101 protein-coding genes, 1 pseudogene and 1 riboswitch are annotated in these 115343 nt (G+C 54.0%); of the genes and pseudogenes, 54 read left to right on the forward strand and 48 right to left on the reverse strand.

The genetic code is table 11. The features are described 5' to 3' along the window. Positions 1–41 precede the first annotated feature (41 nt). From ACMV5I_RS09840 to ACMV5I_RS09880, 9 genes are all read left to right on the forward strand, one after another. Positions 42–422, forward strand: a complete 381-nt coding sequence (locus ACMV5I_RS09840) for a winged helix-turn-helix domain-containing protein (protein ID WP_141132727.1) — start codon at positions 42–44, stop codon at positions 420–422. Between the two features lie 131 nt (positions 423–553). Continuing rightward, positions 554–1120: a helix-turn-helix transcriptional regulator gene (locus tag ACMV5I_RS09845; protein ID WP_414824227.1), complete on the forward strand. Its 567-nt coding sequence runs from the start codon at positions 554–556 to the stop codon at positions 1118–1120. A gap of 212 nt (positions 1121–1332) precedes the next feature. After that, complete coding sequence (locus tag ACMV5I_RS09850; RefSeq protein WP_414824228.1) at positions 1333–1893, forward strand: fimbrial protein; 561 nt, start codon at positions 1333–1335, stop codon at positions 1891–1893. A 58-nt stretch (positions 1894–1951) separates the two neighbouring features. After that, entirely contained in the window at positions 1952–2680 is a 729-nt protein-coding gene (locus ACMV5I_RS09855; RefSeq protein ID WP_414824229.1) for a molecular chaperone, read from the forward strand. Positions 2681–2727: 47 nt separating this feature from the next. Next, on the forward strand, positions 2728–5286 hold the full coding sequence (locus ACMV5I_RS09860) for a fimbria/pilus outer membrane usher protein (RefSeq protein WP_414824231.1): 2559 nt from the start codon (positions 2728–2730) through the stop codon (positions 5284–5286). A 2-nt stretch (positions 5287–5288) separates the two neighbouring features. Continuing rightward, the gene (locus ACMV5I_RS09865) at positions 5289–6440 is read left to right on the forward strand and encodes a fimbrial protein (protein WP_414824232.1); all 1152 of its coding nucleotides are present in this window, start codon (positions 5289–5291) and stop codon (positions 6438–6440) included. A 225-nt stretch (positions 6441–6665) separates the two neighbouring features. Further along, on the forward strand, positions 6666–7430 hold the full coding sequence (locus ACMV5I_RS09870) for a winged helix-turn-helix domain-containing protein (RefSeq protein ID WP_414824233.1): 765 nt from the start codon (positions 6666–6668) through the stop codon (positions 7428–7430). Positions 7431–7633: 203 nt separating this feature from the next. Beyond that, complete coding sequence (locus ACMV5I_RS09875) at positions 7634–8428, forward strand: winged helix-turn-helix domain-containing protein (RefSeq protein WP_414824234.1); 795 nt, start codon at positions 7634–7636, stop codon at positions 8426–8428. Further along, positions 8418–8918 (forward strand): hypothetical protein, encoded by a 501-nt coding sequence (locus ACMV5I_RS09880; protein WP_414824235.1) that lies wholly within the window; start codon positions 8418–8420, stop codon positions 8916–8918. Before ACMV5I_RS09875 ends, ACMV5I_RS09880 begins: the two co-directional genes overlap by 11 nt. Before the next feature lie 213 nt (positions 8919–9131). Here ACMV5I_RS09880 and uraA read toward each other — a convergent pair whose 3' ends face one another. Next, entirely contained in the window at positions 9132–10421 is a 1290-nt protein-coding gene (gene uraA / locus ACMV5I_RS09885; RefSeq protein WP_021178765.1) for a uracil permease, read from the reverse strand. A gap of 120 nt (positions 10422–10541) precedes the next feature. Then, complete coding sequence (upp, locus tag ACMV5I_RS09890) at positions 10542–11168, reverse strand: uracil phosphoribosyltransferase (RefSeq protein WP_024484908.1); 627 nt, start codon at positions 11166–11168, stop codon at positions 10542–10544. Between the two features lie 255 nt (positions 11169–11423). On the opposite strand from upp, the gene purM reads away from it, so the two are divergent. The 4 genes from purM (at position 11424) to ACMV5I_RS09910 (ending at position 14835) form a co-directional block, all read left to right on the forward strand. Continuing rightward, positions 11424–12461 carry a phosphoribosylformylglycinamidine cyclo-ligase gene (gene purM / locus ACMV5I_RS09895; protein ID WP_021807122.1) on the forward strand — a complete coding sequence of 346 codons (1038 nt, stop codon included), beginning with the start codon at positions 11424–11426 and terminating at the stop codon, positions 12459–12461. Continuing rightward, entirely contained in the window at positions 12461–13099 is a 639-nt protein-coding gene (gene purN, locus ACMV5I_RS09900; protein ID WP_024484909.1) for a phosphoribosylglycinamide formyltransferase, read from the forward strand. The genes purM and purN overlap by 1 nt, the downstream gene beginning before the upstream one ends. Before the next feature lie 111 nt (positions 13100–13210). Beyond that, complete coding sequence (gene speG / locus ACMV5I_RS09905; RefSeq protein ID WP_024484910.1) at positions 13211–13768, forward strand: spermidine N1-acetyltransferase; 558 nt, start codon at positions 13211–13213, stop codon at positions 13766–13768. Positions 13769–14139: 371 nt separating this feature from the next. Then, positions 14140–14835, forward strand: a complete 696-nt coding sequence (locus ACMV5I_RS09910; RefSeq protein WP_237735634.1) for a bactofilin family protein — start codon at positions 14140–14142, stop codon at positions 14833–14835. Positions 14836–14847: 12 nt separating this feature from the next. Here ACMV5I_RS09910 and pstB read toward each other — a convergent pair whose 3' ends face one another. The 3 genes from pstB to ACMV5I_RS09925 are packed head-to-tail and all read right to left on the reverse strand — an operon-like array spanning position 14848 to position 19497. Further along, positions 14848–15660, reverse strand: a complete 813-nt coding sequence (gene pstB / locus ACMV5I_RS09915) for a phosphate ABC transporter ATP-binding protein PstB (RefSeq protein WP_074031434.1) — start codon at positions 15658–15660, stop codon at positions 14848–14850. Positions 15661–15688: 28 nt separating this feature from the next. After that, positions 15689–17341 carry a phosphate ABC transporter permease PstA gene (gene pstA / locus ACMV5I_RS09920; protein ID WP_174333872.1) on the reverse strand — a complete coding sequence of 551 codons (1653 nt, stop codon included), beginning with the start codon at positions 17339–17341 and terminating at the stop codon, positions 15689–15691. Further along, entirely contained in the window at positions 17338–19497 is a 2160-nt protein-coding gene (locus tag ACMV5I_RS09925; protein ID WP_202671301.1) for an ABC transporter permease subunit, read from the reverse strand. The genes pstA and ACMV5I_RS09925 overlap by 4 nt, the downstream gene beginning before the upstream one ends. A 255-nt stretch (positions 19498–19752) precedes the next feature. Here ACMV5I_RS09925 and ppk1 point away from each other — a divergent pair, with 255 nt between their 5' ends. Beyond that, positions 19753–21816, forward strand: coding sequence for a polyphosphate kinase 1 (gene ppk1 / locus ACMV5I_RS09930; protein WP_121607519.1), 2064 nt, complete (start codon positions 19753–19755; stop codon positions 21814–21816). 10 nt (positions 21817–21826) lie between these two features. Next, complete coding sequence (ppx, locus tag ACMV5I_RS09935; RefSeq protein ID WP_202727567.1) at positions 21827–23386, forward strand: exopolyphosphatase; 1560 nt, start codon at positions 21827–21829, stop codon at positions 23384–23386. 482 nt (positions 23387–23868) lie between these two features. Here ppx and ACMV5I_RS09940 read toward each other — a convergent pair whose 3' ends face one another. Further along, positions 23869–26100, reverse strand: coding sequence for an EAL domain-containing protein (locus ACMV5I_RS09940; RefSeq protein ID WP_414824286.1), 2232 nt, complete (start codon positions 26098–26100; stop codon positions 23869–23871). Between the two features lie 528 nt (positions 26101–26628). On the opposite strand from ACMV5I_RS09940, the gene ACMV5I_RS09945 reads away from it, so the two are divergent. The 3 genes from ACMV5I_RS09945 (at position 26629) to ACMV5I_RS09955 (ending at position 31917) form a co-directional block, all read left to right on the forward strand. After that, positions 26629–26796 carry a YfgG family protein gene (locus ACMV5I_RS09945; protein ID WP_065686557.1) on the forward strand — a complete coding sequence of 56 codons (168 nt, stop codon included), beginning with the start codon at positions 26629–26631 and terminating at the stop codon, positions 26794–26796. Between the two features lie 165 nt (positions 26797–26961). Further along, complete coding sequence (mgtE, locus tag ACMV5I_RS09950) at positions 26962–28395, forward strand: magnesium transporter (protein ID WP_121607522.1); 1434 nt, start codon at positions 26962–26964, stop codon at positions 28393–28395. A gap of 180 nt (positions 28396–28575) precedes the next feature. Then, on the forward strand, positions 28576–31917 hold the full coding sequence (locus tag ACMV5I_RS09955; protein ID WP_414824236.1) for a diguanylate cyclase: 3342 nt from the start codon (positions 28576–28578) through the stop codon (positions 31915–31917). Here the strand turns inward: ACMV5I_RS09955 and alkA are convergent. Then, the gene (alkA, locus tag ACMV5I_RS09960) at positions 31885–33393 is read right to left on the reverse strand and encodes a DNA-3-methyladenine glycosylase 2 (RefSeq protein WP_202671297.1); all 1509 of its coding nucleotides are present in this window, start codon (positions 33391–33393) and stop codon (positions 31885–31887) included. The genes ACMV5I_RS09955 and alkA overlap by 33 nt on opposite strands. Positions 33394–33646: 253 nt before the next feature. Here alkA and yegD point away from each other — a divergent pair, with 253 nt between their 5' ends. Beyond that, on the forward strand, positions 33647–34999 hold the full coding sequence (gene yegD / locus ACMV5I_RS09965; protein ID WP_121607525.1) for a molecular chaperone: 1353 nt from the start codon (positions 33647–33649) through the stop codon (positions 34997–34999). A gap of 40 nt (positions 35000–35039) precedes the next feature. After that, positions 35040–35585, forward strand: coding sequence for a GNAT family N-acetyltransferase (locus tag ACMV5I_RS09970; protein WP_414824237.1), 546 nt, complete (start codon positions 35040–35042; stop codon positions 35583–35585). A 360-nt stretch (positions 35586–35945) separates the two neighbouring features. On the opposite strand, the gene ACMV5I_RS09975 is transcribed toward ACMV5I_RS09970, so the two are convergent. Beyond that, positions 35946–36899, reverse strand: a complete 954-nt coding sequence (locus tag ACMV5I_RS09975; protein WP_414824238.1) for an aldo/keto reductase — start codon at positions 36897–36899, stop codon at positions 35946–35948. Positions 36900–37171: 272 nt separating this feature from the next. Between ACMV5I_RS09975 and ACMV5I_RS09980 the strand changes: the two genes are divergently transcribed. From ACMV5I_RS09980 to ACMV5I_RS09995, 4 genes are read left to right on the forward strand one after another with little or no spacing between them, the layout of a single operon-like run. After that, complete coding sequence (locus tag ACMV5I_RS09980; RefSeq protein WP_260513697.1) at positions 37172–38434, forward strand: MdtA/MuxA family multidrug efflux RND transporter periplasmic adaptor subunit; 1263 nt, start codon at positions 37172–37174, stop codon at positions 38432–38434. Then, positions 38434–41553: an MdtB/MuxB family multidrug efflux RND transporter permease subunit gene (locus ACMV5I_RS09985; protein ID WP_261144159.1), complete on the forward strand. Its 3120-nt coding sequence runs from the start codon at positions 38434–38436 to the stop codon at positions 41551–41553. Before ACMV5I_RS09980 ends, ACMV5I_RS09985 begins: the two co-directional genes overlap by 1 nt. Then, positions 41550–44630 (forward strand): multidrug efflux RND transporter permease subunit MdtC, encoded by a 3081-nt coding sequence (gene mdtC / locus ACMV5I_RS09990; RefSeq protein WP_414824239.1) that lies wholly within the window; start codon positions 41550–41552, stop codon positions 44628–44630. Before ACMV5I_RS09985 ends, mdtC begins: the two co-directional genes overlap by 4 nt. A 34-nt stretch (positions 44631–44664) precedes the next feature. Continuing rightward, on the forward strand, positions 44665–46110 hold the full coding sequence (locus tag ACMV5I_RS09995; protein WP_414824240.1) for an MFS transporter: 1446 nt from the start codon (positions 44665–44667) through the stop codon (positions 46108–46110). A gap of 48 nt (positions 46111–46158) precedes the next feature. Here ACMV5I_RS09995 and ACMV5I_RS10000 read toward each other — a convergent pair whose 3' ends face one another. Beyond that, positions 46159–47289, reverse strand: a complete 1131-nt coding sequence (locus tag ACMV5I_RS10000; protein ID WP_414824241.1) for an RNA-guided endonuclease InsQ/TnpB family protein — start codon at positions 47287–47289, stop codon at positions 46159–46161. 107 nt (positions 47290–47396) lie between these two features. Here ACMV5I_RS10000 and baeS point away from each other — a divergent pair, with 107 nt between their 5' ends. Both baeS and baeR read left to right on the forward strand, forming a co-directional pair. Then, positions 47397–48767 carry a two-component system sensor histidine kinase BaeS gene (baeS, locus tag ACMV5I_RS10005; protein WP_024486274.1) on the forward strand — a complete coding sequence of 457 codons (1371 nt, stop codon included), beginning with the start codon at positions 47397–47399 and terminating at the stop codon, positions 48765–48767. A gap of 12 nt (positions 48768–48779) precedes the next feature. Then, positions 48780–49496 (forward strand): two-component system response regulator BaeR, encoded by a 717-nt coding sequence (gene baeR / locus ACMV5I_RS10010; RefSeq protein WP_024486275.1) that lies wholly within the window; start codon positions 48780–48782, stop codon positions 49494–49496. A 3-nt stretch (positions 49497–49499) separates the two neighbouring features. Here the strand turns inward: baeR and ACMV5I_RS10015 are convergent, their stop codons facing one another. Beyond that, positions 49500–49889, reverse strand: a complete 390-nt coding sequence (locus tag ACMV5I_RS10015; protein WP_121607532.1) for a type II toxin-antitoxin system VapC family toxin — start codon at positions 49887–49889, stop codon at positions 49500–49502. Between the two features lie 3 nt (positions 49890–49892). Then, the gene (locus tag ACMV5I_RS10020) at positions 49893–50156 is read right to left on the reverse strand and encodes an antitoxin (protein WP_021178792.1); all 264 of its coding nucleotides are present in this window, start codon (positions 50154–50156) and stop codon (positions 49893–49895) included. 346 nt (positions 50157–50502) lie between these two features. Between ACMV5I_RS10020 and ACMV5I_RS10025 the strand changes: the two genes are divergently transcribed. The 16 genes from ACMV5I_RS10025 to gutQ all read left to right on the forward strand — a co-directional run bounded on the left by ACMV5I_RS10025 (position 50503) and on the right by gutQ (position 66872). Then, complete coding sequence (locus ACMV5I_RS10025) at positions 50503–50841, forward strand: YegP family protein (protein ID WP_024486176.1); 339 nt, start codon at positions 50503–50505, stop codon at positions 50839–50841. A 180-nt stretch (positions 50842–51021) separates the two neighbouring features. Beyond that, positions 51022–52374, forward strand: a complete 1353-nt coding sequence (gene yegQ, locus ACMV5I_RS10030; RefSeq protein WP_021178794.1) for a tRNA 5-hydroxyuridine modification protein YegQ — start codon at positions 51022–51024, stop codon at positions 52372–52374. A 534-nt stretch (positions 52375–52908) separates the two neighbouring features. Next, positions 52909–53808 (forward strand): lipid kinase YegS, encoded by a 900-nt coding sequence (yegS, locus tag ACMV5I_RS10035; protein ID WP_414824242.1) that lies wholly within the window; start codon positions 52909–52911, stop codon positions 53806–53808. 283 nt (positions 53809–54091) lie between these two features. Continuing rightward, on the forward strand, positions 54092–55306 hold the full coding sequence (gene manD, locus ACMV5I_RS10040) for a D-mannonate dehydratase ManD (RefSeq protein WP_024486179.1): 1215 nt from the start codon (positions 54092–54094) through the stop codon (positions 55304–55306). A 14-nt stretch (positions 55307–55320) separates the two neighbouring features. Beyond that, positions 55321–56334, forward strand: coding sequence for a Zn-dependent oxidoreductase (locus ACMV5I_RS10045; protein ID WP_414824243.1), 1014 nt, complete (start codon positions 55321–55323; stop codon positions 56332–56334). 107 nt (positions 56335–56441) lie between these two features. Beyond that, positions 56442–57836, forward strand: coding sequence for an MFS transporter (locus ACMV5I_RS10050; protein ID WP_414824287.1), 1395 nt, complete (start codon positions 56442–56444; stop codon positions 57834–57836). Positions 57837–57902: 66 nt separating this feature from the next. Beyond that, a complete protein-coding gene (locus tag ACMV5I_RS10055; protein ID WP_414824244.1) occupies positions 57903–59363 on the forward strand; it encodes a mannitol dehydrogenase family protein in 1461 nt (486 codons plus the stop codon). A gap of 100 nt (positions 59364–59463) precedes the next feature. Then, positions 59464–60150 (forward strand): GntR family transcriptional regulator, encoded by a 687-nt coding sequence (locus tag ACMV5I_RS10060; protein WP_024486183.1) that lies wholly within the window; start codon positions 59464–59466, stop codon positions 60148–60150. A gap of 251 nt (positions 60151–60401) precedes the next feature. Beyond that, a complete protein-coding gene (gene fbaB, locus ACMV5I_RS10065; RefSeq protein WP_021178801.1) occupies positions 60402–61451 on the forward strand; it encodes a class I fructose-bisphosphate aldolase in 1050 nt (349 codons plus the stop codon). A 243-nt stretch (positions 61452–61694) separates the two neighbouring features. Continuing rightward, the gene (locus ACMV5I_RS10070) at positions 61695–62243 is read left to right on the forward strand and encodes a PTS glucitol/sorbitol transporter subunit IIC (RefSeq protein ID WP_021807150.1); all 549 of its coding nucleotides are present in this window, start codon (positions 61695–61697) and stop codon (positions 62241–62243) included. Positions 62244–62258: 15 nt separating this feature from the next. Continuing rightward, positions 62259–63248 (forward strand): PTS glucitol/sorbitol transporter subunit IIB, encoded by a 990-nt coding sequence (locus ACMV5I_RS10075; RefSeq protein ID WP_414824245.1) that lies wholly within the window; start codon positions 62259–62261, stop codon positions 63246–63248. Positions 63249–63266: 18 nt separating this feature from the next. After that, the gene (gene srlB, locus ACMV5I_RS10080) at positions 63267–63629 is read left to right on the forward strand and encodes a PTS glucitol/sorbitol transporter subunit IIA (protein WP_021178804.1); all 363 of its coding nucleotides are present in this window, start codon (positions 63267–63269) and stop codon (positions 63627–63629) included. Positions 63630–63639: 10 nt separating this feature from the next. Next, a complete protein-coding gene (gene srlD / locus ACMV5I_RS10085; protein ID WP_024486186.1) occupies positions 63640–64419 on the forward strand; it encodes a sorbitol-6-phosphate dehydrogenase in 780 nt (259 codons plus the stop codon). A gap of 272 nt (positions 64420–64691) precedes the next feature. Continuing rightward, positions 64692–65048: a transcriptional regulator GutM gene (gene gutM / locus ACMV5I_RS10090; protein ID WP_174334429.1), complete on the forward strand. Its 357-nt coding sequence runs from the start codon at positions 64692–64694 to the stop codon at positions 65046–65048. A gap of 83 nt (positions 65049–65131) precedes the next feature. Then, positions 65132–65908, forward strand: a complete 777-nt coding sequence (gene srlR, locus ACMV5I_RS10095; protein ID WP_021178807.1) for a glucitol operon DNA-binding transcriptional repressor SrlR — start codon at positions 65132–65134, stop codon at positions 65906–65908. Further along, positions 65901–66872, forward strand: a complete 972-nt coding sequence (gene gutQ / locus ACMV5I_RS10100) for an arabinose-5-phosphate isomerase GutQ (protein WP_024485828.1) — start codon at positions 65901–65903, stop codon at positions 66870–66872. The genes srlR and gutQ overlap by 8 nt, the downstream gene beginning before the upstream one ends. A 70-nt stretch (positions 66873–66942) precedes the next feature. Here gutQ and ACMV5I_RS10105 read toward each other — a convergent pair whose 3' ends face one another. The 4 genes from ACMV5I_RS10105 to thiM are packed head-to-tail and all read right to left on the reverse strand — an operon-like array spanning position 66943 to position 69298. Next, on the reverse strand, positions 66943–67401 hold the full coding sequence (locus tag ACMV5I_RS10105) for an inhibitor of vertebrate lysozyme family protein (protein WP_094982774.1): 459 nt from the start codon (positions 67399–67401) through the stop codon (positions 66943–66945). Between the two features lie 19 nt (positions 67402–67420). Continuing rightward, complete coding sequence (locus tag ACMV5I_RS10110) at positions 67421–67690, reverse strand: hypothetical protein (protein ID WP_414824246.1); 270 nt, start codon at positions 67688–67690, stop codon at positions 67421–67423. Between the two features lie 16 nt (positions 67691–67706). Next, positions 67707–68507 carry a bifunctional hydroxymethylpyrimidine kinase/phosphomethylpyrimidine kinase gene (gene thiD, locus ACMV5I_RS10115; RefSeq protein ID WP_414824247.1) on the reverse strand — a complete coding sequence of 267 codons (801 nt, stop codon included), beginning with the start codon at positions 68505–68507 and terminating at the stop codon, positions 67707–67709. Continuing rightward, positions 68504–69298 (reverse strand): hydroxyethylthiazole kinase, encoded by a 795-nt coding sequence (thiM, locus tag ACMV5I_RS10120; protein ID WP_121607542.1) that lies wholly within the window; start codon positions 69296–69298, stop codon positions 68504–68506. The genes thiD and thiM overlap by 4 nt, the downstream gene beginning before the upstream one ends. A gap of 36 nt (positions 69299–69334) precedes the next feature. Further along, a riboswitch (TPP riboswitch) is annotated at positions 69335–69426 on the reverse strand. A 111-nt stretch (positions 69427–69537) separates the two neighbouring features. Between thiM and rluF the strand changes: the two genes are divergently transcribed. The 3 genes from rluF (at position 69538) to ACMV5I_RS10135 (ending at position 72537) form a co-directional block, all read left to right on the forward strand. Beyond that, positions 69538–70341, forward strand: a complete 804-nt coding sequence (gene rluF, locus ACMV5I_RS10125; protein ID WP_414824248.1) for a 23S rRNA pseudouridine(2604) synthase RluF — start codon at positions 69538–69540, stop codon at positions 70339–70341. A 312-nt stretch (positions 70342–70653) separates the two neighbouring features. Beyond that, complete coding sequence (locus ACMV5I_RS10130; protein ID WP_414824249.1) at positions 70654–72240, forward strand: phosphoethanolamine transferase; 1587 nt, start codon at positions 70654–70656, stop codon at positions 72238–72240. 81 nt (positions 72241–72321) lie between these two features. Continuing rightward, entirely contained in the window at positions 72322–72537 is a 216-nt protein-coding gene (locus ACMV5I_RS10135; protein ID WP_202671281.1) for a YgdI/YgdR family lipoprotein, read from the forward strand. A gap of 110 nt (positions 72538–72647) precedes the next feature. On the opposite strand, the gene glsA is transcribed toward ACMV5I_RS10135, so the two are convergent. The 3 genes and pseudogenes from glsA to pepT all read right to left on the reverse strand — a co-directional run bounded on the left by glsA (position 72648) and on the right by pepT (position 75321). Then, positions 72648–73586, reverse strand: a complete 939-nt coding sequence (gene glsA, locus ACMV5I_RS10140) for a glutaminase A (protein WP_414824250.1) — start codon at positions 73584–73586, stop codon at positions 72648–72650. Between the two features lie 130 nt (positions 73587–73716). Next, positions 73717–73891: pseudogene (locus tag ACMV5I_RS10145) on the reverse strand (amino acid transporter); the annotation flags it as partial. A gap of 200 nt (positions 73892–74091) precedes the next feature. Further along, positions 74092–75321 carry a peptidase T gene (gene pepT, locus ACMV5I_RS10150; RefSeq protein ID WP_414824251.1) on the reverse strand — a complete coding sequence of 410 codons (1230 nt, stop codon included), beginning with the start codon at positions 75319–75321 and terminating at the stop codon, positions 74092–74094. 245 nt (positions 75322–75566) lie between these two features. Between pepT and ACMV5I_RS10155 the strand changes: the two genes are divergently transcribed. From ACMV5I_RS10155 to ACMV5I_RS10170, 4 genes are all read left to right on the forward strand, one after another. After that, entirely contained in the window at positions 75567–77159 is a 1593-nt protein-coding gene (locus ACMV5I_RS10155; RefSeq protein ID WP_414824252.1) for an ABC transporter substrate-binding protein, read from the forward strand. A gap of 244 nt (positions 77160–77403) precedes the next feature. Further along, entirely contained in the window at positions 77404–78027 is a 624-nt protein-coding gene (locus ACMV5I_RS10160) for a LolA family protein (RefSeq protein ID WP_414824253.1), read from the forward strand. Between the two features lie 13 nt (positions 78028–78040). After that, on the forward strand, positions 78041–78511 hold the full coding sequence (locus ACMV5I_RS10165) for an SRPBCC family protein (RefSeq protein WP_021807170.1): 471 nt from the start codon (positions 78041–78043) through the stop codon (positions 78509–78511). Positions 78512–78549: 38 nt separating this feature from the next. Then, a complete protein-coding gene (locus tag ACMV5I_RS10170) occupies positions 78550–78975 on the forward strand; it encodes a GNAT family N-acetyltransferase (protein WP_414824254.1) in 426 nt (141 codons plus the stop codon). Positions 78976–78991: 16 nt separating this feature from the next. Here ACMV5I_RS10170 and ACMV5I_RS10175 read toward each other — a convergent pair whose 3' ends face one another. After that, a complete protein-coding gene (locus tag ACMV5I_RS10175) occupies positions 78992–80194 on the reverse strand; it encodes an MFS transporter (RefSeq protein WP_414824255.1) in 1203 nt (400 codons plus the stop codon). Between the two features lie 95 nt (positions 80195–80289). Here ACMV5I_RS10175 and ACMV5I_RS10180 point away from each other — a divergent pair, with 95 nt between their 5' ends. After that, a complete protein-coding gene (locus tag ACMV5I_RS10180) occupies positions 80290–80739 on the forward strand; it encodes a winged helix-turn-helix transcriptional regulator (RefSeq protein WP_121607554.1) in 450 nt (149 codons plus the stop codon). Between the two features lie 2 nt (positions 80740–80741). Next, a complete protein-coding gene (locus tag ACMV5I_RS10185; protein ID WP_121607555.1) occupies positions 80742–81032 on the forward strand; it encodes a putative quinol monooxygenase in 291 nt (96 codons plus the stop codon). 125 nt (positions 81033–81157) lie between these two features. Here ACMV5I_RS10185 and ACMV5I_RS10190 read toward each other — a convergent pair whose 3' ends face one another. The 5 genes from ACMV5I_RS10190 to guaB form a co-directional block, all read right to left on the reverse strand. Then, positions 81158–82600, reverse strand: coding sequence for a glucosyltransferase domain-containing protein (locus ACMV5I_RS10190; RefSeq protein ID WP_414824256.1), 1443 nt, complete (start codon positions 82598–82600; stop codon positions 81158–81160). A 13-nt stretch (positions 82601–82613) separates the two neighbouring features. Continuing rightward, positions 82614–83525: a glycosyltransferase family 2 protein gene (locus tag ACMV5I_RS10195; protein ID WP_141132769.1), complete on the reverse strand. Its 912-nt coding sequence runs from the start codon at positions 83523–83525 to the stop codon at positions 82614–82616. Beyond that, on the reverse strand, positions 83522–83878 hold the full coding sequence (locus ACMV5I_RS10200; RefSeq protein ID WP_414824257.1) for a GtrA family protein: 357 nt from the start codon (positions 83876–83878) through the stop codon (positions 83522–83524). Before ACMV5I_RS10200 ends, ACMV5I_RS10195 begins: the two co-directional genes overlap by 4 nt. Before the next feature lie 167 nt (positions 83879–84045). Continuing rightward, positions 84046–85623, reverse strand: coding sequence for a glutamine-hydrolyzing GMP synthase (gene guaA, locus ACMV5I_RS10205; RefSeq protein WP_202671271.1), 1578 nt, complete (start codon positions 85621–85623; stop codon positions 84046–84048). Positions 85624–85727: 104 nt separating this feature from the next. Further along, positions 85728–87191 carry an IMP dehydrogenase gene (gene guaB, locus ACMV5I_RS10210; RefSeq protein WP_037411907.1) on the reverse strand — a complete coding sequence of 488 codons (1464 nt, stop codon included), beginning with the start codon at positions 87189–87191 and terminating at the stop codon, positions 85728–85730. 169 nt (positions 87192–87360) lie between these two features. On the opposite strand from guaB, the gene xseA reads away from it, so the two are divergent. Next, positions 87361–88737: an exodeoxyribonuclease VII large subunit gene (gene xseA, locus ACMV5I_RS10215; RefSeq protein ID WP_121607560.1), complete on the forward strand. Its 1377-nt coding sequence runs from the start codon at positions 87361–87363 to the stop codon at positions 88735–88737. 101 nt (positions 88738–88838) lie between these two features. Here xseA and ACMV5I_RS10220 read toward each other — a convergent pair whose 3' ends face one another. Continuing rightward, positions 88839–91202, reverse strand: a complete 2364-nt coding sequence (locus ACMV5I_RS10220) for a TIM-barrel domain-containing protein (protein ID WP_414824258.1) — start codon at positions 91200–91202, stop codon at positions 88839–88841. An 11-nt stretch (positions 91203–91213) separates the two neighbouring features. Beyond that, positions 91214–92521, reverse strand: a complete 1308-nt coding sequence (locus ACMV5I_RS10225; protein ID WP_414824259.1) for an MFS transporter — start codon at positions 92519–92521, stop codon at positions 91214–91216. Between the two features lie 349 nt (positions 92522–92870). Here ACMV5I_RS10225 and ACMV5I_RS10230 point away from each other — a divergent pair, with 349 nt between their 5' ends. Then, a complete protein-coding gene (locus tag ACMV5I_RS10230; protein WP_284122274.1) occupies positions 92871–93953 on the forward strand; it encodes a LacI family DNA-binding transcriptional regulator in 1083 nt (360 codons plus the stop codon). 2 nt (positions 93954–93955) lie between these two features. Here ACMV5I_RS10230 and ACMV5I_RS10235 read toward each other — a convergent pair whose 3' ends face one another. From ACMV5I_RS10235 to trmJ, 22 genes are all read right to left on the reverse strand, one after another. Next, complete coding sequence (locus ACMV5I_RS10235) at positions 93956–94180, reverse strand: zinc ribbon domain-containing protein (RefSeq protein ID WP_414824260.1); 225 nt, start codon at positions 94178–94180, stop codon at positions 93956–93958. Between the two features lie 13 nt (positions 94181–94193). Beyond that, positions 94194–95150, reverse strand: coding sequence for an AEC family transporter (locus ACMV5I_RS10240; protein ID WP_202728746.1), 957 nt, complete (start codon positions 95148–95150; stop codon positions 94194–94196). 104 nt (positions 95151–95254) lie between these two features. Then, complete coding sequence (der, locus tag ACMV5I_RS10245) at positions 95255–96742, reverse strand: ribosome biogenesis GTPase Der (protein ID WP_024484234.1); 1488 nt, start codon at positions 96740–96742, stop codon at positions 95255–95257. Positions 96743–96899: 157 nt separating this feature from the next. Beyond that, the gene (gene bamB / locus ACMV5I_RS10250; protein WP_021807184.1) at positions 96900–98081 is read right to left on the reverse strand and encodes an outer membrane protein assembly factor BamB; all 1182 of its coding nucleotides are present in this window, start codon (positions 98079–98081) and stop codon (positions 96900–96902) included. Positions 98082–98092: 11 nt separating this feature from the next. Further along, the gene (locus tag ACMV5I_RS10255; RefSeq protein ID WP_202810654.1) at positions 98093–98713 is read right to left on the reverse strand and encodes a tetratricopeptide repeat protein; all 621 of its coding nucleotides are present in this window, start codon (positions 98711–98713) and stop codon (positions 98093–98095) included. Positions 98714–98726: 13 nt separating this feature from the next. Then, complete coding sequence (gene hisS / locus ACMV5I_RS10260; protein WP_414824261.1) at positions 98727–100001, reverse strand: histidine--tRNA ligase; 1275 nt, start codon at positions 99999–100001, stop codon at positions 98727–98729. A 121-nt stretch (positions 100002–100122) separates the two neighbouring features. Then, positions 100123–101244 (reverse strand): flavodoxin-dependent (E)-4-hydroxy-3-methylbut-2-enyl-diphosphate synthase, encoded by a 1122-nt coding sequence (gene ispG / locus ACMV5I_RS10265; protein ID WP_024484238.1) that lies wholly within the window; start codon positions 101242–101244, stop codon positions 100123–100125. Between the two features lie 47 nt (positions 101245–101291). Beyond that, positions 101292–102272, reverse strand: a complete 981-nt coding sequence (gene rodZ, locus ACMV5I_RS10270; RefSeq protein ID WP_024484239.1) for a cytoskeleton protein RodZ — start codon at positions 102270–102272, stop codon at positions 101292–101294. Further along, on the reverse strand, positions 102262–103011 hold the full coding sequence (gene pilW, locus ACMV5I_RS10275) for a type IV pilus biogenesis/stability protein PilW (RefSeq protein ID WP_414824262.1): 750 nt from the start codon (positions 103009–103011) through the stop codon (positions 102262–102264). The genes rodZ and pilW overlap by 11 nt, the downstream gene beginning before the upstream one ends. 98 nt (positions 103012–103109) lie before the next feature. Next, complete coding sequence (locus ACMV5I_RS10280; protein ID WP_024484240.1) at positions 103110–104297, reverse strand: bifunctional tRNA (adenosine(37)-C2)-methyltransferase TrmG/ribosomal RNA large subunit methyltransferase RlmN; 1188 nt, start codon at positions 104295–104297, stop codon at positions 103110–103112. A 268-nt stretch (positions 104298–104565) separates the two neighbouring features. Then, positions 104566–104991 (reverse strand): nucleoside-diphosphate kinase, encoded by a 426-nt coding sequence (gene ndk, locus ACMV5I_RS10285; RefSeq protein ID WP_004952077.1) that lies wholly within the window; start codon positions 104989–104991, stop codon positions 104566–104568. 180 nt (positions 104992–105171) lie between these two features. After that, positions 105172–106011, reverse strand: coding sequence for an enhanced serine sensitivity protein SseB (gene sseB, locus ACMV5I_RS10290; RefSeq protein WP_202671265.1), 840 nt, complete (start codon positions 106009–106011; stop codon positions 105172–105174). Between the two features lie 409 nt (positions 106012–106420). Continuing rightward, positions 106421–107716 (reverse strand): aminopeptidase PepB, encoded by a 1296-nt coding sequence (pepB, locus tag ACMV5I_RS10295; protein ID WP_414824263.1) that lies wholly within the window; start codon positions 107714–107716, stop codon positions 106421–106423. Between the two features lie 80 nt (positions 107717–107796). Further along, complete coding sequence (gene iscX / locus ACMV5I_RS10300) at positions 107797–107997, reverse strand: Fe-S cluster assembly protein IscX (RefSeq protein ID WP_021178855.1); 201 nt, start codon at positions 107995–107997, stop codon at positions 107797–107799. Between the two features lie 9 nt (positions 107998–108006). Beyond that, positions 108007–108342 (reverse strand): ISC system 2Fe-2S type ferredoxin, encoded by a 336-nt coding sequence (fdx, locus tag ACMV5I_RS10305; RefSeq protein WP_021178856.1) that lies wholly within the window; start codon positions 108340–108342, stop codon positions 108007–108009. Between the two features lie 2 nt (positions 108343–108344). Beyond that, positions 108345–110195, reverse strand: a complete 1851-nt coding sequence (gene hscA / locus ACMV5I_RS10310; RefSeq protein WP_414824264.1) for a Fe-S protein assembly chaperone HscA — start codon at positions 110193–110195, stop codon at positions 108345–108347. Between the two features lie 156 nt (positions 110196–110351). After that, positions 110352–110873 (reverse strand): co-chaperone HscB, encoded by a 522-nt coding sequence (gene hscB, locus ACMV5I_RS10315; protein WP_368458748.1) that lies wholly within the window; start codon positions 110871–110873, stop codon positions 110352–110354. 68 nt (positions 110874–110941) lie between these two features. After that, positions 110942–111265, reverse strand: a complete 324-nt coding sequence (gene iscA / locus ACMV5I_RS10320; RefSeq protein ID WP_021178859.1) for an iron-sulfur cluster assembly protein IscA — start codon at positions 111263–111265, stop codon at positions 110942–110944. 52 nt (positions 111266–111317) lie between these two features. Continuing rightward, positions 111318–111704 (reverse strand): Fe-S cluster assembly scaffold IscU, encoded by a 387-nt coding sequence (gene iscU / locus ACMV5I_RS10325; RefSeq protein ID WP_004952090.1) that lies wholly within the window; start codon positions 111702–111704, stop codon positions 111318–111320. 24 nt (positions 111705–111728) lie between these two features. After that, positions 111729–112943: an IscS subfamily cysteine desulfurase gene (locus ACMV5I_RS10330; RefSeq protein ID WP_121607567.1), complete on the reverse strand. Its 1215-nt coding sequence runs from the start codon at positions 112941–112943 to the stop codon at positions 111729–111731. Between the two features lie 55 nt (positions 112944–112998). Beyond that, positions 112999–113493: a Fe-S cluster assembly transcriptional regulator IscR gene (gene iscR, locus ACMV5I_RS10335; protein WP_021178861.1), complete on the reverse strand. Its 495-nt coding sequence runs from the start codon at positions 113491–113493 to the stop codon at positions 112999–113001. A 194-nt stretch (positions 113494–113687) separates the two neighbouring features. Next, positions 113688–114422 carry a tRNA (cytosine(32)/uridine(32)-2'-O)-methyltransferase TrmJ gene (gene trmJ, locus ACMV5I_RS10340; protein WP_024484246.1) on the reverse strand — a complete coding sequence of 245 codons (735 nt, stop codon included), beginning with the start codon at positions 114420–114422 and terminating at the stop codon, positions 113688–113690. A gap of 117 nt (positions 114423–114539) precedes the next feature. Between trmJ and suhB the strand changes: the two genes are divergently transcribed. Further along, positions 114540–115343, forward strand: a complete 804-nt coding sequence (suhB, locus tag ACMV5I_RS10345) for an inositol-1-monophosphatase (RefSeq protein WP_202671263.1) — start codon at positions 114540–114542, stop codon at positions 115341–115343.

Consider the following 115343-nt stretch of genomic DNA (forward strand, 5'->3'; position numbering starts at 1 on the left):
CAACGGATAGGCTCTCTACCTAATAACAGGAGTTTTAGGAAATGGATAGGAAAAAACTATTTGGCTTCTGGGTTGAGCCGGATCTGCAAATCGATGTTAAGCATAACAGGATAGTTCGCCTCAGTACGGACAAACCTAGCGCCAACTTCTCATGCGCGATCGTCTCGTTAAAAGAAGTGACGATGGCCATACTCACCTATTTACTCAAGCATGCCGGTGACAAGTATGTCAGCCGTCAGGAATTGCTGAGCGAGGTCATTGGCAAGATGAACTATTCATCTTCCAACCAATTCCTGTGGCAAGAACTCAAAGAACTCAAGTTAAAACTGGCGTTATTGGGGATTTCGGAAGAGATTATCATTACATCCAGAAGCAAAGGCGTCAGTATTTCAAGGGCCGATATAAAAACGCTTTACTATTAAAAATGGCCTAATCAGCAATAAACTCAGCCAAGAGTCCGATTATCACCTTGCAGTTAAAAACAGTAAGACAGGTTAATATTAACCCTGGTCTCTATTGTGCCCACTGCCAGAACTGTATCTTTGAGGAAGAAATGAAGTATAAGCCAGCAATCAATATTTATGGGGTTGACTCATTTTTTAAATATGGAGTAGAAAGCATCTTGGCTGATATTCCGCTACGCATGCCTTTGGAGCCAGGGCAGGCAATACCTCAAATCGACATATGGGTAATCAGCCAAAAGTGCCTGACCGACGTGCTGCCTTTTGTTAACCGACCAACACCTAAAACACCCAGCATCGTTTTTTGTTCTGAACGCTGCCAGCGTTTGCTACAAGGTACCCCTACCGACTGGAGCGTTTGCCTGTTCGATTTGGATATACCCATCACCAGATTCAAACAAGAATTACACAAAAAATTATCGATGTTGTTCTTAATGGGCCGGTTTGATGTAAACAGTCCCCCACAGTTGAACTTATCCGAGATGGAAAGGGAAACGGTGCGGCATTTATCGATGGGCCATAGCCCACACCGGGTTGCGCAGTTGACCCACAAAAGCGTTAAAACGATTAGTACCCACAAGCGTAATTCAATGAAACGGCTGGGCGTATTCAGCAATCAGGAATTGATGATGAAGGTTAAAATCCTCGGGTTGCACTGAAGCGTGTCAATCCGTCATTTAAACCAAGTCAGATAATTTAATCGCTCGTTAAAGGTAACCGTATTAATGGGCGACAGGTTTGAACGTAGTTTTACGTTTAAAAAAGGAGGCGTGACGAATAAATAAGCCACTTATTGTTCGCTACAACCTACTTATACACCAAGTATTACCATGATGGTAACGATACTCGATCTATAAAGGACGTTTTAAAGATGAAAAAAACAATTGTTAGTCTTTCTCTGCTGGCTGCACTGGGTTTGGCTACTTCTGTACAAGCTGCCTCAACCGGTACCATTACGTTTAATGGCCTGCTGACTGACAGCACCTGTGACGTGGACATCGAAGGCCAGGGCGCTGATGCCACCATCATTCTGCCCACCGTTAGCGTAACCGAACTGACTAGCGCGGGTGACACCACCGGCCGTGCCTCTTTCAAGATGAACATCTCCAAATGTGTGATCGGTACTACGGGCGGCCATTCCAAGGTTTCGGCGTTCTTCCAACCGGGCAATACGGTAGACCTGGGCACTGGGCGCCTGAAAAACGTTGGCGGTAGCGCCACCAAGGTTGATCTGCAATTACTGGACGTGTCCGGCAACTATAAAGTCATCGACATCGGTAGCACCAACCAGGTCAATGATATGACTTATATCGATATCGATCAGGCCAATGGTACCGCGCTGTTGCCGTACGCCGTTGAATATTATGCCAATGGCCAAACCACGCCGGGTACAGTGACCAGTAGCGTAGTTTATAACCTGCAGTACAAATAATGTTTTGATTTATCAGGGAGGGCAACCTCCCTGTTCATTGTTCAAGGATAGTGTATTTATGTTCAGCAAATCATTCCCGTTAACACTCTGGGCCGCCTTATGCTTTCTACTGATTTCCCCGCTGCCTGGCTCGGCCAGTATTGTGGTCAACGGGACCCGCGTGGTTTATCCAGGGAATGACAAGGAAGTGACCGTCAAATTGTCGAATGTCGGCCAGGCTCCCATGTTGGTACAAAGCTGGATTGATACCGGCGACTCCGATGCCAAACCGGAAAAAATTCGCGTGCCCTTTATTCTGACGCCACCCATTAACCGAATCGATCCCAATAAAAGCCAGACGCTACGCCTGAGTTATACCGCATCTCCTGCACTGCCTGAAAATAAAGAATCCGTGTATTGGTTGAACGTATTAGAAATTCCACCGGTGAAGGAAAATATCGCGCCCAATCGCCTGCAGGTCGCCTTCCGCACCCGGATAAAAATCTTCTATCGTCCGGCTGCCATTGCCGATAACACCAAAGCGGCCGACGCCGCCGAAAAATTGGTTTGGTCATTTAACAACGGAAAACTTCAGGCAACCAACTCCTCACCCTATTACGTTTCATTGGTCTCAGTAGTCGTGCATCAGGGGGGAAATACGTTCTCTTCGGAAGGCGAGATGGTGCCTCCTGGTGGCGTTCAACATTTCACATTAAAAGATGCGCGCACTTTACCTGCGGGAACTGCAATCTCCTACGAATACGTTAACGACTGGGGGGCGGTTAAAACAGTGAAGGCTGTTCTTTAATCCGTCGTTTTATTTGGGATAAATATAAACAGGGTTGTTTATCTACTATGCGTCATCCATTCCATTATTCTCTATTGGCTACCATGGTAATGTTGGCCTTCATGCCTGCGGCCCAGGCCACAGAAGATACGCCAGCGATTTTGCGCAACGATGCTCCTACGGGAACTGGCGTGCGTTTCGACCCGATATTTCTAAGCTCGTCTGAGGCAGACGCGGTTGATTTATCCCGCTTTGAACACGGCGCAGCCGCTTCACCGGGCACCTACCCAGCCGATATCTATGTTAACGGCGAATTGGCGACGCACGAAAAGGTGTTGTTTGTCGAGCAGGCGAATAAGCAAGTCTTGCCTTGCCTGTCACCAGGCATCCTGAAAAAAATCAATTTTAACTATAGCCAACTGCCAACCTCTTTTACCGAGGCACTACGCAATGAACAAAGTTGCTATCCACTCACCCACCTGATCCCACAGGCTCAGGTGGCGTTCGACTCAGGATTACAGCGCCTGGATATCAGCATCCCGCAAGCAATGATGCAAAATATCGCGCGCGGCTATGTCAGCCCGGAGCTGTGGGATAAGGGCATCCCTGCGCTGCTGTTAGGATACAACACCAACGTCTATACCACGCACTCACGTGGAGAAACCAGTAACTCGGTCTACACCGGGATAAATGCCGGCATCAATATCGGCGCTTGGTATTTCCGCCACGACGGGAATTATAACTGGCAGCAGAGGATCGGCGGGCAATACCAGTCGATCAACAACTATGTCGAGCGCGATATTCCGGCGATCTTGGGCCGTGTGCGCCTAGGGGAAACCAGCACCAAAGGACAGGTGTTTGATACTCTGCCATTCAGAGGGGTTGAACTAGTCAACGACGACCGCATGCTGGCCCCTTCCCTGCGCGGATATGCCCCCAATATCCGTGGGATCGCACGGACCAATGCGCGGGTAACCGTGCGCCAGAATAGTCTGGTTATTTATGAGACCACGGTATCGCCGGGGGCCTTTGTGATTGACGACCTGTACCCGACCGGCTTTGGCGGCAATCTGGACGTAACGGTGAAGGAAGCAGACGGCAGTGTGCAGAACTTCCAGGTTCCTTATGCATCAGTCGCCCAGTTGTTACGCCCAGGAACCCACCACTACGATGTGGTAGCGGGTAAGCTCAATGATATCTCGCTGTCCACAAACCCCACTCTAGTCCAGGCCACTTACCAGCGCGGGTTGACCAATACCCTGACCGGCTACGGCGGCCTGCAGGCAAGTAATGATTACTATGCGCTGCAATTGGGGGCAGCATTGAGCACCTCCATTGGCGCGTTCTCCGCCGATATCAGCCAAGCTCGAGTCCATCTGAATAGCACCAAAGAGCGGATGAACAGCGGGCAGAGCTTCCAGTTGAGCTACAGCAAGTTCTTGCCGGCAACCAACAGCAACCTGACCATCGCCGCCTATCGCTATTCAACCTCCGGCTATTACGACTATATGACCGCCATGAGGGCGATCGATGCCGAGCAGCGCGGCCAGTCGGCTGACAATATCTGGCGGCCACGTAACCGCTTTAATATCACCATGAATCAGGGGCTGCCAGCTGGATGGGGGCAAATGTATGTCACCGGTTATACCCAGGATTACTGGAATCAAGGCAATACCGATCTTCAATATCAACTGGGCTACAGCAACGAGTATCGCGATATCAGCTACAGCCTGAGCGCCGGGCGCGTTCGCGGCATGCGGGGCGGGATGGAAACCAACTGGCTGCTTAACCTCAGCATGCCATTAGGGCGTAAAGAAAATGCCAATCTACCCTCGCTGAGTGCCAGTCTGAATCACAGCACCACGGGGCAAAGTGGCCAACAAGTCGGGATTTCCGGCAGTGCCGGAGAGGACTACCAATACAACTACGGTGCCAGCGCGATGCATTATAACCAGGGTGGGGGCAGCAGCATGGCGCTCAACGGCGGTTACCGCTCAGCTTATACCCATATGACCGCCACTTACGGCGCGGGCAGACATTACCAGAATGCGTCAGCTGGGCTGAGTGGCACGATGATCGCCTGGCCGCAAGGTGTTGTCATGACCCCTTATACCGGTGATACCTTCGCCGTGGTTGAAGCCAAGGGGGCGACCGGCGCCAAGGTTGGCGGCTATTCCGGTGTGCGCATCGATCCATGGGGACATGCCGCCGTGCCTTATCTGAACCCGTATGAGATGAATGAAATCACCATCGATCCAAAAGGCATGCAGTACGAGGTCGAGTTGGAAAATACCAGTGACAAAGTTGCCCCACATGCAGGTGCGGTGAGCAAGGTGACGTTTAAAACCCAGCAAGGGACACCGCTGTTGATCATGGCACAACGCGCTAATGGCGAAGCGGTGCCGTTTGGGGCCGAAGTGTTCGACAGTGTGAAAAACAACATCGGCAGCGTTGGCCAGATGGGACAAATCTATGCGCGGGTAGAAAAGCAACGGGACCAGCTTACGGTCAAGTGGGGTAGCCAACCGGGTCAATACTGCCAGCTGAATTATATTTTACCGCCTAAACAACCAGGCTCGACCATTAAAAACATTATCCGCTTTGATTCAATCTGCCGGGAGGATTAACAATGAACAGATTTACTAACGGGTGGCTTGAAAGCATTCGATCGACCTTAACTAACTATAGCTTGCACGCCTTATTGGTCGTTCTGGTTGCCTACAGTTCGGCAGGTTTAGCACTAACCTGTAAGATAAATGTACCGGTTAGAACCGATGCCTTTCCCTTGCAGGGAGGGAATATCACCGTGGGTAACGAACTCCCCCTCGGGTCCATCATTTATCGGCAAAACATTACCTCAACCAAGGATTATGCCAAAGCGCCCCATGGTCTTTGTGATGGCACCGGCCCACATACGGACAGGCAGTATATTTATCTCACCAAAATGCCGCAGTCGCTTTCCAGCTGGCAAGGGGGGACTTATTCAGGAAAAATTTACAACACCAATATCCCTGGTGTTGGCGTGGTGATCGCCAGAGGCAACACGGGTCTTAATGCCACCGCCTATCAATGGTACAGTGAAACCCGAGCCAGCATTGGTGATATACAGGTTTGGACCACCATCACGATGTTACTGATAAAAACCGGTAATATCACACCGGGTACGCTGAACGGCAGCTCCTTACCTACCGCTGTCATTCGTAACGATTACACCGTTGCCAATGGCAGCGCCGTCCTTTACTCATGGAAGCCCTATACCGTTAACTTTAGTGGCAGTTTAAGGATCATCTCTCAAACCTGCAGCGTACCGGATTATACTGTCGAACTCGGCTCTTGGGATATCTTTGATATGATGTCAAAAGGCTCCAGCGAATGGCGCGATGCCTCAATCAAAATGACCAACTGCCCAAGGTTCTACGGCTATATCAATAATGCCTTTAACACGGTGCATTTAACCGGCGCGATTTCTGGATTAAAATATACCGGTAATGCCATTGGGCTAAAGCTGTCCGCATTATATGGCAACATCAACGCCGCCAACGGCATCGTCAAATTAGAACCGTCAAACAACACGGCCAACGGCGTTGGTATCCAGCTTGCTTCGGGTAACAAAGCTAGCAACACTCTGTTCAACCTTGGCAATGAACAGCGGATCGCCGTTAGCAATAGTGCAAATACCAGCCTGACCATTCCTTTAGTAGCCAGGTATATCAAAACAGAAAACAAAGTCACACCGGGCAAAGCAGACAGCAAGGTAGTATTCACCATAAATTATTATTAGCAAGCTACCCAAAGTACCTTGCTAAATAAGAGTGATAATTATAATCTTCTAATGCCGCCAACTATGGCGGCATTTTTTATGGCCTAGCTAACGTACTATCAGATCTTATCTCCTTTTGCTCTCAGGTCATGATACTTATATCCCCGCAATCCTTTTTGTAAGCTAGTATATTTTATATGCTAGACTCACCGCCTTCAGATTATTATTACTATGAAGGAGCCTAAAATGACCAATGATTACCTGATTAACAAAACTATAGTTTACAATAGCGTAGAGGGTGTCATTTTTAAGCTGAATAAACCAGATGTAAAAATAAAGCTGTCAAAACCTGGCGCCGAGTGCTTACGGATCCTCATTGATGCCCAGCACCAGATCATCTCACAAGATGCTCTTGTTAAGGATATTTGGGGGCAAAAAGGAATGGTTGTCGGCCCGAATACGCTTTACCAACATATCTATATGTTAAGAAAAAATTTCGGGGCTTTAGGCATAGATAGAGCGATTATTAAAACCACGCCACAACTCGGGTTTAATATATCCACAAACTTTGCTATTGAGCGGATAGCGGATGAGTTTCAATGCACAGAAAATAGCGCATCAACTCATGAACAAGTGAGCAATAATCTGATGAGATTATCAGAAAATACAAACATCCCCACCCAGGTTGAGAGTTCATCCGGATGGCATAAACTATTTCATTTCATGCCGCTTATTATCAGCCTAATCATTTTATTAGTTAATAGCGATCGCCAACCGTTAAATAATGACTCGTTTTCGTATCAAGATGGAAGCTGTACCCTCTATAGCTCCTCTGATAATTTATCCTGGACCTATATCAATTCAAAAGCGCACAGCAGAGAGCCCGCATGTCAAAGCCCAAGCAAACATATAGTGAATGGTTTGGCGGATGACACAAAATGCCTAGTTGGTAAACAAGGTTATCTGGTAGGTCAGAGGGATACCACGCTATTATACTGCACCCGCATCTGATACGCGGGCAATATGCGGAGCCGGACTAAGGGCATCCCCCTCCGGCCCTTTCTACTGCAGCAAAGCATCTGTACCTGGCCGCCGCACGTTGCCTGTTTACTCTTAGACACTATATAGATGTTAAATTAAATCGGGATAAGACTTTACATGCACTGGGAATAATCTTATCCTTAAGGGTGGCGTTCATTACTCAGAGGGTTGAGATGGTTGGTTACTATTTGATAGATAAAAAGATAGTTTACAATAATGATCACGGGGAAATTTTCAACCTTAATGAGCCAGAAGTAAAAGTAAAGCTTTCTAACCCTGCGGCTAAATGTTTACAGAAACTCATTGATGCCGATCATCAAATTGTCTCTCCAGATGATCTTATCGATGACATTTGGGGACAGAAAGGCGTCATCGTAGGCACTAATACCCTATATCAACATATCTATATCCTGAGAAAACACCTTTGCTCACTGGGATTAGATAAAAACATTATTAAAACAACTCCGCGATCCGGGTTCAATATCCCGCAAGAATTTACTATTGAGCCATTTCAGGATGAAGTAGAATATGTAAAACAAGAAGATCATCAAGAGCAACACCAACAGGTGGAAGAACAACCGACATTAGCAATCAATGAGTTACCCAAGAAACAACCAGGTTTTCTAAAAAAACGCAGCGTCTATTCTTTAGTGGTGGTTTTTACCCTCATTATTGCCTCATCAATTTATATTTATAACACCAAAAAACCTTTAGAAGTCGATTACACCTTAATTGGGAAGTATCAAAACTGTGACATTTACGGAGAGGATGGGAAATTTACCCTCTTATATATTAAATCAAGAATTGAAAATCACAACATTGAGTGTAATAACGTAGGGAACCAGTCTTTGTATTACTTTGGAAACCCTGCAATTAAACGAGAATCAATTTTCTTATGTGACAACCGCATTGATGGTGATGCTAGAAGTAATTGTAAATCATATCATTGGACTGGCTATGAAAACTAAAGTCATTATTCCATTAGTAATGTTATTATGTGCCATACTGGCCGTAACGTATTACTTTCTTTATTTAGATAACAAAACAGAGACTATCTCTTGCGAATCTAAACTTTATTTTAAATTTTTTGTGCCAAAACCTGAAGTGGTTGCCAACTATAACATTATAATAAATTTAAAAGGCGACAGCGACAAAGATGATGGCAGAGGTAAATTCTCAATAACTGCAAACTTTTATGATGGGAAGAACACGTACTTTATCAGGCGTGATGTCATTACCAGCTACCAAGTTGACGATAATGGCTTGTATTTTTTCAAAACCCTCTATATCAATAAGTATGCCCGAGATACCATCCCTGAAAATGTCGAAAAACGCCTTGTGCCAGATGTTTTCTCTAAAATAAACAGTTTGTCAGGCTACACCATACGCCCGGCAGGTAAGCAAGGGTATTTTATCTATGAAACCGACATTCCGGTCTTTTACTGCAATCGGTTATAACCGGGCAACCGTTGGCAGATATACTACACTGTTGCCCAATTATCCGTGCCAATAGCCTGCTATCAAGACACAGCAAGCAGGCTATAATGGACCTAGAAGCACTCAAGGAACATCGCCTGGTCATGAAGCCAATATTCCCACCGTTAAGGTGAATAATATTGGCACAATCACTATCAGGCCCGCTCTACCAGCAAGCTAATAGAGCTTTGCCGATTATTTTTGGTCCAGTCGCTCTTCTGGCACATCAATCACTTCTTCTTCCTTGCGGTACAGGCTGATCAGTTTGAACAGCAGGCTCAGGCCGACGCCGACGATGGTCGCCAATGCCATACCTTTCAACTCCGCCGCACCGATATGCACTTTCGCGCCGCTAACGCCGATAATCAGGATCACCGAAGTCAGGATCAGGTTCTGCGCCTTGTTGTAATCCACCTTGGATTCGATCAATACGCGGATACCCGAAGCGCCAATCACGCCATACAGCAACAGGGAAACACCGCCCATCACCGGCACCGGTACCACCTGGATCGCCGCCGCCAGCTTGCCTACGCAGGAAAGCAGAATAGCCAGAATTGCCGCTCCGCCGATCACCCAGGTGCTGTAAACCTTGGTAATGGCCATGACACCGATGTTCTCACCATAGGTGGTGTTAGGCGTAGAGCCGAAGAAACCGGAGATCACGGTGGAAATGCCGTTGGCGAACATTGAGCGGTGCAGGCCCGGATCGCGCAGCAGGTCCTTCTTGACGATATTCGCCGTGACTACCAGGTGACCAACGTGCTCGGCAATCACCACCAATGCCGCAGGCAGAATGGTGAAGATGGCAAACCACTCAAAGCGTGGCGTGTAGAAGGTCGGCAAGGCAAACCAGTGCGCGTCACGGATTGGCGTCAGATCCACCACGCCCATAAAGAACGACAGCGCATAGCCTACCAACACACCAATCAGGATCGGGATAATCGCCAGGAAGCCGCGGAACAGCACCGAGCCCAATACGGTAACACCCAGCGTCACCAGTGAAATAGTGATGGTCGTGCTGTCTGCGGAGGTACCTTCCGCCGGTAACAATCCGGCCATGTTGGCCGCCACGCCCGCCAGCTCCAAACCGATAACGGCAACGATTGCGCCCATCGCCGCAGGCGGAAACATCACGTCCAGCCAACCGGTTCCGGCCTTCTTGACGATCAGCGCGACCAGGCAGAACAGCACGCCACACATGATAAAACCACCCAGTGCAACCTCATATCCCAGCGGCAACAGCAGCAACACCGGTGAAATAAACGCAAAGCTGGAACCCAGATAGGCGGGTATCTTGCCCTTACAGATAAACAGATACAGCAATGTTCCCACGCCGTTGAACAACAGCACCGTCGCCGGGTTGATCTTGAACAGGATCGGCACCAGCACGGTGGCCCCGAACATGGCAAACAGATGCTGGAAGCTGAGTGGGATGGTCTGGAACAGCGGCGGGCGTTCACTAACGCCGATGGCGCGACGGGTCATGGGGTGTTTTTCCTCTGAGTTAGTATCAGTTGTGTTGGCTTGGTGATCAATGCTCAATGGATTACCAGGGTTGGCAATCCAAAGGGCATTAAAAAGCCGACTCTCAGGTCGGCTTATTTATTATTTGGTACCAAATATCTTATCGCCTGCATCACCCAGGCCAGGCACGATGTACCCTTTGTCGTTCAGACATTGATCGATCGACGCGGTATACAACTCAACATCTGGATGTGCTTTCTCCAGCGCGGCGATCCCTTCAGGAGCGGCGACCAGTACCAGCACCTTGATGCTGCTGCAACCAGCTTTCTTCAGCAGGTCGATGGTTGCGATCATCGAACCACCGGTAGCCAGCATTGGGTCAACCACCAGCGCCATACGCTCATCAATGTTGGAAACCAGTTTCTGGAAATAAGGGACCGGCTCCAGGGTTTCTTCATCACGATAAACCCCAACCACGCTGATACGAGCACTCGGTACGTGCTCCAGTACCCCTTCCATCATGCCCAGACCGGCACGCAGGATTGGCACTACGGTAATTTTTTTCCCTTTAATCTGCTCAACTTCAACCGGCCCACACCAGCCTTCGATGGTAACTTTCTCGGTTACCAGATCGGCGGTCGCTTCATAGGTCAGCAAACTACCCACTTCAGAAGCCAGCTCACGAAAGCGTTTGGTGCTGATATCATGTTCGCGCATCAGACCAAGCTTGTGCTTAACCAGCGGGTGCTTCACCTCAACGATCTTCATCATTTTTCTCCTATTAAGGTGGTTGACGGCCAAAAAAATCGCCGGATTATACCGCCTTTTGCTTCCGACGCCACTACCAATAGCCGGATCGAGATCAACAAAAGAGTGATCAACAGTATAGAAGACGAAAAGTTCGAGCGGGCTCACATGGTTCTCGCAAACGTTTGCTTGCGCTGTTAGAATTGCCGCGCCTGGTTCCGGCATCACCGCCGGAAGCACCGTTCTCAAACCGCAAACCGTCGTGGGGATCGCGCAGTGACCGACAAAACCTCTCTCAGCTATAAAGACGCAGGTGTCGATATCGATGCTGGCAACGCATTGGTAGACCGCATCAAAGGTGTAGTGAAACAGACCCGCCGCCCGGAAGTCATGGGTGGGCTGGGCGGTTTTGGCGCCCTGTGCGCGTTGCCGCAGAAATACCGCGAGCCGATACTGGTCTCCGGCACCGACGGCGTGGGCACCAAGCTGCGTCTGGCGATGGATTTAAAACGCCACGACACCATCGGTATCGATCTGGTGGCGATGTGCGTTAACGATCTGGTGGTTCAGGGCGCTGAGCCGCTGTTCTTCCTCGATTACTTCGCCACCGGCAAGCTGGATGTGGATACCGCCGCCAGCGTGATCACCGGGATTGCCGAAGGCTGTAAACAGTCCGGCTGTGCGTTAGTGGGTGGTGAAACTGCCGAAATGCCCGGCATGTACCACGGTGAAGACTATGATGTCGCAGGTTTCTGCGTGGGCGTGGTTGAGAAATCAGAAATCATCGACGGCAGCAAAGTACAGTCTGGTGATGCGCTGATCGCTCTGGGCGCTTCAGGCCCGCACTCCAACGGTTATTCGCTGGTGCGCAAGATCCTGGAAGTGAGCAAGACCGACCCCACCACCACTGATCTGGCAGGCAAACCGCTGGCAGATCATCTGCTCGAGCCGACCAAGATTTACGTCAAATCGGTACTGGAATTGATCGAGAAAGTGGAAGTACATGCGATTGCTCACCTGACCGGTGGCGGTTTCTGGGAAAACATCCCACGCGTGCTGCCAGAAGGGATGCAGGCGGTGATCGACGAGTCGAGCTGGCAGTGGCCTGCCGTGTTTAGTTGGTTACAGCAGGCGGGCAACGTGAGCCGTCATGAAATGTACCGTACCTTTAACTGCGGTGTCGGTATGGTGATTGCGCTGCCACAGGAGTCGGTAGAAAAAGCCATCGCAATATTGACCGCCGCGGGTGAAAAAGCCTGGCAGATTGGTAAACTGACCGCTTCTTCTGACGAACAACAAGTGGTCATCCAGTGATGAAAAAGATTGTGGTGTTGGTCTCCGGCCAGGGGAGTAATCTCCAGGCGCTGATCGACGCCTGCCAACAGGGCCGGATCGCCGCCACTATCGTGGCGGTATTCAGCAATAACGCGCAGGCATATGGCCTGCAGCGTGCCGAGGAAGCTGGCATTGCCGCTCAAGCGCTGGATGCCAAAGACTTTGCCGATCGCGAAGCCTTTGACGCCGCGCTGGCGCAAGCTATCGACCAATACCAACCCGATTTGGTGGTGTTGGCCGGTTATATGCGCATTCTCAGCAACGCCTTTGTGCAGCACTATGCCGGGCGTATGCTGAATATCCACCCTTCCCTGCTGCCGAAATACCCCGGGTTGCATACCCATCGCCAGGCTATCGACAACGGCGACGCCGAACATGGCACTTCGGTGCATTTCGTGACGGAGCAGCTCGACGGTGGCCCGGTGATCCTGCAAGCCAAAGTGCCGATTTTCCCCGGTGACGAGGAAGATGAGGTCATTGAGCGTGTGCAGACCCAGGAACACACCCTATACCCGCTGGTGGTGAGCTGGTTTATCGAAGGGCGGCTGGCAATGCGCGATAACGCTGCCTGGCTGGATGGTGAACGCCTGTCAGCACAAGGTTATGCCGCCGACTGACCCGCAATTTAACCGCAATCTAAACGGTGCCTTTCACGGTACCGTTTTTTTTCGCCTTCAATCAGCTCCTGAGGTTATACTTTTGCCAGATTAATGAACCGAGGAGAATGTATGTCGAGCACCACCAACGTCAGGCTACGCCCGCTGGAGCGGGAAGATCTGGCGTTTGTTCACCAGATGGATAACAACGCCAGCGTCATGCGCTACTGGTTCGAAGAACCTTATGAAGCCTTTGTCGAGCTTTCCGATCTGTACGATAAACACATTCACGACCAGAGCGAACGGCGTTTTATCATCGAGCATGAAGGGGCCAAGGTCGGGTTGGTTGAACTGGTAGAGATCGACCATATCCACCGCCGTGCCGAATTCCAGATCATCATCGATCCGGCTCATCAAGGCAAAGGCTACGCCAGCACCGCCGCCAAACTGGCGATGGACTACGGCTTCTCGGTTCTTAACCTGTATAAGCTGTATTTGATCGTCGATAAAGAAAACCCGAAGGCGATCCATATTTACAGCAAGCTGGGCTTTGAGGTGGAAGGTGAACTGATTGACGAATTCTTCGTTAGCGGCGCATACCGCACCGTGCTGCGCATGTGCATCTTCCAGCCACAGTATTTAGCGAAGTTCAAGACTGCCCAGTCTGGTGATAAGCCTCTGATGAAGTAAGTTGAAAGCAGGGGGCGATGAATATCCCCCCTGATGACAGATAGATGAAGATCAACAGGAAATCTTGTACGTTTGAGCTAGTTAATAGTTTATGTCCACTCGACGCTAATATATTTAAAAAATCAATTCATTATCGTGAATCATACAATTAATAAATTAATTTCTGCATGGCTATAGACTCGGGTTGGCCAACCGAGTGGTGAATTAGGCGACAAGATTAGGTATCATCCTGAGCACTACGGATAGCCCTACAGGAACCGTCACGCTGGCTGCCGCTTGGCATCCCGCACTTTCGCGGCGAATGGACTTCAAACGGCCTGAAAAACATGCGTAATTACAACTTATTATGGTGTATATGGGGATTATGGACGTTGTCCATCGTTCTCTGGCTGACAGGGATCAGCTTCACCGGTATCTACTTAAAACGCGCGCTGCTGGCCGCCTTGGTTCTGGCACTGTTGGCAACGCTGGCGTTTATCTACAAAATAACAAGGACGAATCAAATGCTGTCATTCAATAAGAAAAATAAAGCCGTTAATGAGGAAAAAGCGCAGGAGCTGATCGATCAGCCTGTACCTCAGCCGGCTGCTCACTCTGAGCCAAACGCCCTGCCTGAAGTTGCCGACGCCATCAAGCCAATCCGTGCCAAGAAGGACACCTTTATCTCCAATGGTGCGCTGTTCACCGGTGTGATCGAAGGCGATGGCAATATCATTGTCGAAGGCCGGGTTGAGGGAAACATCATTTGCAGCCACATGGTGCGCATTGAAACCAGCGGTCATGTCAAAGGCGAGATCCGCGCCCAGCAGATCATGATCAATGGCCCCGTTGAAGGCCGTTGCTTCGCCGACTCGCTGTCAATCCAGCCGAAGGGCAGCATGCGCGGTGATATTTTCGCCGACGAAATCTCCATCGAGAAAGGCGGCCTGTTTATTGGCCAATCCCAACTGATGCAAAAAACGCCTCCTCAAGCCCAGCCCGCTCAGGCAAAAGTGACCGCACTGAAAAAGGTTGAACCTGAACAGCAGGAACAACCTACCCCACAGCCGAGCAAGCATGCCAATTAAGCTCCTCGCCCGTCAGCCATAGCGGCCAGTGATGTAATCCTCTGTACGGCGTTGGCGTGGCGAAGTGAAAATCGCGTCGGTATCGTTATATTCCACCAGCGTCCCCTGGTGGATAAACGCCGTATAGTCGGAAACCCGTGCGGCCTGCTGCATGTTGTGGGTCACCAGCACCACGCTGTAGCGCTGTTTCAGCACCGAAATCAATTCCTCGATGGTTAAGGTGGAAATCGGATCCAGCGCAGAGGTCGGCTCATCGAGCAGCAACACTTCCGGTTCAACCGCGATCGCCCGTGCAATCACCAACCGCTGTTGTTGGCCGCTGGAGAGACGGAACGCATTTTCCCGTAACCGATCTTTCACCTCGTGCCACAGCGCAGCGGCACGCAAGGATCGCTCCACGGCTTCATCCAGAATGCGCCTGTCACGGACTCCCTGTAAGCGCAGGCCGTAGACTACGTTTTCGTAGATCGATTTCGGGAACGGGTTTGGCCGCTGGAATACCATGCCCACGCGCCGCCGCAAAGCGGCAACGTCAATCTGCGGGCCTGAAATGGTTTCGCCATTAAGCTGCAGTTCGCCGTCAATCCGGCAGCGTTCCACCAGATCGTTCATCCGGTTAAAACAGCGCAACAGCGTCGACTTACCGCAGCCTGAAGGGCCGATCAGCGCTGTCACCCGGTGTTTGGGAATACGCAGGGAAATATTGTGCAGCACCTGCTTGTCACCATAAAACAGATCCAGGCCGTTGACCGCCAGCGCGGTATGCTCATCGGCAAGATGCTGGACGTCTAACCGGGGTAGACTGCCCGGCGTTATCAGACTCATTTGGCACTCCCCAAAAGATTCAACCTTGTTACTGCGACCATGCTTTATACCGCTCCCTTAGCGAATGCCGGATGCCCATTGCCGTCAGGTTCAACCCAACCACAATGACCACCAGCAGGAATGCCGTGGCAAACACCAGTGGCCGCGCCGCTTCTACGCTGGGGCTCTGAAATGCCATATCGTAGATCTGGAAGCTCAGGTGCATGAATTTACGTTCCAGGTGCAAATAGGGGAAAATATCGTCCACCGGCAGCACCGGTACCGATTTCACCACGCCAACCAGCATCAGCGGTGCCGTTTCCCCCGCCGCTCGTGCTACGGCCAGGATCAGGCCGGTCATCATCGCCGGTGCCGCCATCGGCAGCACGATCCGCCAGAGGGTTTCCGCCCGGGTGGCTCCCAGAGCCAATGATCCTTGGCGCAACGAAACGGGAATACGCGACAGCCCTTCTTCAGTGGCAACAATCACCACCGGCAAGGTCAGCAATGCCAGGGTCAATGCGGCCCACAGCACGCCCGGTGTGCCGAACGTCGGGTTCGGCAAGGAGTCGGCGTAAAACAGCCGATCGAGCGAGCCCCCCACCATATAGACAAAGAACCCCAGACCAAATACGCCGTAGACGATCGACGGCACCCCCGCCAGATTCACTACGGAGATGCGGATCAGCCGCGTCAGCAGATTATTACCGGCATACTCGTGCAGATAGACGGCGGCAATCACGCCAAACGGCATCACCACAATCGACATCAGGATCACCATCAACACGGTACCAAAGATCGCCGGGAAAACGCCCCCTTCGGTATTGGCTTCCCGTGGGCTGTCGGTCAGGAATTTTTGTACTTGCTTGGTCCAATGCGCCAGCTTCTGCCCGCTGCTCATGTCGTTCGGATACCAGGCATCGCGCACCTGGCTCAGGGGAATGGTGTGAACCTGCCCGTGCATGTCGCGCAGCAGTAAAGCATCACGCTGGCGATCGCGTTCCAACCCTTGCAGTTTGCCAGCAAGCTGGCGGTATTGGCGTTGCAACTCCTGCCGTTCGGCACGGATAGAGGCTTGCCAGCGCGCATCCAGCTTATTCTCACGCTGCAGGCTCTTTTCATGCAGGCGTAAATGCTCAAACTGTTCGTTAATCCGTGCCATGTCGCGGAACTGAATATCACGCGCCTGTCGCGTCAGTGCCGCAATCTGCGGCAAGCGCTGTTGCAACGCCTGGCTCAGGTCGCTGCCGGTCAATGGTTGGCCATCTTCCAGTAAACCAGCCAGGTAGCCGTACGCGGTGCCATTGCTGTTACGCTCCAACACCAATAAATCGCGTGGGGTAATCATTCTACTGACGTCACTGGCCAGCAAAGTACGGAAATCCTGCCCTTCGCTTTCCCGGTTCCCCACTTTGATCAGGTAGCGGATAAAGCTCTGCGCTTCACCTGGTGGCAACACAACACCGGCGTCTTGCAGTTGCTGGCGCGAGATCGTCTGCCGTTGATATAGCTCACCCACTACCGATACCGGGCCTGCGGCCGTCTGATTCAGCTCGAACTGATAGACTGGGCTAGGCCAGAAATAACGCGTCCCCTGCCCGGCCAGCAGCAGTAAAATGCCGATCAGCGCCAGCAGGCTGATGGCCACCGATGCCGCCGTTAGCCAAATCCACGGGGAGCCGCTTTTCACCCAGCTTCTCATGGTGTCTCCTGGTTCAGCGTATAGCGCTTACGCAAGCGTAAACGTACCGCCTCCGCCAGCGTGTTAAACACAAAGGTAAAGATGAACAGCACCAGCGCGGTCAGGAACAACACCCGATAATGGCTGCTGCCCGTGACGGCCTCTGGCATTTCGATAGCGATATTGGCCGCCATCGCCCGTAAGCCCTGGAACAGGCTGCCGTCGATCAGCGGGGTATTGCCGGTGGCCATCAGCACGATCATGGTTTCCCCCACCGCGCGGCCAAAACCGATCATCAGCGCAGAGAAAATACCGGCGCTGGCGGAAGGCAGCACCACGCGCAATACGGTTTGCCACTGGGTGGCCCCCAGGGCCAAAGAACCCCGGCTAAGCGAGGCCGGCACGCTGAACAACGCATCCTCTGCCAGTGAAAAGATAATCGGCACCAGTGCGAAGCCCATCGCCACGCCCACCACCAACGTATTGCGCTGATCGAAATCCTCGCCCAACCAGAAGTGCAGCGGCTCACCAAACAGCTTAAGCTCCAGCCAAGGCCCTACGGCAAGCGCCAGCCAAACGGTCAGCACCACGACCGGTAACAGCAACAGTAAATCCCAACCCGGTGACCAAGGCCGCGCCGTAAATCGGTTAACCAACCAACTGCATAACAGCACGACCCCAGCCAACAGGAACGGCAACGCCAACACGGCCAGCAGATAACGCTCGATCATCGGTGCCAGCCAGATACCGGCCACCAGCCCAATCACTACCGTTGGCAACGCGCCCATCACCTCAACCGCCGGTTTGACGACCCGTCTTAACCCTGCCGACATAAAGCAGGCAGTATAGATCGCCCCGGCCAGCGCCAGCGGGATGGCAAATAACATGGAGTATGCTGCCGCCTTGAAGGTGCCAAAGATCACCGGCATCAGGCTGAATTTAGCCTGGTAGCTATCTTCACCCGAAGTGGATTGCCACACATACGCCGGCTCAGGGTAGTTCTCATACCACAACCGCTGCCACAGTGAACGCCAGGTGACGTCTGGATAGAGATTATCCACGGCATAATGCTGCCAACCCTGGGCCGTTTCCAGCAATAGCCCGTCGCCACGCGGGGCAAACGCCATTTGTTGTACGTTAGCGGGGAGCTTGTCCTTCAGTAACGGCTTGGACTGGATACTGGAAAACAAGGCGAACTCGCCCTGCGGCTGCAAAGTTGCGAACACCCGCCGATACGGTTCGGCTACTAACAACTCCTGTGCGGTAGTCTGATGGGTAAATTGCTGTATTGGTGCCAACTGGTAGCGCTGGTTTTTCTCCACGTCAAACCATTCACGCAGGCTACCGTCACCAGCCTGGATCAATAATGCGCTCCCCCCTGGCAACGCCGTCAGGCGATAGGGAGGATGTTCACCCAGGGTTCGCGTCTCTCGCAGCTGCGGCTGTGTCCCTTCAATCTGATAGCGGGCCAGTTGGTTGCCGGTTAACAGATAAAGCTGGCGGCCATCCGGCGTTAGCAGCAGTTGTTGTGGCGCGGTGGCCAAAGGGATTTCCGTGGGTTGGCCCTGAAGCGTCGGGCTAAAACGCCCAAACAGCAACCGGTTGTCGTCCGTTACCGCCGCCAGCAGGAAGTTGCCCCGGCGGACTTGCGCCAAGCTTAGCAATGTCAGTGCATGCCCATGGGGATCAAACGCCAAGGCCTCCTGCCCCAGCGGAAAACGCCACTGCGGTTCACCACCGCCCGCCGGTGCAAAATCGGCCTGGGCAACCATCAATCTGCCATCCGCACGCGCCAGGGCAAACAGGTCACGCTCTCCAACTGCCTGAGCCAATAATGTAGGCTGGCTCAGTAGCGTTTGCTGTATAGGGTTATGGTTCGGTGCCTGTAACTGATAAAAATGCCCTTCCCCCTGGCGATCGATGCGATAACCAATACGCTGCTGTACGTCCATCCCGATGGCGAGCGCCGGGGAGCTGTAGCTCATTGGCAATACGCGTGAAGTGCCTAGCGAGGCCGGTTTGAACAGCGGTAAAACCGAAAGCAATAGATAGACAAAAATCAGCATCAGCGTCATCAATACCAGCAGCCCGCTGATGGTCACGGCCCCTTGTACGCCACGATCAACGTGCGCACGCAGGCGATCCCGGGGATGTTGGTTAAGCGTTGTCTGTGCCATTTGCCTGTCGTCGGTTCCGTTGTCGGGCTTGCACCCAAAGATAACCGGGCATCTTATGTCAGTTTTGTGACGTTTGCATGACAAAGTTGCCGGGTGCCATGCTGGACGAATAACAATTTGCAGCGGGCAATGCGGCGGGATAACTCCGCAGATATGTTGGACATTGTTGTCAATCTCTCGCAATAATGAAGAAGGACACTAGAGCGGTATTCGGCGATAAGTCCGATCCTTTTCTAAAATTGAACTGGAGTAGCAATGGGTCAGGAAAAGCTCTACATCGACAAAGAATTAAGCTGGTTATCCTTTAATGAACGCGTGTTGCAGGAAGCCGCAGATAAGAGCAATCCCTTGATTGAGCGCATGCGATTTCTGGGCATTTACTCCAATAACCTGGATGAATTCTATAAAGTCCGCTTTGCCGATCTGAAACGGCGCATCTTGATCAGCGAAGAACAGGGTTCAGGTGGCGCTTCACGTCACTTGCTGAAAAAAATTCAGGCCAAGGTGCTGAAGACCGATCAGGAGTTCGACGGCCTGTACAACGATCTGCTGCTGGAGATGGCGCGCAACCAGATCTTCCTGATCAACGAGCGCCAGGTGTCAGAGAACCAGCAAATCTGGCTGCGGCAATACTTCAAGCATCATTTGCGCCAGCACATCACGCCGATCCTGATCAATCACGACACCAATCTGGTGCAGTTCCTGAAGGACGATTACACCTATCTGGCGGTGGAGATCATTCGCGGTACACGCATCGATTATGCGTTACTGGAAATTCCGTCCGATAAAGTGCCCCGTTTCGTCAATCTGCCGCCGGAAGCCCCCCGCAGACGCAAGCCGATGATCCTGCTGGATAACATCCTGCGCTATTGCCTGGATGACATCTTCAAGGGCTTCTTCGACTATGACGCGCTCAACGCCTATTCGATGAAAATGACGCGCGATGCAGAATACGATCTGGTGACCGAAATGGAATCCAGCCTGTTGGAACTGATGTCGTCGAGCCTGAAACAGCGCCTGACCGCCGAGCCGGTACGCTTTGTGTATCAGCGCGATATGCCCAACGAGATGGTAGAGCTGCTACGTAACAAGCTGGGGATATCCAACTACGACTCGGTGATCGCCGGTGGTCGTTACCACAATTTTAAAGACTTCATCAGCTTCCCTAACGTCGGCAAGGCCAATCTGGTCAACCGCCCACTACCGCGCCTGCGGCATATCTGGTTCGATAAATTCCGCAACGGCTTCGATGCCATCCGCGAAAAAGACGTGCTGCTGTACTACCCGTACCACACCTTTGAACACGTGCTGGAGCTGCTGCGTCAGGCGTCGTTCGATCCCAGCGTACTGGCGATAAAAATCAATATCTATCGGGTAGCCAAAGACTCACGCATTATCGAATCGATGATCCATGCGGCGCATAACGGTAAGAAAGTGACCGTGGTGGTGGAGCTACAGGCACGCTTCGACGAAGAGGCCAACATCCACTGGGCCAAACGCTTGACCGAGGCCGGGGTGCACGTGATCTTCTCCGCGCCGGGGCTGAAAATTCACGCCAAACTATTCCTGATCTCGCGCCGTGAAGGCGACGATATTGTGCGCTATGCTCATATTGGTACCGGCAACTTTAACGAAAAAACCGCCCGTATCTACACCGACTACTCGCTGCTGACCGCCGATTCGCGCATCACTAACGAAGTACGCCGGGTATTCAATTTTATTGAAAATCCGTACCGGCCGGTCTCCTTCGACAACCTGATGGTTTCGCCGCAGAACTCCCGCCGCATGCTGTACGATCTGATCGATCGTGAAATTGCCAACGCATTAGCCGGTGAAAACGCCGCTATTATGTTGAAAATAAATAATCTGGTGGATAAAGGGCTGGTAGATCGGTTATATACCGCTGCCGCTGCCGGCGTGAAAATCCGTCTGTTGGTGCGAGGCATGTGTTCGCTGATCCCCAACCTGCCGGGAATTAGTGACAATATTCAGGTTATCAGCATCGTCGACCGTTATCTGGAACACGATAGGGTATACGTTTTCGAAAACAAAGGTGACAAACGGGTTTACCTCTCTTCCGCCGACTGGATGACCCGTAACATAGATTACCGTATCGAAGTGGCAGTATCGCTGCTGGATCCGGCGCTCAAGCAGCGCGTTCTGGATATTCTGGAGCTGCTGTTTAGCGATACGGTCAAGGCCCGCTATATCGATAAAGAACTGAGCAACCAGTATGTACCGCGTGGCAATCGCCGCAAGGTCCGTGCACAGGTGGCCATTTATGAGTATTTAAAAGCTCTGGAACAACCGGACAACTAGGCCAGCCACTATGCCGCTAAAAAGCACTGCAACCAATACTAAGCCACAGGAAATCGCTGCCATCGATCTTGGCTCGAACAGTTTCCATATGGTGATCGCCCGCGTCGTTAACGGCGCCTTACAGGTGTTGGGCCGTTTAAAACAGCGGGTACACCTTGCCGATGGATTGGACAGCGAAAACGTGCTCAGTGAAGAAGCCATGGAGCGGGGCTTGGCCTGCCTGGCGCTGTTTGCCGAGCGATTACAGGGGTTCCCGGCGGATAACGTTACTATAGTGGGTACCCACACCCTGCGTCAGGCGGTGAATGCCGAGGTATTCCTCAAGCGGGCGGAAAAAGTGATCCCTTATCCGATCGAAATCATCGCCGGGCAGGAAGAGGCCCGTCTGATTTTTATGGGGGTCGAACATACTCAGCCGGAAAAAGGCCGCAAGCTGGTGATCGACATCGGCGGTGGCTCTACCGAACTGGTGATCGGGGAGGATTTCGAGCCTCTGCTGGCAGAGAGCCGCCGCATGGGTTGCGTGAGCTTTGCCCACTTGTTCTTCCCTGAAGGGGAGATCAGCAAAACCAACTTTAAGCGGGCACGCCTGGCCGCCGCACAAAAATTGGAAACCCTGGCCTGGCAATACCGCATCCAGGGTTGGCAATATGCCTTGGGGGCATCTGGCACCATCAAGGCCGCTCACGAAGTTTTGGTGGCCATGGGTGAAAAAGACGGTTTGATTACTCTTGAACGGCTGGAGTTACTGGTTGAGCAGGTGTTGCAGTTTAAAAACTTCAGCGCCCTGAGCCTGCCAGGCCTGTCGGAAGATCGTCAATCGGTATTTGTGCCGGGGCTGGCGATCCTGTGTGGGGTATTTGATGCGCTGGCAATCCGCGATCTGCGTCTGTCCGACGGTGCCCTGCGTGAAGGCGTGCTGTATGAAATGGAAGGCCGCTTCCGCCACCAGGATATTCGCAGCCGCACGGCCAAAAGCCTGGCCGATCACTATAATATTGACCGCGAGCAGGCCAAGCGCGTGCTCGAAACCACCGAGCTGTTGTACGCCCAGTGGATGGCACAAAACACCAAGCTGGTGCAGCCACAGTTGGAAGCGCTGTTGAAATGGGCCGCCATGCTGCATGAGGTGGGGCTGAGCATCAACCATAGCGGTATGCACCGCCACTCCGCCTATATTCTGCAAAATACCAACCTGCCAGGCTTCAACCAGGAGCAGCAGTTGCTGCTATCCGCGCTGGTGCGTTTCCAGCGTAAAGCGATCAAGCTCGAAGAGTTACCCCGTTTGAACCTGTTCAAGAAGAAGTACTATCTGCCGCTGATCCAGCTGTTACGCCTGAGCACCCTGCTTAACAATCAGCGTCAGGCCACCACCACGCCGGAAACTCTGCGCTTGGTAACGGATGACAATCACTGGACGCTGCGCTTCCCGGTGGGCTATTTGACGCAGAACAACCTGGTACAGCTCGATTTTGAGCGTGAGCAGGAATACTGGAATGACGTGGTTGGCTGGAAACTGGTGATAGAAGAAGAAGGCGAGCAGGACGCAGACGCAAAACCTGCGGCTTAATTCATTGAATTTCTGGTGATATCCTGATGGAGCATAACCGTTTGCTTCCCCTCACCCCAACCCTCTCCCACAGGGAGAGGGAGCTGACCGGAGCACTTGGTTGGCTACGTTACTTCATAACATGTTGAATAATAAAGCCAAGGTATGGCGAAGAAAAATCAGCGTACTCGATCGGTCCCCCTCTCCCTGTACTAGAGGGAGTTGACCGGAGCGCTTGGTTAGCCTGTGCTGCTTCGGTAAATACGGAGTAAGAAGAACGAGGATGGGGTATGGCGCAGAAAAATCAGCGTACTCGATCGGTCCCCCTCTCCCTGTACTAGAAGGAGTTGACCGGAGCGCTTGGTTAGCCTGTGCTGCTTCGGTAAATACGGGGGTAAGAAGAACGAGGATGGGGTATGGCGCAGAAAAATCAGCGTACTCGATCGGTTCCCTCTCCCTGTGGGAGAGGGTTAGGGTGAGGGGCCATATTCTCAGTCAGACTCTTAGTCTTCCGGTAGTGGCTCCATCGGCACCAGAGACGCCAACAACTGAGGTTTACCGATAAAGTAGCCCTGCATATAATCCACGCCCAGGCTTTTAAGCGCATCGCGCTGCTCGGGCGACTCGACATATTCCGCCACAATCGACAACCTTCTCATCAGCGCCACCTTGCAGATTGACGCAATGATCTGGTAATCCACCTTGCTGGTCAGCATATCCTGCACAAAACTGCCGTCGATCTTCAAGATATCGACATGCAGCTCCTTCAGGCGATCGTAGGTGGCATAGCCGGTGCCAAAATCATCCAGGGCAATGCGGCAACCTAACTGGCGCAGCTCTTTCAGCGAGTTCTTGGCATATTTCACATCCTGCACCAGATGAGACTCCGTCACCTCCAGCACCAGTTGATAAGGCTCAATCTGGTATTGCCGCAGTGCATCGCGCACGTCTTGGCACAGGCTCGGGCGACACAGCGAAGAAGGTGACAGATTCACGGCAAAGCGCGCGCTAGGCATACCTTCGCGATGGAGCTCCATAAACTGCAAGGTTTGGCGTAGTACCCACATATCTAACTGGTAAGCCAACCCGAATTCATGCACCACCGGTAGAAATTCGTTGGGAGGAATGACGTTACCTTCATCATCCAGCATACGCAGCAGGATCTCATGGTAAGAATCGCCGCGAACCCCGACAATCGGTTGAGCCATCAACATGAAACCGTCGTTATCCAGCGAGCGTTGCACCCAGTGTAACAAGGCGACCTTGCGCTTGATTTCATTCTGAACCACATGATGATCGTTCTGCACGTTTTCAGGCCGGCCACTGGTCAGAGACATTTCCGCCAACGAGCTCAATTCCCCCAGTAACAGATGCAGGTGTTCCACTTCCGAATAGACTCCACAGTAGCTAATTCCCAACGGCGGATGGATTGGCAGACCGTTCCACACCAGACGAAACTTCTCCAGCGTGCTGTGGATTTTGGCCACCCGGGCCTCACCGTCGGAACCGTTGAGCCGCAGCACCAGATCGTACCCCGGCAGGTGATAGACGTCTTCCCCTTCCTCCAGCACCGTGCGCAGGCTGCTCGCCAGCTTCTGTTTGAAGCGGATGCGCAGCTGCATGCCATAGTTTCGGCTGAGCAAATCCAGCTCGGAAATCCGCAGGAAACACAGCGTAGAACGCGGCACCTTGGCCAAATCGCGCTTCAATGCGCGCAGGTTGGGTAAGCCGATGACCGGATCTTTCAACGAGGCGCTTTGCGCCTTAGCATGGTCCATCCGCTGGCGAGTATGCACCGCAGATGTCAGCAAAATACTGAGGGTGAACGCCAGCATCATTGACGAGATCATGGTCAGGTTATGCAGCAGGCTGTCCCATTGCACATAGCCCGGATAGTTAAAGAACAGCACCAGCAGGGTTGCCGCCCAGATAATACAGTTGAACAGGTAACCAAAGCGCATGGCGCTATACAGCATTACCGGCAATAACAGCGTCAGACTGTAGTCGGGCACCTGCATCGCGTTGGTATCTGCCGTGTGGTAGGCAAGCACCCCCACCAAGGCAACCAGCACCACCAACCACAGTTGCAACTCGCTCTTTTTGACCGACGGCGCCATCTCACGGCTGATCCGGCCCCACAATACGCGGGCAAATTTGGGGTTCTTAATGATCCGTAAGGCGAAATAGAACAGCTGCATGGATGACAGGCAGCCAATCAAAATGGCCTGAAAATTGATCAGTGCGTGTAGATGATTACCGCTACCGGAAAGCATGCCGAGTTCATCCGGCAGCAAATCGAGGCCGATAACCAGCTGTAAACCAAAGATAAACAGCACTGGCGGCATCAGCACCAGCCAGATCAGCCGGTGTTTACCCAGCTTTAACTCGGTGAGCCCCACACACCAGTGGCGCTGCGACTGGCAGCGATAACCCCACCAGCAAATGCTCAGACATCCCAAATACAGCAACGTCATGATCACGTCAACTTCGCTGCCGGAACGGTTGGAGTAGCGGATAAGAATAGCCAAAGCGATGCCTGGCATGGCACGCCAGTCATAAACCATCAGCAAAGAAAAGCAGACCACCAGCGGTAGATAAACCAGATACACTTTGCCATCAGGCAGCATCAGGCGTGGCGATAGCCAGCCTGCAAGCGGCACCAGCAGCAGGCTCAGCACTATAGGCTGCCCCCACCAACGGTCACGTAAATTATTCCAGAACTTTAAAATACCCATCAAGACACAGTATCCGCTAAGGCGTGATTCACTTCGTCGCTTAAGCGTTTTAAATCGCAGAAAAAGCAGGATCCGATCCCACCACAGAACCATTCGGGGAGCAAGCTGAGACATGCACTTCCAGCATCAAGAATGGCTGTGAATTCTATTCTCTGCGATAGCTTAAGATTTGACCACGATCAATTAATAGAGAAAAGGCTAAGAAAAATCCATACGCCACTTCATAGGCTGATAATAACCTATTAATAGACAACAAAAAATCAGACAAAATCTATATCCCATGCATTTAGCGTGACCGCTTAAAAAGCGGTGGACATAAACCACAACTAAATTGCTCAGTCAAACGCACGGAAATAAATGGACATCTTTTGTCATCAGAGCCTAGAATTCCATTTACAATTTTAAATCAATGTTAGCCATGGCAGGCATGCGTTAAACAACAGTAATCGCCACCATCATTTTCCAGCGGCAGCCCCAACAGGGTGCTTGTACAATGCCAATGGGAAAAACCGACGGGCTCAATGAACCATGAGAAAGACCACAACCGGGCGCATGACCAAAGTCGTGCTGCTGATCAGTTTCATCATTCTAGTCGGTCGCCTGCTGTATGCCGCCATTGCCGCTATTCCCCATCATCAGGAAAAAAGATCGCTGCCTGAACCGCAGACCCAGGAAGCCCGCGTGGATAATCGGTGATTATCTTGCCCTACCAAGCGACCATCACCCTGAGTCACTGGCACGCCAAAGCTGCTGACCCTGCGCCATCAGATTGATAAAAATCACGCCAACTGCCGCTATGCTCTATCTTTTAAAGATAGTCTAAAAGGAACCCGGTGTGCCAAGTCAGCGTTAAGGAATTCCATGTCCGCCGCAACACATAACGTCAAAAAAGTCGCTGAGTATCGTCAGCGCATTCTAAGCCTACTGTTAAATAATACCCCTTTGATTGACGGCATTCTTGGTCGCTCAGGGGATGAAAAACAACTCAGCGAAGGCGAACTGCTTAATCATACCGCCGAAATCACCCACTTGCTGCAAGATATGCACGCCGCTGACCTGGCGGACCTGCTAGAAGCGTTGCCGCAAGATGAACGCCTGGCGCTGTGGCGGCTGGTGGATAACACCAAGCGCGGCCAAACCCTGGTAGAAGTTGCCGAACCCGTCTGGGATAGCCTGATCGAAGAGATGAGTGATAAAGACCTGCTCAAGGCGATCAAAACCCTGGATGTCGATGAACAGGCCTATCTGGCGCAATACCTGCCACGTAACCTGATGGGCCGCCTGCTGACCTCACTGGAACCAGAGCAGCGTGAGCAGGTACGCGAGATGGTGCATTACGGCAAGGATACCGTCGGCTGGATGATGGATTTCGAGCTGGTCTCGGTACGCCCTGATGTCTCTTTGGGGGCCGTACACCGCTTCCTCCGTCAGCGCAAAACCATTCCGGACGCCACCGATAAACTGTTCGTCACCGATCGCAAAAATACCCTGTTAGGCGAACTGCCGCTGACCGCGATCCTGCTTAACGATCCGCAAACCCCGGTATTTAAGGTGATGGACAGCGATCCCACCACCTTCCAGCCGGAAGACAAAGCCGAAGCTGCAGCCAGCGCGTTCGAACGTTATGACCTGATCAGCGCCCCGGTGATCGATGCCAAAGGCAAACTGATGGGGCGATTAACCATCGAAGAAATCGTTGACGTGGTTAACGAAGAAAGCGACACCACTCTGCGTCGTATGGGCGGGTTAAGCCCGGAAGAAGACGTGTTTGCCCCGGTCAGCAAAGCGGTGAAAACCCGTTGGGCCTGGCTGGCAATCAACCTCTGTACCGCCTTTATCGCCTCCAGGGTCATTGGCCTGTTTGAACACACCATTTCACAATTGGTAGCGTTGGCCGCCCTGATGCCCATCGTCGCCGGTATCGGCGGCAATACCGGCAACCAGACCATTACCATGATCGTGCGCGCGCTGGCGCTGCATCAGATCGAAGAGGGCAATATTTCGCGCCTGTTGTTCAGAGAACTGGGCGTAGCCATCATCAACGGGATCGTCTGGGGTGGCATCATGGGGCTGGTCACCTATCTGCTATATGGCGACCTGGCAATGGGGGGCGTGATGACGCTGGCCATGATGCTCAATCTACTGGTAGCCGCGCTGATGGGGGTGATCATACCGATGACCATGCTCAAACTGGGCCGCGATCCTGCCGTGGGCTCCAGCGTACTGATCACCGCCCTGACCGATACCGGCGGCTTCTTTATCTTCCTGGGGCTGGCGACCGTGTTCCTGCTTTAGTCAGTGTCACCGATAGCTCGGTCAGAGCAAATCGCGGGTTTCCCTTGCGGAGGAAGTACCGAATCGCAACGGTGTGTCTTGATAGAGGTTGGGTATATACTTGGATAGGTATTCCTCGTCCGCTGTACTTCCCTATGGCGGCAGGGTTTAGTGGTCGATAGCACAAAGTGAAGGTTACCGATGGATCTCAGCGCAGCGCAGCACCCACTCAAAGCTAAAGGTGCCTTGTTCACCCACTCGTTGCTGAGCGCACTGATTGTGTTTCTGCTGGCCTACCTGTGCCTGACGCTGTCAGCAGAATCCAGCCACTTTACCCCGCTGTGGTTCCCGACTGCCGCCGTTATTATGCTGATGTTCCACCAGCCGCCGCGCAATTGGCCACTGCACTTGATCCTCAGCGGGATCGGCATGTGTATTGCCAGTTTCCTGCTGTTCGGCCTCAGTTGGTTCCCGGTCAAACTCACACTGATTAACCTGCTGGAAGCCACCGTCTGTACCCTGCTATTACGGCGAATACTGCAGCCGAACGATCCGTTAAACGACTTGGCAAGCTGGTTGAAATTTGTTTTCTGCGCCGTGATCTTCATGCCTATGTTCAGCGCACTACTGGCGGCCACAGTAGCGCCGGAACCAGGGGAAACCTTTTGGCAGCCCTTCAGCACCTGGTTTATTTCCGAAGCGATTGGCGTACTGGCCCTGGCGCCGATCGGGCTGGTTTATCGCCGCTCAATGTTAAGAACGCTAAACCTGTTTGAACTGCTGCTGGTATCGCTGGGGACACTGGTCTTCAGCTATCTGGCGCTGCTCAACCTGCCCTTCCCGTTTACCTTTATCATCCTGCCGTTGCTGTGGGCAGCGATCAGCCTACCGCGGCTCGAAGCCTTTATTATCTGTTTTACCACGACCCTGATGATTACGGTGATGATCTCGCTAGGGCTGTTGCATTTTCAGGATAGGGGGACGTTTTTAAGCGATGTGACAGTCTACCTGCCACTGATGTTGATCCTGATCCCGGCCCACTCTATGGCGATGGTTATGCATGCTTTCCGGGTGGAAAAAGAGCATATCGTGGAAAGCGAAGCGCGTTTTCGTAATGCGTTGGAGTATTCAGCCATCGGCATGGCGCTGGTGTCACCAGAAGGAAAATGGTTACAGGTCAATCAGGCGCTGTGCAAACTGCTGCGCTATACCCCAGAAACCCTGCGCCGCCTGACGTTTCAAGAAATCACCCATCCCGATGATTTAAATGCCGACCTGACACAGTTACAAGACCTGGTAGATGGCCACATCAGCAGCTACACCATGGAAAAACGCTATATCCGCAGCGACGGTGAGAGCGTCTGGACACTGCTGGCGGTATCTCTGGTACGCGATCCGCAGGGCCAACCGCTGTACTTTATTTCTCAAGTAGAAGATATCAACGAACTAAAACGTACCGAAGCGGAGAACCGCAGCCTGGTGGAACGTATAACGCTAGCCAATCAGGCCGGCGGGATCGGCGTATGGGAATGGATGCTGGCCGGGGATAAACTCACCTGGGACAAACGGATGTTCGAGCTGTACGAACTGACGCCGGATCAAACCCCCAGCCTGGCACTGTGGAAGTCTTTGCTGCTGGAGGAGGAGCGTGAACGCATCGGGCGGCAAATGGCAACGCTTACCGACCAGCACCGGCCGTTTGTGATGGAGTTCCGCATCAAGACCAGGTTGGGGGGGATACGCCATATTCGCGCCCAGGGTAATACCATTTTCGATGAGCATGGTGAGCCAAAGCGGATGATCGGTACCAATATCGACATGACGGAAATCAAATCGCTGGCCGAAGCGCTGCACGAAGAGAAGGAACGTTTGCACATTACGCTAGACGCCATCGGCGAAGGAGTGATCTCCACCGACCGCGAAATGCGCATCACCTTTATGAACCCGGTAGCTGAACAAATGTGCGGTTGGCCGTTGGAGCTGGCGCTCGGTATGCCGATTAACGGCGTGGTGCGGATGACCAACGGCCAGGATGGCCCAGAGATAGAAAATCCGGTGCAAAACTGTCTGCAAGAAGGGCCTCCCTTGCCAGCAGAATACGCGCTGGTACTGCATAGCCGCGACGGCCGCCGCTTCGACGTACAGGAATCGGTATCGCCGCTGAAAACCATCGAGGGGGAGGTGATGGGGGCAGTGATGGTGTTGCAGGACGTCAGCGCCTCGCGGGAACTGATGAAAAAGCTCAGCTACAACGCCTCACACGATGCGCTGACCGACCTGAAAAACCGTACCAGCTTCGAAAAGCGGCTGAAGGGCGCTATTGCCAGCGTGGCCGAAAACCAGCAACAGCACTCGCTGGTGTTCCTCGATCTCGACAGGTTCAAAGCGGTTAACGATAGTGCCGGACACGCGGCAGGCGACGCCTTGCTCAGGGATATTGGCCAGCTGATGCAGCGCCAGCTGCGTAACAGCGACTGCCTGGCACGGCTCGGTGGCGACGAATTTGGCCTGATCCTGTTCGACTGTTCGTTGGAGCAGGCCAAGTTGCTGATGCAACAGATGATCGAGCAGATCGGCGAGTACTCATTCTGCTGGGCAGGCAAGATTTATCATGTTGGCGCCAGCGCCGGTATTACACCAATCGGTGCCACCAGCGGCAAGAGCAGCGAGCTATTGGCACAGGCCGATATCGCCTGTTATACCGCCAAGCACCACGGCCGCGGCCAGGTTTATATCTATGAAGCCCGGCAAAAACAGCAGATGGAGCGCCGGCATGAGCTGCTAACGAGCCAGGAAGTGCTGAATATTATCGATAATCAGCAATTGCTGTTACGCGTCAGGGCAGCCTCGCCGCCTAAAACGCCGCAGGCGGTCTGTTTCTATCAGTTAAAGCTGCACGTTAACCCACCCGATGATCGCCTGCTGGCCTCTGAGTCCTTCCTCGCCGCTGCCCAGCTCTACGGCCTGCTGCCGGATATCGATCGCTGGTTGGTAAGCCAGATACTGGAAAAACATGCCGAAGCTCTACGCCGCAAGGGGCTGGCCATTGCGCTGCCATTGGCCACAGACAGCGTGCTAGATCTTGATTTTCAAAATTATTTGCTGGAGTTACTGGCGGCTTCCGTGTTACCGGCCAGCGCGCTGTATCTGATGGTGGACGAGACTATCGTGCTCGATCACCCAGAGGATGGCGGCGCCTTTATCCGCCGTTTGCAGCAGATGGGCTGCAAGCTGATCGTCAATGGTTTTGGCCGCAACCTGAACGCTTTCGATCAGTTAAACGGCCAGACTATCGATTACATCCGCATTGACGAACGTTTTATCACCGACGTCCACTGCAACCAAATGGATGAACTGATGGTGTCGATGATCCATGGTGCCGCGCACCGTATTAATACTCAAACTCTGGCCGGCCCAGCACATCAGCAGGTTACGCTAAGTGCGCTGACTGCCATCGGGGTCGATCTGGTAGACGGTGACACCGTTGCGCTGGAGCTACCGCTGAGCGATTTACTCAGCGGCGGCTACTTCGGTATTCACTGAAGGTGCCCAACGATCGTTATGCCACAGATGCAAGGTGGCGTAGGAGCGCCAAGGCCGCCAGCGTTCGGCATAGCGCTCAATCTGGCGCGGTGTCATGCCGGGGAAACGCTGTTTGATCAGATAGTCCCCTGCCAGAAAAACGTCCGGCCATGACCAGGCCCGCATCGCGATATAGCTGGCGGTCCAACTGCCTATCCCCGGTAATGCAGTTAACTCCTTGATACCTTGTTCGATATCCAACACGTTATCCAGCTGCAAACGCCCTTCTGTCACCCTGCGTGCAATTTCTATCAGCGCAGCCGCACGCTTCAGCTGTACGCCCAATGGACGCAGATCTTCCGGTTGCAGCTGGGCGATCCGCGCCGCCTGCGGAAAAACATGAGTGATATCGCCATACGGCTGCTCCAGCGCCGTTCCCCAGCGTTCGGCCATCCGTCCGGCAAAGGTAGCCGCCATCTTGACGCTGACCAACTGCCCCAATACCGCACGCGTAGCCTGCTCAAAGCTGCTGACACAGCCAGGCAAACGTAAGCCGGGCGCATCCGCCGCTAGCGCGCCTAACGCCTCGCAAATGCGGTCAGGCGCGGCATCCAGATCGAACAGTTGGCGAATGCGCCGTAGGACTTCGGTCGTCACCCGGCTAAGTGACGGGGCAATTTCCACCCGCACCCGGTTACGCGCCTCTTCCGGCTGGACGCTCACCCAACCGCAATATTCGACGCCGCCCTGCTCCACCGCGATCGAACGGCAGTATTGTTGACCGACAACGCTTTCCACGCCGCTGACCGCACGCGTCTGTAAGAACCCCAGCATACGCGGCCAATCGTAAGGTGGCCGATACCCCAGATGAAACACCAGTCCGCTGGTGGCGGCACGCTCACTACGGCCAGCAGTGCTACGCAATACCGAAGGGATCAGGCGATAACGGGCCTTAAACAGCTCATTGAAACGCCGCAGGCTGCCAAACCCGGCGGCAAACGCCACCTCGCTCAGGGGCAAATCGGTATCCGCCAGCAGCCGTTTGGCCTGCAACAGACGGTGCGACTGGGCGTAATCAATGGGGGAGGCGCCGAACTGCTCGGCAAAAATGCGCCGCAGATGGCGATCGGAAATCCCCAGGCGGGTAGCCAGCTGTTCACAGCTGTGCTCTGAAAGATAGCCCTGCTCGATCAGCTGAACCGCAACCTGAGCATAGCGATTGCCCAGGTCGATCAACGCCAGCCCAGGAGCCAATTCAGGGCGGCATTTCAGGCAGGGGCGAAAACCGGCCAGTTCGGCGGCAGCGGCGCTGGGGTAAAACGTACAATTTTCGATTTTCGGCGTACGGGCGCTACATACCGGCCTGCAATAGATACCGGTGGAGGAGACACCGACAAAAAATCGTCCGTCAAACTTACGGTCACGCGCACTCAGCGCGCTATACAGCGCCTGTTGTTGATTCTTCATGGCATCGCTCGGAGTCAGTTTTTTGTTCATTATGGCGCTCGGACCTGTGGCTGACGTGCGGGAATCGGACATTAACCTGCTTGACTCACTTTGTCGGGATACGGTTAAACGGGCGTAGCATGCGGCGCCCCTACAAATTCAGTGCCCTTGTCTCCAACCTGGTTCAAGTTAACCATGCCGCCGCGATTACCGCTAAATTTTTCACCAGTTAGCCGCCCACTCGTTGCTCGGCAGACCAGTCTCGGGTAAAGTCGCCCCCCTTCATCGGCATGGGGAACGAAAAATGTTTATTGGCTTCGATTATGGCACTGCCAACTGCTCTGTCGCCGTTATGCGCGATCAGGGCCCTGAATTACTGACGTTGGAAAACAACGAACCGTATCTCCCTTCAATGCTGTGCGCACCGACGCGTGAAGCGGTGAGTGAGTGCCTGCATCGCCACTGGCAGGTGCCAACCGGCAGCGAGGAAAACCAGCAACTGCTGCGCCGCGCCATCACCTTCAACCGCGAAGAAGATATTCCGGTCAACGGCGACAGCGTGCTGTTCGGCCTGCAGGCGCTGGCCCACTACATCGAAGATCCGGAAGAAGTGTATTTTGTCCGCTCACCGAAATCCTTCCTAGGGGCTAACGGCCTTAAGCCACAGCAGATTGCGCTATTTGAAGATCTGGTGTGTGCCATGATGTTCCACATCAAGCGCCAGGCGGAAGGCGTATTACAAACCAGCATCGATCAGGCCGTCATTGGCCGCCCGATCAACTTCCAGGGCACCGGCGGTGAAGAGGCTAACCAGCAGGCGCAGGGGATTTTGCATCGTGCCGCACAACGGGCCGGTTTCAAAGAGATCGAGTTCCAGTTCGAACCGGTTGCCGCCGGTCTGGACTTTGAAGCGACGCTGAGCGAAGAGAAAACCGTGCTGGTGGTCGATATCGGCGGCGGCACCACCGACTGCTCGGTGCTGCTGATGGGGCCACAATGGCGCGATCGTGCCGATCGCCAACAGAGCCTGTTGGGGCACAGCGGTTGCCGCGTGGGCGGTAACGATCTGGATATTATGCTGGCGTTCAAACAACTGATGCCTCTGTTCGGTATGGGCGGTGAAACCGAGAAAGGCATTGCCATGCCTGCATTGCCTTACTGGAACGCAGTAGCGACCAACGATGTCCCGGCCCAAATCGATTTCTACAGCACGGCCAACGGCCGTATGCTGCGCGATCTGATCCGCGATGCTGCCGAACCCGAGAAGGTGAAACGTCTGTTGAAAGTCCATCAGCAGCGCCTGAGCTATCGGCTGGTACGTGCGGCGGAAGAGAGTAAAATCGCGCTATCGGGTCAGGCAAGCATCAGCGCTCAACTGGATTTTGTGCAGCCGGAGCTGGCAGAGATGATCAGCCAGGAACAGTTGGCCGATGCCATTGCCCAACCTCTGTTGCGTATCCAGGAACAGGTTAGCGCCGCCCTGGCCACCAGCCAAAGCAAGCCGCAGGTTATCTACCTGACCGGTGGTAGCGCACGCTCACCACTGCTGCGAACCGCACTGCAACAGCAGTTGCCAGGGATCCCGATCGTCGGTGGCAACGATTTTGGCTCGGTTACCGCCGGGCTGGCACGCTGGGCGCAGACGCTGTTTCGTTGATTAACGCAGGGGCGGCTAACGCCCCTGACAATGGAGCATTATGGCTATCATCACGGGTGAAACACCCAGATTACTGCTACGCGGTTGGCAAGATAGCGATCTGCCCGCCTTTGCCGCGCTCAATAGCGACCCAGAGGTGATGAAATACTTCCCGGCAGCGCTAAACCGCGCTGAAAGCGATGCCCAGGCAAATCGCATCCGCCACTTTATGCAACAGCACGGCTGGGGGCTGTGGGCCGTCGAGGTGAAGCATCAGGCTGCCTTTATCGGCTTTGTCGGGCTAGCCATTCCTGGTGACGATCTGCCCTGCTCGCCCTGCGTGGAAATTGGCTGGCGGTTGTCGAAGGAGCATTGGGGCCAAGGCTATGCCAGCGAAGCGGCACGTTGCGCGCTGGATATCGCTTTCAATACGCTGCAACTGTCAGAAGTAGTGTCCTTTACTGCTGAAATTAATCTCCCTTCCCGCCGAGTGATGGAGCGCATCGGGATGAACTTCAGCGGTGAAACCTTCGAGCATCCCCGTTTACCGCTGTGCCATCCACTACGCAAGCATGTGTTGTATCGTAAGCTATCGCCAAACAAGTGATGGTGATGATAACTCATTGAATAATAGTTGATATCCCCTCACCCTAACCCTCTCCCAAAGGGAGAGGGGACTGAACGTGCCACAGTTTAACCCCTGTGTCTAACCACAACACAATCCAACCTGTGAAATTCTATTTCATTGAAAGTTATATAAATAAAACTCCCTCTCCCTTTGGGTGTGTACAGGGAGAGGGTTGGGGTGAGAGCTAGGGGACTGAACGAGCCACAGTTTAGCGCCTGCATCTGACCACCATACAATCCAACCTCATAAAGTCTAGGTGATTGAAAATCATATAAATCACCACCAATCTAACTCCCTCTCCCTGTGGGAGAGGGCTGGGGTGAGGGGCATCGCAGAAACTTACCAGGCACTTGCCTCATCCAGCGCCTTGATATCCTCGGCAGCCAATTGCAACTGTGTGGCACTCACCAACTCATCCAACTGGGTTAACGAGGTGGCGCTGACGATTGGCGCGGTGATGCTTGGGCGAGCAATCAGCCAGGCCAACGAGATCTGTGCGGGTGTAGTCTGGTGCTTCTCGGCCAGCAGATCGAGGGCTGCCAGAATGCGGAAACCGCGCGGATTCAGATAACGCGACACAATGGTATCCCCACGCTGGCTCTTACCCACGTCCTGTGCGCTACGATATTTGCCGGTAAGGAAACCACTGGCCAGTGAGAAGAAGTTGATCACCCCCAACCCCTGTTGCTGCGCCACCGTTTCCAGCGCCTGTTCATAACCTTCACGAGCATACAGATTGTATTCCGGCTGCAGGGTTTCATAGCGCGCCAGTCCGTTTTGCTCGCTGACTTTCAGCGCTTCCACCAGCCGATCTGCCTGATAGTTTGAAGCGCCTATGGCACGCACTTTCCCGGCCTTGATCAATTCATCAAACGCCGCCAGAGTTTCCGCCAGCGGGGTGTCCTGGTCGTCATCATGGGACTGATAAAGATCGATATAATCGGTTTGCAGGCGGCGCAACGAATCCTCTACAGCCTGACGAATATAGCGTGGCGACAAGCCTTGCTTACCCTCGCCCATCGGTTTTCCCACCTTGGTTGCGATGATCACCTGATCACGCTTGCCGCTTTTCTTGAGCCAGTTACCAATCACCGTTTCTGATTCACCGCCTTGATTGCCCGGCGCCCAGCTCGAATAGACATCGGCGGTATCGATAAAATTCAGCTGATTGGCTACCAGCGCATCCAGCAGGCTGAAAGACGTGGCCTCGTCTGCCGTCCAGCCAAATACGTTGCCGCCAAAGGTCAGTTGCGGGACCTGAATGCCTGAACGACCCAACGGTTTCTTGCTCATGATGTGGCTCCTGAGGGAAAAGGAAAAATTCGCCCTAAATTATTAGCGCGAAAACGGCTGGAACGCTAAAACGAATCGGTTATATGTCAGAAAATGTCTAGCTAAGCGTTGTTTTGGTAAAATAGACATTCTCCGCCGACAAACCTGACGCTTCCTCCATATTTCCTTCATTTTTACACCGTGACGGCTCGCTAAACTAGTATCCTGTAAGGAGTATCACTTTTGGCAACTGATTGCCCGCACGACTGTCTCTGGAGAGAATACCCAACGCCATGAATACAAAACCCAAACGCCGCTCACTGCTGCTGCGCCTGTTAGCCATAGTTATCGTAGTGCTTGCCGCCATTCTGATCTGGCGTCACTTTAGCGCGCCACAGGCTACCGATGCAGCGCCGGGTGCGCAGCAGGCAGGTTCAGGCCCAGCAGGAGCTGCAGGCAGAGCCGGTGGTAGACGAGGGGCTCCTATGTCTCCAGTACAGGCCGCCACCGCCACAGTGCAGAGCGTGCCGCGTTTCCTCTCGGGATTGGGCACCGCCACCGCGGCCAACACCGTGACCGTCACCAGCCGCGTCGATGGTCAATTGATGGCGATACACTTTACCGAAGGCCAACAGGTCAAGGCGGGAGACCTACTGGTTGAGATCGACCCACGCCCTTACGAAGTGCAATTAACTCAGGCTCTGGGGCAGTTAGCCAAAGATCAGGCGACGTTGGCCAATGCCAAACGCGACCTCGCCCGTTACCAACAGTTGGCAAAAACCAATCTGGTATCGCGCCAGGAGTTGGATACCCAGGAGTCACTGGTTCGCCAGACCGAAGGGGCGATCAAGGCCGATCAAGGGGCGGTGGACAGCGCCAAACTGCAAATAACCTACAGCAAAATCACCGCACCTATAGATGGCCGCGTGGGCCTTAAGCTGGTTGACGTGGGCAATTACATCGCCAGCGGCAGCACTACCGGCATCGTGGTGATCACCCAAACGCATCCGATCGATGTGGTCTTCACCCTTCCTGAAAGCAATATCGCCGATCTGGTCAAAGCGCAGAAGGCTGGCCCGGTGAGCGTCGAAGCTTGGGACCGCACCAATCAGCAACTGCTAACCACCGGTGAGTTATTGAGCCTGGATAACCAGATCGATACCGCGACGGGCACCATTAAACTGAAGGCTCGCTTCGACAATCTGGACGATGCGCTGTTCCCGAATCAGTTCGTTAACGCCCGGCTGAAGGTTGCCACCCTGCAAAATGCGGTGGTGATCCCTACTGCCGCACTGCAAATGGGCAATGAAGGCAACTTCGTCTGGCTGCTGAGCGCAGACAATAAGGTCAGCAAACATCGGGTTACCGCCGGTATTCAGGATAGCCAGCAGGTGGTCATTAGCGCCGGTGTCAATGCGGGCGACCGCGTCGTGACCGACGGCATCGACCGCCTGACCGAAGGCATGCAGGTTGAAGTGGTGGCGCCTCATCAAACAGCGGCTACCCCGAATGCAGAACAACCGAAGCACCGCGCTAAACCTCAGGGGAACTCCTGATGCAGTCGATGTCCCCCCATAGCGGCGGTGGGCCTTCCCGCCTGTTTATTCTTCGCCCGGTAGCCACCACGCTGTTTATGCTGGCTATCATGCTGGCCGGGATCATTGGCTATCGCTCGCTGCCGGTTTCCGCCCTGCCGGAAGTGGATTACCCAACCATCCAGATCGTCACGCTTTACCCAGGCGCCAGCCCGGATGTGGTCACCTCGGCGATCACTGCGCCGTTGGAGCGCCAGTTTGGCCAGATGTCCGGCCTTAAGCAGATGGCCTCGCAGAGCTCCGGTGGTGCCTCGGTGATCACCCTGCAATTCCAGCTTGAACTGCCGCTGGACGTTGCCGAGCAGGAAGTGCAGGCGGCCATCAATGCCGCCACCAACCTGCTGCCCAGCGATCTGCCCTACCCGCCGATTTACAGCAAGGTTAACCCGGCCGATCCACCGATCCTGACGCTGGCCGTCACCTCAACCGCCATGCCGATGACCCAGGTAGAAGACATGGTGGAAACCCGGGTGGCGCAAAAGATTTCGCAGGTTACCGGGGTCGGTCTGGTCACCATTTCTGGCGGACAACGCCCGGCCGTGCGGGTGAAGCTCAATGCTACGGCGGTGGCCGCCTATGGGCTGGATAGCGAAACCATTCGCACCGCCATCAGTAACGCCAACGTCAACTCGGCCAAAGGTAGCCTGGACGGCCCGACGCGTTCGGTTACGCTCTCTGCCAACGATCAGATGAAAACCGCAGAGGATTACCGTCAGCTGATTATCGCCTATCAGAACGGCGCAGCCATCCGCCTGCAAGATATCGCCACCATTGAGCAAGGCGCAGAGAACAACCGCCTGGCGGCATGGGCCAATAAAGAGCAGGCCATCGTGCTGAATATTCAGCGCCAGCCGGGTGCCAACGTCATCACCACCGCTGATAGTATTCGCGAGATGCTGCCAGAGCTGATCAAGAGCCTGCCAAAGTCGGTAGATGTGAAGGTGCTGACCGACCGCACCACCACCATCCGGGCCTCGGTCAGCGACGTACAGTTTGAGCTACTGCTGGCGATCGCCCTGGTCATCATGGTGATCTACGTCTTCCTGCGTAACGTTCCCGCCACCATTATTCCGAGCGTGGCGGTGCCGCTTTCCTTGGTAGGCACCTTTGCCGTCATGTATTTCCTCGACTTCTCCATCAACAACCTGACGCTGATGGCGCTGACCATCGCCACCGGCTTTGTGGTGGATGACGCCATCGTGGTGATCGAGAATATCTCGCGCTATATCGAAAAAGGTGAAAAACCGCTCGACGCGGCGCTGAAAGGGGCCGGAGAGATCGGCTTTACCATTATCTCGCTGACCTTCTCGCTGGTAGCGGTGCTGATCCCACTGCTGTTTATGGGGGATATCGTTGGCCGCCTGTTCCGTGAGTTTGCGGTGACGCTGGCAGTGGCGATCCTGATTTCCGCGCTGGTGTCACTGACGCTAACGCCGATGATGTGCGCCCGAATGCTTAGCCACGAGTCGCTGCGTAAGCAAAACCGTTTCTCTCGTGCTTCCGAGCGTTTCTTTGACCGGGTGATCGCCCAATACGGCGTGTGGCTGAAAGTGGTGTTGAACCATCAGTGGCTGACGTTAGGCGTTGTCTTCGGCACTATGGCGCTGACCGTGTTGCTGTATCTGCTGATGCCGAAAGGCTTCTTCCCGGTACAGGATAACGGCATCATTCAGGGCACGCTGCAAGCGCCACAGAGCGTTTCATTCAGTAACATGGCCGAGCGCCAGCAGCAGGTTGCTGCCGAAATCCTCAAGGATCCGGCGGTAGAAAGCCTGACGTCCTTTGTCGGCGTGGACGGTAGCAACGCTACGCTCAACAGCGGCCGTTTGCAGATCAACCTTAAACCGCTGAGCGAACGGAGCGATCGCATCCCGGCAATCATTACCCGCCTGCAGCAACAGACGGCGCAGTTCCCCGGCTTGAAACTGTATCTGCAACCGGTGCAGGATCTGACCATCGACACCCAGGTGAGCCGTACGCAGTACCAGTTCACCCTCCAGGCGATGTCACTGGATGAACTCAGCCTGTGGGTGCCGAAGTTGATGGCCGAATTACAGCAGGCGCCGCAACTGGCCGAAGTGACCAGCAACTGGCAGGATCAGGGGCTGGTGGCCTATGTAAATGTCGACCGAGACTCGGCCTCGCGCCTTGGCATCACCATGAGCGATGTCGACAGCGCGCTGTATAACGCCTTCGGTCAGCGCCTGATCTCAACCATTTACACCCAGGCCAACCAATATCGGGTGGTGTTGGAGCATGATGTCTCCAGCACACCAGGGCTTTCTGCGTTAAACGATATCCGCCTGACCAGCAGCAACGGTACCATCGTGCCATTGAGCACCATCGCCAAGATAGAAGAGCGTTTCGGCCCGCTGTCGATCAACCATCTCGATCAATTCCCTTCGGCCACCGTGTCGTTTAACGTGGCCGGTAATTACTCGCTCGGGGAAGCGGTAGAGGCGATCACTCAGGCTGAGAAAGACCTCAATATGCCCAAAGACATCACCACACAGTTCCAGGGCGCCACGCTGGCATTTCAGGCTGCCCTTGGCAGCACGCTGTGGCTGATCCTCGCGGCGGTGGTCGCGATGTATATCGTGCTGGGCGTGCTGTATGAGAGCTTTATCCACCCGGTGACCATTCTTTCTACCCTACCCACCGCCGGTGTCGGGGCCCTGCTGGCGCTGATGCTCTCCGGCCATGAGCTGGATGTGATCGCCATTATCGGGATCATCTTGCTGATCGGCATCGTGAAAAAGAACGCCATCATGATGATCGACTTTGCATTGGCTGCCGAGCGTGAGCAAGGGATGACGCCGTACGACGCCATCTATCAGGCCTGCCTGCTGCGTTTTCGCCCGATCCTGATGACCACGCTGGCCGCGCTGTTGGGGGCATTACCGCTGATGCTGAGCACCGGCGTCGGGGCCGAACTGCGCCGCCCGCTGGGCGTCTGTATGGTCGGTGGCCTGGTGATGAGCCAGATCCTGACGCTGTTCACCACGCCGGTGATTTACCTGCTGTTTGATAAATTGGCTCGCAATACCCATCGCCAGCCAGAACCGCAGGAGCTGCCGTGAAATTCTTCGCCCTGTTTATCTACCGGCCGGTTGCCACAACGCTGTTGACTCTGGCGATCACCATCGCCGGGGTGATTGGCTTCCGGCTGCTGCCGGTATCGCCGCTGCCGCAGGTGGATTTCCCCGTCATTCTGGTCAGCGCTTCGTTGCCTGGCGCCGATCCGGAAACCATGGCCTCCTCGGTGGCCACACCGCTGGAACGGGCCCTGGGCCGGATCGCCGGGGTGAATGAAATGACCTCGACAAGTTCACTTGGCAGCACCAGGGTGATCCTACAGTTCGATCTCGATCGCGATATCAACGGGGCTGCGCGTGACGTACAGGCCGCGATTAACGCCGCCCAAAGTCTGTTGCCTACCGGGATGCCAAGCCGCCCCACCTATCGCAAGATCAACCCGTCCGACGCGCCAATCATGATCCTGACGCTGACTTCGGATACCTACAACCAAGGGCAGCTGTATGACTTCGCGTCTACGCAGTTGGCGCAAAAAATTGCCCAGACGGAAGGCGTAGGCGATGTCTCGGTCGGCGGCAGTTCCTTACCTGCGGTACGCGTGGAGCTTAACCCCGGCGCCTTATTCAACCAGGGGATTTCACTGGATGCGGTAAGGCAAACCATCGCCAACGCCAACGTGCGCCGCCCGCAAGGCGCGGTGGATGACCCACAGCAGCGCTGGCAGGTCCAGGCTAACGACGAATTGAAAACCGCGGCGGCCTACCAACCGTTGGTTATTCACTATAATAACGGCGCGGCGGTACGGCTGAGCGACGTGGCCAACGTCATTGATTCGGTCCAGGACGTACGCAACGCCGGGATGACCAACGCCAAACCGGCCATCATTCTCACCATTAGCCGTGCTCCCGGTGCCAATATCATTCAAACCGTGGATCGTATCCGCGCCGAGTTGCCCGCGTTGCGGGAGAACATCCCCGCCTCGATCGAGCTGAGTATTGCTCAGGATCGCTCACCGACGATCCGTGCCTCGCTGGCCGAAGTAGAGCAATCACTGGTGATCGCCATAGGGCTGGTGATCCTGGTGGTCTTCATCTTCCTGCGCTCGGGCCGCGCCACGCTGATCCCGGCAGTGGCCGTACCGGTTTCCCTGATCGGTTCCTTCGCCGCCATGTACCTGTGCGGCTTCAGCCTGAATAATCTTTCGCTGATGGCGCTCACCATCGCCACCGGTTTTGTGGTGGATGACGCCATCGTGGTGCTGGAAAACATTTCACGCCATGTCGAGGCCGGAATGAAACCGATCAAAGCCGCCCTGCAAGGGGTGCGTGAAGTCGGCTTCACCGTGCTTTCCATGAGCGTATCGCTGGTGGCGGTGTTTATTCCCTTGCTGTTTATGGCTGGTTTGCCAGGCAGGCTGTTCCGTGAATTTGCCGTGACGCTTTCGGTGTCGATCGGGCTTTCATTGCTGATTTCACTGACGCTGACGCCGATGATGTGCGCCTATCTGCTGCGCTACCAGCCACCGCGCGAACAGCGGCGTATTCGGGGTTTTGGCCGCATGTTACTGGGTTTACAGCAGAGCTATGGCCGCTCGCTCAACTGGGTGTTGGGCCATTCCCGCTGGGTATTGGCAGTGTTCCTGGCCACGATTGCCCTCAACGTCTGGCTGTACATCAGTATTCCAAAAACCTTCTTCCCCGAGCAGGATACCGGCCGCCTGATGGGCTTTATCCAGGCCGACCAGAGCATTTCGTTTCAGGCGATGCGCGTTAAACTGCAAGAATTTATGAAGATCGTGCGGGAAGACAAGGATGTGGATAACGTCACCGGTTTCACCGGCGGCTCGCGCACCAACAGCGGCTCGATGTTTATTTCCCTCAAGCCGCTGTCGGAACGCACCGATGATGCCCAAAAGGTGATCGCTCGCCTGCGTGCCAAACTGGCGAAAGAACCGGGGGCTAGCCTGTTCTTGATGGCAGTGCAGGATATCCGCGTCGGCGGGCGGCAGGCCAACGCCAGCTATCAATACACGCTGTTGGCCGACGATCTTGGCGCACTGCGCGAATGGGAGCCAAAGATCCGTACCGCGCTGGCAGCCTTGCCGGAGCTGGCGGACGTCAACTCCGATCAGCAGGACAAAGGCTCGGAAATGGATCTGACCTACGATCGCGAAACCATGTCGCGGCTGGGCATTTCGGTCAACGACGCCAACAACCTGCTCAACAACGCTTTCGGGCAGCGCCAGATTTCCACCATCTATCAGCCGCTGAACCAATACAAAGTGGTGATGGAGGTGGCTCCGCCCTATACCCAGGACGTGAGCTCGCTGGACAAAATGTTTGTGATCAACAGCAGCGGTCAGCCGATCCCGCTGTCTTACTTTGCCCAATGGCGGCCAGCCAACGCCCCGCTGGCGGTGAACCATCAGGGGCTGTCGGCAGCCTCCACTATCTCGTTCAACCTGCCGGACGGTGGCAGCCTGTCCGAGGCGACGGCAGCCATCGAACGGACCATGACGCAGCTGGGAGTTCCCTCCACCGTGCGAGGTTCTTTTGCCGGTACCGCACAGGTGTTCCAGGAAACGCTAAAATCACAGCTGTTCCTGATCGCGGCGGCCATCGCCACGGTATATATCGTGCTGGGTATTTTGTATGAGAGCTATATCCATCCGCTGACCATACTGTCCACGCTTCCTTCTGCCGGAGTCGGGGCATTGCTGGCACTGGAACTGTTTGACGCGCCGTTTAGCCTGATTGCGCTAATCGGTATTATGCTGTTGATTGGTATCGTTAAAAAGAATGCCATCATGATGGTCGATTTTGCCCTGGATGCGCAACGCAACGGCGGGATCAGCGCCCGTGAGGCGATCTTCCAGGCCTGCTTACTGCGTTTTCGCCCCATCATGATGACGACGTTGGCGGCCCTGTTTGGCGCCTTACCACTGGTTCTGACCAGCGGCGACGGGGCGGAGCTGAGGCAGCCGCTGGGGATCACCATTGCCGGGGGGCTGCTGATGAGCCAATTGTTGACGCTGTATACCACGCCGGTGATCTATCTGTACTTTGACCGCTTACAGATGAAGTTCCGTCGCGGTAAAAAACTGACGCCGCTGCCTCACTGATCGGCAGCAACGCGGGAGATAAAGGGCTTATGAGATGAGCATCAAACCCAGCGCCCCGCTAGGGTCCACCTCGGTGCGATGGCAGCTGTGGATCGTGGCTTTCGGCTTCTTCATGCAGACGCTGGATACCACCATCGTCAATACCGCGTTGCCCTCCATGGCGGCCAGCCTGGGGGAAAACCCGCTGCGCATGCAGTCGGTGATTGTCTCCTATGTGCTGACGGTCGCGGTGATGCTGCCCGCCAGCGGCTGGCTGGCGGATCGGGTAGGCGTCAAACGGGTGTTCTTCAGCGCCATCGTGCTGTTCACGCTCGGGTCGATCCTGTGCGCCCGTTCGGAAACCCTGAATGAGCTGGTGGCCTCCCGCGTGATACAGGGCATCGGCGGCGCGATGATGGTACCGGTCGGCAGGCTGACGGTGATGAAAATCGTCCCGCGTGAACAGTATATGGCGGCAATGACCTTCGTCACCCTGCCCGGGCAGATCGGCCCGCTGATGGGGCCAGCATTGGGGGGCTTCCTGGTGCAATACGCCAGTTGGCACTGGATCTTCCTGATCAACATTCCCGTGGGTATCGCCGGGGCAATTGCCACCGCGCTGCTGATGCCCAATTACACCATGCAGACCCGGCGTTTCGATATCAGCGGCTTTATCATGCTGGCGATCGGCATGGCGACGCTGACGCTGGCGCTAGACGGGCATAAAGGCATGGGGCTTTCCTCTGCTACCATCGCCGGGCTGGTGGCAATGGGTTGCGCTGCGCTGGCTGGCTACTGGTTGCACGCCCGTGGTAACAGCCGCGCGCTGTTCTCACTGCGATTATTCAAGACAGAAACCTATCGCGTCGGCCTGACCGGCAGCCTGTTGGGGCGGATCGGTAGCGGTATGTTGCCCTTTATGACCCCGCTGTTTCTCCAGGTGGGCATGGGGTTTTCCCCGTTCCACGCCGGGTTGATGATGATCCCGATGATCATCGGCAGCATGGGCATGAAGCGCATCGTGGTGCAGGTGGTGAATCGCTTCGGTTATCGTAATGTGCTGGTGGCCGCCACGCTGATGCTGGCGCTGGTCACCCTGAGTTTTCCGCTGGTGGCGATGCTGGGCTGGGTTTATCTGCTGCCGGTGGTCCTGTTCTTCCAGGGCATGGTTAACTCCCTGCGTTTTTCCGCCATGAATACCCTGACGCTGAAAGATCTGCCCGATCGGCTGGCAAGCAGCGGCAACAGCTTGCTATCGATGGTAATGCAGCTATCCATGAGCCTGGGCGTCAGCATTGCCGGGATCCTGATTGGCAGCTTCGCGCATCATCAGGTGGTGGCCGATAGCCCGGCGATCCACAATGCCTTTATTTACAGCTATGGCTGCATGGCACTGATTATTGCCCTGCCGGCGCTGGCTTTCGCCCGCGTGCCGACCGACATCGCCCCCAACCGTACGTTGACCAAAGAGCCGGGCACCGGCTCCACGAGGACACATTGACTGCTCCCCGCCCTAAAGGGCGAGAATTCCCACTTCACAGAGCCGAACCTAAGCCGCGTGCTGCGATTCAGGATTTACAGGCTCTCCGTGGGCTAACACTGCCAGCCCGGCAGCTTTGATATTACGCGCCGCGTTGATATCTCGATCATGGTCAGCTCCGCACTCAGGGCAGTGCCAGTGACGAACATCAAGTGGCATTTTTTCCATGGTGAAGCCGCAACAGCTACAGCGTTTTGACGACGGGAAAAACTGATCTATGGCAACGACAGAACGTCCTGACCATTTCCCCTTGTACTGTAGCTGCCGCACAAATTCACCCCATCCGGCATCGGATATCGCTTTCGATAATGTGGGATTACGGAGCATGTTTTTCACTTTCAGGGATTCAACGCAAACAACTTGGTTCTCGTTTATCAGTTTGCGGGACAACTTATGCAGGCTGTCCATTCGGCAATCAGCAATTTTAGCGTGGAGCTTTGCGACTTTTAATCTTGCTTTGGCACGGTTCCTTGAACCTTTTTTCTTCTTGCTCAATCGGCGCTGTAGCAACGCTAAACGTTTCGCGTACTTCGCCGTGTGGCGGGGATTGCCGGTTTTAAATCCGCTATCAGTGACGAACAAATCTTTTAAACCCATATCAATGCCCGTCATTTTTGCGGTAACAGGCAGTGGTTTTGGTTCAAATTCGCACAAGCAGGACACGAAATATCGACCTGATGCGTCTTTGGAAATGGTGACGGTTGAAGGTGTCGAGGGGAGTTCACGACTCCAGCGAACATGGAGTGGCGTTGTGCTTTTAGCCATGTACAGCGTGCCGTTACGGTATTTAAAGGCACTCGCCGTAAATTCAGCAGATTGTTTGTGGTGTTTGCTTTTGAATGTTGGGTACCTGGCACGCCCCGCAAAGAAGTTAGAAAAGGCGGTCTGTTGGTGGCGAAGAGTCTGCTGTAACGGGACGCAGGAAACATCATTCAGCCAGGTAAATTCAGGCTCTTTTTTTAGGGCGGTTAGTCGGGCATTGGCCTGAATGTAGCCGATCTTCTCCTGTCGTTCGCGGTACGCATCAGTTCGCCAGCGGAGAACTGAATTGTAGACAAAACGCACACAGCCGAAGGTGTGAGCTAAAAACTCAATCTGATCCTGTGTTGGATAAAACCGATATTTGTAGGCGCGTTTCATATGTACAAAATTACAGCAGTTATAGTGAAAAGACAAAAAGAAGTTAGCTTGAAAACCGCTTCCTTTCCTCCCCGGCCTAAAGGCCGAGGTTTCCCGGAGGCAATCTGATGAGAATTGGCATAACCGGCAAGCTGTTTATGGCGATCTTCGCCACCTGCATGTTGGTGTTGATCACTATGCACTGGGGCGTACGCGTCAGCTTTGAACGGGGTTTTATCGATTACATCAAGCACAGCAATGAGCAACGTATCAGCATGCTCGGCGACGCGTTGGAAGATCAGTATCGCCGCCACGGCAACTGGGAATTTCTGCGTAACAACGATCAGGTGGTGTATCAGATCATGCGTTCGTTTGAGCAGAACAGCGACAGCAGCCACAATCTGCCCCCCAAGGGCTGGCGCACCCAATTCTGGGTGGTGGACAGCCAGTATAACCGGCTGGTGGGTCATTCCGGCCCGATCCCTAAAGAGAGCACCCGCCACCCGATCCACTACAACAATCAGATCGTCGGTTGGGTGGTAGCTACTCCGCCGGAAAAACTGACGCGCAATGCGGACATCAACTTCGATCGCCAACAGCGGCGCACCAGCTGGATGATCGTTGGGCTATCCACCTTGTTGGCGGCGGCAGTGACCTGGCTGATGTCGCGCGGCCTGCTGGCACCGGTCAAACGCCTGGTCGGTGGTACTCATCGGCTGGCGGCGGGTGATTTCAGCGCTCGGGTGGCGGTCAGCAGCCAGGATGAGCTGGGCCGGCTGGCGCAGGATTTCAACCAGCTTGCCACCTCGCTGGAAAAGAACGAACAGATGCGGCGGGCGTTAATGGCGGATGTTTCCCACGAGCTGCGTACCCCACTGGCGGTATTGCGTGGAGAGTTGGAGGCACTGCAAGACGGCGTTCGCCAGCCCACACCCGCTTCGCTCAGTTCGCTACAGGCGGAGGTCTCAACCCTCACCAAATTGGTGGACGACCTGCATCAACTGTCACTCTCCGATCTCGGTGCCCTCGCCTACCGTAAATTGCCGGTAGATTGCGTGCATCTGGTGCAGATCGCAGTGGCGGCCTTCCGTGAGCGTTTTCATGCCAAGCAGTTGGATATCGTCACCTACCTGCCGGAACAGATGCCACTGTTTGGCGATCCGGACCGACTGCTCCAGTTATTCAACAACCTGTTGGAAAACAGCCAACGCTACACCGATGCCGGTGGCCGGTTGGAGATTGGTATCGAACGCCTGCCGGGAACGGTGCGGATTTACTGGCAGGATAGCGCCCCGGGAGTGAACGACGAGCAGTTGGCTCTCATCTTCGAACGCTTCTATCGCACCGAAGGATCGCGTAACCGCGCTAGCGGCGGTTCGGGACTGGGGCTCTCCATCTGTCAGAACATTGTGGAGGCACACGGCGGCGAGATCCGTGCACAACACTCGCCTTTAGGCGGCGTGCGCATTACAGTAGATTTCCCCATCTCTGGTGAATAATAAGGTTGTTTGATGGAAAACCAAAATCAGTCACTACAGATCATGATTGTGGAAGATGAACCCAAGCTGGGCCAGCTGTTGGTAGATTATCTGCAGGCTGCTGGCTACGCCACCCGCTGGCTGAGCAACGGCAGCGAAGTGATCCCGGCGGTGCATGAGCAGCCACCGGCGCTTATTTTGTTGGATTTGATGCTGCCAGGCTGCGATGGCTTAACCGTTTGCCGCGAGCTACGGCGCTTTACCGACATCCCCGTCATCATGGTGACCGCCAAAATCGAAGAGATCGACCGCCTGCTGGGGCTGGAGATCGGGGCGGATGACTACATCTGCAAGCCTTACAGCCCTCGCGAAGTAGTTGCCAGGGTGAAAACCATCTTGCGTCGTTGCTATCGTCCACAGGAACATAGTGACGATGAGTCTCTGTTGCACATTGATGAACCGCGCTTTCAAGCCAGCTATCAGGGCCATATCCTGGATCTGACACCGGCGGAATTCCGCCTGCTGAAAACCCTGGCCTGCCAGCCGGGCAACGTGTTTTCACGCGAACAGCTGCTGAACAATCTGTATGACGATTACCGGGTGGTGACCGACCGCACCATCGATAGCCATATCAAGAACCTGCGCCGCAAGCTAGAGCTGATCGACGGTGACAAGGCGTTTATCCGTTCGGTCTACGGGGTGGGCTACCGCTGGGAAGCCGAACAGTGTCGGCTGGTCAATGGGCTGTGACGCTTACTGCGTCCAGTCTTCCACCTCAAGCTCCGCGACCATAGTGAAAGCCCGATCGCTGGTCACTATGGTTGCGCCACGGCTTACCGCATGTGCGGCAATAAGCTGATCCAACGCCCCCATCGGTCTGCCTTGTTTTTCCATACTTGCTCGCATGACACCATAGCAATGTGCCGCCGCAGAGTCCCAGGAGTAAACGGTGACGGCGTCCAGGAACATCATCACCGTCTGTTTTAGCGCCTTGTTCTGCCGCTTGGCGACGCCATAAAGCAGTTCCGCCTGGGTTATGCTGGAAATACACACCGACGATGGCGGTACCCGGCCCATAGCCGCAAGCAGCCGAGGATGCTGACGAAAAAGCTGGCTCACCGTGTTAGTGTCGAACATATACATGACTTACTGCTCCTCCTTGAACGGATCCCGTTCTGCTACCCCTTGCTGGCGATCGTCAGCAGTCAGGAAGTCAGCAGGAACCGCCACGTTTTGCAACATGGTCAGTAGCGGTTGCCAGGAGTCCAATTTCATTGGATGCTTCGACAAGATAACGTTACCCTGTTCATCCCGGCGAATATAAACCTGATCGACATCGAATTCGAATTCCACTGGCAATCTTACCGCCTGATTTCTACCGTTTTTAAAAAGCTTGGCGACTCTTTCCATATTGCACCTCCTCACGCTGGCATAGGCCAAAGCATATGCCTATTTTGAGTGGATGCCAAGGCCAAGCTGCCTGTTTTTTGTTCGCATAAGGAATGCGGATATCAGCCACCCTATCCTCACAACGTAGCAAAATCATCTGCCGTCTAACGTTTTATGCCAACGATGCGAACCGTTACGCAATCGCCAATGTAACCAGGGCAACCTACCTCCAGCCCAATCTGGCCAAAAGCACAAAAAGCCACCCATTTCTGTGCACTGTTACGCATTACTTCACCGTTAAAAAAAACGCTTGCTGAGACATTAGCTACACTTATCTCACTTATTGGCACTAATCAGGAGCAGGACCATGGCAAGCGGACATTATGAGCTGACAAAATCGAGCAACGGGCAGTATCACTTCAACCTGAAGGCCAGCAATGGCGAGATCATTCTCTCCAGCGAGATGTATGCCAGCAAAGCCTCGGCGGAAAACGGGATTGCGTCCGTGCAAACCAATTCGCCTCATGAGGCGCAGTTTGAAGTGAAAATCAGCAGCAACAACAAACCCTATTTCGTGCTGAAAGCCAAAAACCATCAGGTGATTGGCACCAGCCAGATGTACAGCTCGGATAGCGCAGCGAAAAGCGGTATTCAGTCGGTGATCAAAAATGGCCCTACCACCGACGTGCGCGATTTAAGCGCATAAATCTCATCCGGCCTGCGCGCGGTATCCGCTACCGCGCGGTTTTTCTGATGATGAAGATCAATCTCCCTTGAAAATTTCCGGTTAATTGCTGATTTCTTGGCGGGCTGCCGCTACAATCCCCCGCTTTCACTGCGCCATTGGGTGGCGCGGTGCTGACCTGAAATCAGACCGAGAATCACTATGTTTACACCAGAACTCCTCTCCCCGGCGGGAACGCTGAAAAACATGCGTTACGCCTTTGCCTATGGGGCCGATGCGGTTTACGCTGGCCAGCCGCGTTACAGCCTGCGCGTACGTAATAACGAATTTAACCACGAGAACCTGCAGCTTGGGATTAACGAAGCCCATGCGCTAGGCAAAAGATTCTACGTGGTGGTTAACATCGCGCCACACAACGCCAAACTGAAAACCTTCCTGCGTGACCTGAAACCGGTGATCGACATGGGCCCGGACGCGCTGATCATGTCCGACCCCGGTTTGATCATGATGGTGCGCGAAGCCTTCCCGCAGATGGACATTCACCTCTCGGTGCAGGCTAACGCGGTCAACTGGGCAACGGTGAAGTTCTGGCAGCAGATGGGCTTGACGCGAGTGATCCTTTCCCGCGAACTGTCGCTGGATGAAGTGGCGGAAATCCGTAGCCAGGTGCCAGAGATGGAGCTGGAGATCTTCGTGCATGGCGCACTGTGCATGGCCTATTCCGGCCGTTGCCTGCTTTCCGGTTACATCAACAAACGCGATCCCAACCAAGGCACCTGCACCAATGCCTGCCGCTGGCAGTACAAGGCAGAAGAAGGCAAGGAAGACGATACCGGCAGCATCGTGCATCTGCATGAGCCTATCGCGGTGCAAAACGTTGAGCCGACGCTGGGCATTGGCGCGCCAACCGATAAAGTCTTTATGCTTTCCGAAGCGCAGAAACCCGGCGAGTACATGAGCGCGTTTGAGGACGAGCACGGCACCTACATCATGAACTCAAAAGATCTGCGAGCCATCCAGCACGTAGAGCGGCTCACCCAGTTGGGCGTACATTCGCTGAAAATTGAAGGCCGGACCAAGTCGTTTTATTACTGCGCCCGCACCGCGCAGGTTTATCGCCGTGCCATTGACGACGCCGTTGCCGGTAAACCCTTCGATCCTAGCCTGCTGACCACGCTGGAAGGCCTGGCTCATCGTGGCTATACAGAAGGTTTCCTGCGCCGCCATACGCACGATGCCCACCAGAACTATGATTACGGTTCCTCCATTTCCGAACTGCAGCAGTTTGTCGGGGAATTTACCGGGGTGCGCCGTAACGGCTGGGCGGAAGTGGATGTAAAAAATAAATTCCTGGTTGGTGACAGCGTCGAGATGATGACGCCAGGGGGTAACGTGTTGTTTACCCTGGAAAGCCTGCAAAACAAGAAAGGCGAGACGATCGATGTCGCTCCGGGCAACGGCCATATCGTTTATTTGCCGATCCCCGAGGATATCGACCTAAATTATGCGTTGTTGATCCGCAATTTGCCGCAGGACGATAGCCAGAACGGTTAAGATGTTTATCGCCACCCACCTGGGTGGCAATTTTTGGCAAATATTAGAATCAGATCACATCAATTAGCGCGCGGCTTGGTTATTATCAGGCTGCTTAAAACTAATAACGAAAATATTTGCATAGCAATACTAGGAACCACCTCCTTAGCCAGCCCAATCTCCCTTGGGTTGGCCTTTTCTTTTTTATCCCCTTTAATTTCAATCAGCTGAAAATTTCATTGGCATTTTTAGGATATTTCTTGCATTACGCCAAGCGGCTTATCATTTCCCTTGCAATATATAAATTATTCTATAGCGATTAATAAGGTCGTTAATACCAACGCTTAACTCGCGTGAGAGAAAGGTATTACCCCCATTGGGCATTGACTATATAAATACCCTGTAGCAGCCAAACTCGGCATTACCTGAATATTCTTATGGCCCGCCACTGGCTTGTGGTTTATCGTTAACGACTTGGGTTAGGGGTTTAGCTACATGGAAACCCATCTGGCCACCCTTTGACAGCCGATTCGTTTTTCGCCACAAGGATCAGGAATGCACCAATATGCACCAGCACTGCTTATCATCAATGGTAAAAGCTCCGGCAACGAGGAAGTTCGCGCAGCGGTGAACCAGCTGCGTAATGAGGGCCAGACCCTGCATGTCCGCGTCACCTGGGAACTGGGGGATGCCGCTCGTTACGTCAAAGAGGCTAGCCAACTGAGGGTTGAAACCGTGATCGCCGGTGGTGGCGACGGTACCATCAACGAAGTCGCTGCCGCACTGGCACAACTGCCCTCAGAGTTTCGGCCAATACTCGGCATACTGCCGCTGGGTACCGCCAACGACTTTGCTACCGCCTGCTCTATTCCTCTACAGCCAGATTTGGCCTTGCAGTTAGCCATCAAGGGCCGAGCGGTACCGATCGATCTGGCCAAGGTCAATGACGAACGCTATTTCATCAATATGGCGACCGGCGGCTTTGGCACCCGCATCACCACCGAAACCCCGGAAAAACTGAAGGCGGCGCTGGGGGGCGTTTCTTATTTCATCCATGGGTTGCTGCGCCTGGATGCCCTGAAAGCCGACAGTTGCGAGATCCGCGGGCCAGATTTCCATTGGACCGGAGAAGCGCTGGTGATTGGTATCGGCAACGGTAGGCAGGCCGGGGGTGGGCAGAAACTTTGCCCTGGCGCGCTGATTAACGATGGTTTATTGCAGGTGCGCCTGCTCACTGCCGAAGAGTTGCTGCCTACGCTGGTCAATATCTTGTTTAGCGGTGAGGAAAACAGCAACGTAGTCGATGCCTCGTTGCCATGGTTGGAAATCACCGCGCCGCATGAAATCACCTTTAACCTTGATGGCGAACCGCTGGAAGGTCGTGATTTCCGCATTGAGGTGCTGCCTAATGCTATCGAGTGCCGCTTACCGCCAAATTGCGATCTGCTGGAATAAACGCGGTTTCCTCACGTAGGGGCGCTGCATGCTGCGCCCGTTAAAATAATCGATTAGTTAGCTCAGAACGCGCAGGCTTTAACCCTGTTTAGCCCCCACTCCTGAACACGCCTGCGAACTAACATCCCTCCTTTTACCTCAAGATAAAACCGCCAGCCCATGTCTGCGATCCACCAATAAATGTGATCTTCAGCGGCAATTCTCACAAATCATACTTGTATGGTAGTTAGTTCAAGGTTAGTTTCCGCCCATACGTTATCAGCAACAACAGGATGTGGAAGTCATGAAAATTGTTAAAGCCGAGGTGTTTGTCACCTGCCCGGGGAGAAATTTCGTCACCCTGAAGATCACTACCGACTGTGGACTAACCGGGATCGGCGATGCGACCCTGAACGGCCGCGAACTGCCGGTCGCGTCTTATCTGGAAGATCACGTCTGCCCGCAGTTGATCGGCCGCGATGCTCATCAGATTGAAGATATCTGGCAGTACTTCTACAAAGGTGCTTACTGGCGCCGTGGCCCGGTGACCATGTCGGCCATCTCTGCGGTGGATACGGCATTGTGGGATATCAAAGCCAAAGCGGCCAATATGCCGCTTTACCAGTTGCTAGGTGGCGCTTCACGTACCGGCGTAATGGTGTACTGCCACACCACCGGCCACTCGATTGACGAAGTGCTGGACGATTATGCCAAGCACAAGGAGTTGGGCTTCAAGGCAATCCGCGCACAATGCGGCGTACCAGGAATGAAAACCACCTACGGCATGGCCAAGGGCAAAGGCCTGGCGTATGAGCCTGCGACCAAAGGTAACTGGCCGGAAGAACAGTTATGGTCAACCGAGAAATACCTCGACTTCACCCCGAAACTTTTTGAAGCCGTACGTGACAAATTCGGTTTTGACGAACATCTGCTGCACGACATGCATCACCGCCTGACGCCAATCGAAGCGGCCCGCTTTGGCAAAAGCGTTGAGCAATATCGCCTGTTCTGGATGGAAGATCCTACCCCGGCCGAAAACCAGGAGTGCTTCCGCCTGATCCGCCAACATACCGTGACCCCGATTGCGGTCGGTGAGGTGTTCAACAGCATCTGGGATTGCAAACAGCTGATTGAAGAGCAGCTGATCGATTACATCCGTACCACCATCACCCACGCCGGGGGCATCACCGGCATGCGCCGTATCGCCGATTTTGCTTCGCTGTATCAGGTGCGTACCGGCTCACACGGCCCTTCCGATCTTTCACCAATCTGCATGGCGGCGGCGTTGCACTTTGACCTGTGGGTGCCGAACTTCGGCGTGCAGGAATATATGGGCTACTCCGAACAGATGCTCGAAGTGTTCCCACATAACTGGACGTTCGACAACGGCTACATGCATCCGGGTGAAAAACCAGGGTTGGGCATCGAGTTTGACGAAAAACTGGCTGCCAAATATCCCTACGATCCTGCCTACCTGCCGGTAGCGCGCCTGGAAGACGGCACCCTGTGGAACTGGTAAACCGAGGAATTTCTATGAAAAGCATTACTGTTCAACAGCCAGGGCAATTGGTGATTGAAGAACGCCCGTTGCCATCGCCGCAGCAAGGTGAAGTCCGGATCCGTGTGGCTAACGCCGGGATCTGCGGTTCCGACGTGCATATCTATCGCGGCCATAACCCGTTCGCCAAATACCCGCGCGTGATCGGCCATGAGTTCTTTGGCCATATCGACGCTATCGGCGAAGGTGTCGATCCGTCACGTATCGGCGAACGCGTAGTGGGCAATCCGGTTGTCAGTTGCGGCCATTGCTATCCCTGCTCGGTGGGCAGGCCAAACGTCTGCACCGAACTGCAGGTCATTGGCGTGCACCGTGACGGCGGATTCAGCGAATATGTGACGCTACCGGCCAAAAATGCCCATCTAGTTCCGGACTGCATTCCAGACAACGAAGCCACGATGGTCGAACCCTTCACCATTGCCGCCAACATCTGTAGCCAACTGCAACCTGGCCCGTTAGATGTGGCGTTGGTGTATGGTGCCGGGCCGATGGGCCTCACCTCTATTCAGGCGCTGCGCGGCGTTTACGGCGTTAAACAGATTGTGGTGGCTGACCGTATCGATGAGCGCCTGGCGATGGCCACTGCCAACGGTGCGGATGTGGTGATCAACAACAGCCAGCTTGATTTGGCCAGCGAGTTACAAAAACTCGGCATCCGGCCAACGCTGATCATTGATGCAGCCTGCCACCCGGCCATTTTGCCGGAGGCAATCGGCTTGGCTTCTCCCGCCGCACGCATTGGCATTATGGGCTTCTCTGCCGAACCCTGCGTGATCAGCCAGCAGACCATTACCAGCAAAGAGATCTCGATTTACAGCTCACGCCTCAACAGCAACCGCTTCCCGCAGGTGATTGCCTGGATGACGCAACGCCAGATCCAACCAGAGAAGTTGATCACCCATCAGTTCAAGTTTACGCAAGTGCTTGAAGCGATGGAGATCTTCGAAAAAGACCAAAAGCAGTGCTGTAAGGTTTTACTGAAATTCTGACCTGACCACTTTCCAGCTACGGCCTGCTGTAGCTGGAAAGAAACAGGGGCTTCTGAACCTCATCTTTGCCGTCCTTACAACAACAATTTGCAGAGAACAGAACAATGATGAACGCAAAAATTGACAACACTCAGCCGGAAAGAAGTACCTCGGACCTGATCAAGGCGGCCGTTTCTGGCTGGCTTGGTACCGCACTGGAATTTATGGATTTTCAGCTTTATTCGCTAGGTGCAGCATTAGTCTTCCATGAAATATTTTTCCCGGAACAGTCCGCCGCCATGGCATTAATCTTGGCGATGGGAACCTACGGCGCGGGTTATATCGCCCGTATCGCGGGTGCCTTCTTCTTTGGCCGCATGGGGGACACCATCGGGCGTAAAAGGGTGCTGTTTATTACCATTACCATGATGGGGATCTGCACCACCTTAATCGGTGTGCTGCCAACCTATGCGCAAATCGGTATTTTCGCCCCTCTGTTACTGGTGTTACTGCGTATTATTCAAGGGCTGGGCGCCGGTGCGGAAATTTCCGGAGCAGGAACCATGCTGGCGGAATATGCGCCTAAAGGTAAACGTGGGATTATCTCCTCACTGGTGGCCATGGGCACCAATTGCGGTACGCTGTCGGCAACCGCCATCTGGGCCGTCATGTTCTTCTTCCTGTCTAAAGAAGAGCTGCTGGCCTGGGGCTGGCGCGTACCTTTCCTGGCCAGCGTGGTTGTCATGCTGTTCGCCATCTGGCTGCGTATGAACCTGAAAGAAAGCCCGGTGTTTGAAAAGGTTAACGACGACAGCACTACCGCAACACCGGCTAACGCCGTGGCTGACAATACCCATTCGCTGTCGGCAATGTTCAGCAGCAAATCCTTCTGGCTGGCTACCGGGCTGCGTTTCGGTCAGGCAGGCAACTCCGGGCTGATCCAAACCTTCCTGGCCGGTTATCTGGTGCAAACCCTGCTGTTTGAGAAGGCTATCCCAACCGACGCCTTGATGATCAGCTCCGCCATTGGCTTTATTACCATCCCGTTCCTTGGCTGGCTCTCCGACAAGATCGGCCGCCGGGTACCTTATATCCTGGTCAATATCTCCGCCATCATTCTGGCTTACCCAATGCTTTCGATGATTGTGGACAAGACCAATGAGGTGAACGTGATTATGGCCTCGATCATTATTATCCATAACGTCGCGGTGCTGGGCCTGTTTGCGCTGGAAAACATCACCATGGCGGAAATGTTTGGTTCACGTAACCGCTTTACCCGCATGGCGATCTCCAAAGAGGCCGGTGGTTTGGTGGCGGTCGGCTTCGGCCCGGTATTAGCCGGTATCTTCTGCAATATGACCGACTCTTGGTGGCCAATCGCCGTCATGATGATCTTGTACTCCGTTATCGGCTTGCTGGCAGCGATATTGATGCCAGAGGTCAGAGATCGTGACCTGAGCCTGGCGGAAGATGCCGCGGAAAGCCCAGCGCTACCGATAGCCCAACGCGTCAGCAGTCATTAATTCCCTTCAATTCTCTGCCGCAGAAAGGTTCTGCGGCAATCAAACCATCACACAGTGAGTTTTAACATGGATACCAAGCTGTTAGCGGCCAACGCCATTGTTCCGCAATACGATCGTAGCAAACTGGTTCCACGCCTGGTTCATTTGGGCTTTGGTGCCTTTCATCGCGCCCACCAGGCGGTATACGCCGATATCTTGGCACAGGAGTACGGTAGCGACTGGGGTTACTGCGAAATCAACCTGATCGGCGGCGAGCAACAAATCGCCGATCTCAAACAGCAAGATATGCTCTACAGCGTGGCCGAGATGTCAGCCGATGCCTGGCAATGCCGGGTGGTGGGCGTAGTAAAACAGGCGTTGCATGCGCAGGTCGACGGGCTGGACGCCGTTTTCCAGGCCCTGGCCCAGCCCGAAGTGGCGATTGTGTCCATGACCATCACCGAGAAAGGCTACTGTCATTCCCCCGCCACCGGCCAGTTGCAGCTTGATCATCCGCTAATTGTGCGGGATCTGGCTAATCCGCATCAGCCGCAGAGCGCCGTTGGGGTCATCGTCGCAGCCTTGGCGCAGCGTAAAGCGGCCGGGCAACCTGCGTTCAGCGTAATGTCTTGCGACAATATGCCGGAAAATGGCCATGTAACCCGTAACGTGATCACCGCCTATGCCAAAGCGCTCGATCCGGCGTTGGCAACGTGGATCGAAACCTACGTCACCTTCCCTTCGACCATGGTCGATCGCATCGTGCCTGCCGTGACACCAGACACCCTGGCCCAGGTCGCACAACAAACCGGCGTGCAGGATCCAGCAGCAGTGGCCTGCGAGCCGTTCCGCCAATGGGTGATTGAGGACAATTTTGTTGCGGGCCGCCCGGCTTGGGAACAAGCCGGTGCCGAACTGGTCAGCGATGTCTTGCCGTTCGAAGAGATGAAGCTGCGTATGCTGAACGGTAGCCACTCGTTCCTGGCCTATCTGGGTTATCTAGCCGGTTACCCACACATCAGTGACTGTATGCAGGATGAGCATTACGTCAAGGCCGCCCGCCATCTGATGCTGGCTGAGCAGGCTCCAACACTGAACACCCCGGGCACCGATCTGGAGAAATACGCCGATTCCCTGCTGGCACGCTATCGCAATACGGCATTGAAGCACCGCACCTGGCAGATCGCCATGGACGGCACGCAAAAGCTGCCGCAGCGCATGCTGGATTCGGTGCGCTGGCATCTGGCCAACGGCAGTGATTTTGACTGCCTGGCACTGGGTGTGGCGGGTTGGATGCGTTACGTCGGCGGTAAGGACGAACAGGGTCAACCGATCGACATCAGCGATCCCTTGCGTGAGGAAATTGCCCGGCGCGTCGCCAACAGTGCTGAAGGTGAGCCTCGCGTGATGGCGTTGCTGCAAATGACCTCGGTATTTGGGCGCGACCTGCCGGATAACCAACGCTTCGTCAATGCCGTGACCAATGCTTATCTGGCACTGTTGGCGCGGGGAGCTAAAGCAACGGTGGCAAGGGTGCTGGCGCGTTAATGGAAAGCACAGAATGCGGGTGGATTTATCCGCCCTCTTTCACGGGTTAATCTGCTAGTATGGTGGCATTCACTACTACTTTCATATATTGATTGTCGCCATGTCAGAATCGTACGTCCTCACGAATAATGTCCCGGTCAATCAGCAGATCTATCGTTTCCTGCGCAAAGATATTGTCGATTGCACCATCCCACCGGGCACGTTGCTTTCCGAGAAAGAGATCTCCACCCGTTTCAGCGTCTCACGCCAACCGGTGCGCGAAGCCTTTATCAAACTGGCTGAAGCCGGGTTGGTGCAGATCTTGCCGCAGCGCGGTACCTTCGTGATGAAAATTTCCGCCAAACGAGTGGCCGACGGGCGCTTTATCCGTCAGGCGGTGGAATGTGCCATCGTGCGGCGCGTTGCCACCAGCATCACCCCCGAGCAGTTGATGACGCTGGAGCATAACCTGCATCGCCAGGAGCTGGCGGCACAGAATAATCAGATCCGTGAGTTTTTGGCGCTGGACGACGAATTCCACCATCTGCTGACGCAAATGGCCAACTGTGCCCTGGCGTGGGAAACCATCGAGACCATCAAAGCGACGATGGACCGGGTGCGCTTCCTCAGCCTGAGCGAAGTGTCACCGCCGGAGAATCTGATCCACCAGCATTACCGTATTTTTGAGGCACTGAAAGCCCAGGATCCGGATGCGGCGGAGCGGGCTATTCATGAGCATTTGCAGGAAATGATCTATTCGATCACCCCGATTGCCCTGCAAAACACCGACTGGTTTGAAGCCGAGTAACCCCGCTGATTATCTAAACAAGTGCCACGTACAACCAAGCGGGCGCAGCATGCGGCGCCCCTACTCCGCGATCTGATTACTGAATGTTGTCTCGTTTAAATGGCATTTATTCTCAATCGCATCTATTGTCTCTTCGCATCATCAGGTTTTGATTAGTATCTTTTGCATAGCTTCAATCACCGCTTTTGACTACGCCGGTGGCCAAATACCCAGACTTACCGGTGTATAGGAAGCTTTAACGGGAGTGAATCATGACAGATATTGCACAATTGTTAGGTAAGGAAGCGGAAGACCTTTTGCAACACCGCTGCACCACCATCCCTGCGGAAAATCTGTACCTGCCCGGTGGCGACTTTGTTGATCGGGTGATGATCGACAACAACCGCCCAAACAGCGTGCTGCGCTCAATGCAAACCTTGCTCAACCATGGCCGCCTGGCGGGCACCGGTTATCTATCTATCCTGCCGGTCGATCAGGGCGTGGAGCACTCTGCCGGGGCCTCATTTGCCGCCAACCCGCTCTATTTTGATCCAAAAAACATCGTTGAACTGGCGATCGAAGCCGGATGTAACTGCGTGGCATCCACTTACGGCGTGCTGGCTTCGGTCTCCCGCCGCTACGCCCACAAGATCCCGTTCCTGGTCAAACTGAACCACAACGAAACCCTGAGTTACCCAACGCAATACGACCAGACCCTGTATGCCAGCGTTGAGCAGGCGTTCAACATGGGGGCGGTGGCGGTTGGTGCAACCATTTACTTCGGTTCCGAGCAATCACGCCGCCAGATTGAAGAAATCTCGATCGCCTTTGAGCGCGCTCACGAACTGGGTATGGTGACCGTATTGTGGGCCTATCTACGTAACCCTGCGTTCAATAAGGATGGCGTCGATTATCATTCCAGCGCCGATCTGACCGGCCAAGCCAACCATATCGCGGCCACCATCGGTGCCGATATCGTTAAACAGAAAATGGCCGAGAACAACGGCGGCTACCGTGCAGTGAAATTCGGTTATACCGACGATCGCGTCTATGACAAGCTGACCACCGATCACCCGATCGATCTGGTGCGCTACCAGTTGGCAAACTGCTACATGGGCCGTGCCGGTTTGATCAACTCTGGCGGCGCGGCAGGGGAAAACGACCTGCAAGAGTCAGTGCGTACCGCCGTGATCAACAAGCGTGCTGGCGGGATGGGCCTGATCCTGGGGCGTAAAGCGTTCAAGAAATCGATGAAGGATGGCATCGCCCTGATCAATGCCGTGCAGGACACCTATCTCGACAATAGCGTCACCATCGCTTAATCGTTATTTATCAAATTATTAGTCTTCAAGGCTCAGCTCTGCTGGGCCTTTTTCATGTCCTAACTCCCCTCTCCCTTCATCAATGATTGTTTTTCTTTCAACTTAATCTTTCACAATAAAATATTTATCTTTCAAAGCGTGATCCATTTAAAACAAAAGCCGAACCAAAGTGGTTACTGTATGACCCATGGCGACAGAGCCGCACTTCGCTCCAGGCCATAGCATCCATCACAGGAGAAAAAAATGATTGAGCTAATAACCCACGGAGCCGAATGGTTTATCGGCCTGTTCCAAAAAGGCGGGGAAGTGTTTGTCGGTATGGTGACCGGCATTTTACCGTTGTTGATCAGCCTGTTAGTTATCATGAACGCATTGATCAACTTTGTTGGCCAGGAACGTATCGAACGTTTGGCACAGCGCTGTGCCGGTAACCCGGTTTCACGCTACCTGCTACTCCCCCTGATCGGCACCTTTGTGTTTTGTAATCCGATGACGTTGAGTCTCGGACGTTTTATGCCAGAGAAATATAAACCCAGTTATTACGCCGCAGCCTCCTACAGTTGCCACTCCATGAACGGCCTGTTCCCTCATATCAACCCTGGTGAACTGTTCGTTTACCTCGGAATTGCCAGCGGTTTGACCACGCTTGGCCTGCCGTTGGCTCCTCTGGCAGTGAGTTACTTCCTGGTTGGGCTGTTCACTAACTTCTTCCGCGGTTGGATCACCGATCTCACCACCAGCATATTTGAACGCAAGATGGGCATCCAACTGGATCGCCAGGTTCAACTTTAATTTGTGGAGCGCAGCATGAGTGCTTATATCCGTATTGAGAAAGGTGCTGGCGGCTGGGGTGGCCCACTACAGTTACCTATCGAGCCAGGTAAGAAAATCGTCTATATCACCGCCGGTACCCGCCCGGCGATCGTCGACAAACTCAGCGATTTAACCGGCTGGCCTGCGGTAGACGGTTTCAAAGAAGGCGAACCACCGGCGGAAGAGATTGGTCTGGCGATTATTGACTGTGGGGGGACGTTGCGTTGTGGCATCTACCCTAAACGCCGCATCCCGACTATCAATATTCATTCAACTGGCCGCTCTGGTCCGCTGGCGCAGTTTATTCTGGAGGATATTTACGTTTCCGGCGTACGGGAAAACAACATCAGCCTGATTGAGGCTGCACAAGGGGCTGAAACTCCTCCGCTCACCGAAAAACAGCCACAACCAAAGGTTCGTGACTACGATACCAGCAAAAAAATCACCGAACAGAGCGATGGCCTGTTGGCCAAGGTTGGCATGGGTATGGGCTCGGTGGTAGCGGTGTTCTTCCAGTCTGGGCGTGACACCATCGACACCGTGTTAAAAACCATTCTGCCGTTTATGGCCTTCGTCTCGGCGCTGATCGGCATCATCATGGCCTCTGGTCTGGGTGACTTTATCGCCCACGGCCTGACGCCGCTGGCCAACAGCCCAATCGGCTTGGTGACGTTGGCGCTGATTTGTTCCTTCCCCCTGCTTTCACCGTTCCTCGGCCCTGGCGCCGTCATCGCTCAGGTCATCGGCGTGTTGGTGGGCGTACAAATTGGTCTTGGCCATATTCCCCCTCAGTTGGCACTCCCGGCGCTGTTCGCCATTAACGCCCAGGCCGCCTGTGACTTTATCCCGGTGGGTCTGTCCCTGGCAGAGGCCAAGCAGGATACGGTGCGTGTCGGCGTCCCTTCGGTACTGGTTGGGCGCTTCCTCACTGGCGCACCTACGGTACTGATCGCCTGGGCCGCATCGGCCTTTATCTATCAATAAATTGCCCGGAGGAAAACCATGAGCACCATTTTCCAGACCACTATCACCCAGATTGGCGGCTGCGCCCGTGACGCACTGTTGGACAACATGCTGATCACCTTCCGCGAAGGCGCTCCTGCAGATATTGAAGAGTACTGCTTCATCCACCAGCACGGCGAGACCGCCGGTGAATTACAAACCGGGGGCGTAATGGAGCTTGGCGATCGGCGCTATCCCATCACCGCCGTCGGAGAAGTTGCCACCCAGAACCTGCGCGAACTGGGCCATATCACCGTACGTTTTGATGGAGAAACTCAGGCCGAATTCCCTGGTACGATCCACGTAACAGGCAGCACGCCCGCTGATATCCCGTTAGGCAGCACACTGAAATTTATCGCATAAGGAGTAGAACATGTCTGAAGTAGCTGTAGTGATTGGTGGTGGCCAAACGTTGGGGGCTTTCCTGTGCCATGGCCTGGCTGAAGCGGGTTATCGCGTTGCGGTCGCCGATTTGAATGCCGACAACGCCAATCTGGTGGCACAGCAAATCAATCAGGAGTTCGGGGCCGATCGCGCCATCGGTTTCCAGGCCGATGCCACCGATGAGGCCAGCGTTATCGCGCTGGCTGGTGCAGTCGACCGGGCTTTCGGTCAGACCAACCTATTGGTGTACAGCGCCGGGATTGCCAAAGCCGCGCCGATCACCGATTTCCCACTGGGGGATTTTGACCGCTCCTTGCAGGTGAACCTGGTGGGTTATTTCCTGTGTGCCCGCGAGTTCTCTCGCCTGATGATCCGCGACGGTATTGCCGGGCGCATCATTCAAATCAACTCTAAATCCGGCAAGGTCGGCAGCAAGCATAATTCCGGCTACAGCGCCGCCAAGTTCGGTGGCGTTGGTTTGACGCAGTCGCTGGCGCTCGATCTGGCCGATTACGGTATTACCGTGCACTCTCTGATGCTCGGTAACCTGCTGAAGTCGCCGATGTTCCAGTCGCTATTGCCGCAATATGCGCAGAAGTTGGGCATCAAGCCGGAAGAAGTTGAGAAATATTACACCGATAAGGTGCCGCTGAAACGCGGCTGTGACTACCAGGACGTGCTGAACACGCTGCTGTTTTATGCCAGCGATAAAGCCTCTTACTGCACCGGCCAGTCGATTAACATCACTGGCGGGCAGGTGATGTTCTGATTTACGGGCTGGGAATAAGGGCTAACTAAAATATGTACCTAACAGCCCCTCACCCCCACCCTCTCCCACAGGGAGAGGGAGCCAGTACGGTGTCATAGTCAGGTATAGGACTCTATCTGAAGAACGCTAACCCCATATTTTGATACCGTGCCGTGGTTAAATACAGGAATAACGTTGTAGCACATTCGGTCCCCTCTCCCTGTGGGAGAGGGTTAGGGTGAGGGGACGAACATCGGACTCTCACCTTTATCTTCACACAGGAGAAAAACCGTATGACCAGCGCACTAGTTACCTTCGCCGTTATCGCCTGGCTGCTGCAAATCGCCTTGGGTTGGTGGCAGCTCCAACGCTTTAACCGCGCGTTCGAGAGCCTATGCCAGTTGGGCACAGTGGGCGTTGGCCGCTCTGGGGGCCGGTTCAAACCCCGCGTGGTATTGGCGCTAGCGTTTGACGCCCAACAGCGGGTATGTGGCAGCATGCTGATGCGCGGCCTGACCATCTTCGCCCAGCCGAAACAACTCACACAGTTACATGGCATGCACCAGCAACAACTCTGCCCAGATGTGATCTTCCCTGAGGATCGGGCATGCCAAACTGCACTATCGTTAGCGATCGCACCGAAATCATGATATTTTCACATTAAAAGACATTACCTTTCATAGTGAACTATATCACCGAGAGGAATGGTCAACTCTTGTGAACAGGGATCTCTATGAAACCAAAGCAGCGGCAAGCCGCTATCCTCGAATACTTGCAGCGGCATGGCAAAACGGCAGTGGATGCCCTGGCAGAGCATTTCTCCACGACCGGCACCACCATCCGTAAAGATCTCACCTTGCTGGAAGAAGAAGGCGAGGTGATCCGCACCTATGGCGGCGTGGTGCTTAGCCGTGACGATGGCGATCAGCCCATCGATCGTAAGACCCATATCAACACCGAAAAGAAACGCCAGATCGCCTATGCCGCCATCAAGCTGATCGACGACGGTGATTCGCTGATCTTTGACGCAGGCAGCACGGTATTGCAGATGGTGCCCCATCTGGCGCAGTTCAATAACATCACCGTGATGACCAACAGCCTGACTATCGTTAACGCGCTGGTGGAACTGGATAACGATCAAACCATCCTGATGCCCGGCGGCACCTACCGTAAAAAATCCGCCTCCTTCCATGGCAGCCTGGCAGAGTCGGCATTTCAGCAGTTCAGCTTCGATAAGCTGTTTATTGGGGCCGACGGTGTCGACCTCAATGCGGGTGTCACCACCTTTAATGAAGTGCATAATGTCAGCAAGGCGATGTGTGAAGCCGCCAGCCGTATTGTGTTGCTGGTCGATTCCTCGAAGTTTGGCCGCAAAAGCCCCAACGTGGTGTGCGATCTGAGCGTTGTGGATACCCTGATCACCGATAACGGCATCAACCCGGATTACCTGGCTGCGCTACAGGCCAAAGGTATCAATATCATTCTGGTAGGAGACCCCCTTGATGAGTAACGCCACTGCCCTGCTCAACTTTGCCCGTGAAACGCTGGAAATTGAGCTGACCGAAGCGCAGCGCCTGCTGACACGCCTGGATGACAACTTTGTCCAAGCCTGTGAACTGCTGCTCAACTGCCGTGGCAAGGCGGTGATTTCCGGTATTGGTAAATCCGGCCATATCGGCAAGAAGATTGCCGCTTCATTGGCCAGCACTGGCACCCCGTCGTTTTTCGTCCATCCGGCGGAAGCCTTGCATGGCGATTTGGGGATGATCGGCACCGATGATGTGGTGATCTTTATCTCTTATTCAGGCCGCGCCAAAGAACTGGATCTGATCCTGCCTCTGCTGGCAGAGAGCAAGATCCCAGTCATTGCCATGACCGGTGGCAAAGAGTCGCCACTGGCGCTCGGGGCTGCCTGTACGTTAGATATCAGCGTTGAACGTGAAGCCTGCCCGATGGGCCTGGCACCAACCTCCAGCGGAGTGACTACGCTGATGATGGGGGATGCATTAGCGATGGCCCTGATGCGCCAGCGCGGTTTTAATGCCGAGGATTTTGCCCGCTCCCATCCAGGTGGCAGCCTGGGTGCCCGCCTGCTAAATCGCGTCCATCATTTGATGCGTACCGGCGATCGTCTGCCGATGGTGCAAGAAAGCGCCAACGTGATGGAAGCCATGCTGGAGTTGAGCCGTACCGGCCTAGGCTTGGTAGCCGTATGTGATGCACAGCAAAAAGTGGTGGGGGTGTTTACCGACGGTGACCTGCGCCGCTGGTTGGTGAAGGGCAATAGCCTCAATGACGGCCTCAGCCCGGCGATCACTCGCCCCGGCTACCGGTTGCCAGAACAGTGGCGTGCCGGGGAAGCCCTGGAAGCGCTGCACGAACAACACATCAGCGCCGCTCCGGTGGTGGACATCGATGGCGTACTGGTAGGGGCAATCAACCTGCACGACCTGCATCAGGCCGGGATCGGCTGATATCACGTAGGGGCGTAGCATGCTGCGCCCGCTTAACTACCCTGGCGCGTAGCTTTGCCCCTCAGCAGCGTTACTTCCAGTCTGGATTGCCCTCAAACTGTTTCTTCAGCAACGCTTTCATCTGATCATCCGGTTTACCCAGCCATTGATATTTGGCGTATTTCTTCGGATGGTCGATGGCCTGCGGCTTATTGGGCACTTCAACCCGCACGCCCCAAGCCTGGGACTTGTCTGCTTTAAAAGCCACAATCATAAAGTTATTGGCGCAGTCATGCGGCTTGCAGATATTACCGATCTGGTAGCTTTGCCCTTGCCAGGTGACAGTTTCGGCTGGTGTGGAAGTGCCGATCCCTTTGCGCGCCCAACCCGGTAACTGTGCCTGGCCCTTCACCATATTTTTCCAACTGGTTTGGTAGCCCGGCTGCTGGATCAGATCTGAGGCAGTGATAATCTGTTCGGCAAAACTGCCGGTGCTAAATCCAAGCAGGGTCGCAACCAGGGCTCCCAGCAACCTCTTTTTTCCTATCATGGTCTTCTCCCTCGGTAAATCAAAAGCGTAGCTCCAAGTAGTTCAGACCACAATTAAACGGGAAAGTTGGCTCAGCGTTTTTCGTCAGACTACCTGCCAGTACCCTTTTTTGGTTACCCCAACCCTGATTAACCGCTTTCCTTCCTGGAAGCGGTGATAAATTTTCTTCCGACATTTCTTCCGACATTTCTTCCGACATTTCTTCCGACATTTCTTCCGACATTTTGGCTAGGATTCTCTGCTTGTCACCAATATCTTCGGTTAATGCCGCCCCCCGTTTCGCCAGCATAAACTCAACCTCAGGCTCACCACCAGGCATGGAAATGGTGTACCGGCCCAATACCCTGCCCCACCTCGAGGCTATCGGCCTGCTGTAAAGCCAGTTGCAGGTAGTTTTTTGCCGCTGCCACGGTATCGGCCCAGTTCTGGTGGCGCGGGCGCAGGGCAGCCAGTGCCGCAGATAAGGTGCAACCGGTGCCGTGCGTGTGCCTGGTCGCTATGCGCGGCGCACTAAAGCGCTGCTCAAAGCCGGGAGTAAATAACCAGTCTGGGCTTTCCTCTTCACTTAGGTGGCCGCCCTTCATCAACACCGCCTGACAGCCCATCGCCAGCAATGCCTGACCCTGCTCACGCATTTGCGATTCGTTTTGTGCCGGAGCGCAGGCCAGCAAAGCAGCGGCCTCTGGCAAGTTCGGTGTGATAATGGAAACCAATGGCATTAGCTCACGGCGGATGGATTCCACCGCTTCCGTTGCCAGCAGCGGGTCACCACTTTTAGCCAGCATCACCGTATCCAGCACCACATAAGGTAGCTTGTAATGGCGTAGGCACTCGGCCACAGCCCGCACAATATCGGCGTTAGCCAGCATGCCGATTTTAGCGCTGTCGATACGCACATCGCTGAGTACCGAATCCAGTTGAGCGGCCACAAATGCCGGTTCGATATGATATACCGACTGTACGCCACGGGTGTTCTGCGCCACCAGCGCGGTGATCACGCTGGTGCCATAAGCCCCTAACGCAGAGAAAGCTTTCAGATCGGCCTGAATACCGGCCCCACCGCTAGGATCGGTGCCAGCGATGGTGAGAGCGTTAATCCGTTTCATAGCAGATCCTCCATGCGCAGGTGGTAGAGAGCATCCAGGAAGGCAGCAGTAAAGCTGCCAGGGCCAGAACACTTCGCCGTGGCCCTTTCACCACATAGCGCCATCACCCGACAAGCGGTGGCAACGTTATCCAGCCGATCGCCTGGCAAACTGCAAAATGCTGCCACGACGGCCGAAAGCGCACAGCCCGTTCCCACTACGCGCGTCATTAATACATCACCACCCGTGACGGCCCAATCTCGTTCACCATCGGTGATATAGTCTGTCTCACCGGTGACGGCCACAATGGCCCCGCAATTACGTGCCAATACACGTGCTGCGGGTAGCGCCACCAGCGAGTCATCCTGGCTATCTACGCCACGGGCGCTGGTCTGCAGGCCACTCAAGGCAATGATTTCCGACGCGTTGCCACGGATCGCCGCTGGCCGCAGGGTGAGCAAACGGCGGGCGAAGGTAGCGCGATATTCCAATCCCCCAACGGCAACCGGATCCAGTAACCAGGGTTTATCAGCACGATTGGCAGCCTCAATGGCGGCTAACATCGATTCTGCCCGCGTTGCGTGCAGGGTACCGATATTGATCAACAGCGCATCGGCCACGCGGCTGAACTGCGCGGCCTCTTCCGGTTCCACCACCATGGCTGGAGAAGCGCCAAGCGCCAGCAGCACGTTAGCCGTCAGCTCTTGCACCACTTCGTTGGTCAGGCAATGGATCAATGGAGGTTGGCGTTTAAATTGGTTAAAACAGGCCGCGGCACGGGTGCCGGGTAACACTTCAGGTCGAGTAAACATAATGCTCCCAACCGGCGTTCAAGAAGGCGGGTACCGGTTGAGATACCGCGACATCCCTACGCTGGCATAATCCAGATCAGGTAATACGGGTAATTTCTCAGCCCCTAAGGGCACCCCGAGTCGACGTATGCCATTATTGAGGCTGCAGCCAGTGAGGTCAATCATGCAATAGAGTCAAAAATAAAAAGGAGACGCCGTGCCCCTCAGGTAATGTATAGTTCGCGTTTAACGGGGAAACCATGCTCACTCACTCATCTATCCGCCTGAACAAATACATTAGCGACAGCGGCATTTGTTCTCGTCGCTCTGCCGACCGCCACATCAAGCAAGGCAACGTTTTCATCAACGACAAGTTAGCCTCAGTGGGCGATCAGGTATTGGCCGGGGATGTGGTGACAGTTAACGGCCAGCCGATCGAACCGCGTGATGCGGGCGATCTGGTGCTTATCGCACTGAATAAGCCTGTTGGCATCATCACCAGCATGGGGAAGCACGTGCGGGATAACATCGGTGATTTCGTTAATCACAGCAGACGCGTCTTTCCCATCGGGCGTCTGGATAAAGACTCCCAAGGGCTGATTTTCCTGACCAATGACGGCGAACTGGTCAATAAGATCCTCCGTGCTGGCAACAATCACCAAAAAGAGTATCTGGTCACCGTCAACAAACCGGTAACCGATGAGTTTATTCAGGGCATGAGCGCGGGCGTCCCCATCCTGGGCACGGTGACTCAAAAATGCCTAGTGGAACAAGAAGCCCCACAGGTGTTTCGCATCACCCTGGTGCAAGGGCTTAACCGCCAAATCCGCCGCATGTGCAAATATTTTGGATATGAAGTCATCAAGCTTGAGCGCGAACGTATTATGAACATCGTACTGAAAGGGTTGCCACTGGGCGAATGGCGGGATTTTACCGATGATGAACGGATCGAGCTATTTAAGCTGGTTGAACACTCCTCGTCCGAGGATATTTCCGCCCCCGCTTCAATAACGCCAGATTTAAGCGACAGTAGCGTTACTCCAACTCCGGCAATCACTGATTAACCTGATTGCGCTATTCCAGGAATGGGCGTACTGATAGCGATCCGTCCTCACTGAAGGGTCTGCATTTTTCTTGAAAATCCGCACCTTCCTACCGTTACCTCTCCTTACGTTCGAAATTGCAATCAACCTCTCAAAACAGCCGATAATTATCAGTTGATCTTGTTTTCATTCGGCTCTATCTTCTCGCATCCGGGTACATGAAGCGGCTCGCTGGATGCGGTCTATCCCTCCTCCCCTTTCCGTCTACCAAACGGATTTATGACTCTTTTCTTGTCAGAGTTACCACACAGCATTTGATAACTTTCGGTAAACATGAACTCAACGGTTAAAGATACCCTGGCAGCGCGTGACGTCACCCTAACCCCGTGGACAGGCTTTTACTTCCTGCAGTCGCTGCTGATCAACTTCGCTCTCGGCTATCCATTTAGTCTGCTGTATGCCGTGGCGTTCGGCTGTGTGTTATTGCTACTGTGGCGTCTCAGCCCACGCTTGCAAAAGAGTGTGATCGGGCTGTGTAGCCTTATCGCCGCCATGTATTTCCCATTTTCTCAGGCCTATGGCTCGCCCAATTTTAATACCCTGCTGGCGTTACACTCGACCACGGTGGAAGAGTCCAGCGAGATATTGACCATCTTCCCGTGGTACAGCTATCTGGTGTCCCTGTTTATTCTGGCACTCGGCATTATCTCTTTACGCCGCAAGCCAACCCCGAAAGGCGCCTGGAACGCCCTCCAGAGCTTATGTCTCACCATCAGCGTGGTCTGCTTTTTTGTCACACCAGTACAGAATCTGGCGTATGGTGGCGTGTTTAAATTGACCGATTCTGGTTATCCCGTGTTTCGTTTCGTCAGGGATGTGATCGTCAATAACCAGGAAGTGATTGATGAAAAAGCCCGTATGCAGGCGTTTTCACAGCTGAAAGATTCCTGGAACGTGCTGGCGGTGAAACCGAAATATCACATCTACATGGTAGTGATCGGCGAAAGCGCGCGGAGAGATGCCTTAGGTGCGTTTGGTGGGCATTGGGACAATACACCTTTTGCCAGCCACGTAAACGGTACGCTGTTGCTTAACTATATTGCGGCCAGCGGCTCAACACAGAAATCGCTCGGCTTAACGTTAACTCGTGTCGTTAACGACAAACCACAGTATCAGGATAACTTCGTCACGTTGGCCAATCGGGCAGGTTTTCAGACCTGGTGGTTCTCAAACCAAGGCCAAATTGGCGAATATGACACCGCTATCGCCAGCATTGCCAAACGTGCCGATGAAGTGCAGTTCCTGAAAAACGGTGATTTTGAAGCGGATAAGAATACCCATGATGAAACGCTGCTCAAGATGACCGCTCAGGTTTTTGCCGCCCCGCGCAGCACTAACCCGCAGTTGATCGTCTTGCACCTGATGGGTTCACATCCGCAAGCCTGCGACCGGACTCAGGGGAAATACACAGACTTTGTGCAATCCAAAGAGACCTCCTGCTATCTTTACACCATGACGCAAACTGACAACCTGCTGAAACAGCTCTATCAGCAGTTACGCGACACCGGGGAAAGTTTCTCAATGGTCTACTTCTCCGATCACGGTCTGGCGTTTAAAGAGCGCGGCACCCAAGTGCAATATCTGGCTCACGATGACCAGTTTCAGCAAAATTTTCAGGTCCCCTTTATGGTGCTTTCCAGCGATGACACCGCACACCGCCTGATTAAAGCCCCTCGTTCAGCCAATGATTTCCTGACCTTTTTCGCCTCGTGGACCGGGATTAAAGCCAAAGAGCTAACGCCGAAATACTCGTTTCTTTCCGAGCAAAAAGCCGGCCCCGTCTATATCACCAACTTTAAGCTCAAGAAGGTGGACTACACCCATTTGTCGACGGATATCTTTGAAACCCAAACGCGCTGAAGTGTAACAAGGTAGCCTTTGCATCTCGGGCCACTTTGTCTGTAATATGAGGCAGTTAAAATGAAAAGAGCCTGTTACCTAATGAAAAAACTGACTTTTCTGCCTCTCATTGTCCTAACACTGGCGCTGGCGGGTTGCACCAGTGACTACATTATCACGACTAAATATGGCGATATCCTACAGGCTCACGGTGAACCTGACACTGACCGCAGTAGCGGTATGACCAGCTATACCGGCATGAACGGCGATTATCATCTGATCAATACCAATGATATTTCCAGCGTGGTCAAAAAATAGACTTTCCAGCAACTGTGTGACTTTCACTCCCCCCTGCGTAAAGCCTTGCCATGGATTGCAGCGGTTACATTTTTTATGCAGGCCCTTAGAAACTAGCGGCCAGTTCATGATTAACGACTCCGATAAAGGTTATATCCCATTTGCTGGGCAACAGCCGCAACCATTTTTTGCCCCCGCACACTGTTACCAACAGGATCAAGAGGAGGTGAGAACGCAGCAATCCCCATTACACCTGGCACCACGGTCAAGATACCGCCCCCAACACCACTTTTACCTGGTAAACCAACGGTGTATGCCCAATCTCCGGAACTGCCATACATCCCTTCCATCGTCATTTCAGCCAAAATAAAGGGCGTGTTAGACTCTGTCAGTACTCGCTTTTTGCTGGTAGGGTTGATACCACCAGCGGCAATTGTCGCCCCCATCGTGGCCAATTCAATGGTATTAAGCAGCGTTGAACATTGGCGGGTATACACATCGCAGGCTTCCATTGGATCGCAGTACATCGCATCGGCGCTATAGAGTAACCAGGCGATCGCACGGTTATGGAAGTTGGTCGATTGCTCTGAATCATTCACCTCGTCAGAGAGTGCAATCTGTGCCCCCGCTAGCCGCTGTTGCATATCAAGAATGCGCAACCAGCGGTTTTCAAGGTCACTCGCTTTCACTAAGCTCACCGTTGACATTGCCCCGGCATTCACCAGCGGTGAGAGGGGTTTGCCGTTATGTAGCTCCAGAGCAATCACCGAGTTAAAGGGCAAGCCTGTAGGATCGGCACCAATCTTGTCCTGAACCTGTTGTGGGCCAACATCTTCCAACGCCAAGGCGAGCGAACACACTTTTGAAATTGACTCCAGCGCAAAGCGAAACTCCGCATCCCCCTGAGAAATGATATTCCCATCGACGGTCACAATCGCCAAGGCGGCTAAATGGCTTGGCACGCTTGCTAAAAAAGGGATATAGCTGGCATTCTCGCCGCCACTCAATGTGGAATACTGCGCATAGGCATCCGATACCACCTGTTGAAGACGTTGTAAATCGATAGTCATGTTGTTGACTCCCAGACTGAATTTGCGGAGTTGGGAGATCATACTCTCAACCCTTGAAAGAAATATTAAGGTTTTGGCAACTGAGCGGCTGTTATAGCAGGCTCAATAGTTCTCATCACGCCAATGGCTATGCAAAAGCCACAATCAAGCCCAGCGATTCTAGGCCCACCCACTTAAACATAGCGTAATAGGCGACCAATAAGCTCTGGGTGAGGTTGATATCGGGTTGAGTGACCCAAAAAACCATTAGCTTGCCTAGCACAAAGGTTACCCACTGCTGCTAACATATTGGCGATAGGATAGTTTCAATAGCGATGTGACCAGCTATACCGGCATAAACGGCGATTATCATCTGATCATAGTGAAAAAATAGCGGCTGTCTGAGTTTTTATCTTCTAAATCGTAGCGGCTTTCTTGTTTATTGGAATTAGCCAAACCAATAGAACTTTCGCTAACCAGGCTTGAACAAGCCTGGTTAGCGATAATGTTGAAGCGATATCCGCCCTTATTTAGCCGCCAGCTTACACAGCGTTAACGCCACATTATAGGAAGCCTCGAACGACTTAAGGGGTAAAAACTCAAACCGCGAATGGAAGTTGTGCGCTCCGGTAAAGAAGTTGGGCGTTAATAACCCCTTGGCGGACAACGCAGCACCGTCTGTGCCGCCGCGCATCGGGATGACTTTAGGCTCAATGTTCAACTCGGCCAGTGCGGCAAAAATCAAATCTATGGCCCGGCGGTCATCGGTGATGGCGTTGCTGATATTGCTGTAGGTATCGGTGATGTGATACTCAACGCGGGCAGTGGGATATTGCGCAGCAATCTTCTCCGCAACTTCACCAATCTGCTGTTTGCGGCGCTCAAAGTTCGCCAAATCAAAATCACGGATATTGGCTTTCAGCAGCGCTTCGCTTTGTGATGCCTGCATGCCGTTAAACCAGATATAGCCTTCGCGCCCTTCGGTATGCTCAGGAGTCTGCAGGCGATCGAAGTGGCTGATGTAATCCATCGCCATCAGCAGCGGGTTCACCAGCACGCCTTTGGAAGACATCGGGTGGCTGGTCACTCCGGTAAAGCGCAGTTCGGCGCTGGCGGCGTTGAAGTTCTCATACACCACTTCGCCCAATTCGCAGCAGTCGATGGTCCAGGCAAAGTCGACGTCGAAACGCGCCAGATCCAGCGCTTTGGCACCGCACAGGCCAATCTCTTCATCCGGTACAAACGCCACCACGATATCGCCGTGTTGGTCCTCGGCGGTAAGGTTTTCCAACACCGTCATCACTACCGTGACGGCCGCTTTGTTATCCGCCCCCAACACGCTGGTGCCGTCGCTGAAAATAATCTCTTCCCCCGGATAGGCTTTGATTTCCGGGTGTTCAGCAATGCGTAGCCAGATATCTTGCTGCGCGTTCAGGCACAAGTCCTCACCGGTAAAGCGCAAGATTTGTGGATGGATGTCCGGCGATAAACCGACGTCAACGGTATCGATATGGGTGATGAACCCGATACGTGGAGCGCCGGGTACGTTGCCTTTTTTCACTGCGGTGACGGTGGCATGTTCGTCAATAACCACATTATCCAGGCCGAGTTGGCCTAGTTCCTCAGCCAGCATCTCCGCCATAGCGAACTGGCCAGGAGTGCTGGGCAAAGTACTTACCGCTGGGTTGCTCTGGCTGGTGACGGCCAGGTAGCGGAAGAAACGTTGGGTTAACTGCGTGGCGAGCGGTGAAGACATTGTGTTGTATATGAACGCATCCCGTTTGCAAGGCTTCCATGGCTAGGATCACCAGAGCAATCTTTCAGAATTCACCCTTTCGTTAGAGTTTATCTTTGCCAACTACCGCCTTTACCGAGGCTAGCGTTGACCTCATTGTTATCGTTCAATGTTGTTTGCTGACAATGTAAATTTAATGTTATTTATTAAGCGCTTTAGTACAAGCTTTATTTTTCAGTGGTAGGCTCACCAACAGGAAGATAGTGATGATAATTAAAATTACAAAGCTTGCGCTGGCCATAGCAGCGCTCTCAATAAGCTCTGGGGTAGCAGCAAAAACGTTAGTCTATTGTTCAGAAGGTTCACCAGAAAACTTTAACCCGCAACTCTACACCTCCGGGACCAGCGTAGATGCCAGCGCGGTGCCGATCTATAACCGACTGGTGGATTTCAAGGTAGGTACTACCGAACTGCAGCCTAGCCTGGCAGAAAGCTGGGACGTCAGCGAAGACGGTAAGGTGTACACCTTCCATCTGCGCCAAGGGGTGAAGTTCCAGAGCAATAAATATTTCAAGCCAACGCGCGATTTTAACGCCGATGATGTGATCTTCTCGTTTATGCGCCAGAAAGATCCAAACCATCCCTATCACAACGTTTCCAACGGCAACTACTCCAACTTCGAAAGCCTGGAGTTCGGCAAGCTAATCACCGCGATCGACAAGGTTGATGACCATACCGTGCGTTTCACGCTGGCTCATCCGGAAGCGCCGTTTGTTGCCGATTTAGGCTGGTATTTCGCCTCAATTCTCTCTGCGGAATACGCCAATAGCATGTTGAAGGCGGGCACACCAGAGCGTGTGGATATGGACCCGATTGGCACCGGGCCGTTTGAACTGAAGCAATATCATAAAGACTCCCGCATCCTGTTTAGCGCCTTCCCTGATTACTGGCAGGGCAAAGCGAAAATCGACCGTCTGGTGTTCTCTATCACGCCGGACGCGTCGATCCGTTACGCCAAGCTGGAAAAAAATGAATGCCAGGTGATGCCGTTCCCTAACCCGGCAGACCTGCCGCGCATGAGGGAAAATAAAGACATCAACCTGATGCAAAAAGCGGGTTTGAACACCGGCTTCCTGGCATTTAACACCCAGAAGGCACCGCTGGATAATGTGAAGGTCCGTCAGGCGTTGGCGTTGGCCATCAATAAACCGGCAATCATCGAGGCAGTATTCCAAGGTACTGGCACTGCGGCGAAAAATATACTGCCGCCAGGCGTGTGGAGTGCCGATGCGGATTTGAAAGACTACGATTACGATCCTGAGAAGGCCAAAGCGCTGTTGAAAGAAGCCGGTTTCGCCAACGGCATGACCATCGATCTGTGGGCAATGCCGGTTCAGCGCCCATATAACCCGAATGCCAAGCGCATGGCCGAGATGATCCAGGCAGACTGGGCGAAAGTGGGCGTAACGGCCAAAGTGGTCACCTTTGAGTGGGGCGAGTACCTGACGCGGGTGAAAAACGGCGAGCATCAAGCCGCACTGATGGGCTGGACCACGGCAACCGGCGACCCGGATAACTTCTTTGGCCCGCTGTATAGTTGTACCTCAGCCAACGGCGGCTCTAACTCGTCGAAGTGGTGCTATCAGCCTTTTGATAAGCTGATCCTGGAAGCTCGCGCCGAAAGTAACCACGAAAAACGTGTAGCGCTGTACAAAGAAGCCCAACAGATGATGCACGATCAGATGCCTGCGGTGATGATTGCCCACTCGACGATTTTTGAGCCAGTGCGTAAAGAGGTCACCGGATACGAAATCGACCCGTTCGGCAAACACATTTTCTATCAGGTCGATATGAAGTAAACGCTGACGCTTGAAAGATGACTCAGGGCTTCAAACCGAAAGGAATGAAGCCTTTTTTATTGGCGTCAGGGTAAGTTGCCTATCAAGCCCCAAAAACTCGAATAGCATGATGTTTGGAGAATAAAACCGCCATCGCCTGTGATCCAGATCCTATATTTAATTAATGAGGCCAGCCTTTTTTCGGCCATGGTTCCACAGGGAGAAAAGTATCAACCACTTATTTGGCAACCAATGGCTACTGGCAATGGCGTTGATAACCAGCGCCAATGCGGCTCCCACAATTCCACCGGATCCGATTGTTCTGGCGCAGGAGCAATTTGCGCAGATTGCTGCGTACCAATGCAGGATCGACTCCCGCTCGGCACAAGGCGACCGTACCCAGATGCGTTACAGCTACCGTAAACCGGGTTATGTGCGGATGGATTTCAGCGAACCTCATCACGGAGCCGTGCTGATCTATGATCCCGATAGCGCTAAGGTGCGCGTATGGCCATTCGGTATCGGCACTCTGCCAGTGTTGAGCCTGTCACCCAGCAACTCGTTGGTACAAGGTCCTAACGGCCATCGCGTAGACCAATCGGACGTCGGCACCTTGCTGCGTAATATTAGTCACCTCCAGCAAGGGGGAAAAACGACCGTGATCGGCAAAGAAGCCTTGGCAGGCCAAGCCGTTTTGCATCTCTCCATCCTTGGAGCGGCTGGGGTTAGCATTGATGGCGTTCACCGTTATGAGGTCTGGCTAGAAGACAGCCACGGCTTCCCAACCAAGGTGATTAGCTACGATAGCAACGATCGAGAAATGGAAACCGTGATGATGGATGCGCTGGTGTTCAACCTGCATTTTCCCGCTGACTTCTTTACCCCTTAAGGCAGAACCCGATATGGCCGAATACCAGTTCACCACCCTCTGGCGCATCAAAGCCCCGTTACCAACGGTATGGGAGGTACTTTATCATCCCGATATCTGGCCAAGCTGGTGGAAAAACCTGTTACAGGTGGTTGAGATAGGCAAAGGCGATGCACTCGGTATCGGGGCGTTGCATCGTTATACCTGGCAAGGCGTGCTGCCTTACCGCATCACCTTCGATATGCGCATCGTGAATATTGTGCCGCTAAAGCTATTGGAGGGACAAGCCAGCGGCGAAGTAGAAGGGGTCGGCCAATGGCGGTTAAGTTCAGACGGGGTTTATACCCTTGCGCGTTATACCTGGCAGGTGCGAACCACTACGCTCTGGATGAACTGCCTGGCACCGTTAGCAGCACCGTTATTTCGCTGGAACCACGATGCGGTGATGCGGGCCGGGGCCAAAGGGTTGGCGCAACGGCTGGGTACCAGCGTTGAAATGAGTTGATTGTCAGCTATAGTGCTAGCAAATCATCAGGAGCCGCCATGCACATAAGACCTTACCAAGAGGCCGATCGTCCTTTTCTGCGCAGCCTGTATCTGGCCGCTCGCCAAGCCGCCTTTACCTGGCGTGACACACGTAATTACCGGCTGGAAGATTTTGATCGCTCAACGATTGGCGAAGAGATCTGGGTTGCCGAGCAGGACGGCAAGCTGCTCGGCTTTGTCTCGATTTATCGCGCCGATAATTTTATTCATAACCTGTATGTCGACCCCCTGTTGCCGCCGCAGGGCGTGGGCAGCGCGCTGCTACACGCCGCAGAACAGAGCTTTACCGCCATTGGTTCACTCAAGTGCCTGGTAAGAAACACCAAGGCGCTGGCGTTTTACCACAAACACGGCTGGCAGATCGTTTCCCCCGGCTTCGACGGTGGGGAAGAGTATTATTTGCTGTATTCGCCGCAAAGATAGCGTTGTTTGCCGCGCGTCAGTATTTCAGCGTACGCCACCAAAACAGCAATGCCACCAGACTTACCGAGCCGCCCAGCCAGCATACGCCATGCCAGCCTGCCCACGCATAAATATGGCTACCGGCAAACGCCCCCAGCCCACTGCCAACGGCATAAAACAGCATGTAGCACCCGACCAGGCGACTGTGGGACTGCGGGTGTGCAGTGAAAATCATGCTCTGATTGAGGACATGGATTGCCTGCCCGGCAAGATCCAGCAGGATGATACCGCCAATCAGATACGCCATTCCTCGCTCCATCAACCCAAGCGGCAGCCAAGCGATCATCAGCAATAGCAGGCATATCCCGCTAGCTAGCTGCCCCCAGCTTTGGTCAGCTAGATGCCCGGCTCTCATCGCCGCCAGCGCACCGACTGCCCCTACCAGCCCAAATGCACCAATGGTCGAATGAGAAAAAAGAAATGGGGGTTGGCTCAAAGGGAGAACCAGCGTGCTCCAGAAGATGCTGAATGCCGCAAACATCAGCAACGCCAACATACCGCGTATCTGCAAGATCCGGTCATGGTGCAACAGGCTCAGCATTGAGCCCAGCAGTTGCCAATAACTTAACTTCAACTCGGAGGCTGGCTGCTTTGGCAATAAACGAGCTAGAACAGGAAGAAATATCAGGGTAATAGCCGCTGAGAAAAAGTAGACCGTTCGCCAACCGCCGATATCCGCCAGTAACCCAGAGAGTGTACGCGCCAGCAGTAACCCCATCACCACTCCTCCCTGAGCGGCCCCCACTACTCGTCCACGCTCCTGCGGAGAGGCTAACGTTGCGGCAAAGGCAATCAATCCCTGCGTCATCGCGGTTCCCAACAGCCCAACCAGCAGCATAGCCGCCAGTAGCGCCAGACTGCTACTAGACGCTACCACCATCAGCAACGCAGCAATCAACAGTATTTGCTGCACCGCCAACAGGCGATGGCGATCCAGCAAATCCCCCAAAGGAACCACCAATAACAGCGCACAGGCACAGCCGACCTGGGTCGCTGCGATCACCATCCCTACTCTTGCCAGGCTGATCTTAAAATCCACCGCAATGGCATCAAGCAGCGGTTGCGCGTAATAAACATTGGCCACGCTGAAAGCGCAGGCTGCTGCCAACAGCAGCACCAGTGACGTAGGTAAAAGCGCAACAGACTGCGAGCGGAAGGCTTCCAGCGGTTTATCACTCATCAAGCGCCTCGTTAAAAGTGGTTTCATTATTAAACCCAATGCACTTTAGTGAAAAAGGTTTTATAATGCAACCAGAATAATTCTGGAGCCGCAGCATGAAACGTAAAAGCCTTGAGGATGCTCAATGCCCGGTAGCACGAACCTTGGATGTGCTGGGTGACTGGTGGTCACTGCTGATTATCCGCGACGCCTTTGACGGCATCAGCCGGTTTAGTGAGTTTCAAAAGAATCTGGGGATGGCAAAGAATATTCTTTCCACTCGGCTACGCACGCTGGTCGCCCAAGGGATTTTGCAAGTTAGCCCTGCCGCCGATGGCAGCGCCTATCAGGAGTATTTGCTGACCGATAAAGGCCGAGAAATCTTCCCGATTATCGTCGCACTACGCCAATGGGGAGAAGACCATCTTTTTGCAGCAGGAGAGGACTATTCACGCCTGGTGGAAAACGACAGCGGTCAGCCAATACCTCGCATGACACCAATCGGTCATGCCGGGCAAGCACTCAACTTAGGCAATACCCGAGTCGTAAAAGTGGATAAGGAATAAAAATGCTGAAAGTCATTGCCGAAGATTTTATCAAGGTTGAAGCGATAGAAACGGTGTTGCCGCTTTATCAAGAACTGGTTGAAGCCACCAAGCAGGAACCCCGCTGTATCGCTTATGATCTGTATGTCGATCAAAAGGATGCCGGGCACTTTATCTTTATCGAAGAGTGGCCCGATCGCGCGGCGCTGGATGCTCACTGCGCGAGCGAACACTTTAAACGCCTGGTGCCGTTAATTGATCAACATAAACGTAAGGATGCCAGCTATATATTGATGGATAATTTTCAGAAGTAGCAAAGCAATGCCTATCAGGCTGGCCTGAGTCCGTTTGAATACCGAACTCAGGCCTGGATAACCACTTGATGCAGATCAACCAAATTTATGGGCTCAGTTAAAAATTATTGAGCTAATACAAATAGTTAATTGTTAGCGGATCCCAATGTGACTATGGCCTCATTGCCAGAAACGTATAACGAATAGTCCTTATTAGAGGATACCGGCTTAATGCCTTTTTCTCTCATACCTGCAAGTCTATCCATATTGGTTTGTTCATCACCGTAACCATGCAATGTTTGCGTTAATCCCTTATTAATCAACTGGAAAGATGCGATAAACTCAGAGGCCGGGCTAAGAAAATGGCCAATCAGCGGCTTGTTTTCCATGATTAACTTTGTTCTTTCGTTAATATTCACTTGCCCAGTAGTGCCGATAGACTCTATATTTGGGTAGCTCAGCATTTCTCTGGCAATCATGTTAAAAACAAAATCTTCATATTCACGCTGTGACTTGATGGCGCTACTTAGCTGAGCACTGAATGCAAAAACGGTGATTAGAGGGACGAGCGATAGATATTTTAATCTAGGAGAAAAATACATAATCGGAATGGCAATAATAACCAGTAGTACCGAAAATGAAACCAAAGTCCTTGGGAATACGGGAGCATCTTGCAGAAGGATTGTTGGCCCCATTAGAGACACCAAGAAAATAAAGTATGACAGCAAAGCGTATATCATGAAAGAAATTATTTTCTTTGTATGTGCATAGTTGCTGACTATCATGAAGACCAAAGCAACCACTACAGGCACCAGGAAATAGATATAAACAGGGCCGTAAAAATACGACAAAACCAGTTCTTTTAATCCCTTTATCGTGCTTAACAGTTTTTCCGCACCCTCAGCATTCGGCAAAACAATGTCCGAACGAGAGTTGTTTCTTACAGCAAAAAAGAGCATGTACACAAGATAAAAACAAACAAATGTCACTGCCTTGTTTATTATTAATTTTATGGAATGAGCTATTGTAGATTCACTTTTAACTGCAATAATCATCATATCAATGGCAAGCAGGCCGATGAAAATATTCATGCATGGCTGATAGATGGTTAGCGATAATACGCCCGCTATTATTTTTATTGAGCCTTCACGAATTATGCTGTCGTTCCTATAGGTATAGGCTAACACAGCAAGAAACAAGGCAATAACCATGCCTAAAGAATCGTATCTATAGGCAATATTTTGTAATAGGTAGGGATTGAAAATCAAAAGGGCCGCAACAAGCTTGGCATGCGGAACATCCATTTTAACCAAATGTTTAAAAAGCAATAAAGAAGCGGCACCTATAAACAGACAAGATGCAATCATTGTATAGGGGAACAGGTCAAGATTATAGCGCCCACTCGCCGATAGGATTTTCATCAGAATATCCGCGATTGGCCGCCCTAATCCACGCCATCCATATTGACCTGTAATCGCTCGGTCTAAGTCATCCCTGTAAAACACCCCAGCTTGAATAAGAGGATATATAAACAGCAGAGCCAACCCTGAATACAAGGCTAATGTTTTTTTATCGTCTTTGCAGATCATCTTATTTTCCATCTCACTTTTTAACTATGTAACGCGGCCTGCGTTTTGTTTCTATGTAAATCCGTCCAACATATTCACCTAGTACACCTATTCCTATTAGCTGCACACCTCCAAGGAAGAGGATGGAAACTATAATAGAGGAATAGCCCGGTACCGGATTGCCCCAAATTAATTTATCCAGAATCATCCATGCGCCATAAGTAAAGGATAAAGTGGCAACGAAAAAACCGATATATGCCCATACCCGTAGGGGAAAAGTCGAAAAGCTGGTGATACCTTCTATCGCCAGATTCCAGAGTTTCCAGCCATTGAATTTACTTGAGCCAGCAACTCGTTGGGCTCTTGAATACTCGACGATGTCAACCTTCCCGCCCACCCAGCTTAATATCCCTTTCATAAACAGGTTTCTTTCGGGAAGTAATTTGATGTTATCCACAACTTCCCGAGACATAAGCCTAAAATCTCCGACATTTTCTTCTATGGCCGGTTTGCTTATTTGGTTGTGAATGCGATAAAACCATTCTGCCGTTTTACGCTTTATTCTTCCATCACACTGTCTATCTATGCGTTTGGCTAAAACAACATCCGCACCATTTTCCCATTTACTTAACAATAGCGGGATAACATCTATTGGATCCTGGAGATCTACGTCAATAGGAATGATGACATCACCCGAAGAGGCTTCCAACCCGGCGAATAAAGCGGGCTCTTTCCCAAAATTACGCGTGAAATTTATAACTTTTATTTTTTCATCAGCTAGAGACAAGGCTGATATTATGTTCTCTGTTTTATCAGAACTGCCATCGTTTACAAACACAATTTCTATATCTTTGTCTGCAAACTCTTTATATTCACGAACGGACTTATAGAAGAGAGGGATAGCCTCCTCTTCATTAAATACAGGAACCACCAGCGATATTTTCATTTCTCATCCTTGAAAATAACTAGTTTAGAATAAATGAAGCCACAGATGAGGCTTACTGCAGAAAAAGTAATCAGTGTGACTATTGGGTTAGCGTTTACTTTGTCTGCGATCCAGCCTACGCAAAATGCCATGCCCCCCATAAACAGCACATACGCCATGTAGCGGACAGTAGTCGCTTCTTTTTTAAAGGTCCACCTGGCGTTTGCAAAGAACGAGAAGGTCACCGCGATGCAAAAGGCCACCACGTTGGATATTGATTGGGAGAAACCGCTAAAAAATATGAGCGCAAACACAGCCCAATGAACAAAGGTGTTCAACACACCTACAGATGCATAACGTAAAAAAGTATTCAATGCGATAAATTCTTAAAATTTAGTTTGCCGTATTCTGCCACCACATCATGCCGATGGCAAAACTTTCGAGGCTAACACAATGAATGCTCGCTGAAAAAGAAAAATCCCCTGTAAAACAGAGGATTTTCATTCTATTCAAGCTATCGCGTGAGGCTGATATTAACTAATCATTCCCACTCAATCGTCGCCGGTGGCTTCCCGCTGATATCATAAACCACACGGGAAATACCGTTGACTTCGTTGATGATACGGTTGGAAACACGGCCAAGGAAATCGTAAGGCAGGTGTGCCCAATGCGCGGTCATAAAGTCGATGGTTTCTACCGCACGCAGTGAGACAACCCAATCGTATTTACGGCCATCGCCCATCACGCCAACGGAACGCACCGGCAGGAACACGGTGAACGCCTGGCTGACCTTGTTGTACAGATCGGCTTTGTGCAGCTCTTCGATAAAGATCGCATCAGCACGGCGCAGCAGATCACAATACTCTTTCTTCACTTCGCCCAATACGCGCACGCCCAGACCTGGCCCTGGGAACGGGTGGCGGTACAGCATGTCGTACGGCAGGCCCAGCTCCAGACCAATCTTGCGCACTTCGTCTTTGAACAGCTCTTTCAGCGGTTCCACCAGACCCAGCTTCATCTCTTTCGGCAGGCCACCGACGTTGTGGTGCGATTTGATCACGTGCGCTTTGCCAGTAGCGGAAGCGGCAGACTCGATCACATCAGGGTAGATGGTGCCCTGAGCCAGCCACTTCACGGCGCTCTGCTTGCAGGCTTCTTCGTCGAACACTTCGACAAAGACGCGGCCAATGATCTTACGCTTGGCTTCTGGCTCATCCACACCCGCCAGCGCGCTCAGGAAACGGTTCTCTGCCGCTACGTGCACGATGTTCAGGCCGAAGTGGTCACCGAACATTTCCAACACTTGGTCAGCTTCGTTCAGGCGCAGCAGGCCGTTATCTACGAATACGCAGGTCAGGCGCTTGCCAATGGCGCGGTGTAGCAACATGGCGGTAACGGATGAATCCACGCCGCCGGACAGGCCAAGGATCACGTGATCTTCACCGACCTGCTCACGAATACGCGCAACGGCATCTTCGATGATGGTGGCAGGTGTCCACAGTGCTTCACAACCACAAATATCCAGTACGAAACGCTCCAGGATGCGCTGGCCCTGGCGGGTATGGGTCACTTCCGGGTGGAACTGTACGCCGTAGAAGCGCTTTTCCTCGTTGGCCATAATGGCAAACGGGCAGGTATCGGTGCTGGCAACGGTGACGAAATCTGACGGGATAGCGGTAACTTTATCGCCGTGGCTCATCCATACGTCTAATACCGGTTTGCCTGCCGGGCTGATCGCATCTTCGATATCGCGGAGCAGGGCGCTTGATTGGGTGATTTCCACCTGCGCATAGCCGAACTCACGCTCGGTTGAACCCTGTACATGGCCGCCCAGTTGCATCGCCATGGTCTGCATGCCGTAGCACACGCCCAATACCGGTACGCCGGCGGTGAAGACATATTCTGGCGCGCGAGGGCTGCTCAGTTCGGTGGTGCTTTCCGGGCCACCGGAGAGAATGATGCCGCTTGGATTGAATTCGCGGATCTGCTCTTCGCTGACGTCCCAGGCCCACAGCTCACAGTAAACACCAATCTCACGCACGCGGCGGGCAATCAGTTGGGTGTATTGTGAACCGAAATCCAGGATCAGGATGCGATGCTTATGAATATTTTTTGTCATGTGAGGCAAATTCCAGCAACAGAGAAAAAGAGCAAAAAGGGTATTTGGGATGAGAGGTCGCCCCCTCATCCCTGCCCCTCTCCCGCAGGAGAGAGGTTAAAGCATTAGCCCATGCGGTAGTTTGGTGATTCTTTGGTGATGGTCACGTCATGCACATGGCTTTCTTGAATACCGGCACCGCTGATGCGCACAAACTCGGCTTTGGTACGCAGTTCGTCGATGGTCGCACAGCCGGTCAGGCCCATGCAGGAACGCAGGCCGCCCATCTGCTGATGCACGATCGCCTTCAGCATGCCTTTGTAGGCCACACGGCCTTCGATACCTTCCGGCACCAGTTTATCAGCGGCGTTATCGGTCTGGAAGTAACGGTCCGAGGAACCTTTGGACATCGCGCCCAGAGACCCCATCCCACGGTAAGATTTGAACGAACGGCCCTGATACAGCTCGATTTCGCCCGGAGATTCTTCCGTACCCGCCAACATTGAGCCAACCATCACGCAGGACGCACCGGCAGCAATCGCTTTGGCGATATCGCCAGAGAAGCGGATACCACCGTCAGCGATAACTGGGATACCAGTCCCTTCCAGCGCTTCTACCGCATCGGCGATAGCGGTGATCTGCGGAACACCCACGCCGGTTACGATACGCGTCGTACAGATAGAGCCAGGACCGATCCCCACTTTCACCGCGCTCACGCCGGCTTCCATCAGGGCTTTGGCACCAGCCCCGGTCGCAACGTTACCGCCAAGGATTTGCAGGTCTGGGTATTTGGCACGGGTTTCACGGATGCGCTGTAACACGCCTTCGGAATGGCCGTGTGAAGAGTCGATGAGCAGTACGTCAACACCGGCAGCGACCAGCGCATCAACGCGCTCTTCGTTACCAGCACCGGCACCTACCGCAGCGCCTACGCGCAGACGGCCATGCTCATCTTTACAGGCGTTAGGTTTACGCTCTGCTTTCTGGAAGTCTTTGACGGTGATCATGCCCAGCAGGTGGAAGCTGTCATCCACCACCAGCGCTTTTTCAACGCGTTTTTCGTGCATTTTTTGCAGCACGACTTCACGCGCTTCGCCTTCCTTGACGGTGACCAAGCGCTCTTTTGGCGTCATCACTGCGGTGACAGGTTGAGTCAGGTCGGTTACGAAGCGCACGTCACGGCCGGTAATGATCCCCACCAATTCGTTTTCTTCGGTCACAACCGGGTAACCGGCAAAGCCGTTACGCGCGGTTAACTCTTTCACTTCTGCCAGTGTGGTGGAAGGAGTAACGGCCTGTGGGTCCGTGACCACGCCGCTTTCATGTTTTTTCACCCGGCGAACTTCTTCCGCCTGGCGCTCAATGGACATGTTTTTGTGAATGAAGCCCAGACCGCCTTCCTGCGCCAGCGCAATAGCCAGGTTGGATTCGGTTACGGTATCCATGGCTGCGGACAGCATAGGGATATTCAGGCGGATGGATTTGGTCAGTTGGGTGCCAAGATCTGCGGTATTAGGCAGAACTGTGGAGTGGGCTGGAACCAGGAGAACGTCATCAAACGTTAGAGCTTCTTTTACAATACGTAGCATGGGCAATATCTCACCAAGGTGGATGCGGAAAAGATAAAATATTGCCGTGGCATTATACAGAGCGTAATCGGTTGCCTCCAGCACTTTCTTACAAAAACTCTTGATTACCTTTCGCCGAGCTGTAATATCGACCAATTAAGTGCTTGTTTTGAAATTTGATCTGGGTCACATGTCACTACCTACTTCACCGTCCATTTTTACCGTAAGCCGCCTCAATCAGACGGTTCGACAGCTGCTGGAAATGGAAATGGGGCAGATTTGGCTCTCCGCCGAGATCTCCAACTTCTCCCAGCCCTCCTCCGGCCACTGGTATTTCACGCTGAAAGATGACCGTGCCCAGGTGCGTTGTGCGATGTTTCGCAACAGCAACCGGCGCACCACCTTTCGCCCGCAAAATGGCCAGCAGGTTCTGGTGCGGGCCAGCATCACCCTGTATGAACCACGCGGTGACTACCAACTGATCGCCGAAAGCATGCAGCCTGCCGGTGACGGCCTGCTGCAACAGCAATTCGAGCAGTTGAAACAGCGCCTGGCAGCCGAAGGTTTGTTTGATCAACAGTTCAAGCAACCATTGCCAAGCCCGGCTAAATGCGTTGGGGTGATCACCTCCGCCAGCGGCGCAGCGCTGCACGATATTTTGCAGGTGCTACAGCGGCGCGATCCTTCACTGCCGATCGTGATTTACCCCACGTCCGTGCAAGGGGCAGAAGCTCCGTTGCAGATCGTTCGCGCGATCGAAACCGCCAACCGCCGCGATGAGTGTGATGTGTTGATCGTCGGGCGCGGCGGTGGCTCGTTAGAAGATTTATGGAGTTTTAACGACGAACGCGTCGCGAAGGCAATTTTTGCCAGCCGTATCCCGATCGTCAGCGCCGTCGGCCATGAAACCGACGTTACCATTGCCGACTTTGTTGCCGACCTGCGGGCTCCCACCCCTTCAGCGGCCGCAGAGTTGGTCAGCCGTAATCAGCTTGAGCTGCTGCGCCAATTGCAGTCACAGCAACAGCGGCTGGAAATGGCGATGGACTATTATCTGGCGCAGCGCCAGCAGCAGTTCACCCGCATCAATCACCGCCTGCAACAACAGCATCCACACCTGCGGCTGGCACGACAGCAAACGCTGCTATTCAAGCTACAGCGCCGTCTTGAAGAAGGGATGCAGCAGCAATTACGGCTATCTTCTCGCCGCAGTGAACGCGTGCAGCAGCGCTTGGCGCAGGTACAGCCGATGGGCCGTATCCACCGCTTGCAGCAGCGTGTTCAGCAGCAGGAATACCGTTTGCAACAGGGGATGGAGCGGCAGCTCAATGGCTATCGCCAACGCTTTGGCGTCGCCTGTAGTCAACTGGAGGCGGTTAGCCCGCTGGCAACCTTGGCTCGCGGCTATAGCGTAACGCAGACGCCACAGGGTGAGTTACTGAAAACCACCAAGCAGGCACAGGTTGGGGAAATGCTGAAAACCCGCCTGCAGGATGGCTGGGTGGAGAGCGAAGTCAAAACCGTCACCGTGGCGAAAAAGCCGCGTAAGAAACGCGTGGTGGAATAGCGGTTAGTGGCAGAGCTGATCGACTTCTTCTTTTTTAGGCAAAACTTCATCCAGTTTGATAGCATCCCAACCCTCAGTAGAGGGTTGGGATATGGCATTAGTCACAGCACATAGCTATCACAACAAACCCCATTAACCCACAGCTCGCGAGTCTCGCCTGCTGGCAACACAATGTTCAGCACCTGCCACGTCGGTTTGAAATGCCCCTCGTGGGTGAAGGTCAGCTCGATGCGCTGATTGTCACTCACCGCCTCCCAGCGGAGCCACAGCGCATTATTCTGCTGCCAGCCATGGCTTTCCCCGTCGTCTTCAAACAGCAGGCCTGAGGACCATCCGCAGCCCTTGGTGGGGAACAGCCGCAGTTCCCGGCGATCGTCTGCCGCATTGTCTACATGCCCCAACCGTTGTGACATCGGGAGCCCGGCCCCAGCGCGTACCAGTAACGGCAAGCGCTCCAGCGGTGCCTCCAGCACTATGCTCTGGCCACCGCTGTACCATTGGCCGCTATAGAAGCAGTACCAACCATCAACGTTATCCGGCAGGTAGACTTCACGCTGGCGCTGCCCCTGCTCCACCACGCTGGCCACCAGTAGGTCGCGGCCAATCAGGAAATCATCGGTTTCTCCGAAGGTGTGCTCATCATGTTCATGGTCGAGGAAGGTTGGCCGCAGCATCGGCTCATCATCATGGCTTGCCTGCCACAGCAACGTGTAGAAGTACGGCATCAGCCGATAACGCAGGTTGATAGCATCACGGATCATCGGCGTAGCCGCCGGGTACATCCAGGGTTCATTGACGGTAGCATCATCATTCCAGGAATGGATGGTAAAGCGCGGGTGCATGACCCCGTTTTGTACCCAACGCACCAACAGTTCCGCGTCCGGTTTATCGCCGGAGAAACCGCCCACATCGTGCCCAACGTTAAACAACCCGGACAGGCTCATCCCCACCCCCATACGAGTGTTGTAGCGCAAGGTTTGCCAACTGGTGCGGTTGTCCCCACTCCAGGTTTGCACATAGCGCTGCATACCGGCGCAGCCGGAGCGCGAGATCAAATAAGGCCGCAGGTTCGGCGCAAAACGCTGCTGTGCTTCAAGTGAGGCACGCATCATCAGCAACGGCATCACCGGGCGAATATGCTTGATGGCAATCGGCTTGCCAAAACCGTGGCAGCGCGCTTCCCCATCCCACACTTCATACTCGTTGTTATCATTCCAGGTGGAATCAATCCCCATTTCCAGCAGTTGCTCCGTCACCCCCTGCTGCCACCAGCGCACCGCTGCCGGGTTGGTGAAGTCGAGATGCGAACCTTCGTCATCCCAGAAGCTGGAACGTTCTGGGCCATCGCTTTGCGAATCGCGGATAAACAAGCCAAGTTCCGCCACCTGCTGATATTTGGGATGATCCTGCAACAGGCAGGGTTTGATATTCGCCGCCAGCTTCAGCCCAGCCTCGTGAAAGGCTTGGCTAAGCTGTTTTGGCTGCGGCACCTTGTCGTAGTTCCAGTTGAAGACGTAGCGTTTGTTATTGATCGAGGTATAGCCGGAAGAGAGCTGGAACGAATCGCACGGGATGGCGTGCTGACGGCACAGTTGAATGAACTGCTGCAACTGCTGCTGGGCATCCGGCGCGTCGGTGTAATGCATCGTCGAGCCGCTGTAACCCAGGCTCCACTTCGGCCCAAAATGGGTTTTACCGGTCAGGCGCACGAAGGCTTTGGTGACGTCGAGCACCTTTGGCCCCAGGAACAGATAGTAATCCAGATCGCCCGCCTCGGCCTGATAGCGGCGATAGGCCAAGTGATAGTTGTCGATTTCATTACCCAGATCCAGCCAGCAGCTGCTCAGGTTGTCATAAAACAGGCCAAAGCTGACCTCTTCCCGGCGCGTGATGGTAAAAGGGATATGCTTGTAGAGCGGATCGGTGCTGGCGGCGTTGTAGCCCATCGCGTCCAGGTTACGCATTTCAAAGCGGCGGCCGGTACGCTCCAGATCGCCCGCTTTTTCACCTAACCCATAGTAACGTTCGCCCTGATGGCGGCGCTGATAGTGCGCCACGCCGTCGCCGTGCGCATTGAGCAGATAGGCACTGGTTGGGCGATCCGCAGCCAGTGGTAGCCATTCCCCCGCCGCATTGCAGTATTCCCATTCCAGCCATAGCGGCTGATGTATTGTCACGCGCAGTTGCGGGGTCGCGACCGTCAAACTGTCTGCCTGCTGGCTAAGTTGATAACCCGGCAGGCCAAAACCGGCGACGCTGAGGCGATCCCGTCCTTCCCAAGGCACATCCTCTTGCGGGGCGATACTCCAGGTGCGATCCAGTGCCAGTTCGCCGTGGCGTTTAATCAGCACGCGGAACAGATTGTTTTCCAACACGTACAAGCAGAACAGGTGTTGCTCGTCCACCAGCAGTTCAACACGGTCGGCATATTGCCCAGCCAGCGTCCAGTTTTTTAACGTTTTCATAATTATCCAACTTACACAGTAAGTGAAGGTTTTTTGCCGCGCTCGGCGATCAAACCGATCAGGAACACCGCACCAATCAGATCGAAGAAGCCCATGGCGACGAAGAGCGGGTTGAAGCCGACGGTGTCGGAAACGGCACCAATCAACAGCGTGAACAGGAAGCTGGCGATCCAGGCGCTGGAGCCGCGCATACCGTTTACCGTCGCCATCTGGTTTTTATCGAAGGATTCCACTACCAGTGCGCTCAACATGCAGGAAATCACCTGATGCCCAAAGCCACCAATGGAGATCAGCGCGATCGCGATGTAGGGATCTTTGGTGATCGCGACAAACGCCAGCGATACCATCATGAAGGCTCCGGTCACCGAGCTGGCCACCACCGAGTTCACGCGGGAACAGCCGAACCATTTGCGATACAGCGTAGTGAGATAACCACTGGCGACGCTGCCGATATCCGCCGCCAGGAACGGCAGCCAGGCAAACATGGCGATCTGTTTGAGATCCATGCCGCGCTCGGTGGCCAAGTAAAGCGGCACCCAGAAGCTGAATACTGCCCAAGCCGGTTCAGCCAGAAACGCTGGGATGGCGATACCGTAGAATTTTTTGTTTTTGCACAGGATCGCCAACGATTTAAAGAACGGCAGCTTCGGCAGTACCGGCTCGTTATCTTCGTTGATCAGATCAAACTCCTTTTGGCTCAGGTTCGGGTGCTGTTGCGGCGAGTGGTAAAACACCCACCACAACACCACCCAGATCAGCGCCAGAGCACCGGAGAACAAAAATGCCCCCTGCCAACCGAAGGAAACGTGGGCAATCACAATGATCGGCGGAGCCAACATCGCGCCTATCGAGAAGCCGACCCCTGCCCAGCCAGCAGCAATCGGCCGTTCTTTTTTCGGGAACCAGTCAGAAATCGCTTTGGCGTTAGCCGGGGTAGCCGCCGCTTCAGCTGCCCCCATGAAGAAACGCAGGATCGCCAGTTGCAACCAACTGCCCGCGCCAGCATGCATCATGCATACCACCGCCCAGATGCTGGCACAAACCAGGAACCCCATCTTCAGACCTATGACGTCTATCAGCCAACCGCAGATCGGTTGGAACAGGGTATAAGCCAGTTGGAAGGAGGCGACCACCCAGGAATATTGCTCGGTGGTCATGTTGAGACTGGTTTTCAGCTCAGGTGCCAGAATCCCCAGCGAGTTGCGGGTAATGTAGTTAACCGTGACGCCCAATAGGAACAGGGCCAACATCCACCAGCGCAACGATTTGAATTTACGGCGGCTGCTGGCGACTACCGTTTGATTGATTTCTACACTCATCTTGATCTCCGCGGCGACCATACGCCTTTTTGGTAGGGCAACTCTTGCTAACGGAGGTGTTAACAGCGTTATTTGTGACGTCGGCCACAAATACAACGTCAATGCTGCGACAACCCTATGATTTAATGTTGTTTTACTTGTATTCCATCCAATAAATTGGACTGATAAATCTATAAAATTGGTGTACCAACGCAGACTAACCAGCGGAGAGTGCGAGTGAAATGGCGAATTTTGCAAAAATTTTCATACGACAGTTAAAATTTCGCCGTTATAGCCATAGAAAGCCGTCTGAAAGATAGATATACGCCGTGAAAATATTCTCACGACCGAATTTGAAGGAGATCACAAAATGAACGGAAAGCTGAAAATACAGGAAATTGCGCGCCAAACCGGCCTTTCGATCAGCACCGTTTCACGCGTGTTGGCCGGGAAAGCCAACACCAGCGCCGAGGCGCGGCAACGGGTGCTGGCCTGCGCGCAGCAAAACGGTATTTTGCAGGGGCTTTCTAACGGCAGGCTGATGTTGAACAACGTGATGGTATTTGCCCCACAGCGCGCTTTTGATGTCCGCACCGATATTTTCTACTACAAGGTGATCCAGGGGATAACCACCGCACTGGCGCAACATGATGTCAGGATCCGCTACTGCGGGTTGGAGGAGCAACACAGCGATAGCATGCTGTTTGTGGAAAAGATGAGCGATCCGTTAACCGAAGCCGTGCTGATCATCGGCATTGATGACGAGCATATCCATACGCTGGCCGCCGATCTGAACAAGCCCTGCATTCTGATTAACTGCACCGATCGCCAGATGCGGCTAGACAGCGTCTCCCCCGACCATCAACTGATTGGGGAGTATTCCGCCAACTATCTGTTGCAACAGGGCCACAGCCGTATCCTCAATCTGCAATGTCTGCGGCGCAATACCATGGAGCTGCGGCTGGCGGGGATCAAACAGGCCTATATGCGGCACAATATTCCCTTCGATGATCGCCAGCATCTGGTCACCACTTCCGGTTTCGGCAGTGAAGAAGCCGAGCAGGCCATCACGGCCTTTATCAACGGCGTTACCGATCGGGCACAATTGCCGACGGCGATCCTGGCAGGGGGTGACTATATGGCGGTGGGTGCCGTCAATGCGCTAAAGAAAATGCACATCAGCGTACCGGGACATATTTCGGTGATGAGTACGGATGGTTTTAATCTGGCGGAGATCCACGACGTGCCGCTGACCTCGGTTCACGTTCCTCGTGATGAGCTGGGTGCAGAGGCCATAGCGCTGTTGCAGCGCCGTATGCTGCGCCCGGATGCGCCACCCAGCAATATGCTGTTGCATGGGCGCTTGGCGGTACGGGCCTCGGTTAAACGCCTCAGCCAAAACAAGGTGTCGCCAGCGGTCAGCACGCACGACCACCGGCTCTATGATGCATGAGGTCATTCCACCGGTTGATAGCTGAACTTCACCCGCTTTTTGGAGATCAGCCCGTGGCCATGCTGGCAGATATAATCCACGGCACCACAGGCTTTCAGTTCTTGCAACGGTTGCCCGCAGTCGGGGCACTCGGCAAGCTGCCGGTAATCGCTGTTGCAGCCGTCACAATGATAGTGGCCATTCACCCAGCTCATCGGCTGGGCACAAACCGGACATAAGGCGTCCATCTTTCCTCCTGGTTTAAATCACGCCCCACGAGCGCAAGAAAGAGATCCCCAACGCGGTGGTAAAGAAGGATCCCACGGTGGTGATCGCAATAATATTGGCGGCCAACGTCGCGTTGCCCCCCATGGCACGCGTCATCACATAGCTGCCGGAGGCGGTTGGCGTCGCCGAGAACATAAAAATAATGCCGAGCGTAGCGCCCTCGAAACCGCAAAGCCAACCCCCAAACGTCATCAACACCGGTACCAAAAACAGTTTAGCCGACGACGACAACGCCGCGACGTTGGAAGAGCGGAACATGGCTCGCAGATCGAGGCTGGCCCCGGTACACAGCAAGGCCAGCGGTAATGACAGGCCTGAGATATAGCTGCCGGTCTGCTTGAGCACGGGTGCAATCCCCAGCCCGGTCTGCGCATAGGCCAGACCACTCAGCAGCCCCAAGATCAGCGGATTAGTCACGATACTGCGCAGCAATGACAGATGTTTGATCTTCTGCCCATTGCCGCCTTGCAGGCTACGCGTCAGGGTGATGACCGACAGCACGTTAAACAGGATCACCGTCACGGTCAGATATAGCGAGGCAATCGCGATACCCTCATCGCCGTAGGCGGTCATGGCATAAGCCAGGCCGACAATCGCGGTATTCGCCCGGAATCCCCCCTGCACGAACACACCACGCTCGCGTGGTTCTTTCACCAGCCACTTGGCTGCGATCTCCAGCAACAGGAAGGTCACAATCGTCCCTACCGCACCGTAGATCACCAGAGCAAAATTATCGCGCAGTTGCGGGTGGTTAGTGGCAATGCTGAAGAACAACAGGCAGGGCAACGCCAGATTAAATACCAGCTTGGTGGCTCCATCGATAAAGCGATCGTCCATCAGCCGCCAGTGGCGCAGCAGGATCCCCAGCAGCATCATCAATAAGTTGGGTACGGTGACGCTAAAGGCAAAACTCCAGGTTTCCCAGGACATGAGGTTCCTTTGCAGGGTCGGTGAAGAAGTGAGATTGGCAGATAATAGAACGGTTTAAGCAGGATAAAAATAGGGCGTGGTATCAATTCCACGCCCTACGATTGTTATTTTGACTTCTTCAGGTGGCTCATCAAGCGCTTGCGCTTGCGCATCTGATTTGGCGTCAAGGTGTTGCGCTTACCTGCAAACGGGTTCTCGCCCTCTTTGAACTGGATGCGGATCGGCGTCCCCATCACCTTGAGTGAACGACGGAAGTAGTTCATCAGGTAACGTTTGTAGGAGTCTGCCAGATCGGATACCTGGTTACCGTGGATCACCACGATAGGCGGGTTATAACCCCCTGCGTGCGCGTATTTGAGCTTCACGCGGCGGCCACGCACCAACGGCGGCTGATGGTCTTCGGCAGCCATCTGCATGATCTTGGTAAGCATCGAGGTGTTTACGCGACGAGTAGCACACTCATAGGCTTCGTTCACAGATTCGAACAGGTTACCCACACCGCTGCCGTGCAGCGCAGAGATAAAGTGCACACGCGCGAAATCGACAAAGCCCAGGCGTAGATCAAGCATCTCTTTGACGTGATCGCGATCTTCCTCACTCATGCCGTCCCACTTGTTGACCGCAATCACCAGTGAGCGCCCACTATTGAGGATAAAGCCCAGCAGCGACAGATCCTGATCGGAAATGCCTTCGCGGGCGTCGACCACCAACAACACTACGTTGGCATCTTCGATCGCCTGCAGCGTTTTGATCACCGAGAATTTCTCTACGGTTTCTGTAACCTTGCCGCGCTTGCGCACCCCGGCGGTGTCGATCAGCACGTATTCGCGCTCGTCACGCACCATCGGAATGTAAATGCTGTCGCGAGTCGTGCCTGGCATGTCAAACACAACGACACGCTCTTCGCCGAGGATACGGTTAGTGAGCGTCGACTTACCTACGTTAGGGCGGCCAACGATCGCCAGTTTGATCGGCAGATCCTGCGGGTTGAAGTCGTCTTCCGGATCTTCATATTCACCGTCTTCCAGCTCACCGCTCTGCTCGGCCCAATAGGCGGCATTGGCTTCTTCTTCGGTCAGCTCGACTTCTTCCGGTTTTGCCGGGATAAATGGCACCAGCACGTGCTCAATCAGCTGCGTGACGCCACGGCCATGGGAAGCGGCAATCGCATAGACGTCGCCCAGGCCCAAGGAATAGAAATCTGCCGTCGCGGTGTCCGGATCCATGCCATCGGTTTTGTTGGCAACCAGGAACGTCGCCTTCTGGCGATTACGCAGGTGCTGGGCAATCCCCTGATCGGCAGGCATCAGCCCGGCACGGGCATCGACCATAAACAGGACGATATCGGCCTCTTCGATCGCCAGCAGCGACTGACCGGCCATACGCGTTTCAACGCCATCTTCCGTCCCATCAATACCCCCGGTATCGACGATAATAAATTCGTTGCCCTCAACTTCAGCACGACCATACTTGCGGTCTCGCGTTAGCCCGGGGAAATCCGCCACCAGCGCATCGCGCGTCTGTGTTAAACGGTTAAACAAGGTGGATTTACCGACATTCGGGCGCCCGACCAGCGCAACGACAGGTATCATGTTGAAGCCTCATTACTTAATAATCAATGCGTTACTATGCAGCGCAATAGACAGCAGCGGCATAGCTTAAAAATACGAAACGGCTCCTGATAGCAGGAGCCGTTATCCCATTAATCTTACAGGTTGCATAGCCTGTGATTTATTGGGGCTAAAACTGTTAGCGAGTGAAGGCGTAAACCTTGCCGCCACGCGCCTGGATCAGCAGTTTGTCACCGGCCACAATTGGCGCGGACAGGAAGCCGGAGCTATCCACTTTTTGCTGAGCCACAAAACGGCCATCGGTGGTATTGATCCAGTGCAGATAACCTTCGGCATCGCCGACGACCAGGTAGCCGTTATACAGCACTGGTGCAGTCAGGTTACGGTGCAGCAGATCGCTCTGGCGCCACAGGTTAACGCCACCTTCGGTATTCATCGCCACTACACGGTCATTCTGATCGACCACATAGATACGGCCTGCGTCGACGATAAAGTCGTTCACCGAGCCCATATCACGTTTCCACATGATTTGGCCGGAGCGCAGATCCAGCGCCGCCATGTTGCCATTGTAACCCAAGGCATAGACCACGTTGTCAATAATCACCGGCGTGGTATCTACGTCATTCAGGCGGTCGATCTCGGTTGCACCGCTTGGCTGGGAAATACGCTGCTGCCAGATCAACTGGCCCTGCTGCATCAACACGGCGCTGACGCGACCGTTGTCACCGCCAACTACCGCTGCACCAAAGGCCGTTGCCGGAGCAGACTCACCACGCAGTGACAGTGAAGGGATATCCAGGTTGACCGTCCACTTGATGGCACCATCAGACTCGTTCAACGCTTGCAGCTGACCGTTGGTGGTATGGATCAGCACCAGCCCCTCGGCGACCACCGGACGGGAAATCGCTTCACCCGCAACCTTGGTTTGCCAGGCGACTTTACCGTCTTCGGTATTCAGCGCATACACCACTGCTTTCTCACTGCCAACGTACACGTTGGAGCCAGACACCGTCAGGCCGCCAGACAGCAGTGCAGGCAGGTTACTGGAGAAGAAGCCGGTTTTCTCTGAGAGATCGGCTTTCCATTTTTCTTTCCCGTCGGCCAGGTCCATCGCTTTCACCGTACCGCGACGATCGGCAGCATAAACCGTGCTGTCCTGATAAGCCGGGCGCAGGTGAGAGTAGTACTCGCCAATGCCATCACCGACCGACGTGCTCCACGCTTTGTTCGGCGTGAACTGATTTTCAACCGTTGGCAGCGGCGACATGGTAACCACGTCTTCTTCGCCACTAAACAGCGAGCAACCACTCAACAAAGTCACGGAAACCAGTCCGACCAAGAGTGTTTTACGCAATTGCATGGGAATTCCCCTTAGCTGGACAAGTTATTCAATTTCATGCGCATCACTGCCGCAAGCGCCTGAGAAGCATTGGATTCGATGCCTTTGCTGTAAGCTTCGCGTGCACCTTTGCTGTCGCCTTTGGCCAACAGCACGTCGCCGCGTACGTCTTGCATCATTGCCATCCAACCTTCGCCTTTCACGCCTTCCAGCGTTTTCAGCGCTTCATCCAGCTTTTTCTCTTGCATCTGAATACGAGCCAGACGCAGGTTTACCAACGCTAGCAGGTTTTCATCTTTGGCATGGCCCTGTGCCACCACCAGTTGTTGTTCTGCCTTGGCAAAATCACCTTGTTCTGCAAAGTGTTTAGCCAAATCCAGAGCCGCGAACACGCCGTAGCTGTTGTCGTTCGCCTGGATAAACTTCTCTGCCGTTGCCACGTCTTCGGCTTTACCCGATGCCAGGGCAACATCAACCTGTTGATAAGACTGTGAGGCAGCCATCATGCTGGAGGTCTGGTTGCTCTGCCAATAGCGCCAACCAACCAGGGCACCAATACCGAGCACCACACCCACAACCAAAGCTTTACCGTTTTCGGCAAAAAAGTTGCGCACGGCGTCAAGCTGTTCGTTTTCAGTGGTATAGACTTCCACGGTGTCCTTCTCCTTAACCTAACATCAAAGCCAGACGCGCAGCGACTTCGCTTTGCGCCAGCGTTTCTTGTTCACCACTGCGCAGGTCTTTAATCACTACCTGCTGTGCTGCGACTTCGTTCTCACCCAGGATCAGGGCGATACGCGCGCCCCACTTGTCCGCACGGGTGATCTGCTTTTTAAAGTTGCCGCCGCCATAGTTGGTCATCAATTTAATCTGCGGCGCAGCATCACGAACCTGCTCTGCCAGCAACATGGCCGCACTCTGGGTACCCGCACCGCTCGATATGACGTACACGTCGATGTTGGCCGGTGCCTTGAAGTCCGGATTAACCGCCTGAACCAGCAGTACCAGACGCTCCAGCCCCATGGCAAAACCCACGCCAGGGGTAGCGCGCCCACCCAGTTGCTCAACCAGGCCGTCGTAACGGCCACCGGCACACACGGTGCCCTGAGCGCCCAGGCTGGTGGTGACCCACTCAAACACCGTGCGATTGTAATAATCCAGGCCGCGCACCAGGCGCTCGTTAACGGTATATGGGATACCGGCCTGAGCTAAAAGTTCACACAACCCGGCAAAGTGGGCTTTGGACTCTTCATCCAGATAGTCGGAAAGACGCGGCGCATCATTAAGCAGGGTTTGCACTTCTGGATTTTTAGAATCCAGCACGCGCAGTGGGTTGCTGTACATGCGGCGCTTGCAGTCTTCGTCGAGTTTTTCCTGATGCTGTTCCAGGAAAGCCACCAGAGCGTCACGATAGTTGGCGCGAGCTTCCAGTGAACCAATGGAGTTCAGTTCCAGATTGACGTGTTCGGCAATACCCAGGGCTTTCCACCAGCGGGCGGTCAGCAGGATCAGCTCGGCGTCAATATCCGGACCTTGCAGGCCAAATACCTCTGCGCCTAACTGATGGAACTGGCGGTAACGGCCTTTTTGCGGACGTTCATAACGGAACATCGGGCCGATATACCACAGACGCTGTTCCTGATTGTACAGCAGACCATGTTCGATACCGGCGCGTACGCAGCCAGCCGTTCCTTCCGGGCGCAGCGTCAGGCTTTCGCCGTTGCGGTCCTCGAAGGTATACATCTCTTTTTCCACGACGTCGGTCACTTCACCGATGGCGCGCTTAAATAACGGGGTCTGCTCTACAATCGGCAACCGGATTTCGCTATAGCCATAGCCGCTCAGCACCTGCTTGAGTGTGCCTTCAATACGCTGCCACAGTGCCGTTTCTTCCGGCAGGTAATCGTTCATGCCGCGAATGGCTTGAATGTTTTTTGCCACGTGAGTTCTCTGTCCGTTTATATAAAATGGATCCGATTATAGGGACTTTGCCACCCGCTATTCAACGCAGATGCGCAATCCAGTCCTCGGATTATCAATCAGCGGGCCAATAGCCGCCGACTTATTCTTCCAGAAGATTGATCGAAATGCGCTTGGATTCGTCCATCATGGCCGCTTTGGCCCGGATCTTCGCTTCCAACTGGTCAATCATCTGTTCGTTATCAAAACGCTCTTTCTGGCGCACGCCGTCTTCGTAGAAGCCACTCTTCTTGTGCCCACCGGTTACCCCAATGGTAGACACCAGAGCTTCGCCCGGCCCGTTCACCACGCAACCGATAATGGAGACATCCATCGGGGTGATGAGATCTTCCAGGCGTTGTTCCAACGCATTGACGGTGCCAATGACGTCAAACTCCTGACGTGAGCAGGTTGGGCAGGCAATGAAGTTGATGCCACGAGCGCGGATGCGCAAGGACTTCAGGATATCAAAGCCAACCTTCACTTCTTCAACCGGATCCGCCGCCAGCGAAATGCGCAGCGTATCGCCGATCCCTTCCGACAGCAGCATGCCCAAGCCAATGGCTGATTTCACTGAGCCACTGCGTGCTCCGCCCGCCTCGGTGATGCCAAGATGCAAGGGTTGGTCAATACGGGCAGCCAGCAGCCGGTAAGACTGCACGGCCAAGAACACGTCGGACGCTTTCACGCTCACCTTGAACTGGTCAAAGTTGAGACGGTCCAGAATATCCACGTGACGCATGGCGGATTCCAGCAGCGCTTCCGGCGTAGGTTCGCCGTACTTTTCCTGAATATCTTTTTCCAACGAGCCGCCGTTAACGCCGATGCGGATCGGGATATTTTTGTCACGCGCACAGTCAACCACTGAACGGATACGAGATTCGTTGCCGATGTTGCCCGGGTTGATACGCAGGCAGTCAACGCCGTATTCGGCAACCTGCAACGCAATGCGGTAATCGAAATGGATATCGGCCACCAGCGGTACGTTGACCTGCTGCTTGATCAGCCGAAACGCCTCGGCGGCGTCCATGGTGGGAACGGAAACGCGGACGATATCAACCCCCACGCGCTCCAGAGCCCGGATCTGATTAACCGTCGCTTCGACATCGGTGGTACGGGTGTTGGTCATCGATTGCACGGCAATCGGCGCTCCATCGCCTATAGGCACGTTACCGACGTAAATACGGGTAGATTTGCGACGGTTAATGGGAGCTTGGTTATGCATCAGTTACTCTCCACTGCTGCTCAGACATAACGACAATAGCCGCGCAATTACTGCGCGGCAACGGTCAGACGAGCAACACGGTTTGACTTGACAAACCGGCTTAAATCGACCGGTTTACCCTGGAATTGGACCTGTACCGAAGCCGGTGCGCCAAGGGTCAGTTTAAACGGCGCCTTGCCAGCCAGATTCAGCCGCGAACCGCTTTTCTGGATGCCACTGACCAAGGATTTCCCCGTCGCGTCAACCACTTGTACCCAGCAATCGCCGGAAAAATCCATCACCAGCCCGTTGGCATCAGCCTCAGAAGCACTGACACCAGCAGCACCGGTAGGCAACTGAGCCTGGGCGACTGGCGCAGTCGATGTCGCATCTGGGATAGTAGCCTGGCTTGGTGCTACCACCGCAGGCTGTTGAGCCGCCTGAGGGTCAAGCACAACCGGAACCTGTTGAGTCGTAGCAGCGTTATTGGTTGACGGCGCAGGGCTGTTGTCTGGAACAACTGCCGATGCGCCATTATCCGCGTTACCGTCGGTCAATGGCACTGGCTGGCCTTCACCATGCTGAGACAGTTGTGCGGAAGATTGATCCGCCATGGTGGCGATCTCTTCCTGCTGAGCCTTGTGATTCTGCCACCACCAGGCACCGGTCAAACCCACGACCACAAACACAATCAGCCAAGTAAAGCTCATCAGCCAGCCATCACGCTTTTTACGGCGCTTACCCAAAGAGAAGCTCTGCATTTGAGCCACTTTGGCCGCTCTCACCGGTGCCTGTTTTTCCATCATCGGCAACAGTTCATCTTCTGGCAAATGCACCAGCTTGGCATAGGAACGGATATAACCACGCACGAACGTTGAAGCCAGATCGGCAGACATATTGTCGTCTTCAATGTCGCGCACGGTAGACATTTTTAGGCACAGGCGTTCAGCCACGGCCTGTTGACTCAGCCCGAGTTGTTCACGAGCCTGGCGCAGGCGTTGACCTGTTGTCATAGATACGGTTTTATCTTGGGAATCTTCAGTATTCATTAGCTAAGAACTGCTGGTACTGTTTGGATTGTGGAAAACTTCGCGCTAGCTGTTTGCCATAGCGTTGAACGCTATCCTGACGGCCCGCTAACGCGGCGAAACGAATCTGTAGCCATAGACTGTCGGCACTCGCCGGCAGAACATGTTGATAACTGTCCAATAAAAGTTGCGACTGCGCGCGCTTCCCTTCTCCAAATTGCTTTTCTGCTTCCACTAGCAGCGGAGCCCCCTTGTCCGGATCGATCTTCAGCGCTCGCGTTAATAACTTACGAGCTTCATCATTTTGACCGGCCTTGAGGAAACAGTAACCTGCGTTTTCCAGACTGTCGGCAACCTGGCCATATTCTGGCGCCAGTGCCGCAGCGCTAAACTGCTGTTGGGCCGGTACATACTGCCCTAAACTACAGAGAAACGCACCGTAATTATTCAATACGGTACCGTTACCCGGTGCAAGTTTAAGCGCTTGCTGATAACGCTGTTCAGCGGCGGCGTTATCGCCGATCCGCTGGTTGTAGAGTGCCATGCCCAATTGGGTACGATAATCCTGTGGGGCCGCATCGACCGCTTTTTGCAGATTCTGCCTGGCAGCCGGTAGATCGCCCTGGTTCAGATACTCCAGGCCCAGTTGCAACCGGGTCTGGCCTGCCGCCACCGCTGGCCCGTCGTTATCGGGTTGCGAGCTGGAACAGCCCACCAGCAAACTGGCCGCCAATAATACACCCCACAGTTTCAGCTTCATGCTTGCACTCATTTCCTTATCCGATGTTACCCGATCGCCTGAAGGATTGCTGCTCACATAACAGGCTGTTAGATAACAAAAAAATCATGCTATAGGATTCAGACCGCTCGTACGTTGATAGGTTCCCCGGCCATTTTCTTTTTCAGGGTACGCTTGGTACGATCGATCACCTCTCCCGCCAACTGCCCACAGGCAGCATCGATGTCATCGCCACGGGTTTTACGAACAATAGTCGTAAAGCCGTATTCCATCAACACCTTGGAGAAACGGTCGACGCGGCTGTTGGAGCTGCGGCCATAAGGTGCCCCAGGGAACGGGTTCCATGGGATCAGGTTGATCTTGCACGGCGTATCTTTCAGCACTTCCGCCAGTTGGTGCGCATCGTCGGTGCTGTCGTTGATGTGATCCAGCATCACGTACTCAACGGTGACCCGCCCTTGGTTGGCATTGGATTTTTCCAGATAACGGCGAACCGCCGCCAGGAAGGTTTCAATATTGTACTTGCGGTTGATCGGCACGATCTCGTCGCGGATCTTGTCGTTAGGCGCATGCAGCGAAATGGCCAGGGCCACATCGATCATATCGCCCAATTTGTCCAAAGCGGGCACGACACCGGAGGTAGACAAGGTAACGCGGCGCTTGGACAGACCAAAACCAAAGTCATCCAGCATGATTTCCATCGCTGGCACCACGTTGGTCAGGTTAAGCAATGGCTCACCCATGCCCATCATCACCACGTTGGTGATAGGACGTTGGCCGGTGACTTTGATGGCACCCAGGATTTTAGCAGCACGCCAAACCTGGCCGATGATTTCCGAGACACGCAGGTTGCGGTTAAAGCCCTGCTGAGCCGTGGAACAGAATTTGCACTCCAGTGCGCAGCCTACCTGTGAAGACACGCACAGGGTGGCGCGATCGCCATCTGGGATATAGACGGTTTCGACCTGTTGATCGCCCACCTTGATGGCCCACTTGATGGTGCCATCGGCCGAACGCTGCTCTTCTGCAACTTCCGGCGCACGGATTTCCGCCACGCGCTGTAATTTATTGCGCAGCACCTTGTTGATGTCGGTCATCTGCTCAAAATCGTCGCAGCAATAGTGATACATCCACTTCATCACCTGATCGGCGCGGAAAGGTTTTTCACCCATGTTGGCGAAGAATTCGCGCAATTGCTGACGGTTCAAATCCAGCAGGTTGATTTTGGCCGTAGCCGGTTGTTCCGTTTGCACGGTCAGGGAATTATTTTCAGACAAGGTATGCTCGGGCGCGATGGGTTCTAACATAATGATCTCTTAGCCTCGTTATTACACGTTATGGCTTGAAGGAGTGTGTAGGGGCGCTGCATGCTGCGCCCATGTTCTCTGCGGCGAAGCGATTCGCCCCATTAGTTTGGCAAAACTAACGGAAAAAGCACGCCCCAGGCAAGATAGCTTCCCTGGGGCGCGGCATTGTACAAATTTTAGTAGCGGGTTTCTACGTCTGAACGGCTTTCATGGCATTTTTATTGTATCTGCCGGTAAATAGCCTATTTCAGCAGAAAAACGCCCGCAATTAGCGTGGGCAGATTTCGCTTTCGTTAAAGAAATAAGCGATTTCACGCTGGGCAGATTCTACTGCGTCTGAGCCGTGAACGGCGTTGGCAGTGAAGCTGTCTGCATAGTCAGCACGCAGGGTGCCGGCCAATGCGTTGTCCGGGTTGGTTGCGCCCATGATGTCACGGTTACGCTGTACGGCGTTTTCGGCTTCCAGAACCTGTACCACGATTGGGCCAGAGGTCATGAACTCCACCAGACCGTCGAAGAAAGGACGACCTTTGTGCTCAGCGTAGAAGCCTTCGGCCTGTTCGCGAGTCAGACGCAACATTTTAGATGCGATGATTTTGAAACCCGCGCGCTCGAAACGAGCATAGATAGCGCCGATGTCATTGTTAGCTACAGCGTTTGGTTTAATGATGGAAAAGGTACGTTCTACGGTCATGATGGCCTCTATTATGTCTTCCAAAACAGGCCGGGCGATAAGGTGAGGTGCCGGCCTTTCAAGTGGCGCAGATTATATGTGCGCTGTTAACGCTTGCCTACGGGAAAATCAACATTTCATTAAAAAAAAATTATCTTAATCCTCGATAGTCAGCGACAAATTGGATCCTGACCTATCGGCTTACTGGGTTTTATCGGTCGATGGGATCATATTTCGCAGCCAACTGCCCCAGCGACGCTGATAGAAGGCCTGGGTATGGGTGATCAGATAATGGCTCACGCCCCGCGCATTCTCTTCTACCAGGCAAAAATCAACTGGTTCATCGTTCGGCGCAGTTTCGCTGGCCACCATACCGGCTTCGCTGATCAACGCTTCAATCTCTGCCGGGTCGCCATCCACTTCCAGACCCACCAGCAGGTTCGGCTTCTCATCTACAGCGCGATCGTGCATCAACGCCAGGAAAGCGCGGCGTACCGGTTTCCGCTGACTGAACAAGGTCGTCAGCGCATCCACCATCGCCGCCGGATACTCTTCAGGCTGCCCCAGCAGCAGCTGGGTTTCGGTATCGATATAGCGTTCCGCCGGCTTCACTACGCCACCGGTAGCCAACAGCATAGCGATCTCTGCTGGCAGGAATTCCTTGCCGTGGGTGCCTTTCGGGTTCAGGAACAGTTCGGCACCTTGGGTGATTTCAAACAGCACGCGAGCGGGCATGGCGATAAAGGGTTGCTCATCCTCCACGGCCTTTTGCAGCGCCTCCAACGAGGTGAAGAAAGGCACCACGCTGCTGCCATCCTGCTTTTCCCAGTGCTGAATGTTCACCGGCGTCTCGGCATTCAGCGTAATTTCACCGTCGTGCGGCACCTGCTCGCTGTCACCCAGAATGTAGACCGTTGAATCCAGCAGTTCGCGGAAAAACGCCGGGCGGTGCGCCGGTTCCGAGGCCGCCAGCCTCAGCAGGCGCTCAAGCTCGTTTTCGCCCGCAACGGCGTCATCATCATGATGGTGGTGGGAACTCATTGCCGACTCCTTCAATGTATCAGGGGCCCAGCATGCTGGGCCCCTACGGAAAATTTGGGATAATCGAGGTGAGAAGTTTTCCTGCTTCAGTGATCTTCCCCTCACCCTAACCCTCTCCCACAGGGAGAGGGAACTGTCCGTGCTACACATTAACTACAGTGCCGGACACCTAATCAGGAACTGTCCGTGCTACACATTAACTACAGTGCCGGACACCTAATCAGGGACTGTCCGTGCCACACATTAACTACAGTACCGGATACATAATCAGGGACTGTCCGTGCCACACATGAACTACAGTACCGGACACATAATCAGGGACTGTCCGTGCCACAATTTAACTCCACCCTTCACCACATCACCGTTCCAACTCCCTCTCCCTATGGGAGAGGGTTGGGGTGAGGGGCAGTTACTTGGCCTTGCTCAGCAACAGGTTGGCCAGCGTACGCACGCCCAAACCCGTTGCGCCTGCTGACCACTGATCCACAGCACCTTTACGGTAGGTGGCAGAACAGTCGATATGCAGCCAGCCCTTTTGGTATTTCTGCACAAAGTGTGACAGGAAAGCCGCTGCGGTGCTGGCGCCAGCGGTGTAAGCCGGGCCCGCAACGTTGTTCAGTTCAGCAAAGTTTGACGGCAACTGGCTGCGGTGGAACTCCGCCAGCGGCAGACGCCAGAACGGCTCGTGCTCTTCATCCGCACTGGCCAACAGCTCTTGCGCCAGCGCATCGTCAAAGCTGAACAGCGCGTGGTAATCATTTCCTACCGCCGTTTTAGCTGCGCCGGTCAAGGTCGCACAGTCAATGATCAACTCCGGGTTTTGCGCGCTGGCATCGATCAGGCCATCGGCCAATACCAGACGCCCTTCCGCATCGGTATTCATCACTTCAACGGTTTTGCCATTACGATAGCGGATAATGTCGCCCAGTTTAAAGGCGTTACCGCTGACCATATTGTCCGCACAGCACAGATACAGTTTGACGCGCTGCTGCAAGCCGCGTGCCACCGCTAATGCCAATGCACCAGTGATAGTGGCCGCGCCGCCCATATCGGACTTCATCGAGTCCATAAACGCGCTCTGCTTGAGGCTGTAGCCGCCGCTGTCGAAGGTGATCCCTTTACCTACCAGGCAGGCGAATACCGGTGCTTCTGGGTTGCCCGTCGGGTTAAAGTCCAGCGCCAACAGCACCGGAGAACGATCGGAACCCCGGCCAACGGTATGGATACCGGCGTAGTTCTGCTCGCGCAGGTCTTCACCTTTGGTGATTCGATAGCTGACGGCATCGCAACCAACAGCACACATCAGATCAACCGCGCGGGTTGCCAGTTGCTCTGGCCCCAGCTCTTCCGCTGGCATATTGATGGTGTCACGCACCCAATCGACAATCTTCAGGCGCTGTTGCAGCTCTTGGCTTTCTGCTTCCGGCAGCTCAGCCCATTCAACGCTACGCTGCCCTTTCGGCCCGCGATAGCCCTGCCAAAACGCCCAGCTGTTTTCCAGGTCCCAGCCTTCCCCGGCCAGTTTCACTTTCTTGATGCCCTGGCCATCGATCCTGCGTGCCGCACGCTGGATCAGGCCCAGTTTGCCGGAATTGCTCAGATGGATGGTGATGCCTTGGTCATTGGTGCTCAGCAGCGCCTTTTCACCCCAGCGCGCATCGGCGGGTTGCTGGGATAGCGTGATCTGCATGATTTCGGTTGTCATAGCCTTACTCCGGATTATTCTTGTACTAATCTTGTCGGATACAAAATAAACGGGCTGCCTTTGGCAGCCCATTTCGCTATTTACTCTGCTTCATCTAACCAGACCAGCAGGATCGCTTCCAGTATTTTTTCATTGGAAGCCTGCGGTTCGTCGTCAAATTCTTCCAGATCGCAAATCCACTGGTGCATATCGGTGAAACGCACGGTTTTCGGATCGGTATCTGGATAGGCATCGTACAGGGCTTCGCCGATTTCGCGGCTGTCGGTCCACTTCAGTCCCATTAGTAGCTCCTAGTGCTCGCGTGCGTGGTTGACGGTATAACGCGGCATTTCGACCACCAGATCGTCTTCGGTGACGCGGGCCTGGCAGCTCAAGCGGCTTTCCGGCTCCAGCCCCCAGGCTTTGTCCAGCATGTCATCTTCCAGCTCGCTGCTTTCGGCCAAGGAATCAAACCCTTCACGCACGATGCAGTGGCAAGTGGTACAGGCGCAGGATTTCTCACAGGCATGTTCAATTTCAATACCGTTACGCAGTGCGACATCGAGGATAGTTTCCCCAACTTCCGCTTCCAGTACTGCCCCCTCCGGGCATAGATCTTGATGGGGCAGGAAAACAATTTTCGGCATGGTTAAACCTCATCCACAGAATGGCCAGCCAGCGCACGGCGAATGGAGGCATCCATGCGGCGCGCGGCAAAATCTTGGGTTGTTGCATCGACTATTTTTATTGCAGCCTCGATCGCAGCAGGATCGGAGCCTTGTATCACTTGCTGGAGCTCGGCTACCGCGTTGTTGATAGCCAGGCTTTCTTCGTCACTCAGCAGAGCGGCATCGCTGGCCAGTGCACCTTGCAGGCTTTCCAGCACGCGGGAAGCTTCTACCCGTTGCTCCGCCAGCTTGCGAGCACCGACATCGCTTTGCGCATTGGCCATCGAGTCCTTCAACATGCCGGCAATTTCGGCATCGGACAGGCCATACGAAGGCTTGACCTGAATGGAGGCTTCGACGCCGGTGGATTTCTCCATCGCCGTCACGCTCAGCAGGCCGTCTGCATCCACCTGGAAGGTCACACGAATATGTGCCCCACCGGCAGGTAGCGGCGGCAAGCCACGCAGCGTAAAGCGCGCCAGCGAACGGCAATCATGCACCAGTTCACGCTCGCCTTGCAGCACGTGGATCATCATCGCGCTCTGACCGTCTTTAAAGGTAGTGAACTCCTGCGCACGCGCCACCGGAATGGTAGTGTTACGCGGGATCACCTTCTCAACCAGGCCACCCATGGTTTCCAGGCCAAGCGACAGCGGGATCACGTCCAGCAACAGCATTTCGCTATCCGGCTTGTTACCTACCAGGATATCCGCCTGGATAGCAGCACCGATCGCCACCACCTTGTCCGGATCGATCGACGTCAGCGGCGTACGGCCAAAGAACTCGCCCACCTGTTCGCGTACCAAAGGCACACGGGTTGAGCCACCAACCATCACCACTTCCAGCACCTCATCGGCACTGACGGCGGCATCTTTCAGCGCGCGGCGGCAAGCCATCAGGGTACGTTTCACCAGCGAGGCAATCAGCGTTTCGAACTGTTCGCGGGTCACTTCACCCTGCCAACCAGCAATATCTACCGTGGTGCTCTGCGCATCGCTCAGGGCGATTTTGACCGCAATCGCGGCATCCAGCAATTGGCGTTGCACACCATGATCGCTACGATCGCTAATGCCGGCCTGTTCACGCAGCCAGTCCGCCAGCAGATGATCGAAGTCATCGCCACCCAATGCGGAATCACCGCCGGTAGCCAGCACTTCAAACACGCCACGGCTGAGGCGCAAAATGGAAATATCAAAGGTACCGCCACCCAGATCGTAAACAGCGATCACCCCTTCCTGACCTGAGTCCAACCCGTAGGCAATAGCCGCAGCGGTCGGTTCGTTCAACAGGCGCAGCACTTGCAGGCCAGCCAGACGCGCAGCGTCTTTGGTGCCTTGGCGTTGAGCGTCGTCGAAGTAAGCAGGAACGGTGATCACCACCCCATCAAGTTCACCTTCCAGCGCCGCTTTAGCGCGGGTAGCCAGTGCCTTGAGGATATCGGCAGATACGCCAACCGGGTTAACCAGGCCTGCGGCGGTCACGATCATTGGCAGGCCGTTATCGCTGGCCTGGAACTGATACGGCAGGTTTGGATAGCGTTGTTGCACGTCCGCCAAAGAGCGGCCCATCATGCGTTTGACAGAGCTGACCGTATTGACCGGATCTTGTGCCGCCTGTGCACGAGCGCTCCAGCCAACCTGATGTTCGGTGGCCTGATAATGCACCACGGAAGGGAGCAGATAGCGCCCTTCAAGGTCGGCCAGCGTCTCGGCCTGGCCGCTACGCACCGTAGCCACCAGCGAGTTGGTGGTCCCCAGATCAATACCGGCAGCCAGGCGGCGCTGATGCGGCACAGCCGTGAGGCCAGGCTCACTAATTTGTAATAAGGCCATATACAAAGCTTCCACAATCAAGAATGTTTCCCCGTCGTCTTTCAAGTTGCAGCGTTGTTACCTGCACTATCTCACCCCAGTCACTTACAAAAACGTAAGCTCCTGGGGATGAGATAGTTTGCCGCCTAGCTGCAACTCGAAATCCATAGGGGAGTTTTAATCAAAACCCAGCAATTTTTCTTCGAGTTGTTCAATCTGTTGCTGGAGCTTGTCCAAAAAGCGTAACTTGCGCACGGTATCGGCAGCCTGTGACCACTGCTGATCATCCAGCTCCAGCACCATCTGCGCGCTACGCTGTTTGAAGGTCTTGTTCAGGCGCGTGGCGAAGGCAGCCAGTGCGTTTTGCGCATCCGGCGAGCGTTCGATGGCATCAAGCTCTTCACGCAACTCCAACTGTTCCATCAGGAACGCGGTGTCGCGCAGGGTATGTTGCTCGTTGCCCAAATCAAAGCCGTGCAAAGATAACATATACTCGGCACGTTTTAACGGGTGCTTCAGCGACTGATAGGCTTCATTGATGGTCGCCGCCTGCTGCAACGCCATCAGGCGTTCACGCTCCGGTTGGAGGGCATGGCGATCGGGGTGGAATTGGCGCTGCAAATCTTGATAGCGTGAGGTAAGCAAGCTGCCGTCTACGCTATAGCGGACCGGCAACCCGAATAAAGTAAAGTAATCCATAGCGTGCTCGGGGCGTTATCGTGATGATTGAGGTTCCCCCGTGGGTCACGGGGGAGCACGATGGACTGTCAGACGTTAAAGCTTTCGCCGCAGCCGCACTCGCTTGAGACGTTCGGGTTGTTGAACTTGAAGCCTTCGTTCAGACCTTCCTTGACGAAATCAAGCTCGGTACCGTCCAGATAGACCAGGCTCTTGCCGTCAATGATCACCTTGACGCCTTTGTCTTCAAAAACGATATCATCGTCGTTCGTTTCATCAACAAATTCGAGTACATACGCCATTCCGGAACAGCCGGAAGTTCGCACGCCCAGACGCAGGCCGAGACCTTTGCCACGGTGGTCCAAAAATGCCTGAACCCGCTGCGCGGCGCTGTCGCTCATGGTAATCGACATAACAACCTCTTCAATCTTAGCCCGCAAAGCGGGCTAACTGACTCAATAATAACTACTTGGCGCTGTGCTTGCTCTTGTAGTCGGCGATCGCTGCTTTAATGGCGTCTTCGGCCAGAATTGAGCAGTGAATTTTAACCGGAGGTAACTCCAGTTCTTCGGCGATCTGGGTATTTTTGATCGCTTCGGCCTGATCAAGAGACTTGCCTTTCATCCATTCGGTCACCAGCGAGCTGGAAGCGATGGCGGAGCCGCAGCCGTAGGTTTTGAAACGGGCATCTTCGATAATGCCTTCGTTGTTGACCTTGATCTGCAGCTTCATCACGTCGCCACAGGCCGGTGCCCCTACCATACCGCTACCGACGGTAGGGTCTTCGTTATCAAACGACCCTACGTTACGCGGGTTTTCATAATGATCGATTACTTTTTCGCTATAAGCCATGACGTTGCTCCTGGATCCTGAGAATTAATGATGTGCCCATTCGATGCTGTTGATATCCACGCCCTGCTTGAACATGTCCCACAGTGGGGAGAGATCGCGCAGACGGCCAATGGATTTACGCACCAACGAAATGGTGTAATCGATCTCTTCTTCCGTGGTGAAACGCCCCAGGGAGAAACGGATCGAGCTGTGCGCTAACTCATCACTCATACCCAGTGCACGCAGCACATAGGAGGGTTCAAGGCTGGCAGAAGTACAGGCTGAGCCTGAAGAAACCGCCAAGTCTTTCAACGCCATGATCAGCGACTCACCTTCAACATAGTTGAAGCTGACGTTGAGAATGTTTGGTGCACCGTGTTGCAGATCGCCGTTCAGATACACTTCTTCCATATCTTTCACGCCGTCCCACAGACGATCGCGCAGAATGCGCAGGCGTGCCATTTCGCTGGCCATTTCTTCTTTGGCAATACGATAGGCTTCACCCATGGCAACGATCTGATGCACTGCCAGGGTACCGGAACGCATACCGCGCTCATGGCCACCGCCGTGGATCTGGGCTTCGATGCGGATGCGCGGCTTACGCTGCACATACAGGGCACCAATACCTTTCGGGCCATAAATCTTGTGGCCGGAGAAGGACATCAGATCTACTTTCAGCTTGCTCAGATCGATAGGCAGTTTACCTACGCTCTGGGTTGCATCGACGTGATAGATAATGCCACGCGCCCGGCACATTTCGCCGATGGCAGCGATGTCCTGCACCACGCCAATTTCGTTATTCACATGCATGATGGAAACCAGGATGGTGTCTTCACGCATCGCGGCTTCGAGAACCTGGAGATCGATGATCCCGTTGCTCTGCGGTGCCAGATAGGTGACTTCAAAACCTTCGCGCTCAAGTTGGCGGCAGGTATCCAGCACGGCTTTATGTTCGGTTTTGCTGGTGATGATGTGCTTGCCTTTCTTCTGATAGAAGTTGGCAGCGCCTTTGATCGCCAGGTTATCGGATTCGGTGGCCCCAGAGGTGAAGACGATCTCACGCGGGTCCGCGCCAACCAGTTCAGCGATTTGGTTACGGGCGATATCAACCGCCTCTTCCGCCTGCCAGCCGAAACGGTGGGAACGGGAGGCCGGGTTACCGAAAGTGCCGTCCAGGGTCAAAAACTGCATCATCTTCTCGGCAACACGCGGGTCCACAGGGGTCGTGGCCGAGTAGTCCAGATAAATCGGTAATTTCATTGCTCTTGTACTCCGTACATCACTTCCAAAAACCAATAAATTAGTCGTCAGCTGCTTATGCGCGCAGATTAACGTTGATCGTTTCTTGCAGACGACCGTTGGCCGTGCGGCGCGTATCGCTATTTTGACGGTCTGCCACGTCCAGCACTTCCTGGTTGTTCACCAGTTCGGCCAGCGTAATATTGTTCAAGAACCCGCTGATGCGCTCGCTCAGATCGCGCCACAGGGTATGGGTCAGGCAACGATCGCCCCCCTGGCAGCCTTCTTTACCCTGGCAACGGGTGGCGTCTACAGATTCGTCGACTGCGGAAATCACCGCACCTACGGCGATAGCGTCCGCGTCTTTGCCCAACAGGTAACCACCGCCTGGCCCACGCACGCTGGCCACCAGGCCATTCTTACGCAGACGGGAAAACAGTTGTTCCAGATAAGAGAGCGAGATACCTTGGCGTTCGGAAATATCCGCCAGTGGTACCGGCCCTTCCTGGGAGTGTAATGCCACGTCGAGCATGGCAGTTACTGCATAACGGCCTTTGGATGTCAGTCTCATAGCTAATTGGTTACCTGTTGGTCAAACATGGGCCAAATTCTGACATTCCCGAGTAAATCAGTCAACTATTTAACCTACTAATTTACTCAAGTATTCGTGCTTTTTGTGCGCTTTGCTATCCGATGCATATAAAATACACCTTATAACCCCCAGATAAGCAATACTATCTTGCGTAACTGCGGGTGACAGCAAAATTAATTACCTTGCTGTTTATCCTGTTTCTCGATCGAGGTCAGCATGCCACGCAAGATATTCAGCTCCTGCGCTTCCGGGCGTGCCCGAGCAAACAGGCGGCGTAAACGGTTCATCACCTGCCCTGGATGGGCGGCGCGGATAAAGCCGGTGCGCACCAGCGTCTGCTCCAGATGCTGATAGAAGCGTTCAATATCATCCACCAGCGGATACGGCGACTCTTCCACCGGTGCAGCCTCTTCCTGCTGGCGATCGAGGAAGGCAACGCGAACCTCATACGCCAGGATTTGCACCGCCATGGCCAGATTCAGCGAGCTGTACTCCGGGTTGGCAGGAATGGCGACATGATAATGGCATTTCTGTAATTCGTCATTGGTTAGCCCAACGCGTTCACGGCCAAAGACCAACGCAACCGGCCCCTGCTCGCCTTCCTGTACCGCGCGCACGCCGCATTCGCGAGGTTCCAGCATCGGCCATGGGAGTGTGCGCGAACGAGCGCTGGTGCCTACTACCAAGCGGCAACCCGCAATGGCTTCATCAAAGGTATCGACAATCGTGGCGTTGCCAATTACATCGCTGGCGCCTGCGGCCAGAGCGATCGCCTGGGAATCGGGTTTCACCAGTGGATTGACCAGATAAAGGTTGGTTAACCCCATGGTTTTCATGGCACGGGCAGTAGAGCCCATGTTGCCGGTATGAGAGGTTTCAACCAGAACAATGCGGATATTGTGCAGCATACAAACTCTGAGCGTTGCGGAAAATCGTAGCATCTTAACACAGTCGTAGGTATTTTGCCGAACACCTGCTATACTTCGCGCCGTTTCCTGTTCTTTAACATCCTGTGGAAGATACCCATGCATCCGATGCTGACTATCGCCGTGCGCGCTGCGCGCAAGGCTGGCAACCTGATTACCAAAAATTACGAGACTCCAGACGCTGTAGAAGCGACACAAAAAGGTTCTAACGACTTTGTCACTAACGTCGATCGCGAGGCTGAGCGTCTGATCATCGAAATCATCCGTAAATCTTACCCGAAACACACCGTTATTGGTGAAGAGTGCGGTGAGTTAACCGGTGAAGATCAGGATGTGCAATGGGTGATTGATCCACTGGATGGCACCGCCAACTTCATCAAACGTCTACCACACTTCTCCGTTTCCATTGCCGTACGCATTAAAGGCCGTACCGAAGTGGCCGTGGTTTACGATCCAATGCGCAACGAACTGTTCACCGCCACCCGTGGCCAGGGCGCCCAGCTCAACGGTTACCGTCTGCGCGGCACCAACGCCAAAGATCTGGATGGCACCATCCTGGCGACCGGCTTCCCGTTCAAAGTCAAACAGCACGCACCGGCTTACATCAACGTGCTGGGCAAACTGTTCACCCAATGTGCCGATTTCCGTCGTACCGGTTCCGCCGCGCTGGATCTGGCCTACGTTGCCGCTGGCCGCGTTGATGGTTTCTTTGAGATTGGCCTGAAGCCTTGGGACTTTGCTGCTGGCGAACTGCTGGTACGTGAGTCTGGTGGCTTGGTCACCGACTTTGTTGGCGGGCATAACCACTTCAGCTCTGGCAACGTGGTTGCCGGTAACCCGCGTGTGGTGAAAGCATTGCTTTCCAACATGCGTGAAGAACTGAGCGAAGCGCTGAAGCGTTAA

The sequence above is a fragment of the Serratia sp. T13T92 genome (genome assembly GCF_047530105.1).
In the GTDB taxonomy this organism is placed as follows: domain Bacteria; phylum Pseudomonadota; class Gammaproteobacteria; order Enterobacterales; family Enterobacteriaceae; genus Chania; species Chania fonticola.

Excerpts from the sequence above, each read along its gene's own strand:
- ACMV5I_RS09840 (WP_141132727.1), top strand. The coding sequence starts at position 42 with ATGGATAGGAAAAAACTATTTGGCTTCTGGGTTGAGCCGGATCTGCAA.
- ACMV5I_RS09845 (WP_414824227.1), top strand. The coding sequence starts at position 554 with ATGAAGTATAAGCCAGCAATCAATATTTATGGGGTTGACTCATTTTTT.
- ACMV5I_RS09850 (WP_414824228.1), top strand. The coding sequence starts at position 1,333 with ATGAAAAAAACAATTGTTAGTCTTTCTCTGCTGGCTGCACTGGGTTTG.
- ACMV5I_RS09855 (WP_414824229.1), top strand. The coding sequence starts at position 1,952 with ATGTTCAGCAAATCATTCCCGTTAACACTCTGGGCCGCCTTATGCTTT.
- ACMV5I_RS09860 (WP_414824231.1), top strand. The coding sequence starts at position 2,728 with ATGCGTCATCCATTCCATTATTCTCTATTGGCTACCATGGTAATGTTG.
- ACMV5I_RS09865 (WP_414824232.1), top strand. The coding sequence starts at position 5,289 with ATGAACAGATTTACTAACGGGTGGCTTGAAAGCATTCGATCGACCTTA.
- ACMV5I_RS09870 (WP_414824233.1), top strand. The coding sequence starts at position 6,666 with ATGACCAATGATTACCTGATTAACAAAACTATAGTTTACAATAGCGTA.
- ACMV5I_RS09875 (WP_414824234.1), top strand. The coding sequence starts at position 7,634 with ATGGTTGGTTACTATTTGATAGATAAAAAGATAGTTTACAATAATGAT.
- ACMV5I_RS09880 (WP_414824235.1), top strand. The coding sequence starts at position 8,418 with ATGAAAACTAAAGTCATTATTCCATTAGTAATGTTATTATGTGCCATA.
- uraA (WP_021178765.1), bottom strand. The coding sequence starts at position 10,421 with ATGACCCGTCGCGCCATCGGCGTTAGTGAACGCCCGCCGCTGTTCCAG.
- upp (WP_024484908.1), bottom strand. The coding sequence starts at position 11,168 with ATGAAGATCGTTGAGGTGAAGCACCCGCTGGTTAAGCACAAGCTTGGT.
- purN (WP_024484909.1), top strand. The coding sequence starts at position 12,461 with ATGAAAAAGATTGTGGTGTTGGTCTCCGGCCAGGGGAGTAATCTCCAG.
- speG (WP_024484910.1), top strand. The coding sequence starts at position 13,211 with ATGTCGAGCACCACCAACGTCAGGCTACGCCCGCTGGAGCGGGAAGAT.
- pstB (WP_074031434.1), bottom strand. The coding sequence starts at position 15,660 with ATGAGTCTGATAACGCCGGGCAGTCTACCCCGGTTAGACGTCCAGCAT.
- pstA (WP_174333872.1), bottom strand. The coding sequence starts at position 17,341 with ATGAGAAGCTGGGTGAAAAGCGGCTCCCCGTGGATTTGGCTAACGGCG.
- ACMV5I_RS09925 (WP_202671301.1), bottom strand. The coding sequence starts at position 19,497 with ATGGCACAGACAACGCTTAACCAACATCCCCGGGATCGCCTGCGTGCG.
- ppk1 (WP_121607519.1), top strand. The coding sequence starts at position 19,753 with ATGGGTCAGGAAAAGCTCTACATCGACAAAGAATTAAGCTGGTTATCC.
- ppx (WP_202727567.1), top strand. The coding sequence starts at position 21,827 with ATGCCGCTAAAAAGCACTGCAACCAATACTAAGCCACAGGAAATCGCT.
- ACMV5I_RS09940 (WP_414824286.1), bottom strand. The coding sequence starts at position 26,100 with ATGGGTATTTTAAAGTTCTGGAATAATTTACGTGACCGTTGGTGGGGG.
- ACMV5I_RS09945 (WP_065686557.1), top strand. The coding sequence starts at position 26,629 with ATGAGAAAGACCACAACCGGGCGCATGACCAAAGTCGTGCTGCTGATC.
- mgtE (WP_121607522.1), top strand. The coding sequence starts at position 26,962 with ATGTCCGCCGCAACACATAACGTCAAAAAAGTCGCTGAGTATCGTCAG.
- ACMV5I_RS09955 (WP_414824236.1), top strand. The coding sequence starts at position 28,576 with ATGGATCTCAGCGCAGCGCAGCACCCACTCAAAGCTAAAGGTGCCTTG.
- alkA (WP_202671297.1), bottom strand. The coding sequence starts at position 33,393 with ATGAACAAAAAACTGACTCCGAGCGATGCCATGAAGAATCAACAACAG.
- yegD (WP_121607525.1), top strand. The coding sequence starts at position 33,647 with ATGTTTATTGGCTTCGATTATGGCACTGCCAACTGCTCTGTCGCCGTT.
- ACMV5I_RS09970 (WP_414824237.1), top strand. The coding sequence starts at position 35,040 with ATGGCTATCATCACGGGTGAAACACCCAGATTACTGCTACGCGGTTGG.
- ACMV5I_RS09975 (WP_414824238.1), bottom strand. The coding sequence starts at position 36,899 with ATGAGCAAGAAACCGTTGGGTCGTTCAGGCATTCAGGTCCCGCAACTG.
- ACMV5I_RS09980 (WP_260513697.1), top strand. The coding sequence starts at position 37,172 with ATGAATACAAAACCCAAACGCCGCTCACTGCTGCTGCGCCTGTTAGCC.
- ACMV5I_RS09985 (WP_261144159.1), top strand. The coding sequence starts at position 38,434 with ATGCAGTCGATGTCCCCCCATAGCGGCGGTGGGCCTTCCCGCCTGTTT.
- ACMV5I_RS09995 (WP_414824240.1), top strand. The coding sequence starts at position 44,665 with ATGAGCATCAAACCCAGCGCCCCGCTAGGGTCCACCTCGGTGCGATGG.
- ACMV5I_RS10000 (WP_414824241.1), bottom strand. The coding sequence starts at position 47,289 with ATGAAACGCGCCTACAAATATCGGTTTTATCCAACACAGGATCAGATT.
- baeS (WP_024486274.1), top strand. The coding sequence starts at position 47,397 with ATGAGAATTGGCATAACCGGCAAGCTGTTTATGGCGATCTTCGCCACC.
- baeR (WP_024486275.1), top strand. The coding sequence starts at position 48,780 with ATGGAAAACCAAAATCAGTCACTACAGATCATGATTGTGGAAGATGAA.
- ACMV5I_RS10015 (WP_121607532.1), bottom strand. The coding sequence starts at position 49,889 with ATGTATATGTTCGACACTAACACGGTGAGCCAGCTTTTTCGTCAGCAT.
- ACMV5I_RS10020 (WP_021178792.1), bottom strand. The coding sequence starts at position 50,156 with ATGGAAAGAGTCGCCAAGCTTTTTAAAAACGGTAGAAATCAGGCGGTA.
- ACMV5I_RS10025 (WP_024486176.1), top strand. The coding sequence starts at position 50,503 with ATGGCAAGCGGACATTATGAGCTGACAAAATCGAGCAACGGGCAGTAT.
- yegQ (WP_021178794.1), top strand. The coding sequence starts at position 51,022 with ATGTTTACACCAGAACTCCTCTCCCCGGCGGGAACGCTGAAAAACATG.
- yegS (WP_414824242.1), top strand. The coding sequence starts at position 52,909 with ATGCACCAATATGCACCAGCACTGCTTATCATCAATGGTAAAAGCTCC.
- manD (WP_024486179.1), top strand. The coding sequence starts at position 54,092 with ATGAAAATTGTTAAAGCCGAGGTGTTTGTCACCTGCCCGGGGAGAAAT.
- ACMV5I_RS10045 (WP_414824243.1), top strand. The coding sequence starts at position 55,321 with ATGAAAAGCATTACTGTTCAACAGCCAGGGCAATTGGTGATTGAAGAA.
- ACMV5I_RS10050 (WP_414824287.1), top strand. The coding sequence starts at position 56,442 with ATGAACGCAAAAATTGACAACACTCAGCCGGAAAGAAGTACCTCGGAC.
- ACMV5I_RS10055 (WP_414824244.1), top strand. The coding sequence starts at position 57,903 with ATGGATACCAAGCTGTTAGCGGCCAACGCCATTGTTCCGCAATACGAT.
- ACMV5I_RS10060 (WP_024486183.1), top strand. The coding sequence starts at position 59,464 with ATGTCAGAATCGTACGTCCTCACGAATAATGTCCCGGTCAATCAGCAG.
- fbaB (WP_021178801.1), top strand. The coding sequence starts at position 60,402 with ATGACAGATATTGCACAATTGTTAGGTAAGGAAGCGGAAGACCTTTTG.
- ACMV5I_RS10070 (WP_021807150.1), top strand. The coding sequence starts at position 61,695 with ATGATTGAGCTAATAACCCACGGAGCCGAATGGTTTATCGGCCTGTTC.
- ACMV5I_RS10075 (WP_414824245.1), top strand. The coding sequence starts at position 62,259 with ATGAGTGCTTATATCCGTATTGAGAAAGGTGCTGGCGGCTGGGGTGGC.
- srlB (WP_021178804.1), top strand. The coding sequence starts at position 63,267 with ATGAGCACCATTTTCCAGACCACTATCACCCAGATTGGCGGCTGCGCC.
- srlD (WP_024486186.1), top strand. The coding sequence starts at position 63,640 with ATGTCTGAAGTAGCTGTAGTGATTGGTGGTGGCCAAACGTTGGGGGCT.
- gutM (WP_174334429.1), top strand. The coding sequence starts at position 64,692 with ATGACCAGCGCACTAGTTACCTTCGCCGTTATCGCCTGGCTGCTGCAA.
- srlR (WP_021178807.1), top strand. The coding sequence starts at position 65,132 with ATGAAACCAAAGCAGCGGCAAGCCGCTATCCTCGAATACTTGCAGCGG.
- gutQ (WP_024485828.1), top strand. The coding sequence starts at position 65,901 with ATGAGTAACGCCACTGCCCTGCTCAACTTTGCCCGTGAAACGCTGGAA.
- ACMV5I_RS10105 (WP_094982774.1), bottom strand. The coding sequence starts at position 67,401 with ATGATAGGAAAAAAGAGGTTGCTGGGAGCCCTGGTTGCGACCCTGCTT.
- ACMV5I_RS10110 (WP_414824246.1), bottom strand. The coding sequence starts at position 67,690 with ATGCTGGCGAAACGGGGGGCGGCATTAACCGAAGATATTGGTGACAAG.
- thiD (WP_414824247.1), bottom strand. The coding sequence starts at position 68,507 with ATGAAACGGATTAACGCTCTCACCATCGCTGGCACCGATCCTAGCGGT.
- thiM (WP_121607542.1), bottom strand. The coding sequence starts at position 69,298 with ATGTTTACTCGACCTGAAGTGTTACCCGGCACCCGTGCCGCGGCCTGT.
- rluF (WP_414824248.1), top strand. The coding sequence starts at position 69,538 with ATGCTCACTCACTCATCTATCCGCCTGAACAAATACATTAGCGACAGC.
- ACMV5I_RS10130 (WP_414824249.1), top strand. The coding sequence starts at position 70,654 with ATGAACTCAACGGTTAAAGATACCCTGGCAGCGCGTGACGTCACCCTA.
- ACMV5I_RS10135 (WP_202671281.1), top strand. The coding sequence starts at position 72,322 with ATGAAAAAACTGACTTTTCTGCCTCTCATTGTCCTAACACTGGCGCTG.
- glsA (WP_414824250.1), bottom strand. The coding sequence starts at position 73,586 with ATGACTATCGATTTACAACGTCTTCAACAGGTGGTATCGGATGCCTAT.
- pepT (WP_414824251.1), bottom strand. The coding sequence starts at position 75,321 with ATGTCTTCACCGCTCGCCACGCAGTTAACCCAACGTTTCTTCCGCTAC.
- ACMV5I_RS10155 (WP_414824252.1), top strand. The coding sequence starts at position 75,567 with ATGATAATTAAAATTACAAAGCTTGCGCTGGCCATAGCAGCGCTCTCA.
- ACMV5I_RS10160 (WP_414824253.1), top strand. The coding sequence starts at position 77,404 with ATGGCGTTGATAACCAGCGCCAATGCGGCTCCCACAATTCCACCGGAT.
- ACMV5I_RS10165 (WP_021807170.1), top strand. The coding sequence starts at position 78,041 with ATGGCCGAATACCAGTTCACCACCCTCTGGCGCATCAAAGCCCCGTTA.
- ACMV5I_RS10170 (WP_414824254.1), top strand. The coding sequence starts at position 78,550 with ATGCACATAAGACCTTACCAAGAGGCCGATCGTCCTTTTCTGCGCAGC.
- ACMV5I_RS10175 (WP_414824255.1), bottom strand. The coding sequence starts at position 80,194 with ATGAGTGATAAACCGCTGGAAGCCTTCCGCTCGCAGTCTGTTGCGCTT.
- ACMV5I_RS10180 (WP_121607554.1), top strand. The coding sequence starts at position 80,290 with ATGAAACGTAAAAGCCTTGAGGATGCTCAATGCCCGGTAGCACGAACC.
- ACMV5I_RS10185 (WP_121607555.1), top strand. The coding sequence starts at position 80,742 with ATGCTGAAAGTCATTGCCGAAGATTTTATCAAGGTTGAAGCGATAGAA.
- ACMV5I_RS10190 (WP_414824256.1), bottom strand. The coding sequence starts at position 82,600 with ATGATCTGCAAAGACGATAAAAAAACATTAGCCTTGTATTCAGGGTTG.
- ACMV5I_RS10195 (WP_141132769.1), bottom strand. The coding sequence starts at position 83,525 with ATGAAAATATCGCTGGTGGTTCCTGTATTTAATGAAGAGGAGGCTATC.
- guaA (WP_202671271.1), bottom strand. The coding sequence starts at position 85,623 with ATGACAAAAAATATTCATAAGCATCGCATCCTGATCCTGGATTTCGGT.
- guaB (WP_037411907.1), bottom strand. The coding sequence starts at position 87,191 with ATGCTACGTATTGTAAAAGAAGCTCTAACGTTTGATGACGTTCTCCTG.
- xseA (WP_121607560.1), top strand. The coding sequence starts at position 87,361 with ATGTCACTACCTACTTCACCGTCCATTTTTACCGTAAGCCGCCTCAAT.
- ACMV5I_RS10220 (WP_414824258.1), bottom strand. The coding sequence starts at position 91,202 with ATGAAAACGTTAAAAAACTGGACGCTGGCTGGGCAATATGCCGACCGT.
- ACMV5I_RS10225 (WP_414824259.1), bottom strand. The coding sequence starts at position 92,521 with ATGAGTGTAGAAATCAATCAAACGGTAGTCGCCAGCAGCCGCCGTAAA.
- ACMV5I_RS10230 (WP_284122274.1), top strand. The coding sequence starts at position 92,871 with ATGAACGGAAAGCTGAAAATACAGGAAATTGCGCGCCAAACCGGCCTT.
- ACMV5I_RS10235 (WP_414824260.1), bottom strand. The coding sequence starts at position 94,180 with ATGGACGCCTTATGTCCGGTTTGTGCCCAGCCGATGAGCTGGGTGAAT.
- ACMV5I_RS10240 (WP_202728746.1), bottom strand. The coding sequence starts at position 95,150 with ATGTCCTGGGAAACCTGGAGTTTTGCCTTTAGCGTCACCGTACCCAAC.
- der (WP_024484234.1), bottom strand. The coding sequence starts at position 96,742 with ATGATACCTGTCGTTGCGCTGGTCGGGCGCCCGAATGTCGGTAAATCC.
- bamB (WP_021807184.1), bottom strand. The coding sequence starts at position 98,081 with ATGCAATTGCGTAAAACACTCTTGGTCGGACTGGTTTCCGTGACTTTG.
- ispG (WP_024484238.1), bottom strand. The coding sequence starts at position 101,244 with ATGCATAACCAAGCTCCCATTAACCGTCGCAAATCTACCCGTATTTAC.
- rodZ (WP_024484239.1), bottom strand. The coding sequence starts at position 102,272 with ATGAATACTGAAGATTCCCAAGATAAAACCGTATCTATGACAACAGGT.
- pilW (WP_414824262.1), bottom strand. The coding sequence starts at position 103,011 with ATGAAGCTGAAACTGTGGGGTGTATTATTGGCGGCCAGTTTGCTGGTG.
- ACMV5I_RS10280 (WP_024484240.1), bottom strand. The coding sequence starts at position 104,297 with ATGTTAGAACCCATCGCGCCCGAGCATACCTTGTCTGAAAATAATTCC.
- ndk (WP_004952077.1), bottom strand. The coding sequence starts at position 104,991 with ATGACCGTAGAACGTACCTTTTCCATCATTAAACCAAACGCTGTAGCT.
- sseB (WP_202671265.1), bottom strand. The coding sequence starts at position 106,011 with ATGAGTTCCCACCACCATCATGATGATGACGCCGTTGCGGGCGAAAAC.
- pepB (WP_414824263.1), bottom strand. The coding sequence starts at position 107,716 with ATGACAACCGAAATCATGCAGATCACGCTATCCCAGCAACCCGCCGAT.
- iscX (WP_021178855.1), bottom strand. The coding sequence starts at position 107,997 with ATGGGACTGAAGTGGACCGACAGCCGCGAAATCGGCGAAGCCCTGTAC.
- fdx (WP_021178856.1), bottom strand. The coding sequence starts at position 108,342 with ATGCCGAAAATTGTTTTCCTGCCCCATCAAGATCTATGCCCGGAGGGG.
- hscA (WP_414824264.1), bottom strand. The coding sequence starts at position 110,195 with ATGGCCTTATTACAAATTAGTGAGCCTGGCCTCACGGCTGTGCCGCAT.
- hscB (WP_368458748.1), bottom strand. The coding sequence starts at position 110,873 with ATGGATTACTTTACTTTATTCGGGTTGCCGGTCCGCTATAGCGTAGAC.
- iscA (WP_021178859.1), bottom strand. The coding sequence starts at position 111,265 with ATGTCGATTACCATGAGCGACAGCGCCGCGCAGCGGGTTCAGGCATTT.
- iscU (WP_004952090.1), bottom strand. The coding sequence starts at position 111,704 with ATGGCTTATAGCGAAAAAGTAATCGATCATTATGAAAACCCGCGTAAC.
- ACMV5I_RS10330 (WP_121607567.1), bottom strand. The coding sequence starts at position 112,943 with ATGAAATTACCGATTTATCTGGACTACTCGGCCACGACCCCTGTGGAC.
- iscR (WP_021178861.1), bottom strand. The coding sequence starts at position 113,493 with ATGAGACTGACATCCAAAGGCCGTTATGCAGTAACTGCCATGCTCGAC.
- trmJ (WP_024484246.1), bottom strand. The coding sequence starts at position 114,422 with ATGCTGCACAATATCCGCATTGTTCTGGTTGAAACCTCTCATACCGGC.
- suhB (WP_202671263.1), top strand. The coding sequence starts at position 114,540 with ATGCATCCGATGCTGACTATCGCCGTGCGCGCTGCGCGCAAGGCTGGC.